Origin of the sequence: Bradyrhizobium sp. DOA9, from assembly GCF_000617845.2 — a bacterium.
In the GTDB taxonomy this organism is placed as follows: Bacteria; Pseudomonadota; Alphaproteobacteria; order Rhizobiales; family Xanthobacteraceae; genus Bradyrhizobium.
Window position 1 is genome coordinate 230,687 of the sequence record NZ_DF820426.1, and the last position, 115,343, is coordinate 346,029.

Annotated in this window: 76 protein-coding genes and 33 pseudogenes (1 of these 109 cut by a window edge); 77 read left to right on the top strand and 32 right to left on the bottom strand. The window is 59.0% G+C overall.

Translation table 11 applies throughout. The annotated features are described in order from the left end of the window. Window positions 1–289: 289 nt before the first annotated feature. The gene (locus BDOA9_RS34355) at window positions 290–1,861 is read right to left on the bottom strand and encodes an MFS transporter (RefSeq protein WP_244521646.1); all 1,572 of its coding nucleotides are present in this window, start codon (window positions 1,859–1,861) and stop codon (window positions 290–292) included. Window positions 1,862–2,393: 532 nt separating this feature from the next. On the opposite strand from BDOA9_RS34355, the pseudogene BDOA9_RS34360 reads away from it, so the two are divergent. The 17 genes and pseudogenes from BDOA9_RS34360 (at window position 2,394) to BDOA9_RS39945 (ending at window position 19,016) form a co-directional block, all read left to right on the top strand. Then, a pseudogene (locus BDOA9_RS34360) lies at window positions 2,394–2,623 on the top strand (DUF736 domain-containing protein). Window positions 2,624–3,586: 963 nt separating this feature from the next. Beyond that, window positions 3,587–4,069, top strand: coding sequence for a DUF3363 domain-containing protein (locus BDOA9_RS40065; protein ID WP_025038488.1), 483 nt, complete (start codon window positions 3,587–3,589; stop codon window positions 4,067–4,069). A 214-nt stretch (window positions 4,070–4,283) separates the two neighbouring features. After that, a pseudogene (gene traG / locus BDOA9_RS36530) lies at window positions 4,284–6,246 on the top strand (IncP-type conjugal transfer protein TraG). 10 nt (window positions 6,247–6,256) lie between these two features. Further along, window positions 6,257–6,686, top strand: a pseudogene (locus BDOA9_RS39665) (CopG family transcriptional regulator). 419 nt (window positions 6,687–7,105) lie between these two features. Beyond that, entirely contained in the window at window positions 7,106–8,146 is a 1,041-nt protein-coding gene (locus BDOA9_RS34390; RefSeq protein WP_082847970.1) for an extracellular solute-binding protein, read from the top strand. A gap of 149 nt (window positions 8,147–8,295) precedes the next feature. Continuing rightward, the gene (locus BDOA9_RS34395; protein WP_025038491.1) at window positions 8,296–9,150 is read left to right on the top strand and encodes an ABC transporter permease; all 855 of its coding nucleotides are present in this window, start codon (window positions 8,296–8,298) and stop codon (window positions 9,148–9,150) included. Continuing rightward, window positions 9,140–9,940, top strand: coding sequence for an ABC transporter permease (locus tag BDOA9_RS34400; RefSeq protein WP_025038492.1), 801 nt, complete (start codon window positions 9,140–9,142; stop codon window positions 9,938–9,940). The genes BDOA9_RS34395 and BDOA9_RS34400 overlap by 11 nt, the downstream gene beginning before the upstream one ends. Before the next feature lie 5 nt (window positions 9,941–9,945). Next, window positions 9,946–11,058, top strand: a complete 1,113-nt coding sequence (locus BDOA9_RS34405) for an ABC transporter ATP-binding protein (RefSeq protein WP_082848031.1) — start codon at window positions 9,946–9,948, stop codon at window positions 11,056–11,058. Window positions 11,059–11,130: 72 nt separating this feature from the next. Continuing rightward, complete coding sequence (locus tag BDOA9_RS34410; RefSeq protein ID WP_025038494.1) at window positions 11,131–12,279, top strand: M24 family metallopeptidase; 1,149 nt, start codon at window positions 11,131–11,133, stop codon at window positions 12,277–12,279. Between the two features lie 13 nt (window positions 12,280–12,292). Then, a complete protein-coding gene (locus BDOA9_RS34415) occupies window positions 12,293–13,696 on the top strand; it encodes a M20 family metallopeptidase (protein WP_025038495.1) in 1,404 nt (467 codons plus the stop codon). 447 nt (window positions 13,697–14,143) lie between these two features. Next, a pseudogene (locus BDOA9_RS39670) lies at window positions 14,144–14,379 on the top strand (IS110 family transposase); the annotation flags it as partial. 88 nt (window positions 14,380–14,467) lie between these two features. Continuing rightward, window positions 14,468–14,803 (top strand): hypothetical protein, encoded by a 336-nt coding sequence (locus tag BDOA9_RS34425; RefSeq protein ID WP_025038497.1) that lies wholly within the window; start codon window positions 14,468–14,470, stop codon window positions 14,801–14,803. A gap of 79 nt (window positions 14,804–14,882) precedes the next feature. Further along, on the top strand, window positions 14,883–16,340 hold the full coding sequence (locus BDOA9_RS34430) for an IS4 family transposase (protein ID WP_025038498.1): 1,458 nt from the start codon (window positions 14,883–14,885) through the stop codon (window positions 16,338–16,340). Between the two features lie 53 nt (window positions 16,341–16,393). Beyond that, complete coding sequence (tnpA, locus tag BDOA9_RS34435; protein ID WP_025038499.1) at window positions 16,394–16,804, top strand: IS66-like element accessory protein TnpA; 411 nt, start codon at window positions 16,394–16,396, stop codon at window positions 16,802–16,804. A gap of 62 nt (window positions 16,805–16,866) precedes the next feature. Continuing rightward, window positions 16,867–17,147, top strand: a pseudogene (gene tnpB, locus BDOA9_RS34440) (IS66 family insertion sequence element accessory protein TnpB). Between the two features lie 73 nt (window positions 17,148–17,220). After that, a protein-coding gene (gene tnpC / locus BDOA9_RS34445; protein ID WP_152033765.1) for an IS66 family transposase occupies window positions 17,221–18,791 on the top strand; the annotation gives its coding sequence in 2 pieces (ribosomal slippage) (window positions 17,221–18,148 and window positions 18,148–18,791; 1,572 coding nt in all). Between the two features lie 96 nt (window positions 18,792–18,887). Further along, window positions 18,888–19,016 (top strand): hypothetical protein, encoded by a 129-nt coding sequence (locus BDOA9_RS39945; protein ID WP_256375435.1) that lies wholly within the window; start codon window positions 18,888–18,890, stop codon window positions 19,014–19,016. A 579-nt stretch (window positions 19,017–19,595) separates the two neighbouring features. On the opposite strand, the gene BDOA9_RS34450 is transcribed toward BDOA9_RS39945, so the two are convergent. Continuing rightward, a complete protein-coding gene (locus tag BDOA9_RS34450) occupies window positions 19,596–20,084 on the bottom strand; it encodes a GNAT family N-acetyltransferase (RefSeq protein ID WP_025038500.1) in 489 nt (162 codons plus the stop codon). Window positions 20,085–20,431: 347 nt separating this feature from the next. Here BDOA9_RS34450 and BDOA9_RS34455 point away from each other — a divergent pair, with 347 nt between their 5' ends. The 9 genes and pseudogenes from BDOA9_RS34455 to BDOA9_RS34480 all read left to right on the top strand — a co-directional run bounded on the left by BDOA9_RS34455 (window position 20,432) and on the right by BDOA9_RS34480 (window position 26,852). After that, window positions 20,432–20,830, top strand: coding sequence for a GNAT family N-acetyltransferase (locus tag BDOA9_RS34455; RefSeq protein ID WP_340162417.1), 399 nt, complete (start codon window positions 20,432–20,434; stop codon window positions 20,828–20,830). A gap of 724 nt (window positions 20,831–21,554) precedes the next feature. After that, a pseudogene (locus tag BDOA9_RS37170) lies at window positions 21,555–22,314 on the top strand (type IV secretion system protein); the annotation flags it as partial. A 37-nt stretch (window positions 22,315–22,351) separates the two neighbouring features. Next, a complete protein-coding gene (gene trbF / locus BDOA9_RS34460) occupies window positions 22,352–22,891 on the top strand; it encodes a conjugal transfer protein TrbF (RefSeq protein ID WP_445291832.1) in 540 nt (179 codons plus the stop codon). Window positions 22,892–22,913: 22 nt separating this feature from the next. After that, complete coding sequence (locus tag BDOA9_RS40230) at window positions 22,914–23,027, top strand: hypothetical protein (RefSeq protein ID WP_445291833.1); 114 nt, start codon at window positions 22,914–22,916, stop codon at window positions 23,025–23,027. Between the two features lie 59 nt (window positions 23,028–23,086). Next, a pseudogene (gene trbG, locus BDOA9_RS34465) lies at window positions 23,087–23,999 on the top strand (P-type conjugative transfer protein TrbG). After that, window positions 23,996–24,852 (top strand): annotated as a pseudogene (locus tag BDOA9_RS37175) (TrbI/VirB10 family protein); the annotation flags it as partial. The pseudogenes trbG and BDOA9_RS37175, both read left to right, overlap by 4 nt. 157 nt (window positions 24,853–25,009) lie before the next feature. Beyond that, window positions 25,010–26,209: an IS256 family transposase gene (locus BDOA9_RS34470; protein WP_025038502.1), complete on the top strand. Its 1,200-nt coding sequence runs from the start codon at window positions 25,010–25,012 to the stop codon at window positions 26,207–26,209. 66 nt (window positions 26,210–26,275) lie between these two features. Beyond that, window positions 26,276–26,604, top strand: a pseudogene (locus tag BDOA9_RS39675) (TrbI/VirB10 family protein); the annotation flags it as partial. A 5-nt stretch (window positions 26,605–26,609) separates the two neighbouring features. After that, entirely contained in the window at window positions 26,610–26,852 is a 243-nt protein-coding gene (locus tag BDOA9_RS34480; protein WP_025038504.1) for a DUF2274 domain-containing protein, read from the top strand. Here the strand turns inward: BDOA9_RS34480 and BDOA9_RS34485 are convergent. Both BDOA9_RS34485 and BDOA9_RS34490 read right to left on the bottom strand, forming a co-directional pair. Beyond that, entirely contained in the window at window positions 26,825–27,778 is a 954-nt protein-coding gene (locus tag BDOA9_RS34485) for a LysR family transcriptional regulator (protein ID WP_025038505.1), read from the bottom strand. The genes BDOA9_RS34480 and BDOA9_RS34485 overlap by 28 nt on opposite strands. A 67-nt stretch (window positions 27,779–27,845) precedes the next feature. After that, entirely contained in the window at window positions 27,846–28,478 is a 633-nt protein-coding gene (locus BDOA9_RS34490) for an acyl-homoserine-lactone synthase (RefSeq protein ID WP_025038506.1), read from the bottom strand. Window positions 28,479–28,988: 510 nt separating this feature from the next. On the opposite strand from BDOA9_RS34490, the gene panB reads away from it, so the two are divergent. Together panB and panC are read left to right on the top strand one after the other, a co-directional pair. Further along, entirely contained in the window at window positions 28,989–29,861 is an 873-nt protein-coding gene (gene panB, locus BDOA9_RS34495; protein ID WP_025038507.1) for a 3-methyl-2-oxobutanoate hydroxymethyltransferase, read from the top strand. Between the two features lie 11 nt (window positions 29,862–29,872). Further along, a pseudogene (panC, locus tag BDOA9_RS34500) lies at window positions 29,873–30,719 on the top strand (pantoate--beta-alanine ligase). A gap of 175 nt (window positions 30,720–30,894) precedes the next feature. Here the strand turns inward: panC and BDOA9_RS40235 are convergent. Then, a pseudogene (locus BDOA9_RS40235) lies at window positions 30,895–31,589 on the bottom strand (LuxR family transcriptional regulator); the annotation flags it as partial. A gap of 404 nt (window positions 31,590–31,993) precedes the next feature. On the opposite strand from BDOA9_RS40235, the gene ald reads away from it, so the two are divergent. After that, a complete protein-coding gene (gene ald, locus BDOA9_RS34510; RefSeq protein ID WP_025038509.1) occupies window positions 31,994–33,106 on the top strand; it encodes an alanine dehydrogenase in 1,113 nt (370 codons plus the stop codon). 519 nt (window positions 33,107–33,625) lie between these two features. Here ald and BDOA9_RS34515 read toward each other — a convergent pair. After that, the gene (locus tag BDOA9_RS34515; protein WP_025038510.1) at window positions 33,626–34,102 is read right to left on the bottom strand and encodes an Lrp/AsnC family transcriptional regulator; all 477 of its coding nucleotides are present in this window, start codon (window positions 34,100–34,102) and stop codon (window positions 33,626–33,628) included. Between the two features lie 154 nt (window positions 34,103–34,256). Between BDOA9_RS34515 and BDOA9_RS34520 the strand changes: the two genes are divergently transcribed. The 5 genes from BDOA9_RS34520 (at window position 34,257) to istB (BDOA9_RS34550) (ending at window position 41,221) form a co-directional block, all read left to right on the top strand. Further along, window positions 34,257–35,771, top strand: a complete 1,515-nt coding sequence (locus BDOA9_RS34520) for an NAD-dependent succinate-semialdehyde dehydrogenase (protein ID WP_025038511.1) — start codon at window positions 34,257–34,259, stop codon at window positions 35,769–35,771. A 12-nt stretch (window positions 35,772–35,783) separates the two neighbouring features. Further along, window positions 35,784–37,184, top strand: a complete 1,401-nt coding sequence (locus tag BDOA9_RS34525) for an aminotransferase (RefSeq protein WP_025038512.1) — start codon at window positions 35,784–35,786, stop codon at window positions 37,182–37,184. Window positions 37,185–37,642: 458 nt separating this feature from the next. After that, the gene (locus BDOA9_RS37190) at window positions 37,643–38,905 is read left to right on the top strand and encodes a Glu/Leu/Phe/Val family dehydrogenase (protein ID WP_244521619.1); all 1,263 of its coding nucleotides are present in this window, start codon (window positions 37,643–37,645) and stop codon (window positions 38,903–38,905) included. Between the two features lie 196 nt (window positions 38,906–39,101). After that, window positions 39,102–40,361, top strand: a complete 1,260-nt coding sequence (gene istA, locus BDOA9_RS34545; protein ID WP_025038516.1) for an IS21 family transposase — start codon at window positions 39,102–39,104, stop codon at window positions 40,359–40,361. Beyond that, window positions 40,358–41,221 carry an IS21-like element helper ATPase IstB gene (gene istB / locus BDOA9_RS34550; RefSeq protein ID WP_445291834.1) on the top strand — a complete coding sequence of 288 codons (864 nt, stop codon included), beginning with the start codon at window positions 40,358–40,360 and terminating at the stop codon, window positions 41,219–41,221. The genes istA (BDOA9_RS34545) and istB (BDOA9_RS34550) overlap by 4 nt, the downstream gene beginning before the upstream one ends. Before the next feature lie 145 nt (window positions 41,222–41,366). On the opposite strand, the pseudogene BDOA9_RS34555 reads toward istB (BDOA9_RS34550), so the two are convergent. The 4 genes and pseudogenes from BDOA9_RS34555 to BDOA9_RS37195 form a co-directional block, all read right to left on the bottom strand. Beyond that, a pseudogene (locus BDOA9_RS34555) lies at window positions 41,367–42,619 on the bottom strand (transposase). A gap of 238 nt (window positions 42,620–42,857) precedes the next feature. After that, window positions 42,858–44,348: an ABC transporter substrate-binding protein gene (locus BDOA9_RS34560; protein WP_244521620.1), complete on the bottom strand. Its 1,491-nt coding sequence runs from the start codon at window positions 44,346–44,348 to the stop codon at window positions 42,858–42,860. Between the two features lie 764 nt (window positions 44,349–45,112). Further along, window positions 45,113–46,414, bottom strand: coding sequence for an FAD-dependent oxidoreductase (locus BDOA9_RS34565; protein ID WP_025038519.1), 1,302 nt, complete (start codon window positions 46,412–46,414; stop codon window positions 45,113–45,115). Beyond that, window positions 46,414–47,781 carry an NAD(P)/FAD-dependent oxidoreductase gene (locus BDOA9_RS37195; protein WP_082847973.1) on the bottom strand — a complete coding sequence of 456 codons (1,368 nt, stop codon included), beginning with the start codon at window positions 47,779–47,781 and terminating at the stop codon, window positions 46,414–46,416. Before BDOA9_RS37195 ends, BDOA9_RS34565 begins: the two co-directional genes overlap by 1 nt. Window positions 47,782–48,020: 239 nt before the next feature. Between BDOA9_RS37195 and BDOA9_RS39200 the strand changes: the two genes are divergently transcribed. Further along, window positions 48,021–48,608: a Mu transposase domain-containing protein gene (locus tag BDOA9_RS39200; RefSeq protein ID WP_025038520.1), complete on the top strand. Its 588-nt coding sequence runs from the start codon at window positions 48,021–48,023 to the stop codon at window positions 48,606–48,608. Continuing rightward, window positions 48,608–49,053 (top strand): annotated as a pseudogene (locus BDOA9_RS34575) (ATP-binding protein); the annotation flags it as partial. The gene BDOA9_RS39200 and the pseudogene BDOA9_RS34575, both read left to right, overlap by 1 nt. A gap of 168 nt (window positions 49,054–49,221) precedes the next feature. Here the strand turns inward: BDOA9_RS34575 and BDOA9_RS39205 are convergent. Next, a pseudogene (locus tag BDOA9_RS39205) lies at window positions 49,222–49,475 on the bottom strand (ATP-binding protein); the annotation flags it as partial. A gap of 372 nt (window positions 49,476–49,847) precedes the next feature. On the opposite strand from BDOA9_RS39205, the gene BDOA9_RS34585 reads away from it, so the two are divergent. The 12 genes and pseudogenes from BDOA9_RS34585 to BDOA9_RS34640 all read left to right on the top strand — a co-directional run. Continuing rightward, the gene (locus tag BDOA9_RS34585) at window positions 49,848–50,789 is read left to right on the top strand and encodes an ABC transporter permease (RefSeq protein WP_025038522.1); all 942 of its coding nucleotides are present in this window, start codon (window positions 49,848–49,850) and stop codon (window positions 50,787–50,789) included. A 37-nt stretch (window positions 50,790–50,826) separates the two neighbouring features. Continuing rightward, entirely contained in the window at window positions 50,827–51,672 is an 846-nt protein-coding gene (locus BDOA9_RS34590) for an ABC transporter permease (protein ID WP_244521648.1), read from the top strand. A 1-nt stretch (window position 51,673) separates the two neighbouring features. Then, entirely contained in the window at window positions 51,674–52,681 is a 1,008-nt protein-coding gene (locus BDOA9_RS34595; RefSeq protein WP_025038523.1) for an ABC transporter ATP-binding protein, read from the top strand. Next, complete coding sequence (locus BDOA9_RS34600; RefSeq protein ID WP_025038524.1) at window positions 52,678–53,682, top strand: ABC transporter ATP-binding protein; 1,005 nt, start codon at window positions 52,678–52,680, stop codon at window positions 53,680–53,682. Before BDOA9_RS34595 ends, BDOA9_RS34600 begins: the two co-directional genes overlap by 4 nt. A 517-nt stretch (window positions 53,683–54,199) precedes the next feature. After that, window positions 54,200–55,597 (top strand): CapA family protein, encoded by a 1,398-nt coding sequence (locus BDOA9_RS34605; protein ID WP_025038525.1) that lies wholly within the window; start codon window positions 54,200–54,202, stop codon window positions 55,595–55,597. Window positions 55,598–56,511: 914 nt separating this feature from the next. Then, a complete protein-coding gene (locus BDOA9_RS34610) occupies window positions 56,512–58,035 on the top strand; it encodes a M20 family metallopeptidase (protein ID WP_025038526.1) in 1,524 nt (507 codons plus the stop codon). Continuing rightward, window positions 58,025–59,122, top strand: coding sequence for a DUF2817 domain-containing protein (locus BDOA9_RS34615; protein WP_025038527.1), 1,098 nt, complete (start codon window positions 58,025–58,027; stop codon window positions 59,120–59,122). Before BDOA9_RS34610 ends, BDOA9_RS34615 begins: the two co-directional genes overlap by 11 nt. A 58-nt stretch (window positions 59,123–59,180) precedes the next feature. After that, a pseudogene (locus tag BDOA9_RS38435) lies at window positions 59,181–59,798 on the top strand (transposase); the annotation flags it as partial. A gap of 288 nt (window positions 59,799–60,086) precedes the next feature. Beyond that, window positions 60,087–60,323 (top strand): hypothetical protein, encoded by a 237-nt coding sequence (locus tag BDOA9_RS40070; RefSeq protein ID WP_340162418.1) that lies wholly within the window; start codon window positions 60,087–60,089, stop codon window positions 60,321–60,323. Between the two features lie 440 nt (window positions 60,324–60,763). Further along, window positions 60,764–62,314, top strand: coding sequence for an IS21 family transposase (istA, locus tag BDOA9_RS34630; RefSeq protein ID WP_025038528.1), 1,551 nt, complete (start codon window positions 60,764–60,766; stop codon window positions 62,312–62,314). Between the two features lie 17 nt (window positions 62,315–62,331). Beyond that, window positions 62,332–63,093, top strand: a pseudogene (gene istB / locus BDOA9_RS34635) (IS21-like element helper ATPase IstB); the annotation flags it as partial. A 211-nt stretch (window positions 63,094–63,304) separates the two neighbouring features. Further along, window positions 63,305–63,528: pseudogene (locus tag BDOA9_RS34640) on the top strand (integrase core domain-containing protein); the annotation flags it as partial. Window positions 63,529–63,774: 246 nt separating this feature from the next. Here the strand turns inward: BDOA9_RS34640 and BDOA9_RS34645 are convergent. From BDOA9_RS34645 to BDOA9_RS34655, 3 genes are all read right to left on the bottom strand, one after another. Beyond that, on the bottom strand, window positions 63,775–65,187 hold the full coding sequence (locus tag BDOA9_RS34645; RefSeq protein WP_082847974.1) for an MmgE/PrpD family protein: 1,413 nt from the start codon (window positions 65,185–65,187) through the stop codon (window positions 63,775–63,777). Between the two features lie 210 nt (window positions 65,188–65,397). Then, complete coding sequence (locus BDOA9_RS34650; protein ID WP_152033728.1) at window positions 65,398–66,915, bottom strand: MATE family efflux transporter; 1,518 nt, start codon at window positions 66,913–66,915, stop codon at window positions 65,398–65,400. Window positions 66,916–67,002: 87 nt separating this feature from the next. Then, a complete protein-coding gene (locus BDOA9_RS34655) occupies window positions 67,003–67,971 on the bottom strand; it encodes a hypothetical protein (protein ID WP_025038531.1) in 969 nt (322 codons plus the stop codon). Window positions 67,972–68,493: 522 nt separating this feature from the next. On the opposite strand from BDOA9_RS34655, the gene tnpB (BDOA9_RS37225) reads away from it, so the two are divergent. After that, a complete protein-coding gene (tnpB, locus tag BDOA9_RS37225; RefSeq protein ID WP_082847975.1) occupies window positions 68,494–68,709 on the top strand; it encodes an IS66 family insertion sequence element accessory protein TnpB in 216 nt (71 codons plus the stop codon). Window positions 68,710–69,283: 574 nt separating this feature from the next. Here tnpB (BDOA9_RS37225) and BDOA9_RS40075 read toward each other — a convergent pair. Then, window positions 69,284–69,527 (bottom strand): annotated as a pseudogene (locus tag BDOA9_RS40075) (ATP-binding protein); the annotation flags it as partial. Window positions 69,528–69,631: 104 nt separating this feature from the next. On the opposite strand from BDOA9_RS40075, the pseudogene BDOA9_RS34670 reads away from it, so the two are divergent. Then, window positions 69,632–70,702: pseudogene (locus BDOA9_RS34670) on the top strand (IS3 family transposase). Window positions 70,703–70,748: 46 nt separating this feature from the next. Here the strand turns inward: BDOA9_RS34670 and istA (BDOA9_RS34675) are convergent. Then, window positions 70,749–71,982, bottom strand: a pseudogene (gene istA, locus BDOA9_RS34675) (IS21 family transposase); the annotation flags it as partial. Between the two features lie 245 nt (window positions 71,983–72,227). Here istA (BDOA9_RS34675) and BDOA9_RS37240 point away from each other — a divergent pair. From BDOA9_RS37240 to BDOA9_RS40240, 3 genes are all read left to right on the top strand, one after another. Continuing rightward, a complete protein-coding gene (locus BDOA9_RS37240) occupies window positions 72,228–72,428 on the top strand; it encodes an IS66 family transposase (protein WP_244521649.1) in 201 nt (66 codons plus the stop codon). Window positions 72,429–72,771: 343 nt separating this feature from the next. Further along, a complete protein-coding gene (locus tag BDOA9_RS40080; RefSeq protein ID WP_340162410.1) occupies window positions 72,772–73,308 on the top strand; it encodes a M20/M25/M40 family metallo-hydrolase in 537 nt (178 codons plus the stop codon). Between the two features lie 1,009 nt (window positions 73,309–74,317). Continuing rightward, window positions 74,318–74,521, top strand: a complete 204-nt coding sequence (locus BDOA9_RS40240; RefSeq protein ID WP_152033729.1) for a DUF2817 domain-containing protein — start codon at window positions 74,318–74,320, stop codon at window positions 74,519–74,521. A 24-nt stretch (window positions 74,522–74,545) separates the two neighbouring features. Here the strand turns inward: BDOA9_RS40240 and BDOA9_RS34685 are convergent, their stop codons facing one another. After that, the gene (locus BDOA9_RS34685) at window positions 74,546–75,454 is read right to left on the bottom strand and encodes an IS3 family transposase (RefSeq protein WP_025038537.1); all 909 of its coding nucleotides are present in this window, start codon (window positions 75,452–75,454) and stop codon (window positions 74,546–74,548) included. Further along, window positions 75,451–75,861 (bottom strand): helix-turn-helix domain-containing protein, encoded by a 411-nt coding sequence (locus tag BDOA9_RS37245; RefSeq protein WP_042337016.1) that lies wholly within the window; start codon window positions 75,859–75,861, stop codon window positions 75,451–75,453. Before BDOA9_RS37245 ends, BDOA9_RS34685 begins: the two co-directional genes overlap by 4 nt. A gap of 45 nt (window positions 75,862–75,906) precedes the next feature. Here BDOA9_RS37245 and BDOA9_RS37250 point away from each other — a divergent pair. Next, window positions 75,907–76,847 (top strand): annotated as a pseudogene (locus BDOA9_RS37250) (DUF2817 domain-containing protein). Between the two features lie 426 nt (window positions 76,848–77,273). On the opposite strand, the pseudogene BDOA9_RS34700 reads toward BDOA9_RS37250, so the two are convergent. From BDOA9_RS34700 to BDOA9_RS34715, 4 genes and pseudogenes are all read right to left on the bottom strand, one after another. Then, window positions 77,274–77,541 (bottom strand): annotated as a pseudogene (locus tag BDOA9_RS34700) (IS3 family transposase); the annotation flags it as partial. Between the two features lie 40 nt (window positions 77,542–77,581). Further along, window positions 77,582–78,945: pseudogene (locus BDOA9_RS34705) on the bottom strand (IS30 family transposase). Window positions 78,946–78,986: 41 nt separating this feature from the next. Next, window positions 78,987–79,448: pseudogene (locus BDOA9_RS34710) on the bottom strand (ATP-binding protein); the annotation flags it as partial. Further along, window positions 79,445–79,957, bottom strand: a complete 513-nt coding sequence (locus BDOA9_RS34715; RefSeq protein ID WP_025038540.1) for a hypothetical protein — start codon at window positions 79,955–79,957, stop codon at window positions 79,445–79,447. The gene BDOA9_RS34715 and the pseudogene BDOA9_RS34710, both read right to left, overlap by 4 nt. Before the next feature lie 66 nt (window positions 79,958–80,023). Here BDOA9_RS34715 and BDOA9_RS34720 point away from each other — a divergent pair, with 66 nt between their 5' ends. Beyond that, complete coding sequence (locus BDOA9_RS34720) at window positions 80,024–80,332, top strand: IS21 family transposase (RefSeq protein WP_025038541.1); 309 nt, start codon at window positions 80,024–80,026, stop codon at window positions 80,330–80,332. A 46-nt stretch (window positions 80,333–80,378) separates the two neighbouring features. Next, a pseudogene (locus tag BDOA9_RS37255) lies at window positions 80,379–80,823 on the top strand (transposase); the annotation flags it as partial. Window positions 80,824–80,844: 21 nt separating this feature from the next. Here BDOA9_RS37255 and BDOA9_RS34730 read toward each other — a convergent pair. Then, window positions 80,845–82,329: a CapA family protein gene (locus BDOA9_RS34730; protein WP_025038543.1), complete on the bottom strand. Its 1,485-nt coding sequence runs from the start codon at window positions 82,327–82,329 to the stop codon at window positions 80,845–80,847. A gap of 791 nt (window positions 82,330–83,120) precedes the next feature. Here BDOA9_RS34730 and BDOA9_RS40245 point away from each other — a divergent pair. The 4 genes and pseudogenes from BDOA9_RS40245 to BDOA9_RS38455 all read left to right on the top strand — a co-directional run bounded on the left by BDOA9_RS40245 (window position 83,121) and on the right by BDOA9_RS38455 (window position 84,904). Next, on the top strand, window positions 83,121–83,270 hold the full coding sequence (locus BDOA9_RS40245; RefSeq protein WP_152033730.1) for an FAD-dependent oxidoreductase: 150 nt from the start codon (window positions 83,121–83,123) through the stop codon (window positions 83,268–83,270). 339 nt (window positions 83,271–83,609) lie between these two features. Next, window positions 83,610–83,972 (top strand): annotated as a pseudogene (locus BDOA9_RS40250) (FAD-dependent oxidoreductase); the annotation flags it as partial. A gap of 33 nt (window positions 83,973–84,005) precedes the next feature. After that, a pseudogene (locus tag BDOA9_RS34735) lies at window positions 84,006–84,516 on the top strand (integrase core domain-containing protein); the annotation flags it as partial. Between the two features lie 199 nt (window positions 84,517–84,715). Then, a complete protein-coding gene (locus BDOA9_RS38455) occupies window positions 84,716–84,904 on the top strand; it encodes a hypothetical protein (RefSeq protein WP_152033731.1) in 189 nt (62 codons plus the stop codon). A 39-nt stretch (window positions 84,905–84,943) separates the two neighbouring features. On the opposite strand, the pseudogene BDOA9_RS34740 reads toward BDOA9_RS38455, so the two are convergent. Next, window positions 84,944–85,471 (bottom strand): annotated as a pseudogene (locus BDOA9_RS34740) (transposase); the annotation flags it as partial. Between the two features lie 54 nt (window positions 85,472–85,525). Between BDOA9_RS34740 and tnpA (BDOA9_RS34745) the strand changes: the two are divergent. From tnpA (BDOA9_RS34745) to BDOA9_RS40255, 4 genes and pseudogenes are all read left to right on the top strand, one after another. Next, entirely contained in the window at window positions 85,526–85,948 is a 423-nt protein-coding gene (gene tnpA / locus BDOA9_RS34745; protein ID WP_082847979.1) for an IS66-like element accessory protein TnpA, read from the top strand. Window positions 85,949–86,010: 62 nt separating this feature from the next. Next, window positions 86,011–86,275 (top strand): annotated as a pseudogene (gene tnpB / locus BDOA9_RS34750) (IS66 family insertion sequence element accessory protein TnpB). A gap of 67 nt (window positions 86,276–86,342) precedes the next feature. Continuing rightward, window positions 86,343–87,996: pseudogene (tnpC, locus tag BDOA9_RS34755) on the top strand (IS66 family transposase). After that, window positions 87,993–88,127 carry a hypothetical protein gene (locus tag BDOA9_RS40255; RefSeq protein WP_445291835.1) on the top strand — a complete coding sequence of 45 codons (135 nt, stop codon included), beginning with the start codon at window positions 87,993–87,995 and terminating at the stop codon, window positions 88,125–88,127. Before tnpC (BDOA9_RS34755) ends, BDOA9_RS40255 begins: the two are co-directional and overlap by 4 nt. A gap of 121 nt (window positions 88,128–88,248) precedes the next feature. Here the strand turns inward: BDOA9_RS40255 and BDOA9_RS39700 are convergent. Both BDOA9_RS39700 and BDOA9_RS34775 read right to left on the bottom strand, forming a co-directional pair. Continuing rightward, a pseudogene (locus BDOA9_RS39700) lies at window positions 88,249–88,878 on the bottom strand (IS3 family transposase); the annotation flags it as partial. 131 nt (window positions 88,879–89,009) lie between these two features. Further along, a protein-coding gene (locus tag BDOA9_RS34775; RefSeq protein ID WP_152033733.1) for an IS3 family transposase occupies window positions 89,010–90,184 on the bottom strand; the annotation gives its coding sequence in 2 pieces (ribosomal slippage) (window positions 89,010–89,896 and window positions 89,896–90,184; 1,176 coding nt in all). A 235-nt stretch (window positions 90,185–90,419) separates the two neighbouring features. Here BDOA9_RS34775 and BDOA9_RS34785 point away from each other — a divergent pair. The 8 genes and pseudogenes from BDOA9_RS34785 to BDOA9_RS38475 all read left to right on the top strand — a co-directional run bounded on the left by BDOA9_RS34785 (window position 90,420) and on the right by BDOA9_RS38475 (window position 98,663). Further along, window positions 90,420–91,805: a hypothetical protein gene (locus BDOA9_RS34785; RefSeq protein ID WP_025038551.1), complete on the top strand. Its 1,386-nt coding sequence runs from the start codon at window positions 90,420–90,422 to the stop codon at window positions 91,803–91,805. A 349-nt stretch (window positions 91,806–92,154) separates the two neighbouring features. Next, window positions 92,155–92,442 carry a transposase gene (locus tag BDOA9_RS37270; protein ID WP_082847980.1) on the top strand — a complete coding sequence of 96 codons (288 nt, stop codon included), beginning with the start codon at window positions 92,155–92,157 and terminating at the stop codon, window positions 92,440–92,442. A 21-nt stretch (window positions 92,443–92,463) separates the two neighbouring features. Further along, a pseudogene (locus BDOA9_RS38465) lies at window positions 92,464–92,649 on the top strand (IS21 family transposase); the annotation flags it as partial. 36 nt (window positions 92,650–92,685) lie between these two features. Beyond that, window positions 92,686–92,910 carry a transposase gene (locus BDOA9_RS38470; protein WP_152033734.1) on the top strand — a complete coding sequence of 75 codons (225 nt, stop codon included), beginning with the start codon at window positions 92,686–92,688 and terminating at the stop codon, window positions 92,908–92,910. Between the two features lie 101 nt (window positions 92,911–93,011). Then, window positions 93,012–93,296 (top strand): annotated as a pseudogene (locus BDOA9_RS34795) (IS66 family transposase); the annotation flags it as partial. A gap of 2,880 nt (window positions 93,297–96,176) precedes the next feature. Beyond that, window positions 96,177–97,478 (top strand): diaminobutyrate--2-oxoglutarate transaminase, encoded by a 1,302-nt coding sequence (gene ectB, locus BDOA9_RS34800; RefSeq protein ID WP_025038554.1) that lies wholly within the window; start codon window positions 96,177–96,179, stop codon window positions 97,476–97,478. Window positions 97,479–97,694: 216 nt separating this feature from the next. Further along, a complete protein-coding gene (locus tag BDOA9_RS34805) occupies window positions 97,695–97,934 on the top strand; it encodes a hypothetical protein (protein ID WP_025038555.1) in 240 nt (79 codons plus the stop codon). Window positions 97,935–98,306: 372 nt separating this feature from the next. Further along, on the top strand, window positions 98,307–98,663 hold the full coding sequence (locus BDOA9_RS38475) for a hypothetical protein (RefSeq protein WP_152033735.1): 357 nt from the start codon (window positions 98,307–98,309) through the stop codon (window positions 98,661–98,663). 713 nt (window positions 98,664–99,376) lie between these two features. On the opposite strand, the gene BDOA9_RS34810 is transcribed toward BDOA9_RS38475, so the two are convergent. The 3 genes from BDOA9_RS34810 to BDOA9_RS34825 all read right to left on the bottom strand — a co-directional run bounded on the left by BDOA9_RS34810 (window position 99,377) and on the right by BDOA9_RS34825 (window position 102,708). Then, window positions 99,377–100,117 carry an outer membrane beta-barrel protein gene (locus BDOA9_RS34810; protein WP_025038556.1) on the bottom strand — a complete coding sequence of 247 codons (741 nt, stop codon included), beginning with the start codon at window positions 100,115–100,117 and terminating at the stop codon, window positions 99,377–99,379. Between the two features lie 246 nt (window positions 100,118–100,363). After that, a protein-coding gene (locus tag BDOA9_RS34815) for an IS3 family transposase (protein ID WP_152033737.1) occupies window positions 100,364–101,517 on the bottom strand; the annotation gives its coding sequence in 2 pieces (ribosomal slippage) (window positions 100,364–101,268 and window positions 101,268–101,517; 1,155 coding nt in all). A 66-nt stretch (window positions 101,518–101,583) separates the two neighbouring features. Continuing rightward, window positions 101,584–102,708 carry an amino acid kinase family protein gene (locus BDOA9_RS34825; RefSeq protein WP_052363156.1) on the bottom strand — a complete coding sequence of 375 codons (1,125 nt, stop codon included), beginning with the start codon at window positions 102,706–102,708 and terminating at the stop codon, window positions 101,584–101,586. Between the two features lie 1,133 nt (window positions 102,709–103,841). Between BDOA9_RS34825 and rpoN the strand changes: the two genes are divergently transcribed. The 3 genes from rpoN (at window position 103,842) to BDOA9_RS34845 (ending at window position 108,689) form a co-directional block, all read left to right on the top strand. Beyond that, window positions 103,842–105,503, top strand: coding sequence for an RNA polymerase factor sigma-54 (gene rpoN, locus BDOA9_RS37280; protein ID WP_082847983.1), 1,662 nt, complete (start codon window positions 103,842–103,844; stop codon window positions 105,501–105,503). Between the two features lie 1,256 nt (window positions 105,504–106,759). Then, window positions 106,760–106,966, top strand: a complete 207-nt coding sequence (locus BDOA9_RS37285; RefSeq protein WP_082848032.1) for a cold-shock protein — start codon at window positions 106,760–106,762, stop codon at window positions 106,964–106,966. A 376-nt stretch (window positions 106,967–107,342) separates the two neighbouring features. Beyond that, on the top strand, window positions 107,343–108,689 hold the full coding sequence (locus BDOA9_RS34845; RefSeq protein WP_025038562.1) for an IS5 family transposase: 1,347 nt from the start codon (window positions 107,343–107,345) through the stop codon (window positions 108,687–108,689). Window positions 108,690–108,853: 164 nt separating this feature from the next. Here the strand turns inward: BDOA9_RS34845 and BDOA9_RS34850 are convergent, their stop codons facing one another. Beyond that, the gene (locus BDOA9_RS34850; protein ID WP_025038563.1) at window positions 108,854–109,231 is read right to left on the bottom strand and encodes a response regulator transcription factor; all 378 of its coding nucleotides are present in this window, start codon (window positions 109,229–109,231) and stop codon (window positions 108,854–108,856) included. A gap of 55 nt (window positions 109,232–109,286) precedes the next feature. Then, entirely contained in the window at window positions 109,287–109,961 is a 675-nt protein-coding gene (locus BDOA9_RS34855) for a response regulator transcription factor (protein ID WP_025038564.1), read from the bottom strand. Window positions 109,962–113,237: 3,276 nt separating this feature from the next. On the opposite strand from BDOA9_RS34855, the gene BDOA9_RS34860 reads away from it, so the two are divergent. Continuing rightward, a complete protein-coding gene (locus tag BDOA9_RS34860) occupies window positions 113,238–114,122 on the top strand; it encodes a helix-turn-helix transcriptional regulator (RefSeq protein WP_152033738.1) in 885 nt (294 codons plus the stop codon). Between the two features lie 458 nt (window positions 114,123–114,580). On the opposite strand, the gene BDOA9_RS39705 is transcribed toward BDOA9_RS34860, so the two are convergent. Then, window positions 114,581–114,736 carry an ATP-binding protein gene (locus tag BDOA9_RS39705; protein WP_244521622.1) on the bottom strand — a complete coding sequence of 52 codons (156 nt, stop codon included), beginning with the start codon at window positions 114,734–114,736 and terminating at the stop codon, window positions 114,581–114,583. Between the two features lie 503 nt (window positions 114,737–115,239). On the opposite strand from BDOA9_RS39705, the gene BDOA9_RS39710 reads away from it, so the two are divergent. Continuing rightward, window positions 115,240–115,343 carry the 5' portion of a hypothetical protein gene (locus tag BDOA9_RS39710; protein ID WP_244521623.1) on the top strand. It continues 499 nt past the right edge of the window, so only the first 104 of its 603 coding nucleotides appear in the window; the start codon lies at window positions 115,240–115,242; its stop codon lies off the right edge, out of view.

The window sequence follows — 115,343 nt, forward strand, 5'->3', positions numbered from 1 at the left end:
GCTATGCTCCGCGAGAGGTGGAATTTGGTCAAGGCTTTCCGAAGGCAGCTCGGCTGGCCTCTTGCTCACGCCTGAACGATCTCGCGTTCACCGCGCCGATATATACGCGCCTGTTCGACGACAACGAAGGCTACAGCCTGCCCTCAGGTCGAGGTTGCGCAAGAATGGCGAGTGACTCGGCGGCCAAGCCGGCCCGTCCTGGGCTAGATCTCGATTGGAGCGCCAGATCCCGCCGATACTCGGCACCGCGGCCGCATCAGCCGGTTGTCCGCAACTGCCGATAGTCAAGCTACTCCCCGAGCAACACTCTCTCGATTGTGCGGCGCACACGCACTTTGCCGGGACCAAAATGGTAGTCTTTTATCACGCCGTCTTCCAGAGCGCGCTCGGCCAGCGTGGAGCGGTTCCGCTGCCGCAGATAGTCGTGCCACGTGTGGAAGTGATAACGCTCGATCCATATTTCCGGATCGGCCATGTTTCGGGCGATCGACCAGCCATAGGCGCCATTGCGCTGCCGGACGAGCCGAAGCTCCAGCATTTCTTGTCGAAACTGCGGCGCGTTTTTCTGCTCCACCCGATATTCGATTTCAATCACCACAGGCCCGTCGCGTCCCCTGACCGGCAACCGCACCTGCGGATCTTCGAGAAGGCTTCCCTCTTCGGCGCCTTCACCAACAGAAGGCATTCGAAATCTTAGACCGAGGAGGGGAGATGATAGCATCAGCGAGGCTGCAACAAGCAGGGCTGTTTCAACGCCGGCGATGTCGGTGAGGTGTCCCCACCCCCAGCTACCTACAGCAAGACCGCCGGATGCGGCGGCCTGGTAGGCCGCCAGAGACCGCGCGGCGACCCAGCGGGGTGCAGAAAGTTGTACGCCGATGTTCAGCAGCGTCCAAGACAGCGTCCACCCTGTACCAGCCAGAACCAATCCAAACGCAGCCAAGAACGGAGTGTGGCTGAGTGCCAGAACTGCAATACCCGCCGCCATGGAGAGCGCGCAGCACCTCATGGCGGCTTCGCTACTCAAGCGCTCGCGCACCAGTGAGATATTGGCCGCTCCCAGAATGGCTCCGAGGCCAAAGGCGCCCAGCATTACCCCGTACGTTGGTGCGCTGCCGAGGAGGCGATCACGTACGACCAGTGGCAACAGCGCCAGGATCGCTCCGCTGACCAACCCGAAGATGACCGTTCGGACCAACACGATCATAATAGGTGGCGAATTCGTGATGTAGCGGACCCCCAAAAGGATGGCATGCCCAAGCCGTTCCGGCGGGAGGCGAGACCGCTCGCTTGCGCGCTTCCACAAATAGAGCGCCGCGAAAAGTGGCACGAACGAGATCGTATTAAATGCGAACGCGGCCACAGTCCCGGCGGAGGCCACTATGATGCCGCCGATTGCTGGACCGGCGCTCCGGGCGATGTTGTAGCTGATGCCGTTCAAGGCGACTGCTGCCGGCAGAGCCTCCGCTGGCACCTGCTCGCCCACTGCCGCCTGCCATGCGGGTCCCAACATCGCGGTGCCACACCCGGCTGCAAAGCAGAGCCCAAGCAGAAGGTCCGGCGTAAGCAATCCTAACCAAGCGAGTATCGCTAGGGTCGCGCTGGCGGCCAAGGCAATGCCGAGTGAAATCAATGCCACGACGCGCCGATCATGCAGGTCTGCGATTGCACCGGCCGGAATGGCAATCAGCATCACCGGGAGCCCCAGAGCCGTTTGGACCAGGGCAACCCGGTCCGCTGACCTCGACATCTCCGTCATCGCCCATGCCACCCCGACGCCCTGGACCAGGCTGCCGAGATTTGAGATCAGGCTCGCGAACCAAATACGGCGGAATGTGTGGTGACGCAGAGGGGCAAGAATGCGACCTGCCCTGGCGGAGCGGAGGTGGCCTTCAGGCTCAGACGAACCCGGCTCCGTTGCTTCCGTTTTCGATCGGCCTTTCGGCTCCCCCGGATCCGGGGCGGAGCCAGTCAATGAGCGAAGCGAGCTATCTGGACACACGAACATCTGCCTTTCGGCGGACCTTTCGCGATCCTACCGATTCACGCATCAAAGAGAATACCAAGACCCACCGCAGAATTGCACTGATGACGACCCTCTCGACGGCGGATTGCTGCGCCTGGGAAAATCTGCCCCTAAGCTGACGCTTGAGGGATTCACTTGCGTGGCCGCAATCTGCATCGGTCGGACGGGGGCATGTATATAACAGCCTTTCGAGAGCCGCACCTGCTTGGGAAGGTGGTGAACAACCGCCGCGCGCCGTCTTACGGCCACCACAAACGTGTGTCGGGCCTATTTGATTGTCGAACAGGCCCGCATGATAAGCCTCATGCTGAAGGACGACAAAGCTGTCCAGGGCGAGATCATGACCCTGAGCCTGCAGGCCAAGTGCGTGCGCATCATCGCCGAGACCAACCGCTCCAACGAGAACGCCCCCAGCCAACGCATCTATGTGGGCCGGGCCGAGATTGGGGCAGCCTGGTCGAAGCGAGGCGTGATTACCTCTCGCTCAAGCTCGACGATCCCTCCTTCAACGCGCCGATCTACGCCAACCTGTTCGACGACGAAGGCGGCGAAGGCTACAACCTGCTCTGGTCACGGCCCCGCGAGAACGGCGAGTAACTTCGTCCGCCAAGCCCCGCCCGGTTAGCCGGGCGGGCAGCCTTTCCCGCTATACGAAACTGAAGGCTTTGGACCCCAATTTGATAGGCGGCGAGAACGATGCTTAAGCTGCCCGTGTCGGGCGGCGCGGGCCGCGCGTTTCTTCCTGGTGCCTCTTACGGCGGCTGCAAGAGGTTCGGACGAGGGCAGGCGGCAAGCCTGGCCGCGTCGCGAATGCTAGGCGGGCGCGCTCGCAGCGCCATGGTCAAGGCGAGGCTGGTGCGACGAACGAGGTCGCCAGGGGCGTTGCGGCCCATCTAGGTTACCTGTAGCGAGACGGCGCGACCCGGGGCGGAGCGCCGGGCAAACTCTTTGGCGCTGTCGGAGAGGAAGCCGACGGCCGCGCCTTCGCCGCACGCTGTGAAGGCGACCGGCATCACTTCCGCTTCATCGTGTCGCCTGATAATGCAAGCGAGCTCGCAATTTTGCAGAGCTTCACCCGTGAGCTCATGGACCAGGCCTCCCGCGACCTCGGATCCCGGCTTGACTGGGTTGCGGTCGACCACTGGAACACCGAGCACCCGCACATCCATATCTTCGTACCGGCCGCGCCGACGACGGCAAAGATCTCGTGATTAGCCGCGATTATATCACCCGAGGCCTGCGCGCGCGCCGCTGATCTCGTCACCCTCGAGTTCGGTCCACGCTCCGATCTTGAAATCCGCTAAGCCTTTGAAGCCGAAGTCACCGCAGAGCGATGGACCAGGCACGACCGGATGTTGGCCCGTCAAGCCGCAGGCGCGGAAGGCCTCCTTGAAGCGCGTTTGCAATCGTCGACGCGATCGATGGCCGCCTCCATCATCTCAAACTGCCCGACATCGATGCTGCCGGCGATGGGCGGCTTGGTGGTATCGTCGAGCTTCGGCGCTTCGAGGACGCCACAGGCCGGGCGCGCGCACCGCCCTTGCGATTAGGTCGGAGCTCATGCTCGACAAACAGATTGTTGCGGAAGGCGCGACATGGCTCGATCGCCAGCTTGGCGCGCGAGAGCCTGCCGAACTCTCGCGAGCCGGCTTTGGCGCGGAAGTCCGAATCGCCTTGGAACAGCGGATCGACGTGCTGACCGCGAAAGGACTCGCCCAGCGCGACGTCAACAAAGTCCGGCTCGGCCGCAATCTGATGGAGACCTTGCGAAACCGTGAGCTCGATCTCGTCGGTCGCCGTCTTGCCGAAGAGACCGGGCTATCGCAAAAGCCCGCCGAATCCGGTGAACAAGTTTCCGGCATTTACCGCCGAAGGCTGTCCCCGGCCTCGGGACGCTTTGCCATGATTGATAATGGCCTCGGCTTTGAGCTCGTTCCCTGGATCCCCTCGCTTGAGCATGAATTGGGCAGGCAAGTCAGCAGCATCGCAGGGTCGGGAAGCGTCGATTGGTCCTTTGGGCGCAAACGCGGCCTTTCGCGTTGATAGCCGCCTTGGGAGGTCCAGCCGTATGCATGAAAGCGCTCTTGGCAAGCTCCTTTTCCCCTGGTTGGGCCCCGGCGCCGTTGCCGCAACGGGAATCTGAGCCCCCTGGCGTTCTACTCAATCGCAGCTGCCTATGTTTGCGCCAGAACGCGCGCGAGCGCGACGTGCGAGCGCTTGCACTTGCCAGCTGGAGATGGGCCGAAAGGCACGATCCATGTCAGCGACAAAGATCATCTGGCACCAGGTTTTCCTGTTCTGCTTGGTTGTGCTTGCGTTTCTCTGGGCATCGACCGAATGGACCGCCTGGCGGCTTCCGTTTCAGCCACGCCTCGGGGCGCCATGGTTCACGGTTGGTGGTTGGCCCGTCTATCAGCCGGCGGCCTTTTTGAGTGGTGGTTCAAGTTTGGTGCCTACGCGCCGCGGACTTTTGTGGAAGGCGGAGCCATCGCCGCAAGCGGCGGCATCGCACATCGCGCTTGCCATGGCGCTTTCGGTCCTGCGCGCCGGCGAGGGGAAGAACGTCACACCTACTGCTTGGCAACGGTGGGCCCATATGCAGGAAGTGAACGGGCAGGGCTCCTGGGTCATGACGGGATCGTGCTCGGCCGCTTTGAAGGCCGTTATCTTCGTCACGACGGGCCAGAGCATGTCCTTTGCTTTGCCCCGACGCGCTCCGGAAACGGTGTTGGCCTCATCATTCCGACCCTGCTCACATCGCCGGCGTCAACGATTATCCACGATATCAAGGGCGAGAACTTCCAATTGACCTCTGGATGGCACTCAATTCGGGACCGTATTGCTGTTCGATCCGACCAATCCGGCGAGCGCCCGCCTACAAACCACTGCTTGAGATCCGCCGCGGCGATTGCGAGGTGAGGGACGCCCAGAACATCGCGATATCCTGGTTGAAAAGGGGCCCTGGAACGCCGCAATCATGGGAAAAGACCAGACACTCCCTTTTGGTCGGTGCCATCCTCCCCGTCCTTTACGCCGAAGCCGACAAGACGCTCGCGGCGTCGCGAACTTTCTGGCGGACCCGTCGCGCCCGATCGAGGCCACCCTCAACGCCATGCTGGCTACGCCTCACCTTGAAACCGGCGTGCATCCTGTCGTCGCCTCCGCGGCGCGCGAGCTTCTCAACAAGAGCGAGAACGAACGATCCGGCGTGCTCTCGACTGCGATGAGCTTCCTTGGTCTTTATCGCGATCCCGTCGTTACGAAAATCACCGCTAGAAGCGATTGGCGCATCCCCGATCTTGTCGACGGCTCGAGCCCGTCTCGCGCTATCTCGTCGTGCCGCCTTCAGACATCGTCCGAACCACGCCCCTGATGCGGCTGATCCTCAACCAGATCGGACGGCGCTTGACCGAAAGCCTCGATCAAGAGCGACGCGGGCAGAGGCTGCTCCTGATGCTGGACGAGTTTGCAGCCCTCGGCCGGCTCGATTTCTTTGAAAGCCAGCTTGCGTTCATGGCGGGCTACGGCATCCGCAGCTTCCTGATCACACAGAGCCCGAACCAGCTCGAACGGGCCTACGGCCCGAACCATGCCATTCTCGACAATTGCCACGTCCGGATTGCCTTTTCCACGAACTACGAGCGCACCGCGAGGCGCGTCTCCGACGCGCTTGGAACCGCAACCGAGCTGCGCGTCATGCAAAACTATGCGGGACACCGCTTGAGCCCTTGACTCGGTCACTTGATGGTCAGCCGGCAGGAGACGTCACGTCCGCTCCTCACGCCTGGCGAAGTCATGCAACTTTCGCCTTCACGAAGGGATCGTCATGATCTCGGGTGTGCATCCGGTGCGGGCGACCAAGATTCACTATTACGAGGATCCGCAGTACCTGCGGCGCGTTATGAAGCCGCTTCGTCCCGCGCCAACCCGTGCCTCTTCTCGTCCAGATGATTGGTCAGCCCACGCCCCCATTCGCCCCTCCGCTGGGCTGATGAGCGGGCGCAAGGGGAGAAGCAATGACACGAGCGGCGGCCTGCGCCGCAAACCTGAGTTGGGTGCGCATAATGAGATTTTGATCAAGGCCCCAGTCAGTGATCACGAGTTCGATCCCAACCTCGACGACTCGGATGCACGCAGTCCAGGCGAGAACACTGATCCAGTCGATGCAGGGCGTTGCGCAAGCGGCCAGCCTTGACCCAGATGAAGATATGGAACTCTGAGCTGCGCAAAATGAAAACGATTCAGCTCAGCGTCTATCTCAAACCGGAGACGCACAAAGCGCTTCAGTCATTCGCACATCAACGCGGAAGGCACAGTCGCTGGTCCTCGAAGCCGCGATAGCCTCCTTCCCTTCCCCTGACGATTCGGACCGGCGGGAAGCGGCCATTGCGAAGCGGCTGGACCGCATCGTGCGGCTCCTGGAGCGCCTCGAGCGCAATGATGGCATCACGCTCGAGACCATCGGCCTGCTCACCTGTTCATCCGCTTCTGGCTGACCTCAACCCCTGCGTTGCCGGAACATTCACGCCCGGCCGCGCGCGCCAAAGGCGGCGAGAGATACGACCGCTTCATTGACGCACTCGGGCGGCGGCTCGCAAGCGGATCCAGCGTCCTCAAGGAGGTCAGCATCCATATGCCCGCTACAAAGGCGTTTGAATAGATCCCCGTGCGGCATAGCTGGGCCTTCAGGCACCCTGAAGCGTTGACAGTAGCTCACGGCAGCCCGATGATCTGAATGAGGTCCTATCTCTCTGTACTTCGGCCGTTTGAAGATCGGCGCGGCGCAGACAGAGCTGCACAGCTGCAGTCAGCCATCCAGCGTTGCGCCAAATGCGGCATACAACTGGTACAGGCTAGGTCTACGGAAGGGGAATGGCTGAAAGACGACGGCAGATTGCCGCGCCTATTGTGACGGTCCGAAGGTCGTCGCCATCACTATCTTTGGCTTTCACGAGGTATTTCTGCGCTGTTCCGGCGAGAAAGACGCGCAATCCTGCGTGATCTACCGCAAATTCAGAGAAAAACGGCGCGTCGGAACACGTACGATTTTCGCTTTAGAGGTGGAGGAGGGGAATTGTCATGAAACGTCGGACATTTTTGAAAGCACTGGGCGCCGCAGCTATAGCAGCACCCCTCCCTATCCGAGCACAGTCAAAGCGCTTCGATGGAATTACCCTAAACGTCAACAGCTATGGAGGAGATTACGATCGTATCATGACCGAGACGATCGCAAGACCACTGGCTGAGCGTACAGGACTAAAAGTAACTTATACTCCAGGCAGTTCGACTGCGGCCGTCGCAAAAATACTCGCAGCTCCCGGCGCTGCTCCGTTCGATATCGTTCTTTGTGACAGCCCTAACATGCCCGACCTGATCAAAGCTCAAGCGATTGATCCGGTCGATGCTGATGCCGTACCAGGCATGAAGAAGCTCCTGCCGAAAATGCGGGAGTTCGGTCAGTTCGGCTTGCCGTATTCAATCGCGTCGATTGTTCTTACCTACAACACCAGCCGCGTCAAGGCGCCACTCTCCTCGTTTGCAGAACTGGCCGAGCCGTCGTTGAAAAATCGCGTCGCTATGCTGAATCTGGAAAACACAGGCGGCATGCTCTATTTCATTGCGATGGCGGAAGCTGGGGGAGGCAGCGTCGACAACGTGGAGCCTGCCTTCGCTGCGCTTTCAAAAGTGAAGCCGAATATCGTCTCGGTCACGCCTGCTACCGTTAGCCTAGTCCAAGTGCTGGAGCAGGAAGAGGCTTGGGCCGCTCCACTTTGGGACGGCAGGATTCATGCTATGCGCAAAGCTGGCCGCCCGATGGCTCTGGTTCGCCCTAAGGAAGGCGTTTACTCCCTGTTGTCCTATGCGAGTCCCGTCAAGGGGACAAAACATCCGGATGCTGTCCGGGCCTATCTGGATCAGGCAGTGTCAGACGAAGCGATCGCAGGGCTAGCGAAGTTTTTTCGATACGGTCCGACCACATCTCTGGATCTAGGTCCAGAAGGACAAGAAGTTATTACGTACGGCGAAGCCGCTGTTGCGCAGATGAAGACCGTCGATTGGACAACGGTTTCCGAACGTCGCGCCGATTGGCTCAATAAGTTCAATCGAGAGATGCGCTAGATCAGCGTCGTCACGGGGCGACTTGAGCGGAAGGTCTCTTTTGAGGACTACAACGAGTGCTGCTAGTAGGCAACCAAACAAATCATCAACGAACTCGTATGTCAGACCGATTAAAGAGGAATTCTCGTCCATCGAGTCAACGGCTCCCCATGCCGGCGTGGCCGCTCCTCATCGCTCCCAGTATCGTATTGCTGCTTGTCTTCTTAGTCGGGCCGGCGCTTGGGTTGATCCGCGCTAGTTTCTTTCATGGGTCCACCCCGTTCAACGGCTCCGGGTTCTCATTCGAACAGTACGCGACGTTTTTTCTTGATTCCTACTATGTCGGAGTGCTTCTCGAGACCATCGGTTATGGCATCGTCGTTGCGCTCATAACTCTGATTATCGGATTTCCCGTCGGATATTCTTTGGCTAGACTGCCCCCCAAGCAAAGGCGCCTTCGGTTACTTTTGGTCATTCTGCCTTTAACTCTGAGCCTCGTAGTCGTCATCTTCGGCTGGATGGTGATTCTGGGACGATCTGGGCTCGTAAACACAATTGGCCTTGCAATAGGCATCATCGACGAACCTCAGCGGCTCCTATTTAATCGAGGAGCTGTTCTCGTGGTGCTCGTCCAGCAATTTCTGCCTTTCATGATCCTTTCCATCATGAGTGTCATCTCTCAAATCGACAGCACCCTTGAACACGCGGCGGCCAACCTGCGCGCGAACAGGTTCACGACCTTTCGGCGGGTTATCATTCCGCTCGCTCTCCCGGGAATTGCCAATGGACTCTCGCTCGTCTTTGCCTTGACGGTTTCCGCGTTCATGACCCCGCGCTTGATCGGCGGCAACCGTGTCCAAATGCTTGGTAGTTTGATCTACGAGCAGATCATGATCGTACTCAATTGGCCGTTCGGATCGGCGAGCGCCATGGTGTTGCTCGTTCTAGTTCTCGCCCTACTGGCTGTCGTTAACGCCTACTTCGCCAAAAAACTAATTCGCAAGAGCAAACCTAATGCGACTTGACGCAGCAGATCGAGCACTCGGAGTAGCAGGTCTGGTGGTCCGCTCGCTCGTTTATTTGATGCTTATCCTTCCGGCAGCCATTGTTGTGGCTGTCTCATTCACGGGTGATGCTAACTTAAGCTTTCCTCCCAACGGATTGTCCTTACGTTGGTACTTCACAGCCATCGCCAGCCAACCGTTCATGAGTGCACTGTGGACAAGCACGCATCTCGCGCTGATCGCGACCTTTTTGGCGCTTCTCATCGGATTTTGCACGGCGTATGCACTCAATCGCTACAAGCTACCCTTTCGTAGTACGCTTCAGAGCATAATCCTTTCGCCTCTCGTCATTCCAGCGGTGGTCCTTGGACTCGCTATTCTGCAATTTCTTTCCTGGCTCCACCTTAACCAATCATATATAGGCCTTCTCGGCGGGCACGTCCTGATCATGCTGCCCTACGTCGTGCGAACCCTGACGACCGGTCTTGAACTCCTGGATCCCAGCCTTGAGCAAGCCGCCTTGAACCTGCGTACGCGGCCTCTTCGGGTTCTGTGGCGTGTTACTATTCCGCTTCTCGCACCAAGCCTGCTGACAGCTGCCGTTTTTGCCTTTGTCACGTCTTTTGGCAACGTGACTCTTTCTGTTTTCTTGGGCTATTCGGGCGCTACGACCCTGCCGGTCCAGATATTCACATACGTCGAAAGCAGCTCAGACCCAACCATCGCTGCTGTTTCCAGCTTGGTCGTCTTTGTCACCATGATTACCCTTTTGATCGTAGATCGCCTCGTGGGAATGGACCGATCGGTATGACCAGTATGACTGAAATCACCAAAGGGATCGAACCTGGCGGGCAAACCAAGGGCGCGTTGCGACAAGAACGCGCCACCATCGTCTCTCTCCAGAATATCAGTAAACTCTACAACGGCGTTGCAGCTGTCGAAACTATCTCGCTCGACGTCGCGAAGGGGGAGCTGATTTGTCTCCTGGGGCCTTCGGGTTGCGGCAAGACGACCACACTTCGAATGGTCGCGGGGTTCATTGAACCGTCGTCAGGCACAATTTTGATCGATGGCCAGGATGTCACGGATGCTCCCCCTTATCGGCGAGACACGGGAATGGTCTTTCAGAGTTATGCTCTGTTCCCGCACTTGACGGTCGAGCAGAATGTCGCCTTCGGCCTTGAAAATATCGGTATGGCGCCAGCCGACCGAAAGCAGCGGGTGGCACAGATGCTCGAGCTCGTCGAGTTACCGCATTTGGCCCGGAGATTCCCGAAGGAGCTCTCTGGAGGACAGCAGCAACGGGTGGCCCTTGCACGTGCGCTGGCAATGAACCCAGCGGTCCTGCTGCTCGATGAGCCATTTTCCAACTTGGATGCTCAACTGCGCATTCGACTGCGCGAAGAGCTCCGGGCACTTATCAAGGGAATCAATATGACGACTCTCTTTGTCACACACGATCAGGAAGAGGCTCTGATGCTCGCCGATCGCGTCGTGGTCATGAACCAAGGCCGAGTCGAACAAATCGGCACGCCCGCCGAAATCTACGAAACGCCAGCTACTCGATTTGTCGCGGGATTCATCGGATGGTGCGCCAGCGTGAATGGCGTTGTGGATGACAACGGCAATTTCACAGCTGGGCCATTCCGATTGTCTTACAAGGGAAAACCGGGACCTAGAACCATCATCATAAGACCAGAGTACGTAAAGCCCGCCAAGGAAGAAGCCGGCGACAGGTTGCAAGCTCGTGTAATCTCCACCGCCTACTGCGGAGCCCTTTGCCGGTTGCGGCTCGATGTCCTAGGCCAAGAGCTGCTTATGGACGCTCATTACCCATTTGGCCGCAGCCCGCGAGAAGGTGAGACGATTGAGGTCCAGCTTGATCTAGACGGATTGAGAGAGGTCCCCGAGAATGCTGGATTGTCTTGAGTCATTCATAGCTCAACTGCACGCCGTCGAAGTATACGCCCTCGGCACGATCTTCTGGAAAGGAAACAAGAGATGACCGTCAGCCCGTTACCCTTTACCACAGACGAGTACAAGGCGCGCCAAACCAGACTTCGCGCTCGTCTCGAAGAACGCGGTGTCGATGCGCTTCTCATCTCCTCTCCAGAGAATATGTTCTACCTCACCGGTTACGATACGACCGGTTTTCACAGCTTTCCCCAAGTGCTCGTTTTCTCGCTTAAGGCGGCACCGACACTGTTCACCCGCCAGTATGAGGTGGAGACAGCGAACAAGAGCTGCTTTAATTTGACTGCCGTGGGGTATAGTGACAATGACGGACCTTCGAAAGCCATCGTGGACTTTCTGGAAATGTCCGGTCTGGCAAGCCAGCGCCTGTCGCTCGAAAAGAATGTGCCTTGGCTTCGCGTTTCCGTTTATGAGGCCCTCAACCAACTGCTGCCCAATGCGAAATGGTTGGACGGGTCGGGTATCATCGAGGAGATCCGCGCTGTCAAATCGGCAGCCGAGCAAGCCTATCTTCGTCAAGCCGGGAGGGCGGCATCGGCCGGAATGCGCGCCGCCATCGGAGCTATTCGCCCGGGCGTGCTGGATTCAGAGATCGCTGCTGCAAGCTATCAGGCGCGCTTGGCTGCGGGCAGTCATCACATACGCACTCCAACCTACATTGTGACCGGTCCACGGTCGGCGTTGGCACATCAAACCTGGAATGGCTCCGCGGTCGGAGAAACGGATATCGTTTTTATGGAACTCGGTGCCAACGTTCGGCACTACTCTGCGGCCAGTATACACAGCGTGCTGGTCGGGCCCGTCGATGACAAGTTGAAGCGGGCAAGCCACGCCGTTCTGGAGGCACGTACGCGCGCTGTCGAGCAAATACGTCCAGGCGTTGCTGCCGAAGAGGTCCACGCCGCTACATGCGCGGCGCTCAAGAAGGCTGGGTTTCTTGAAAACCTGCGCAGCCGTACCGGCTACGGAATTGGCATCGAATTCCTGGTTTGGATCGAAAGCGGAGGCTTGAGCTTATTTACCGGTGACCGGCGCGTGATCATGGAGGGAATGTCATTCCATGTGCTTCCCCACATCGCGCTACCGGGCCTGGGCACCGTTGGGTTTAGTCAAACGGTCATTTGTACAGCAGGTTCTCCGGAGATCATCACGGAAGTGCCTGTTGAGTTGCAGTAGGTCAGAAAATGATATGGACTCTGCTGCACTGATGCGAGACGCAGCCATCAGAAGAGCCCTCGAGCCATTTGACGATGGAAGCTTCTCTGCACTTTTGCGGCGCCATGTTGCTTGCAAGACAGAAAGCCCGGGTATCGCCGACCGTGAATTGATGCGGGACTACCTCACGCAGCAAATCACGCCATTGCTTAGTCGATTGGGCTTTTCGAGCAGTGTATTCGAAAACCCCCTGCAAGATGCCAATCCCTTTTTGATCGCTCAGCGCAGCGAGGATCCCGGGCTGCCTACTGTTCTCATCTACGGTCATGGCGATGTTGTTCGCGGAGACGACGCACTTTGGCGATCGGATCTGTCGCCGTGGGCTCTAACGATAGAAGGTGACCACTGGTACGGACGCGGGAGTGCCGACAACAAAGGGCAGTTCTTGGTCAATCTCACGGCTCTCGAGGCCGCGATTGCCGAAGGTGGCGGTCGCCTCGGCTTCAATGTGAAGATATTATTCGAGACGGGCGAAGAGATTGGCTCACCCGGTTTGCGAGAGATCGCAATTGCACAACGCGAGCTGCTCAAGGCTGACGTTTTTATCGCTTCCGACGGCAACCGTGTCTCAGCAAGCAATCCTACTCTCTTCCTAGGCTCAAGAGGCGAGGTTGAATTTGAAATCGCCCTGAATGCTCGAAGCCGCCCCTATCACTCGGGAAACTGGGGCGGCGTATTGAGCAATCCGGCTACAATTCTCGCGCATGTTATTACAAAGCTCGTTGATGAAAGGGGTCGGATCGTCGTCGAAGGACTTCGACCACCGTCAGTGCCCGAGCACGTGCGCGCGCTTTTAGCTGAAGTGCCGATAGGCGAGGATGACGATGCCCCGTCCATCGACGACGACTGGGGCGAACCAGGACTGACACCTGCTGAGCGCATTTTTGGATGGAATACTATTGAGACCCTAGCGCTCAAAGCAGCGGATGCGGACGCACCCGGAAGCGCAATTCCTGCGAGAGCCAAAGCTATCTGCCAATTGCGCTTCGTTGTCGGAACGAAGGCCTCGGAAGCTAAAGAGATCTTGCTCGAACATCTCGCGCAGAATGGGTTCCACTCCGCGGAGGTCACAATTCGCTCCTACACGCCTGCGACTCGTCTGGATCCTCACAATCCGTGGGCTCTATGGGCAATGAATTCCATCGAGCGCTCAGCAAGGAAAGTGCCCACGCTACTTCCCAATCTCGGCGGAACGCTGCCGAACTATGTCTTCAGCGAACTGCTTGAGCTACCTACACTTTGGATCCCACACTCCTACCCGGCGTGCGCCCAGCATGGGCCAAATGAACACTTGCTAGCATCAGTTGTGAGGGAATCCCTGGCTATAATGGCAGGACTGTGGTGGGACCTTGGACATTTTGAAGACGCCACCAGATGAAGCTCCGGCCGATGCGCGATGTTAAAGCATATGGCATTAAGCTCGAGGGTCTGAATCTTCCAGGTAGACCGCATATCCTTAGATGTGAAGGCATCGAGTGCGTGGCCGATTGCAGCGCAGACCGCGTCGACAGTGCGAGCGGCTGCTTTGTGGAGTATGTGCTTGAGCTTGCCAAAGACCCGCTTGCGTTCAGGTCGGGCGAGTATTTTGGCAGGAGAGCTTGGTGCCGACCGAACGGATGAGCTAGCGGACTGCTTTGCTCCTGTGACTGCCGAGGTTGTCCAAGACGATTATGTCGTCTGGTCGAGACGGTCAGAAGTACTTTCTCGACGCAGATTCGACAGCTCACGCCGTCGATCAGCCCCTCGATGAACCATGGCGCATCGATCCGGTCATTGCGCAGGGCGGCCAGCAAAGTCATGGACTTCCAGCGGCCACGTGGAACACAGCGCGCTTTTGAGCCGCTACAAGAAGAAAGACAAGGTCAGGAGCTGGGGTCTGGCGCTCGCCAAGCGCACCTCGCATCGCAAAGCAACCGTCGCGGTGGCGCGCAAACTGGCCGTCACCATGCACGGATGTGGGTCGACAGCACGTTCTATTGTGGTGATCCGGACGTGCCCCAGGCGGACCTAAAGGCGCGCCACGCGGCCAAGGAGCGCAAGCTTCTGGGCGCCCACGCCTGAGCCTTGCAAGGGCCAATTGGGGAGATTGATCGAGGCCATGACCATCTTGTCTTGAACACGGAGCTCCGCCACGCGCGGATGAGACCTGGTGCAGATCCAGAACGACGGAACGCACGTTATCTTGCTTGTGGCCACGCCCTTTGCGGGGCGCCTGGACCACGCGGGAGTGCCTGTGATGTGGCTCCGTCACACCGATGGAGAGATGCGCCGCGACGACGTCCGCGCTGCCTTGCTGCAGCGATTTTGTGCCGTCGATGAGCGCGCAAGAGTGCACGGCGCACCCGGACTCTCGCTCGTTGCAATGCTGCGTGCCGTTGATGCAAAGACCTTGTCACAGCAGAGAGAGGAAGCGACAAGGGGTGCAGTGATCCGTATCCGTCCGGTGAGGCTTTCAATTACCCATAACTTTGACCACTCGAGCTGATCCGCTGATCGGCGAAATCTTGAATCGAGAGAATCACTTGTGATTCCTTGCTGAGCACCTGATTCGCGAGGGGTGCTCTATGGGGCTAACATTAAGGGATCGATCGGCAAAAGGCTGTTTGCGGTCTTTGGACGGGGGATGTTGGATTGATCGAGAGAGTAGTGGATGTGAGTTTAGGGACGCGCGGCTCGGCGACAGATTCCGCAAACTGCTCACGCAGATTGGAAGCGCCATGGGACAAAGCATTCCGCTCGTTTGCCAGGATTGGGCGAATACGAAGGCAGCCTACCGCTTCTTCTCTAACGACCGGGTCAGCGAAGCGGACATTCTGGCCGGCCATTTCCAATCGACACGTGATCGTGCCGCCGCCACTGAAGATCTCGTTCTTGTGCTGCACGATACAACCGAGTTCAGCTATCAACGCGAGAAGTCAGAAGCAATCGGCATCACCAAGAGCATAAACAGTGGACGGGATAAGGCGGGTCGCCTCAGATCGCACACGCTTTGTGGCATCCTGATGCATTCGAGCCTCGCGGTTACAATCGAGGGGGTGCCGCTGGGGTTGGCGGCCGTTAAGCTCTGGACCCGGAAGAAATTCAAGGGGACGGCAGCGCTTAAAAGGAAGATCAATCCGACCCGGATTCCCATCGAGAAAAAGGAAAGCGTCCGGTGGTTGGAAAATCTGAAGCAGTCTACGCAACTCTTGGATCATCCGGGACGATGCATCCATATTGGTGATCGCGAGAGTGACATCTACGAGCTCTTCTGCGCAGCACAGGAGATCGGAACCCATTTCCTGATCAGGACCTGCGTCGACCGCTTGGCTGGAGATGGGGATCACACCGTCGCCGACGAAATGGACGAGGTCGCCGTCAAAGGGCTCCATCGCATCGAAGTCAGAGATAGCAACGGCGATCCCGACCAAGCCGTTCTTGAGATCAGGTATCGCAAAATTCGCGTTCTGCCGCCGATCGGAAAGCAGAAGCGCTATCCTGCCCTGACCCTGACGGTGATCCAAGCCGAAGAGCGCGGGACGCCGAAAAACAGAAAGAAGATCGATTGGAAGCTGATCACCGACCTGCCCGTTGGTTCCCGCACCGACGTCATTGAGAAGCTCGAATGGTATGGTTTGAGATGGAAGATCGAGGTGTTCCACAAGATCCTCAAATCGGGCTGCAAAGCCGAGGAGTCGAAGCTTAGGACCGCCCAGCGTCTGACCAACCTGATCTCGCTCTTTTGCATCCTGAGTTGGCGGGTCTTCTGGATAACGATGCTCAACCGTTCCGCTCCAGACGCACCACCAACCCTCGCGTTGACTGCGACCGAAATCGGCGTGCTCGATCGCCTCGTCAACGACAAGCCAAGAGCAAGACGGAAAGCGCTCTCCCACTATCTGATCAAGATCGCCCGGCTCGGCGGTTATCTCGCCCGCGCCAGCGATCCGCCGCCTGGCAATACGGTCATGTGGCGCGGGCTGTCACGCCTCACCGACATCGCGCTGGGCGCTATGGTCGGAGGAGAATTTGTGGGTAATTGAAAGCCGGTGAGGGCCGCCTTGTCGAATGAGGCGCATTGTTGAGAACTGTCCCTATGGACAGTGATAGGCGCAGTGCCCAAGTCGAACGGCTTGAGGTGGTGGACACGGGCCGGCGGCGGCGCTGGTCCGAGGACGAGAAGCTCAAGATCGTCCTGGAGAGCTTACAGGCACCGCGCCAGGTCGCGGCAACGGCGCGGCGGTATGGCGTTTCGCGATCATTGCTACTGCGATGGCGACGCTCGTTTCGGCCAGAACCGAAGGGTGCCGCCGATCAACCTGGCTTCGTACCGGCGATGGTGGTCGCGGAATCGGGGTCGACGCCTTGTCCAGCCATGCCGGCCAGCAGCGGCGGGGCGATCGAGATCGAGTTTGCGACCGGAGCTCGGATGCGGATCACGGGCACGGTCGACGCGGCGACGCTGAAGGCCGCGGTCGCGGCACTGGCAGATGGACGCCTCCGGTGATCCCCATTGCGTCGGGCGTGCGGGTGTGGATTGCGACCGGCCACACCGATATGCGCCGCGGCATGAACTCGCTGGGCTTGCTGGTGCAGGAAGCCTTCAAGCGAGACCCGTACGGCGGCGACCTCTATGTGTTCCGTGGCAGGAGCGTAAGCTGATCAAGATCCTTTGGCACGATGGACGGGGCATGTCGCTTTATGCCAAGCGGCTGGAGCGCGTCCGCTTCTTGTGGCCGTCGTCCGCTGATGGCGTGGTGACAATCACCCCAGCCCAGCTTGGCTACCTGCTGGAGGGCATCGACTGGCGGATGCCACAACAGACCTGGCGACCGCAGGCGGCTGGCTGATCGCTGGGATTTGAATCGGTGGTACTATCAGCGGTCCGGACAGAGACCGCGCCTTGTGATTCTCTGGTCGGCGATGGGCGCCGATGATTCTCTTCCCGACGATGTGACCACGCTGCAGGCGATGCTGCGCGCCGAGCGAGCGGCCCGGTTGGCTGCGGAAGCCGAGGCCCAGGCGGGGAGTTTGCTGATCGAGAAGCTCAAGCTCACGATCAAGAAGCTCCGGCACGAGCAGTTCGGACAGTCCTCCGAGCGCAGCGCATTGCTGGACCAGCTCGAGCTACAGCTTGCCGATCTGGAGGAGACCGCGGCGCAAGCTGAGACTGCAGCGCAGATAGCCGCCGAGAAGATTGCGGTGCCATCGTTCGAGCGCCGCAAACCAGCTCGCCGGCCACTGCCGGAGTATTTGCTGCGGGAGCGCCTTGTCTATCCGGTGCCTGCGAGCTGCCCGTGCTGCGGCGACAGCCGGTTGCGCAAGATTGGCGAAGACGTGACCGAGACGCTGGAGCTCGTTCCGCGCCAGTGGAAGGTGATCCAGCACGTGCGCGAGAAGCTCGTCTGCCGGGCCTGCGAAGCGATCACCCAGCCGCCAGCTCCCTCGCATCCGATTGCGCACGGGCGTGCAGGGCCCAAGCTGCTGGCCCATGTCCTGTTCGCCAAGTACGGCCTGCACCTGCCGCTTCATCGGCAAAGCGACGTCGACCAGCGTGAAGGCATCGATCTTGACGTATCGACGCTCGCGGACTGGGTAGGTGCCTCCGCGGCAAGGCTGATGCCTCTGGTCGATGCGATCCGGAGCCACGTCTTCGCAGCCGAGCGCATCCACGCCGATGACACCACGGTGCCGGTCCTGGCCAAGGGCAAGACCCGGACTGGCCGGCTCTGGACCTACGTACGCGACGACCGTCCGTTTGCCGGCCCAGATCCGCCGGCGGCCGTGTTCTTCTACTCGCCCGATCGTGGCGGTGCACATCCGGAGCAGCATCTGGCCGGCTATGCCGGATGATGCAGGCCGATGCCTACGCCGGCTTTGGCAGGCTCTACGAGGCCAATCGCAAGGGCGGCCCGATCATCGAGGCCGCATGCTGGGCGCACGGCAGACGCAAGTTCTTTGACCTCGCGCGGCTTACCAAGGCGCCGATCGCGGTCGAGGCGGTCAAGCGCATTGATGTCCTGTTCGCCATTGAACGCGAGATCAACGGTCTTGCGCCGCAGGAGCGGTTGCGTGTGCGCCAGGAGCGTAGCCGCCCTCTGATCGTCGAGCTGGAGTCGTGGTTGCGCGAGCAGCGCGTCAAGCTCTCCAGGAACAACGACACGACCAAGGCGATCAATTACTGCCTCAGCCGCTGGGACGCATTTAGCCGCTTCCTTGATGACGGACGGCTTTGCATGTCGAACAATGCTGCCGAGCGCGAGCTTCGGGCTGTCGCCGTGGGCAGAAGAAATTGGACCTTCGCCGGATCCGATGAGGGCGGTCGGCGTGCATCTGCGATCTACACCCTCATCGCCACCGCCAAGCTCAACGACATCGATCCACAGGCTTGGCTAGCCGACGTGCTGGCTCGCCTACCGGATCATCCGGCCAAGCGCATTGACGAACTCATGCCCTGGAATTGGCGACCTCAGAACGTCGCCCACGCCGCATAGCGCGATCAGCGCTCCGCCAAAAGCTGCCCAGCCGGGGCCTTCGCCGGATGCGTACAGTGATCCGCAGAAGACGACCGATTAAGAGAGCAAGATAAAATGCAAGAGTTCCAGCGTGACATCGTCGATGGCTGGCGCCGCTGGATGAGTCGATCGAGCATCGATCCTCTGTTCGAGATCGAACGCTCCATCAATGGCAGGAGCCCTGAAGGACTTCTCGAGGTCTGACAGACGCTGAGCCGGCCAATCGTCGAGGCCCTTCAGGTCTATATGCGGGAGCAGCTCGCCAAGGTCCGTCGCGTCAACCTAGACTCATGAGTCTTAGCGCGCTCGCTGTCGCGGGATTCTCAGGACGGTCTCGTTCGGCGGCAGCCTCTCGTTTGGCGCCCGGCCTTAAGGGCGTGGAACGAACATCCAGACCGCCCGCATGTCTGCTCGATTCGGCGCGCAGTCCATTCCTGCGCCAGCACCCCAAAGTAAATGGGCCGAAATGACTGCGTTTGCGCAACCAGTCGACATTTGCCGGACGGAACCGGCCTTCTTTAACCGCCAATCTTGCCGGGAACATCCCGCCCAAGATTCTTCCACCTCATCGCACACCGCGGATTATGCAACCGAACCAACGAACAGTCTCGCCCGCGTCAACCCGGACAGGAGCACGTCCGCAAATATTCTCCGGATAGGGCCGCGTCATTCATACCAGCTCCGTTCCATCATGGATTTTGAACAAAAAGCCCTTCCTGTCCGGAATCTTGATTCCGGTAAAAAACGATAGGCTCTAGGTCCGCAACGCATGTTGCGCATACCTCAGTGCAGACGTTTGTAGAACCATATTTCATTTTGATATTCTCCATCAATGGATGCAACTTCATGCATCACGGCCGCGCGGTCGAAAAGCTGATTTAGCGCCTTTATGCTTTGCACATTCCTCTCGTAAATGCGCGAGACCAGCAACCGAAAGCCGGAACTAGACGCCACTTGAATTAGGTGCGCGAGCATCAGCTTGCCAAGCCCCTTACCTCGGTGGTCTTCATCGATGTACCGCGAGATTTCTGCTACGTCGTGATATTCGCAACGCAATGAGAAAGGGCTCAGAGAACACCAGCCGACGGACACACCAGCGCTATTCTCATATACAAATGCACGATAGCGGCCTTGATGTTCATCAAGCCATTTCATCCGCTTGCGGCGGGTGTCAGGAGCCAGCTGGCTTATGGCATAGAGGCCAGATTTTGCCGCCTGATTATAGATAGCTGCCATTTCTTCAGCATCTGCATAACTTGCATATCGAAACATCGATTACCTGCTCTTCCTGGCCGCAGACCTGCAACGGGTATCGAGACAGGGCGCTCTGGCTTCTACATCCGCTCAAACCTCACTCGGGTCCGTTGTCACCGGCAACCATGCTGCTCCCTTTATTACTCATTAGGAGAACAGCCCAAATCATCCGCTCCCACAACTGCCAGCTCTAGTAGGTCGCGGCGACGACCCGGCATTTGTATCCTAGGTGCTGCTTTTCGGCACCAAGTTAATAGAGAGGGATCCTGATGTCACACTACGTGCGTCCCATGTCCGTGCGCGATCTCGCAGGGGTAACCGCGCTCTACAACTCAGTCTCAGGGATGGGTGAGTCTACGCGAGGGATGAGGCTCTGGACAGAGGAGGAAATGAAGCAGTTTCTTTTTGAATCGATGCCAGCGTACGAATCCTATGTTTGTCTCAAGGGTGAGACGGTGCTCGGCTGGGCTGCGTTCACACGATATCAAGTCCAGGAGAATGTTTTAGGAACAGTCGAGATGTCCGTCTATGTTCACCAGAATGCCCGGCGTAATGGCGTTGGATCGACGCTTTGCCGCTCACTGTTGAGGAGGGCCACCACTCTTCACATCCACAGTGTTTTTTGCCTCGGATTTCGCGAGAGTACCGCTCATTCATTTGCGCAGAAATGCGGATTTACCCTCACAGGATGCTTTCCGAAATTCTTTTCCGAGAACGGGAACGCTCGTGATATCATGCTATACGAACGGCTCATTGACCTGTGAGCCCGGGCTCCGCACCCTTTATCCCCAGCTGAACCGGCAACCAGCGGTCGTAACACTCCAGATTGCGCCCCGGGCGGCACTTGCGGTTTACATTGTTTCGGTGCGTCGGTCCGCTGCGGCAGGACTTTGGCGGCTATTGTACACCACTACGGTTTGAACCCGCCCGGGGCAGAGCAAGAAAACTTCCAGACCGGGCCTGATCCTTCGACGGCGGCTGACCGCGGCAGAACATATCCCTTCGCCGTCTATCAGAGCAAGTTCAGACTAACGCGCTGCTGCACCGGGCTGGATTGCCTCAGTTCTCAGTCCATGATTCGACAGTGTTCGGGGGGCGCGTCTTAGCCTGTCCGGCAGCGTACGGATGACTACAGCTCTACTCGTGCAGCATTTCCACTGACCGGACCAACCTCCTTCGACGGTGATGAGGACGTGGAATGGTAAAGCCATTCCACACTGATCACCGCAATCCGCGGTTCGACGTTTAAAGTCATCGCTCCCAAATTCCACCGTCTCTTCGCGGCAATACGCAACCCGAGGGCCAATCATTGCGAGAGGACGCGTTCTACCCTTCTACTCGTCCGCACGTGAAAGCGATGATGGCGCGGATCGACCCAGCGTGGGGGCAGTGTGGCAATCTATTCATTTCATTCGGAAGCTGAGCTGCGTGGAGCGTGCATGCCTTGCACTGCCCTGGACCAGCCATCGCTACCTTTCTGGAAGATCCATCCTTGTGCTGCTTGCCTTCTTCATTCTCGCGATCCAGCTTTTCGTCACGTTGATCGAATTCAAGCTGACGACACTGGCCGTCTTCGTTCTCATCCCCTTTGGACTGTTTGGCAGGACCGCCTTGGCAGCCGAACGGGTGCTCGACAATCATCTCATCTGGCGTCAAGTTCCTTGCCGTCATTGCCGGAATCGGATCGACGTTGTTCTCCCAGTTCACGACCGGTTTTGGCGCCAACCAGCCCACAATTGGAAACGCAATGGCGCTTGTCCTTGGCGCCCTTGCCCTCCTGGGCCTTGGCATTTTTCGGCTCCGGCGTCGCCAACGGCATCGTCTCGGGAGGCCCGCAGCTCGGTGCCGGCAGTGCGCTTGGAAGGGGCATTGCCGCCGGAGCTGGGCTTGCAGCTGGGACGGCCGGCCTTGCAGGCGGCGCGATTGCGGGCTCGCTTCGTGGCGCGAGCAGCGTTGCATGCGGAGCGGCGGCTGCCAGTCGCTCAGGAACGTCGTCCGGTGCCGAAACAACAGCATCAGGTGCAGCAAGCCCCTTGCGTTCGCTCCAAGCCGGTCTTGGCGGAGGGTCGAGTAACGCGGGCGGTGAAGGAAATTCTCCAGATGCTTCCGGCAGCCCCCCGCCTGGGTCCGCCGAATGAAGCGGGCTCAGACCATTCAGCATCGAGCCTCCGCGACAAGCCAGGCGATCCGATCAGGCGATCACGGAGGAGGCGGTGGGTCGGTCGACCTGTCCCAGAACGATAGCTGAACAATCGTCTTTGAAACCCATTCTCGAGGTCCAAGCAATGTTCAAACGATCGGCCGTTCACTATGGCCGCGCGCCGGAGCCCGTCGCGCCCTACCAGCGCGGAGCTCAGGTCTGGGATGATCGCATCAGCGCGGCACGCGTCCAGGCCAAGAACTGGCCGCTTATGACGTTCGGTTGCCTGATCCTCTCCGGAGGCTTTGCCGGCGCTCTGGTCTGGCAATCGGCGCACGGCACGATCACGCCGTGGGTGGTCGAGGTCGATCAATTGGGCGAAGCCAAAACCATTGCTCCGGCAAGTGCCAGCTATCAGCCAACGGACCCTCAGATGGCGTTCCATCTGGCGTGCTTCATCGAGAACGTTCGCAGCCTGCCGATGGACGGGATCGTTCTGCGGGAAAACTGGCTGCACGCCTACGATTTCACGACCGACCGCGGCCCATCTCACTCAACGAGTACGCGCGCACCAACGATCCCTTTTTCCAAACTGGGAAGGACCCAGATCGCCATCGAGGTCTCGAGCGTTATCCGGGCATCACCTGAAAGGCTTTCGTCTCGCCTGGATCGAACGGCGCTATGACAACGGTCAGCTTGCCGGGACCTTGGAGCGCGATCTCACGATCATTCTCGAGACACCACGCGATTTGGATTGCCTGCGGAAGAATCCCCTCGGGATTTACGTCAACGCCGTCAACTGGTCGAAGGAGCTGGGCTAGCGGTGAGGTCATCTCACATTCCGCCGTCGAAACACGTCCTGCCCGGATTGCCTTTGGCCATGCTGATCTGCGCATCCGCCCTTTCGGGATGCGCCATGTTCAAACCGCCGCAAATCAGCTATGATAGCGGGGTTCCAGCGGCGCCTGATCTGCCGGCGCTCGCCGATGCCAACGTCCTCTGCATTTGCCGCCCGCATGGAAGCCGGCGCGCGGCGGCAAGAACGCCGAGGCAAAGGGGCCCGCCGAGCGCATCGAAGTTGCGAACGATGCCGCACGCGTGCAGCCCCGCCAGGCGGGCTACTTCAGCGCGGTGCAGGCGTTTTCCTTTAGCCCGGGCGCTCTCTACCATATCTATGCCGCACCTGGGCAGGTTACGGACGTCGCTCTCGAGCCTGGTGAACAGCTGATCGGCTCGGGGCCGCTCCCAGCGGGCGACACGGTCCGCTGGGTCGTCGGAGATACCGAAAGTGGCAGCGGCGACACCCGGCGTGTCCACATCATGATCAAGCCGACCCGTGTGTCACTTGAGACCAATTTGGTCATCAATACCGACCGGCGCACCTACGTCCTGGAGCTGCGTTCGCGCGAAAAGCCCTATATGCCCTCGGTCGCCTGGTTCTATCCGGAGCAGCGCGCTAGCCGCTCTCAAGCGCTGCCCTTGACGCCCCTCATTCCCGACCTTGCCGCGCGGCGCTACCGCTATGCATTCGAGGGCGATAGTCCGCCCTGGCGCCCGGTCAATGCCTACGACGACGGCCGAAAGGTCTATATCGAATTTTCGCCGGGCATTGGCCAGGGCGAAATGCCGCCATTGTTCGTGATCGGATCTGACGGCAAGGCCGAGCTCCTCAATTATCGCGCCTTCGGCAACGTCCTGATCATCGACCGCCTATTTGCCACGGCAGAATTGCGATTGGGTGAGGAAAACCAGAAAAAATCCGGATCGTCCGAACCAACGGGAGGCCACTATGAATGACGCTGGGCCGGCGGATCACCCGCCGCAAGATGCTCCTCGCTTGAAGAACTCCGAAGAGATCGCCGAGACGCTCCGGCTGCGGCCCGAGCGCCCCCAAGTTGTACGCCTCTCGCGCAAGGTTCTCGCGGCAGGCAGTGCTGGTGTGCTCGTGCTGATCTCTGGCGCGGTGTTTTGGGCTCTGCAGAAAAAGCGACCACATGTCCCCGCGGCGGGGGAACTCTACGCGACCGAACATCACAAGGTAGCTGATCAGCTTGCGTCGCTGCCCAAGAACTACACCGAAATCCCCGCGGGCGTGCCGCGCCAGGGTCCGCTTGCCGGGCGACCTTGGACGTCCGATCGTAGCGGCACAGACGACGTCGCAATCCAGTCCCCTCGGCATCGACGCCGAACAGCAGCGCGCATAGCAAGAGAGCGAGGCGGCGCGAACCAACAAAGTGTTCGTCAACACCAATGTCCGGCTGCAGCCTTCTCCTCCACAATCGAGTGAGGCCACCGCGAGCATTTGCCCAGAATGCTGAGGACCGGAAACTGGCCTTCGTCAGCGCAACCGTCGATCGCCCGACGAGCCCAGATCGCCTGGCAAGACCTGCGTCTCCCTTTGTCATCCAGGCCGGGACAGTGATCCCGACCGCCCTCATAACAGGAATCCGGTCCGATCTTTCAGGTCAGATCACGGCCCAAGTCACGGACGCGGTGTACGATTCTCCGACCGGGAGAGTTCGCCTCGTCCCTCAGGGAGCAAGGCTGATCGGCACCTAAGATAGCCAGATCGCATTCGGGCTATCACGTGTGCTCCTGGTCTGGACTCGTCTGATCATGCCAAACGGACGCTCGATCGTCTTGGACGGTCGTGTCCCGAGGAGTGGTGTAGCTGATCAGCAAAGCCGCCCGGACGCGCGCCCTCCCATAGCGCCGTAGCGGGCGGGCGGCTTTGCGGGTGGTCACCGATGGTTCGTCGGTAAGGTTTGGATTGCGACAGCCAACCTGATTCGAGGAACCACCGATGACCGACGACATGATGAACCTGCGCACGCTCGTGGAAAAGACCCCTGATGCGGATCTGCTGCGCGAGATGATCGGCTTTGCGGCCCAGCGCCTGATGGAGCTGGAAGTGGAAGGCCAGACCGGGGCCACCTACGGCGAGAAAAGCCCCGAGCGTCTGGCCCAGCGCAACGGCTACCGCGACCGGACCTGGGAGACCCGAGCCGGCACGGTCGAGCTGCGCATTCCCAAGCTGCGCAAAGGCTCCTACTTCCCGGGCTTCCTGGAGCCGCGCCGGATGGCCGAGAAGGCGCTCACGGCCGTGGTGCAGGAAGCCTATGTGCAGGGCGTCTCGACCCGCTCGGTCGACGATCTGGTGCAGGCGATGGGCATGAGCGGCATCTCCAAGAGCCAGGTCTCGCGGCTGTGCGCGGAGATCGACGACAAGGTGAAGGCGTTCCTCGCCCGGCCGATCGAGGGCGACTGGCCCTATTTGTGGATCGACGCGACCTACGTGAAGGTGCGCCAGAACGGCCGCATCGTCTCCGTCGCGGTGATCATCGCGGTCGGCGTCAACAGCGATGGCCGCAGAGAAGTGCTTGGAATGGACATCGGCCCCTCCGAGGCCGAGACGTTCTGGACGGCATTCCTGCGCAAGCTTGCGCGACGCGGCCTGCGCGGCGTCAAGCTGGTCGTCTCCGATGCCCACGAGGGCATCAAGGCCACCGTCGCCAAGGTGCTCAATGCCTCCTGGCAGCGCTGCCGCGTGCACTTCATGCGCAACGCGCTGGCGCATGCCGGCAAGAGCGGCCGTCGCGTCGTCTCCGCCTTCATCGCCACCGCCTTTGCCCAGGATGACGCCGAGGCCGCACGGACGCAGTGGCGCAAGGTCGCCGACCAGCTTCGCCCCAAGCTGCCCAAGCTTGCCGCCTTCCTCGACGAGGCCGAGACCGATGTGCTCGCCTACATGACGTTCCCGCCCCAGCACCGAACCAAGCTGCATTCCACCAACCCGATCGAGCGCCTCAACGGCGAGATCAAGCGCCGGACCGAGGTCGTCGGCATCTTCCCCAATGAGGAAGCCATCGTCCGCCTCATCGGTGCGATCCTGCTCGAACAGAACGATGAATGGGCCGTCCAGCGTGCCCGTTACATGACGCTGGAAACGATCGCTCCGTTGAGCGATGATCCGACCGTCAGCCTTCCGGCAATCGCCAGCTGACCAATCCGGCACTCGCCGGCGAACGCGGTCATCCACCGCCAGCTACACCACCAACTGGGACACGATCTCTTGGACCGGCAGCAGGGTGCGGACGCTGCAGGTTACTCCGGCCTTGAGGATGAGGTCGACAACCATTGGAAACAGCTCTTGGGAGCTGCTGCGCTTTCCACTCAGCTGGCGATGGCACGGAAGTCAACTCGGGGACAGACGTGAACGGGGCAAACAGCGACATCATTCAGGCGCTGCGCCGCGGGGCAGGAGACTCGGCCAACCAAACGGGTCAGCAGCTGGTCGGCCGCAATCTCAACATCCAGCCGACATTGACGGTGCGACCGGGCTTTCCAGTCCGGGTGATCGTCAACCGCGACCTGCTGCTCGAGCCTTACAGAGGATGAGGACATTGCCGAAGCTAGAACTCGGTACGATCGAGGATGACAAGCCGATCAAGGTCACGCATGAATTGCCTGCAAGCGTGCACGGCAACCTTGCCGCCTATGCCGAAATTCTTGCAAGGGAGACCGGCCAGCCGGCCGTCGACCCAGTCAAACTGATTGGTCCCATGCTGGCACGCTTCATGGCGGCTGACAGAAGCTTCCCCAAGGCTAGGAGGGCTGCTCAACGTCCCGGCGGTGCTGAGCCATAGCGGCTGGACGCCATGTCCAGGAACGCGGCGAGCGCCGGATTTTCATTTTCACCTCGCCGATAGGCAGAGAATTGCAAGCAGCTTGGACCGGCCTCGTCGCGCAGCTCACGGTAGACGAGCCCCGCGAAATTCGCCCCGATATCGGACTCCAACACGAGGCTGATACCTGTCTTCATGCTGATCAGGCCTTTGATGATGCCGTGGCTGACGTAGTGTCGCTCGATCTTGGGACGGTCTTGAGGAGAGACAAGTTTCGACGTCAGAAGAGCTTCGAATTCGGTTCCTGGGTCGTAATGGCTAAGCAGCACCGTTTCTCCGCGCAGGTCGGTCCAGTAGACGACTTCACGGGCTGCGAGCGCATGGTTTTGGGGGAAGACGATAAGAACCCGCTCACTCCACAGCGGCAACACCTGGTTCTCCAGCAAGGGCAGACTGCCTGTGACAATGAGGATATCCAGCGCGCCGTTGCGCAGCGCCGTGGCGAGCCGCGTTCGCGAGCGCTCGGAGGTCACGACGTCTATCAGCGGAAACCTCCGGCTGAATTCAGTCAGGGAGGCCTGCAGATTGCCTGCCGAGAGCGAGGTGCAGAACCCGATGGCGAGGCGCCCGGCCTCGGAATTCTGAACCGCCCCTGCGTTTGCGACCAGCGCGTCGAACTCTTCAAAGATGGCCCGCGCCTGTCGCAAAATGCCGAGTCCCGCACGCGTCGGACGCACGCCGCTCTTACAGCGTTCGAAGACGGCGATGCCAAGATGGTGATCGAGCTCATCGATCCGGCGGCTGAGGCTTGATTGCTGCGTTCTCAGAAGATCGGCGGCCTGTCGCAGGCTACCGCAATCGGCTGCTGCAATAGCGGATCTCAGGTGTTTAAGTTCAATGACTCTGCAAGCCTGAAGCGAAGGCTTTCGTCTGCGGGAATTTTGCATCTTCGGGAAAGAATAGCTTCTGTCCGCCTGACGTTCAGCGATTCTGCCGGTCGCGTTGCGCAAAGGCCTACGCGGCGGCTCCGAGGACAGGAGCCCAAAGCACCGGGCCTGAGATACGTCCCGCCTTGCGGATCCGCTCCAGCGCATCGGTCGGCACCTCAAGATAACCGGCAACGGCCGTGGTGCTGCCGAGGGCACGGGACTTTCCAATGCGGCAAAGGGGCCAGCCGGCTCGCCGGAGAATGCGCTCCATGCGGGCATCGGTCACGGTGACTATCTTGCAAAGCCGTTGGGAGAGACCGAATTCAATCATGGCGGCGAAAAGCTCGTAAGTCGCGGCGGCAAGCCCGCCACCTGCCTTCGCCGCGTCAGAGGGAACGTCCAGCGCAAAACGGCTGCTCTCCCAGATCTCGCTGCTTCGGGGCGCCGGCTGACCGTCCAGAAGAACCGGGAACGTGTCTCGCAACATGGTCGCTCCCGTCGAGGGCAGAAGGCGAACACACCCTTGAAGCTGGCCTTCCTGAGATCGCAAAAGGAGATGCACCGGCCGAGCGATGTCAAACTCGTCAACCTCCATGTCACCGCTCACCTGGACCTCCCAATCGAGGCGCTGCTTGAACACCCGATAACGCAGACGGCCCATCTCGGCGAGTTCCGGGACGAACTCGCCGTAATATTCCGGTTTGATCAGCAGCATCATGGTGCGCTCCGTGCTTTGTTCGCAAAGCAAAGCAGAGGCCTGTTGCCGCCAAAACCTGTGCAGGTGCACAGGGGGTCCGTAACCTCGGCTCGATAAACGATTCGATTCGTTCAGGATCAGCCAGTGACGGGCCAGCAACGACATGCGCAGTACTGATCTTCGTCGAACCCTCTCGAAATGGAATGCGGCCGAAGGTCGCGAAAGGGCACAGTTTGCCATGACCGTTCGAAACCGCCAGACGCTGCTCGTGAACGATCGCAATTTTCATCCTTCGCGGGCGCAGCCCAACTGTTATGTCCGGGACAGGAGCCAAGCGGTTGCAACTCGCCGCCAGGACGACTGGGTCATTCTCCCCAAATGATCGCGCCATCATTGGAACATCTCGACCGTCTTCTCGAATTGACAGGCAGTCAGGCTCACTCCTGCCATCTTTGTCTTGACTGCTGCCTCTTCGTTTCCCTAGGAAGCGCCGACCTCGCAGAATGCCCACCATCGCGATCAGGAACCAAAATGAGCCACATATCCCGGCATCCGGCCGATCGCGTGACGATACCATCTCTCCGCCTGTGGAGAGAGCAGGGGCGGCGGATCGTGATGACGACCGCCTATGACGCGGTTGCTGCGCGCATCGCTGATCCCATAGTCGACATCATCCTTGTTGGCGATAGCGTCGGTAACGTGTGCCTTGGCTTCGACAACACGCTGCCGGTCAGCATGGCCATGATGCAACATCATTTGGAGGCGGTCGCCCGAACAAAGCCGCGCTCGCTGCTTGTGGCCGATATGCCCTTCCTCAGCTTTCATCTCAGCCCGCAAGAGACGATCCGGAACGCGGGCGGCCTGCTCCAGCGCGGGGCTGACGCCGTCAAGCTCGAGGGCGGCGCCAAGCGTGTCGAAATGGTTCGCGCACTGGTCGATTGCGAAATTCCGGTCATGGGCCATCTCGGCCTCACTCCACAGAGCGTCAACGTCATGGGCGGCTTCAAAGTGCAGGGACGAAATGCCGACGACGCCCTGCGTCTGCTCGATGATGCCCATCGTCTCCAGGCCGCGGGATGCTTTGCACTTGTGCTGGAGGGCATTCCTTCCGAGCTGGCGGGGCGGGCGACCGAATCACTCACCATCCCGACAATTGGTATTGGAGCAGGTCCCGCCTGCTCCGGGCAGGTGCTCGTATTCCATGATGTCTTGGGATTGATCGAAGGACATCGGCCGAAATTCGTTCGTGCCTATGCTCACGGCTTCCAGCTCTTGCGCGAGGCGCTGTCGATCTGGGCAGAAGACGTACGCCAGGGAAGCTTCCCGGGCACGAACGAGTCGTATCGGCTCCCGGAGGAGCTCGCCGAAGAGCTCGCCCATTGGGCGCCGCCCGGATCGCATTGACGGACAGCGCCATGAAGACCATCACCAGCATAGCGGAATTGCGGTGCCTGATCGCGCAGCCGCGCCGGACGGGCAAACGCGTCGGATTCGTGCCGACAATGGGCTATCTCCACGAAGGCCATCTGTCGTTGGTGGAGGCGAGCAGGGCACGATCGAACCTCACCCTGGTGAGCATTTTCGTCAATCCCACTCAGTTTGGACCGAACGAGGACCTTGACGCCTATCCGCGGGATTTCGCGCGCGATGAGCATCTCTGCCGCGATGCTGGTGTGGACATCCTGTTTGCGCCGAACGCCCGCGAGGTTTATCCGGCCGGCTTTGAAACCTACGTCGAGCCGGGCGATCTGACAAAGCCACTATGCGGTGCCGTTCGAGTTGGACACTTCAGAGGGGTGGCAACCGTTGTCTGCAAGCTGTTCAACGTGGTGCAGCCTGACGTCGCGTTCTTCGGACAAAAGGATTTTCAGCAGTGTGCCGTCGTGCGTCGCATGACGACCGATCTCAACCTTCCGATCGAAATCGTCCAGGTGCCGACTGTCCGCGAACCGGACGGGCTGGCGATGAGTAGCCGCAACCGCTATCTGCTTGGGGGCGGAACGCCTGCGGGCCGCAGGAATTAGCGGCGCGCTGTTCGCGGCCGCCGCGGCCTTTCATGCCGGCGAGCGAAACGCCGAAGTGCTGATTGCGATAGCGCAGGAGAAGCTGAACGACGTCGATCGCGTGCAATACCTTGAGCTCGTTGATTGCCGGACGCTCGGTGCCGCCACGAGCCCGCTGCAACATAGCGCGGCGCTGTGTGTTGCAGCCTATGTCGGCTCGACAAGGTTGATCGACAACGTGATCCTGTCGTTGCCTTGATCCACCTGCGGGACAACGCAAACGGCGCGCTGGGTCGATCCACGCTTCGTAAGGCTGCCAATGGGCTATTTTGGTCCCATGGGCCAGCGGCAATCGGTGACCCAGGATCAACACTGATCAACTGCGGCAGGGCGGTCATCGCGCGTCCCTGACTGCTATCCTTGTATGTTCGCGCCGCCAGACGGGCTACGGCCTGGCAGATGGTGCGAACACCAAGTTTGGCGGACGTTGTCGAGATCAAATGCTGCGGTTCGCCGTGAGATTCCGAGGATCGCGCCAACGTCGCCAATGGATTTGCCGCGAGACGACCATTCAAGGCCCTGGAATTCGCGGGGAGACAGCGACACGCCGTCGATCATCCGATCAGGCGTACATTTCTGCTTGGCATGCGCGTGGAAATACCAGGCGATGACCTCCAGGACTTCGGCCCGCTGATTTATCGAGCGTTCGAAGCCAGCTCGCTTTAGATCCGTCGCAAACGTTACGATCGCGACCTCACCCCCGTTGCCGTGGATCGGTATCGTAAATCCATGCCGAATGCCGAACCTGCTCGCTTCTTCCAATAGCTCCCGCTCGGATTCAGAACAGACCGGCGACCCCGAACGAGGCCCCATTTGAACGGTTTGGAGTCCGCAATAGCCTTGCGAACAACAGGATCAACAGCCTCATAGCGCTGAGATAGTGAGCGGTCCAGCATGCCGGATAGGTGGAGATCAGTCTTGGGCTGCCGCTTGGCTGTCGAGGCAAGCTGAGATAGGCGAAAGAAGAGAGATCCAGCTTGCGGGCGACCTCGGCCATGCTCTCTTGCAGAGCATTTTGGCTTCTGCTCTCGATCAGCCGCTCGATAAACGTCGGAATGGTATGCGTCATCTTCGGTTGGAGGCGTTTATGTCAGCAATGCTGTTTTTAGCTGTCGCGTCTCTGCGTGCGGTTCAGACTCGCGCTATCCCAACAGGGTGTGGTGCAGGGCGTTGCAATCGATGTGTATTTAACGTTCTCGGTTGTCGCTCTACTGCGACTCCAAATGCATCTTTAAGGCGAGTTTAAGATGGCGAGAAAAGTATGGCTGTTTTTTGCACCGCTCGGGGGCAGTCCGGCGCTCGGCGCCCCGCCAGCTCCATGAGCACCACCTTGTCTGCGTGCCGTCCTAACAGAATCAAAATCCTGCACGAATTGGGCGTAAATCGCTGCATTTCTGCGCTACCTGTCGCTCCGCCACGCAGGATTGCACCACATCTTTGATTAGAAGTGCGCATCCAGCAGGGAGATGGCAGATGAAGGTGGGTGTTCCCAAGGAAATCAAGACGCACGAATATCGTGTGGGTCTCACCCCGGGAGCAGTCCGGGAGTATGTCGCCGCTGGCCATAACGTGCTGGTCGAGACGAACGCAGGCGCCGGCATAGGTTCGACGGATGACGACTACCGCCGCGCGGGTGCAACGATTCTCGACTCGGCTCGCGCAATCTTTGCCTCAAGCGAGATGATCGTTAAGGTCAAGGAGCCGCAGCCTTCCGAATGGGTGCAGCTGAGGGAGAACCAGATCCTTTTCACCTACCTGCACCTGGCTCCAGATCCAGAACAGGCTAAGGGGCTGCTCAAGTCTGGCTGCACCGCCGTGGCATACGAAACGGTGACGGACGCTCACGGTGGCCTGCCCTTGCTTGCGCCCATGAGCGAAGTCGCCGGCAGGCTCGCGATCGAGGCAGCCGGAACGGCGCTCAAGCGATATACGGGCGGTCGGGGCTTGTTGATCGGCGGCGTTCCCGGTGTTCAACCCGCGCGAATTGTCGTGATCGGAGGTGGGGTCGTCGGTACGCACGCAGCGCGCATGGCTGTCGGGCTTGGTGCCGAAGTCACCGTCATCGACCGGTCGATTCCCCGCCTGCGCGAGCTCGATGAATCGTTCGAGGGGCGGGTCCGCACCAGATTTTCGACGATCGATAGCGTCGAGGAAGAAGTCTTTGCTGCCGACGTCGTCATCGGGGCCGTACTTGTCCCGGGAGCAAGCGCCCCGAAACTCGTCAGCCGCAAAATGCTGGCTTCGATGCGCAAGGGCTCAGTCATCGTCGATGTGGCGATCGATCAGGGTGGTTGTTTTGAAACGTCCCACGCGACGACTCACGCGGAGCCCACATACGAAGTCGACGGCGTCATTCACTACTGTGTGGCGAATATGCCGGGCGCCGTCCCGCTGACTTCAAGCCAGGCCTTGAATAACGCTACGTTGCCATTTGGCTTGGCGCTGGCCAACAAAGGCTTCGCAGCGGTTCTGGAAAATCCGCATCTGCGCGCGGGTCTCAACGTCTACCGAGGCCGTCTCACTTATAAGGCGGTGGCCGAAAGTCTTGGGCTGCCCTTTTCGCCAATCGAACAGGCTGCGGCCTGATCCCAGAGGCCTCCTGTGGGGGCGTTTCCTCCCTGACTTGGCGGGCCACTCCTTCGGGGGTGGCCCCTTTTTCTTTTTGGGTCGGACCAAGCGGTCCGCAAAAGTCGAGTGCGTTACTTCCTGCTGGCGGTGTTTCACTGTTGCCTTATGCACGAGCCAGGCCTTTGGCTCCCGAGGCCCGCTCTCTGCCACCTATGGTGATCCGATCGCGTGCCGGTTGGGATCTAGCGCAGTGACAGAATGCGCGCCGCGATACCAACCCGTTCGTAGGTCACGGATGGAGGATAGTCTCCGCTCGGGCTCATTATCGCGGTTGGGCAGGGAAGAGGACTGGGACTGCGCCTGTGTCTGCTGTTCGTTGATCGGCACGGCGGGCGCATCTCAGTTGGATCAGCCCCTCAACAAGGCGAGATGCGAACCGGACGTACGCCACTTGCGCGGACGGTGGTAGAGTTCCGCCGTGTTTCTGTTGGCCGTCCCGTGACGCAACACGACAAAGAAACAATGGAAGAGCATGGCTCAATCTTCAGAGGGGGGTTCAATTGGAACAGCAAATCCCGTCTTCACCCGGTCCATGATGACCATGGTTTTGAATCCCTTGATGTCCGAGTTCTCGTAAAAGAACCGCCGGGTGAACTGCTCATAATCCTCCATGGTTTGAGACGTAATATAGAGCACGAAGTCCGCGTCACCCGTGACGTAGAAGCCGTTGACGACCTCGGTCGAGGATTTGATGGCCTTCTTGAACTTGTCGATGATGTCCGAACGCTCGCGCTCGAGACTCACCAAGACCAGCATCTGAATAGGTCTACCGACGGCCTTCGGCGAAACGATGGATACATCAGCTTCTATGATCCCCTCGGAGCGCAATCTTTTCAGGCGCCGTTGACAAGCCGTTGCGGAGAGACCGGCCATCTCACCGATGACCTCGGATGTCAGGCGATTATTCTTTTGGACAATCTCCAGAATACGGGCATCGATCCGATCGTATTGCATCATGTGCTTCAGCCTCCAGGCGCATTCCGCCAAAAATCCCTCAGGCGCTGCAGGAAATCCTCGAATCGGGAGGAAAATGGGACGCAAATCTTTGTCCGCTATCAGTATCCTGAATGCATAAGCCATTTCAAGAATTCACGATGCGGGACCCACAATGACCGTTCAGACCATCCGGCAAAAGCCCCCGCACCCAGCCGGCCTCGCGGCCCAGCATTTACAAGCCCTGCGCCGCCGCGACTTCCTCACGGGGGCCGCACTCATCAATGGCCGGTGGATCTCGGGAAATGAGCGAGATCTTGTCGTTGACCCTGCCACCGGAGAAGGGATTGCGGAGGTTGCTCGCTGTGGCGCCTCCGACATAGCTACGGCAATGGCGGCAGCTGAACGGGCGTTTCCCTCTTGGCGCAATCTCTTGCCGGCCGAAAGAGGAGCAATCTTGAGAGCCTGGGCCCGGTTGATGCGCGAGCACACCGACGAGCTCGCAATCATCGTGACGAGCGAACAAGGCAAACCTCTCGCTGAAGCCCGCGACGAAATCGCCTATGGCGCTGGCTTTCTGGACTGGTTCGCGGCCGAGGGCGAGCGCGCCTATGGAGAGACCATTCCAAGCCATAAGAGGGATAGTCTGCTTCAGGTGCGAATGCAGCCAATAGGGATCACGGCGGCAGTGACGCCTTGGAATTTCCCTGTGGCGATGATTACCCGCAAAGCAGGGGCTGCTCTTGCTGCCGGTTGTCCAATTATTGTGAAGCCCGCACCCGAGACCCCGCTATCGGCGCTGGCCCTGGCCAGGCTCGCCGAACAGGCGGGATGCCCGCCAGGCGTGTTTCAAGTGCTCGTTGGTGATCCGGTCGAGCTTTCGAAGCCGCTTTTGGATGATACCAGAATACGGGCCCTTTCGTTCACAGGGTCTACTGAAGTTGGCCGCCTTCTTCTCAGGGGTGCGGCCGAGAGTGTCAAGAAGGTGTCCCTCGAACTGGGCGGCCATGCCCCTTTCCTGGTCTTCGATGACGTTGACATCGATAAGGCGGTCAGGGGTGCGATGGCTGCAAAGTTTGCGACATCCGGCCAGGATTGCTTGGCTGCCAATCGCATCTATGTGCAACGCGGGATCTACAGCGCGTTCGTTGAAACGTTCGCTGCTGCGATGACTCGGCTGAAGGTCGGGCATGGCCTGGAACCTGCGACGGATATCGGGCCCATGACCAAACTGTCGGTCGCCCAAAAGTGCAGATCTCAAATCGACGATGCGACAAAGAAGGGAGCTCGCGCGATCTGCGCAAAGCATGACCCGAGCTTGGGCCTCAACTTCGTGCCCCCAACGCTGCTGCACGACGTCACCGACGATATGCTGATCGCGCGCGAAGAGACCTTCGGACCGGTTGCCGCCCTGATTCCCTTCGATTCGGAAGACGAGGTCATCACCCGCGCGAACAACAATGAAATGGGGCTTGCTGGATACGTTTATACCGACAGTCTGCGCAGGGCGATGCGACTCTCAGAACGGCTCGAGTGCGGCATGGTCGCCGTCAATACACCTTCGTTCACCGGGCCACCCATCCCGTTCGGAGGGTGGAAGCAATCGGGGTTAGGGCGTGAAGGATCTCGCCACGGCCTCTCTGAATACATGGAACTTAAATACGTCTGCATCGGTGATCTGGCGGCTTAGGAGAACAACAAAATGGTCGACATCAAGACGATAGCTGAACGAGATCGCTCGAGTGTGCTGCATCCCTTTACTCAGCTAAAGGATTTCGCCGCAGGAAAACTGGGTGATCCCACCATTGTCACCGGCGGCAAGGGCATTCGTATCACTGACGCTGAAGGGCGCAGCTACATCGATGGGTTCGCCGGCCTTTACTGCGTCAACATCGGCTATGGCCGGACTGAGGTCGCTGAGGCGATCGCGCGTCAAGCCTACAATTTGGCGTATTACCACAGCTATGCGGCGCACACGACCGAGGAGCTCGCCACACTCTCAGATCGCCTCGTGCGAATGGCCCCAGGCAAACCCAGCAAGGTCTTCTTCGGGTTGTCCGGATCAGACGCCAACGAGACCCAGGCAAAGCTTGTTTGGTACTACAACAATCTTCGGGGACAGCCGAAAAAGAAGAAGATTATCTCGCGCGAGCGAGGCTACCACGGCTGCTCGGTCATCTCGGGCTCGATGACTGGCATGTCGTTCTATCATGATCACATGGACCTTCCTTTCCCTGGTATCCTGCATACGGGTTCGCCGCATCATTACTGGGGCGCCGAGCCAGGCGAAGCAGAAGGGGACTTTTCACGGCGGCGAGCGGCCGAGCTCGAACAGCTGATCCTGCGGGAAGGGCCCGAGACAATTGGTGCATTCATCGCAGAACCTGTGCTAGGCACTGGAGGTATCACACCGCCGCCATCAGGCTACTGGCAGGCAATCCAGGCCGTCCTGAAGCAGTATGACATCCTGCTCATTGCCGATGAGGTTATCTGCGGCTTTGGGCGGACGGGCGCCGACTTTGGCAGCACGCTCTATGGCATGGAACCAGACCTTGTCACCGTCGCAAAAGGGCTGACGTCCGGCTACATGCCGCTCTCGGGCGCCATTGTTGGTGAGAAGGTTTATAAAGTGATGGAAGATGCGGCTGACCGCGTCGGGGCTTTCTCGCATGGTTATACGTACTCGGGTCATCCGATCGCCGCCGCTGCGGCGAATGCGGTCCTGGATATCGTCGAAAAGGAGCAGCTGAGTAATCGGGCCAAGGTCGTCGGCGCGCACTTCCAAAAGCGTTTGAACGAGCGTTTCGCACAGCTTGAGATTGTCGGCGAGGTTCGAGGTGTAGGGCTGCTGGGAGCGGTCGAATTCGTGGCAGATCGGCAGACGAAGCGACGCTTTGATGCGAACCTCAAAGTCGGCGCCCGGATTTCGAAGACTGCGCGCGACCGCGGGTTGATTGCTCGAGCGATGCCCCATGGAGACATCCTAGGATTTGCACCGCCTCTCGTTGTCTCAGAAACTGAGATCGACGAGATCGTCGATCTTGCGTATCGTGCCACCAAACAAGTCATGGATGAACTCGCCAGGGAGTCACTGAGACTCTAGGCAATCCGCGATTGTTTATGGACGGCGGCACACTACCATATCCTCTTGACCAGTGATGGTCAGGTCTAAACACTCTGCCTAGATGCGTTGCAATCGAGAGTTTTCGAGGTGAGTGGCTGCCACTGATTTTCGGTCGGAGGCGCGCTTCGCACGTAATCTGCCGAGATCTGCAGGAAACGCGACAACACGACAGCTGTCTCGGACGTCGGGACTACGCGCGTTCCCGATGCTGGCGCTTTGTGCTCGTTGGGAGTCGCGCTGCTGAGCAACACTCGCCGGTTCACCTTTTGCGATCGCGGGGCTTTCGTCTCGTCATTCTAATACAGAGATCGTCAGGTGCGTCGCTGGCGTCAAAGCGACCTCTCACCATCATCACATGAGGACTACTAGCGATGTCGCTAATAGCGAAGACTTCACGTATCCGAACGGCTCCCATTCGAACTCCTGCGGCCGGGGAATTGTCATTCGTCGACTATTCTGATGCGGACGCGTGGCTTAGCTACCTTGCGCAAGTAGATCGAACGACGCCTTTTCTTGGATCGCTCGTTCGTTGGGTCGAAACCCTTAAGCGGCCCAAGCGTGCTGTCGTAGTCGACGTCCCTATTCAGCGCGACGACGGCACGATCGATCATTTTGAAGGGTATAGGGTACATCATAATACTAGCCGCGGACCGGCCAAAGGCGGAATTCGCTTTCATCAGGATGCAACCCTGTCGGAAGTGATGGCGCTTGCTGCCTGGATGACGATCAAGAATGCCGTAGTCGGTCTACCATACGGCGGCGGCAAGGGGGCGGTGAGGGTGGACCCTGCAAAGCTTTCTCGCACAGAACTTGAGCGGCTCACCCGCCGATATACGATCGAAATCGCAAACATTATCGGCCCAGATAGGGATATACCCGCACCAGACGTGAATACTAACGCGCAAGTAATGGCCTGGATGATGGATGCATATGCCCTAACAAAAGGACAAGTGGTTAGTGGCGTAGTCACAGGAAAGCCCATCGAGCTAGGGGGCTCCCTTGGCCGAAAGGATGCCACGGGTGAGGGTGTCTATATCGCCGCTCGAGAAATTACTGCTCGGCTGGGCCAAGGTCTCGATAATCAGAAAATTGCGATCCAAGGTTTTGGGAATGTAGGTAGCGCGGCGGCTCGTAGCTTCGCTCAAGCCGGTGCTCGGATTGTCGCGGTTCAGGACATCGACGGTGCGCTTTTTTGCGAAGACGGTCTCGATGTCGAACTTCTGTCTCGGCATAAAGCTAACTCGGGATCAATTCTTGGATCAGGAACTGGTACTGAAATTACACGCGAACAATTCTGGCTCGCAGATATAGACATTCTCGTCCCCGCTGCCATCGAAGGGCAGATTACCGCCAACATCGCACGCACTATCGAAGCAAAACTCGTCGTCGAGGGTGCAAACGGGCCCACCACACCAGAGGCGGATGCAATCCTGACGGAAAGAGGCGTCACCGTTGTTCCTGACGTGCTTGCAAATGCAGGAGGGGTAATCGTCTCGTACTTCGAATGGGTGCAGGACCATTCTTCCTACTTCTGGCGAGAGGCCGAGGTCCGGCACAAGCTCGGCCAAATGCTTACGGACGCCTGCGACGCCGTATGGCGTGCGCACCTCGAACATGGTGTCACTCTCCGCGATGCAGCATATATCTTAGGATGCCGCCGCGTCTTAGAAGCCCGAGAACAACGAGGACTGTATTTGTAATAGGCCGTATTGCGATGGAAGACCTTTGTTGAGAGAGCGTAATTCCGGCGTGTGAGTGGCGGAGTAATTCTCCCCACTTATGGCATTTGAAAATTCCCCAGTTTTCGTGACGGCCGACCGTCCAGGGCATGCCCTGGACGGTCGGCCGGCGCGCCGAATCGCCGACGTTCCTCCTGCAGGCGGAAAGGAGGGCGCGGTGCTCAAACTTGGGGAACTTGTCATGATCCTGGATTTGCATCGTCAAGGTCTGTCGGTCAGCGCTATCGCCCGGCAACTTGGTGTCGACCGAAAGACGGTCAGGGCCTACCTCGCTAAAGGATTGGAGCCGCCGGTCTACAAAAAGCGAGCGGCGCGGCCCGGAATTGTCGACCACTTCGAAGCTTATTTGCGTGAGCGGCTGGCTGCCTATCCTGCGCTCACGGCCGTGCGGCTGTGGCGTGAGCTCAAGGAACGCGGCTTCGTCGGCGGCTACAGCATCGTACGCGATCGCGTGCGCGAGCTGCGGCCTGCCCAGCCGGCAACCTTTGAAGTTCGTTTTGAAACTCCAGCAGGTGAGCAGGCGCAAGTCGACTTCGCCAGGTTCGAGGTCGAGTTTATCGACGAGCCAGGGGTCAAGCGCATCGTCTGGCTATTCTCGATGGTGCTCGGCTACTCACGCCTGATCTGGGCGCGGTTCGTTGTCCATCAGGATCTGCAAACAGTCCTTCGCTGCCATATCGCCGCTCTGGAAGCGATTGGCGGCGCTCCGCGCGAGATCCTCTACGACCGCATGAAGACCGCTGTCCTTGGCGAAAACGCCGAGGGGCTCGTGGTCTACAACCGCGCGCTGGTCGATCTCGCTCGCCATTATGGCTTCCAGCCGCGCGCCTGCCGGCCTTATCGGCCCAAGACAAAAGGCAAGGTCGAGCGGCCGTTCCGCTACATCCGCGAGGACTTCTTCCTCGGCGGGGTCTTCCGCAATCTGGACGACCTCAACGGCCGGCTCCGCCATTGGCTGGATACCGTCGCCAATCCGCGGGTGCATGCCACGACCCATCGGGTCGTCAACGAGGCCTTCGCCGAGGAAAAGGCGGCACTGCAAGCCTTGCCGAGCGCGCCCTATCGGGCGGTGTTGCATCTGGAGCGACGGGCCTCCCACGAAGGCATGGTGAGCGTCGGCGGCAATCTGTATAGCGTGCCTGATACGACGCGGCGGCGGGTCTTCGACGTCCATGTCCTCGCTGACGAAATCCGCATCTTCGAGGGCAGCGTGCTGGTGGCAAGTCATGCCCCGCTCGAAGGTCGAGGCCAGAAGCGGCTCGATCCGGCGCATCGCAAGCTCGCCAGCTTCGGCCGACGCCGTCCAGGCAGTGAAGAACCCGTCACCCTCACGCGCGCCGGTGACCACGCCGTTCGTCGCTCGCTTGACTTCTACGCGGCCGTTGGCCGCCGGCTGGCAGCCCAGGAGGTCGTATGATGAGTGCTTCCTCCGTCATCGAGCGCGTCAAGACCAACCTGGTCAGTCTGAAGATGCCGCGCGCCCTGGAAATCCTCGACATCACCCTGCGCGGCCTCGAACGCGGCGAAATTAGCGCCCTCGATGCCATCGACGCCTTGCTCACCGAAGAACTCACGATGCGCGAGAACCGTCGCATCAAAATGGCGGTTCAAATGGCCAAGTTGTCGGCCATCAAGACGCTCGCCGGCTTCGACTTCGCCTTCCAACCCTCGCTCGACAAAAACCGCGTCCTGGCGCTCGCCGGATTGCAGTTCATTAGCCGGGCCGAGGCCGTCCATCTCATCGGGCCACCAGGAACCGGCAAGACCCATTTGAGCCTCGCTCTCGGCGTGGAGGCCGTCAAGGCAGGGCGCAGCGTCTACTTCAGCTCCTTCGCCGATATCGTCGCCTCGCTTGCCAAGGCCGAACGTGACGGCGCTCTGCGCGAGCGGATCCGCTACTACTGCCGGTTCGCGCTGCTCATCGTAGATGAAATCGGCTACCTCCCGGTCACTCCCGGTGGCGGCAATTTGTTCTTCCAGCTCGTCAACGCCCGATATGAAAAAGGCGCCATGATCCTAACCTCGAACCGCGGCTTCGCCGAGTGGGGAGAGATCTTCGGCGATTCCGTCGTCGCTACCGCGCTGCTCGATCGCCTGCTTCACCACGCCGTCGTCATCCAAATCGAGGGCTCGAGCTACCGCCTACGCGAACATGCTGATCTCGTCCCCGAGACTATCCGACACAAAACGCATGCAACCACGAACCCCATTCCCCCGACCCTGAAACGCCGGGGCCGGCCATCAAAAGACGGAGGTGCTGATCACGTCGACGGCTGATCGTTATCCCGCCAACTGGGGAATTTTGCGGCGCCACTTCTGAGGAGATTCCGTGTGCCGTTGACACGGCGCTCTGGCCTTCGCCTGAACGCCGGAATTCGAGGAGATCGCGCTGGGCATCTCCCGCACGTTTTCCAGTCGTCCGTTAAGAAGCCAGATTGAGCTTGTTCGAGCATGCGAGTGTCCGCCAAAGCAATTCCGTTAACAAGCCCAAGAGCTCTCTGCGCCAGGCGAGGATGCGCCGAAAGTTGTGTCCGCCGGCTGAGAGGATCACGTTTGCCAGCGTGGAATTTGAGGTAGCAGCGGCCAAGTTTGGCCTTCATGTGTCCGATGATGGGCTCGATGGCGGCGGCCGCGCAGCTCAAGTTTGATGGCAGCGAAGACGCCGCGCTTCTGGCGGAGGGTGAAGACTCGCGGGAATTTCGCGCGTCGTGGCAGCGAAAACCCTTATCGACATAGGCCCGCTCAATCGGACGCTGCGGTAGATGACGTCCCGCAAGGTGTGGCCGTCGTAGGGGGATTACCAGGCAGCGCCCGGACATCCAGCACGAACAAGCCGCGGAGAGCGAGGCTGTTATTGGGTGACGATAGAGGCCTTCACCCCGAACTCGTAAGGGACGGGGGCCTTGCCCTAGCCGATGCACTCCACCTCCGGGGCATGGAAGGAACAAAGCTTCCAGTCGCGCTGGCGCTGCTGTTGTGAGCGGATCTGGCTGGCTCGGCTGAGAGGAGGTGCAAACGCTTCCTCCAGCGCTGGCTGGCCCTCGATCTTGCGGCGGATGCCGCCTGAACTGTTTGGCATGGGCGTAGCGGGCAGCCATCATCGCCGCGGCCTTGGCCGCGCGACAATAGGATTGCCGCAGGCTGACGCCGTGCCGTCTGGCCACGCGGTTCAGCCCCCTGATCCTGGCTTGGCATCGATCGGAAAGGTGATGGCCTCAGCTGCACCGTGGCGTCGACCGCGACGTGCTCGAGGTCCCGGCCGCGCAACGCGCCGGGCTCGTGCGCCACTCGCAGGCTCTCGGCCAGCAGCAGTTCCAGCTTGTCGCCGAGCCGCTTGCGCCGGTGGCTCAGGTCGGAATGCCCGTGTGGAAAAGCGTTCTGGAAGAACTCTTTCCCGGTGAATAACTGGAAATAGCGGTCGTGGACCCAGCGTTCGCACACGCCCTCATCGCATAGCCCGTAAATGTGCTTGAGCAGCGGAAGCCCGATCATGAAGCGCGTCTCGATCCCGGGCCGGCCGTTCTCGGTGTGGGGCGGAGCGACCTCGCCGTCGATCCAGTCCCAATCGATCTTGCCGGCCAGCGCAACCAGCTCGTGCTTCATGTTGATGATCTGGTCCGGCCGCGACCAGAACAGGTCATTCCATCGCGTCGTCTTGTGCTTCTTCGGCCGCATCGTCCCCTCCGATGCGTCAAGGAATCATGATCCGCCGCAAAAGGGAATGCGCAAACGAATTTGCGGGGTTCGGCGGCGCAACACCCCAAATCCCTGCAATCTCAAACGGCCCTAGATCGGAAAAGCAGACTCCCGCTCAATCGCTTAGAGCCTTGTTCGCGAGAGACTTTCCACAGCCGTGTCGGCAAGGCGTGACGGCCCGTGCCGATCCGACAAAGATTTCGCACACGGATACATCTTATGACTTCCGCATATTCCACATAGGCACGTATGTCACCGGCGTTTGAACAAGGCCCTTTAGAGATTTGCGGTACGCTACTGGTTGCACTTGCCGGCCAAGGAATACGAAGCCGACGAAATCCCACCAGATAGACTGCATCTTGCGAGCCAATTCCTGTCGCTCCTGCACGGTCTCAACTTCTGCCCACCTTGTCCGAACAGCCTCATACTCCTCGTTGTACGGCCAACCGAACCAAGCCCTATCTCCGGTGGCTGCGAGATGTATGCCGGAGAGGGGTTCCCCTAAATTGAAATCGGCGGCACCTACTATAAATATGCTCCAGCCGCCATCGGTCACCGGCCCCTTGTTAGCCCGGCGTCTCACAACACCAGCGTAGTCGCTGGGTGCGAGCTCCGCATTGACTCCTATCTGTTGAAGCGTTTGGGCAAGTAGCTGAGCAACGCTGCTGTAATCTCGAAAGTCCGTAGGCTGAAGAATGACAACCTTTTCCCCGCCATAACCTGCCTCTTTGAACAGCTGCTTAGCTCTTTCCCGATTTCCGCCCTTTCTGTACCAGCCAGTGTTCTCGCCGTTAGAATAGGGGGACCCCTTTCCAAAGATGGAAGTAATCGTACTAATATAGCGCGAGTCGCCGACTGCCGCGCGCATGAATGCTTCCTGATCAATCAGGTGCAGCAAGGCTTGGCGCGCCTTTACATTGCTGAACGGCCCCTGCAAATGGTTCAGGCGCAGATACCAATCAACACCCGCCGTGTTCAGAGTTTCGACCTCAATGTTGGGATCTCCTTCAAGCACCGAAAGAAGATCGATTGGAGGACGCTGGACAAAATCGATTTCTCCAGTTTGCAGCGCTGCTATCGCCGTCTGCGGGTCAGGTACCGTTTCCCAGACGATACGTTCGATCTTCACAACCTTACCCCCGGCAAAAACATCCGCTGGCTCCTTGCGCGGCACGTAGTTTTTGTTGCGATCATAAGCGAAGCTAGAACCTGGCCTTGCAAGCGCTTCATTGAACTTGAACGGCCCCGACCCTATGTTCGCGGTCACTTGCTCCGTGGCGGGTCGGTTCGCGTCCTTCTCCCTCATCATGAACAGTGGATTTCCGGCCGGTGAAGCGAGTAGGTCAATGACGGGTGCACGCTCATTGAGAGTGATTGAGAAGGTCTTTTCGTCCTTTCTTGAGATGTCTTTAATTCGCGACATCAGGAGTTTTCCCCCGGTAGCGACTTGGCTCCAACGTCGAATTGACGCGATACAGTCCGCAGCAGTGACAGCAGTACTGTCATGCCACCCCAAACCCTCTCGCAACTCGAACGTATAAGTCATTCGATCTTCCGAAACTTCCCATTTGCCAACCATCTGCGGTTGCGGTCGAAGCTCCGAGTCAATTGCGAATAGCTGATCGTAAATTGCGAAGGCGTGATCGTGCGTTGTATCTAGCGAAGAGAATACCGGATCGAAATTGGAAAGTGGCACCGGCTTCACCATTCGGACAGTTCCCGCGCGGGACACTGTCTGTGCTCGCAGCGAGGGCGGCATCAACGCAGCGGCACCGGCGGCCAGGCCGAATTTGAAGAGAGCGCGTCGAGATGTCATATGTTCGGGTCCCTTGTACGACGTCTAAATCGACAAATGCTAAACGCTATCTAACGCCGGTAGAAGCTATAATTGGTAGAAGAGCGCCGGAAAGCTGCGTCTGACGGCAAACAAGCGACGGCGTTGGGCTCCTCATCCCGAGCGACATATCTCCTGCCGGAACGGGTACAGCGGAACTTCTTAATGCCGCGCGCGATGAAGCCCGACCGTGCACCGGGTCGACTTAGAACAATTGCGCATTTTTCTGAGACTCAGGAGGTCGGATTCGTCGGCGAATCTTCAGGAGGATGATGCTCAACCGTTCCGCCCAAAACGCGCCAACCACGGCCTTGATTGCAATCGAACTTCTAGCGATCCGCCGGAGCAATGGCTTTGTCGCTCCCATCATCCCGAATGCGAAGCCGCCAGGGTATGCTGCACCGCAAATCCAGTGCGTGGTATCCCGCGCATTCATTGTGCCCGCACGTGCTGCGATACTTTGCCCATCGCCATTGAAACCCGCCCACCTCCCAGACTAAGAAACCTAGGCCCGCTCGACGCACGGCTTGGACGGAACCGAAGGAAGCACCAAATTAGTAGAGCCTCATGACATTCGCCACCGGACTCTCGTTTTAAGGAGTCAATTACGACCGGGCGACGCTACCATAGGGGCCCCCCTAGTACTCACGCCCGGCGCGCCAGTGCATCCAAGCCATCTTAATCATGGCGCCGATTCTACAAAATGGCTCTGGCGGAATCCAGCTCGGTCCGGCCAGCTTGAGGCGATCGCTCAAGAGCGCGGACTGCGAGCCGCAGGCCATCTCAGCCAACAACCTCCCATGAATGTTGCCTCTCGCTACGCCTGCACCTTGACACCCTGCTGAGATGTACAGTCCAGGCTTCAGCTCGCCGAAATAGCTTTCCCGATTGGACGTAATACCGGTGCCGCCGCCCCACACATGTTGGAACGCATAGCATTTCATCGCCGGGAATCGGCGTCGATACTTCTCAGTCAAAAGCGACCGCACGTTCCTAACATCGTTCTCTTTTTCGTATGAATAGCCGCTGCGGATGAGCAAACGACGTAGGCCCTTTCTCAGGGTAGTTCCCACACGCGTTGCTGGAAGAAGTCCCCATGCGGGCAAGTTCCCCAACCGGTCGAGTTCATCGTCCTCCAGCTCGTGAGTGAGGGCAGCATAAGTGTGTACGACGATCATCCGATTTTTCAGGAAGCCCAAGGCCCGCGCATGTGCATTGTTCGCGATGAAGACTTTGTCTGCGGTGAAATTCCCCAGCCGCGTCTTAACCTGAAACGGGCCGGCCCCCTCGACGGCCTCGACCGCCGAGCGTTCAAGCAGAGTTACGTTGGATGGAAGTGTATCGGCAAGGCCTCGGATCAGCGCGGCCGGTTGTACCAGAACCCGTATCTCCGTCTCATAGCCGTATCGATAGTAAGCCGTACCAAGAGTGGCTCTGAGCGCCTCAGAGCCATGCTCCAGGTATTTCAGCCCCCTCTTCTGCAGCGAGTTCAGAGACTGTTGAAGGCTATGTTCAGCGTCCGCGGTTGCAGCAGCGACAAGCCGCGGCGCGCTTTCATCCCAATCACAATCGATATTGTTATCCTTGACCAGAGTACGCAGAGAGTCGATTCCCGCGAGCACTATTCGCAGTTTCCGGGCAGCATCATCATCAGCGGAGCCATAAGCGTTTGCTTGTGGAGCATAGAAAGTTGGAGACAAGAAGCCTGAGTTGCGGGCCGACGATCCTTCCCCCACCTCGGAAGCCTCGATCACGAGAACCTCTTTATCCGGGAGCAACTCAGCCATGCGGCGCGCAGCCGCAAGTCCTGTATACCCAGCTCCGACAACGATCGAGTGGAATCTGTGCTCTTTCGGCGGCTTGTCGTGAGGACTTCGTGGCGGCAGCAGAGCGTTCCATCCAGACGGCAACATGTAGCTCGGAGCAATTTCGGAGCGCATTACACTTCTTCCTGGGACTGCGTTTGAGGACTCTTCCGGAACCGACAAGATCGAGATTGAAACAACTTGAACCTTTGAATCGATAGCGGGGAAATGTCGAAATCAGGTTTACGACCGAGGACAAGGTCTGCAACCAATTTGCCAGTCGCAGGGGCATGTGCAACGCCAGAGTGACCGTGGCCGAATGCGTAGTACAGTTTCCCGCATGCACTCGCCGGCCCGATACACGGCAGCCCGTCAGGTGTTGAGGGACGGTGGCCCATCCATCGATCAACTTCGATGCCAGGTTGGACGGGCTCTCGAAACAAACGGCTAGCGAATTGCGCAAGAATGTCCGCGCGTCGCCAATCGGGCAATGCCTTCTCACTCGCGAGTTCGACTTGGCCGGCAATGCGGAAGCCATCAAGCGTCGGTGTGATGGCCATCTTGCCGTCTATGGGCATGATTGGGCCGTATAATATGTTACCCGGGTGTGAAAACACCACGTGATAGCCGCGCTCGGACTCAAGAGAAACGTAGTCGCCAGCTATCGCAGCCAGTCGCTTGGAGCCAATTCCCGCGGCTACAACCGCATGAGTGCAACCTATCGCCCCGCCATCTGTGAGTACCTTAGCGACTTCTCCTCTTACGGTTTCAAAGCCGGTCGCTCTTGCACGCACGATTCGGCCGCCACGGCGCAGAATTAAATCTGCGATCGCTTCACAGTACGCCCCCAGATCGCTTATATGGCAGCCGTCTTCATTCAAAAATCCAAATCGATACTCGCTCGACAGGTTCGGCTCGCGTCTTCTCAATTCGCTTGGGCTGAGTTCGCGGCTTTCGATGCCGAGTTGACGTCGGATACCTCTCTCGTGCTGGGTGCTAAGTATCTCCGATCGATCTCGGCAGACCAGTAGCAAGCCTCTTCGTTGAACCAAGTGGGCCACACCCGCTTCTGCAGAGATCCTCACATGGTCAGCTGACGCCGATCGGCAAAGCTCGAAGCGCACTCGCGCACACGCTTCGACTTGCTCCCAGTTGCGCCCTGCCCACAACAATCGCAAGAGCCACGGGAGCAGGCGTGGCAAGTATGACCATCGAATGGTGAACGGCCCGCTTTTGTCAAAAATGTAACTAGGCACTCTCCGCCAGAGGCCGGGCACCGATATTGGCATCACAGCAGCGTTTGATGCCCACCCGGCGTTGCCGTATGACGCCGCTTGCCGCCCTCCAGGCGACCCAGCATCAACAATGACTACCTCCACTCCGGCCCTTTGAATTTCGAGAGCGGACATCAAGCCCACGATTCCGGCGCCGACCACAACTACCCTGCGGCCACCAAGCCGTTCAACAACCTCATTATTGCTTGTTAGACCAAAACTATTCATGCAACGTCCTACCTATCGGCGCCTCCGACCTGTCAACTCGCCCCGCGAGAACTCCTTGTCACCCGGTGCTTACCGTGCGCCGTCTAGAGGCCTTTGCACGTATATGCAAAAATCTCCATGATTTTACATTGCGAGAGCGCCAACAATCGCATTACGCAGATCGGGTGGCCGAGCGACCGACAACCGCCTATCGGCTGAATGCACCGCCGAGCCGATCATTAGTCCGATTCCTCTGACTGATGCCGCAAAACTGGGCGCAGTCGGGCCGTCATCCTGCGTTCATGCTTGATCTCCCGCAGCTTTTCACCCTCGGCTGTCGCGCGCCATGGAAAACTGCCCCCTCAGAGCCGCATCTCGACAGGTGGGAGCGTGAGGTTACGAACGTTCGTATCCACGGCACGACCGGAGAGGCGCCGATCATCCGCTTCGCGCGCAACGAGATACATCGGTTGAAGCCGCTCGGCGGGCAGCCGTCGTTCGGATCCCTGCGTGAACTGACCCGCGTCGTCGGCAACGATTGCGCCGTCGAGATCGACACGAACAGCTACTCGGTACCGTGGCGCCTGATTGGCGAGCGCGTGGCGGTAACGATCGCGGCCGGCGAAGTGCGGATCCGCCATCGATTGCACCAGGTAGCAGTGCACGAACAATCGGAGGGTCGCCGGCTGCGGATCATCGACTTTGCCCATCTCGATGGTGTTGCTGGTCGCAACGGCGCGGTCCGCCGGCCGGAGATTGCTGCGGCGACAGTACCGGGGTCGTCTCCACCGCCCTCGTTGTTGCGTCCTCTTGCCGAATACGAAGCCGTGATCGGAGAAAGATTCTGATGGCACGGGCAAAGAGGGTAATTAAAGCAACAACCGATCCGCTCGATGCCATGCTGGCGCGATTGCAGCTCTCCGGCATCCGCGACCAGCTCGACAGCCTGCTCGATGAGGCGGCGCGCGCGAACCTGTCCACACGCGAGACGCTGATCCTGTTGTGCGAGCGCGAGATCGCACGCAAGGATCATCGCCGCATCGAGACGGCGCTGAAGCTCGCACACTTCCCAGCCGTGAAGGAGCTTGCGGGCTTCGACTTCGACGCGCAGCCGTCGATCGACCCAAAGCAGATCCGTGATCTTGCCGCATCACGTTGGATAGCCAACGGAGAGAACGTGCTGCTGCTCGGGCCGCCAGGCGTAGGTAAGACGCACTTGTCGATCGCTCCCGGGCGAGAGGCGCTCCTGGCGGATACACCGTGCAGTTCACCACGGCGACGACGCTGGTCGCAGAAGGTCTTCCCGGGGTTTCTAAGCCAAGGCGATCTCCGGGGGTTTAAGAGTGCTAAGTTGAAAATATCCAGGAGGCTCTGCGGCGACGAAGTATTGGGCAGCCGAGTGTCAAACGCTATCCGGAACTGCCCCCTTTGCGTCACGAAGAACTGCCCCCACCATCGCGATTATGATCTCGGTTGAAGGTTGTTTCCGTCGGTGACGGGCCGGAGGAAGGCGGAGCCGAGCGGAGGGCCGTCACCGGCGGTCGGCGTCTTGATGAGGCCTCTCTTGCGCTTGGCGCGGAGCCGGTAGCTGTCGACGCGGATCGTGAGCACGTGGCTTTGGTGCAGGAGCCGGTCGAGGACCGCGGTGGCGACCACGGCATCGGCGAACACTGTGCCCATTCAGCAACGCTGCGGTTCGACGTGATCAGCATGGAAGCCGCCCCCCCCGGCCAGCCGGGACGTGCTTAAGAGGCACGGATCCACCCGATCGACGATCCCAGCGGCGGGACAAGCCAGATCTGCTCGGCAGACTCGGCGTTACTGCAGGAATCCACCGCATCCAGCTCGTTGAACGCGGTTTTCCAGCTTCATGGGCCGGATATCAGAGCTTTTAGAGCTGGCCGGAGATGTAGAACTTTCTTGTTGAGTTTTGATGCAGCCGCACTGTGGTGCGCGGTCATAGGACTGAAAAGAAGACAAGTCGTGCTCCGTGGAGTTACCTAGCATCGACGGGGTGAAGCGCGAAACTTGGCACCTGCTCCGGAAGAGCGCGTCCGCGGCACTAACACGCAACGGTTGAGGGCAATTTGGGCAGATACATCTTTCGCAGAATCCTTTCGGCCGTCGCGGTGATGGCGATGGTAGGCGTTTTCATTTTCCTACTCATTAGGATGGCGCCGGGGGACCCAGCAGGTGTGATCGCTGGGCCGAATGCTACTGCAGAGATGGTTGCCGGCATCCGCGAGAGGCTCGGACTAAATGATCCTATACCCGTTCAGTTTATCCGTTGGGCGCGGGCTATGCTGCGCGGCGATTTTGGTACTTCAATCTTTGCTGGTCGTCCGGTCATCGAGCTAATCTCGCAACGCATTGAGCCTACGATTTCACTTTCGCTGCTGACGATGCTCGTGTCTGCGACGGTTGGCGTTTCATTTGGAATCATCGCCGCATGGCGCGCGGGCGGCGTGATCGACCGCGTGCTCACCGCATTTTCCGCTATTGGTTTCTCCGTCCCGGTCTTCGTGGTTGGCTATTTCCTAATTTATCTATTCGCCATAAAGGCGAAGTGGCTACCTGTCCAAGGCTATGTCTCCATCGACGAGGGCGTCCGGCCGTGGATCGCGCAACTCATACTCCCAGCGGCGAGCTTGAGTATTGCTTACATTGCGCTAATCGCGCGGATGACACGCGCAAGCATGCTCGAAGTTCTTCTAGAAGACTACATGAGAACCGCCGCCGCCAAAGGCGCATCGACTTACGCCATGCTTTTTCACCATGCATTAAGGAATGCAGGCGTGCCGATTATGACCGTGATCGGTATCAGCTTTGCGTATCTCGTTAGTGGTGTTGTTCTAACAGAGACTGTCTTCAATATTCCTGGTATCGGTCGTCTCGTGGTCGACGCGATAAACAATCGAGACTACGCGATCATTCAAAGCGTTCTGATGCTTACATCGGGTCTTTACGTCCTTATCAACCTCGCAGTTGATCTAACATACACCTTCATCGATCCCCGCATTCGGTACTAAGATGGCGCTGATCTCTTCACAACCCGACGACTTGACAATGCAGCAGGTATCATCATCTGCACACTTCCCAAAGGTAAGACAATTTCCTCTGATCGCGGCAGGGGGCGGATTGTTGGCGCTTTTGATTACCCTCGCTATTACAGCTCCACTTTATGCTGGTGATCCAATGATCATGGATCCGTTCAAGCGCCTTCAGCCGCCTTCCGCACAAGCATGGCTTGGCACTGACTATCTAGGGCGCGACATTTTCGCGCGAACGGTTTTCGGTACGCGGATCTCGCTTGTCGTAGGTGTCGCTACAACATTGGCCGCCGCCTTCTTCGGTCTTTTGATTGGTGTAACCGCAGGCTATTATCGCGCGGTGGACAACATCGCCTTGCGTATCATGGACGGGCTGATGTCGATCCCCACGATACTGTTGGCGATCGCCTTGGCTTCGCTCACTGGACCCGGTATCGGAATTCTCGTTTTTGCCATTTCCGTTACGAAGATCCCGGCCGTTACACGCCTCGTGCGTTCTGTTGTTCTGAGCGTTCGTGAGCGACCCTATGTCGAAGCGGCTCTGTGTGGCGGCGCTCGCATGCCAAAAATATTGTGGCGGCACGTTCTGCCGAGCACCATCCCTGTGCTTATGGTTCAGGGTGCAAATGTTTGCGCAAGTGCGATCTTGATTGAAGCGGGATTAAGCTTCTTGGGAGTCGGAGTGCCACCAGACATTGCTAGCTGGGGCAATATGATTTCGACCGGCCGGTTGTATCTGAGCATTGCACCATTGTCAGTATTTGCTCCAGGAATATGCTTAGCTGTGACAGTACTTGCTGCCAATTTGCTCGGAGACGGATTGCGCGACTTTTTCGATCCGCGGTCAAAGCGGACGAGTTGACATGCATATGCAGGAACGCACGAAAGATGAGCTGCTTCTCGATCTTCGGGATGTGGAGACGCACTTCTTTGCTGAAGGATCCATTACCAGAGCTCTAGGCGGCGTCAGCTTCGAAGTCAGAAAAGGTGAAACGCTCGGCGTTGTAGGTGAATCTGGATGCGGCAAGAGCGTTACAGCATTGTCAATCCTCCGCTTGCTGCCGAAGAACAATGCCAGGACGGTAGGCGGTCAGATCCTATTTGGTGGGCGTGATCTACTGAGACTCTCGGACCGCGAGATGCGCAAGGTCCGCGGGGGCCGTATCGGCATGATCTTTCAGGACCCGATGACCAGCTTAAGTCCGGTGCACACGATTGGCCGCCAAATTGCCGAAGCAGTGCAAATACACACGAGCGCGTCCCGATCGGATTCAATCCAAAGAGCCATCGAGATGCTCCGTCTCGTTCGCATCGCCGACCCAGAGCGGCGAATAATGAACTACCCTCATGAGATGTCGGGTGGAATGCGTCAGCGTGTGATGATTGCGATGGCTCTTGCGTGCTCGCCTGAGCTCCTGATTGCGGACGAACCGACGACCGCGTTGGATGTCACGATCCAGGCGCAGATTCTGCGGCTGATTGTCGACCTCAAGGAGCGCACCGGAACTTCCGTCGTCTTTATCACGCATGACCTTGGGGTTGTCGCGGAAACCTGTCAACGCGTAATCGTTATGTACGCGGGCAAGATTGTTGAGCAGGCAAGCGTCACAGAGTTATTCGCGCGGCCGGCGCACCCCTACACGCAAGGACTCATGCGGTCCGTGCTGGATCGTCGGCAAGGGCGAAGGGCCCGACTTCCCGAAATTCCTGGGACGGTACCCAACCTACGCGACCCAATTGCCGGATGCAGCTTTGCGCCTCGTTGCCCACACGCACGCCAACTCTGCCGTGAATCGGCGCCCACATTGCGCGGTTTGGCGCGCGATCATGCAGCGGCGTGCTGGCGTGCAGAGGAGGTCATGGACGCATGACAAGTCCCCTACTGAAAGTTGAGGGTCTGACTAAACACTATGCCATCGCTAATGGCGTATTGAAACGAGAGCGCACTAAAGTTCGAGCCGTAGAGGACGTGTCCTTCTCCGTCGAGGCGGCCCAGACCCTTTGCATCGTTGGAGAATCAGGTTGCGGAAAGTCCACCATAGCGCGCTTACTTATGCGCCTTGTGCAGCCCACAAGCGGTCGCGTCCTGATCGATGGGACCGATATTGCCAGCCTGAACAAGATGGAATTGCGAACTTGGCGCCGTCGGATGCAGATGGTTTTTCAAGATCCGTATTCCTCGTTGAACCCCAGGCTCACGGCTCAACAAATCGTTACTGAGCCGGTGGAGAACTTTGAGCGCCTCAGTCAACGGGAATGCCGACTGCTCGCGGGAGACCTTCTCAAACAAGTTGGCTTGTCGACAGATATGATGAACCGGCGTCCCTCAGAGATGTCGGGCGGTCAGCGGCAACGGCTCGGCATCGCGCGCGCGCTCGCGCTAAACCCATCCTTGATCATCGCGGATGAGGCGGTGTCTGCTCTGGACGTCTCCGTGCAGGCGCAAGTATTGAACTTGCTGATGGACCTTCAGCAGCAGATGGGCATTGCTTTTGTCTTCATCTCGCATGATCTAAGTGTCGTCGAACACATCGGGCATCGCATAGCTGTGATGTATCTCGGTCGGATCGTCGAGTTGGCGTCAGCAGATACGCTATTTGCCGATCCCGTTCATCCGTATTCCGAAGCGCTGATTGCGGCTGCCCCGGTCCCTGATCCAACCCGGGCGCGGTTAGCAGTGCCTCTTGAAGGCGAGGTGCCGAGCCCTATCAATCCGCCTAGCGGGTGCGCATTCCACCCGCGCTGTCCGCTGGCCGTAGAGCGGTGTAGAGTGGAAGTGCCTTTCTTGACCCCCACTCCCGATGGCCGATTTGTAGCCTGTCATGTTCGAGCACCCGCAAGAATTCCCAAGGAAAGCCAACGCTGTGACTGAAACACCATCCGGGATCGATAGCTCGTGTATGAGTAAGCGGTCAAGAGGCCGTCGAGCTCAGAGCACTCAGGGCCAAGGCGCCAACGGAGACGAGCGTCGCCTGACGTCGAGCATCTAACTCTGTACTCGCGCCGTCTACCGTGACGACGCTTTTCCGCGGAACCGCGGAGGGCACTTTGCTATTATTGGTGCCTGCAAAAGGAATTGCGCTCAAACACATGGACAACGCAACGATACAAACCCAACACCTTCGCGAGATGCTCGAGTGCCTTCGTTATTTTCGGATCTCCGCGGCCGAGGAGAGCTGATAGCTAGGCTCCAAGCAGTCCATAATCAATAGACTGGCCTGCCCCCTTTAGATCAGAACAAATAGGGACGCAGACTGCACATTTCCGCATCAGCTCTCTAAGAGGATACGCGGGGTTCAAACGACGCATTTAATGCCCTTGCAAGAGGCTTAAGCCTTACGCATGGCGTTTAGGGACGCCACGCGCTGTCGGAGAGTACGGGAGATCTTATGGAGAGACACTTTCACGAAAACGGCGGTCATTCGACCACGGAGAGAGGCAGCTATGATAAGGTCGGTTCGTTGGCAACCAACGTTACTGACGGTTTTACGATGGTAGCAGTCGGTGACCTCATCGTCAGCAGGCCTCTGACCGCATGTGGGGATGCCAGTTTCGCTGAGATCGTCAAGAGACTTCATGAAGCTGATGTCACGTTCGGCAACTTGGAAACCAACATCTTCGATGTCCGATCATTTAAGGGAAGCCCGCAATGCGGAGGTCCGTATCACGTCAGCCTGCCAGAGCTCGGGCCTGATTTGAAAGCGATGGGCTTCAACATCTTAAGTTACGCAAACAATCATGCGTTTGACTGGGGAGTTGACGGCATGCGTGAAACATGCCGGATCCTCGCTCAGAATGGGATCACGTATGCGGGTGTCGGCGAGAACCTGGCCCAGGCAGGCGCCGCTCGTTTTCTGGAGACACCACGGGGACGAGTCGCGCTTGTTTCTATTGCTGCATCCTTCACGCCTATGTCGCGCGCGTGCGAGCCTGCCGGCGAAGCGCCGGGCAGACCGGGATTGAATGCCCTTCGCTTGGCTCGAAGCATCGTAGTTCCGCCAGAAATGCTCGAGAGCCTCAAGCGGATACGCGATTCGTTGCCCGGCTTCAGTTCAGCAGGCGATAATCCAAACCGGGTCCTGCTGGCTGGCGCCACTTACAAAGCCGGCGACAGGCCCGGCTACAGCTACGCGGCCGACAATAGAGATCTCAATGGCATTCTCCGAAACGTTCGCCGGGGCAAGCAGTTTGCCGACTTCTGCATTGCTACCAACCACGGCCATCAACCTGGGAACTGGAGCCAAGAGCCGCCCGACTACGAACAATCGCTAGCGCATCAACTGATTGACGCCGGGGCCGACGCATATGTCGGACATGGACCGCATCAGTTGCGGGGCATCGAGATCTATAAGCGCCGGCCGATCTTCTATAGCCTCGGGAATTTCATCACGGATGACCTCCGAACGCCCGTGGGGGCCGACATGTTTGCTGCTTACGGCAAAGACCCACGGCTCGACACAGATGCTGAGGTCACGGTCGCGGAGATGGCAAGAGGATACGAGACGGATGTGGCACTTTCAGATCCACTCTTCTATGAGAGCATTATTTCTGTCAGCCGCTTCGAGCAGAATCAACTTGCGGAATTGAGGCTTTATCCGATCGAGCTTGGTCACTCGAAGAGATTTGCCAATCGGGGCATTCCTGGTCGCGTGACGGCTCAGAAGGCAAGAGCCATTCTCGAGCGCCTCCAGAAACTCTCAAAGCCATTTGGAACACGAATCGCGATTGAGGACGAAGTTGGGGTAATCAGGTTTGAGCCCGGCGGCCCTTCGCAGCGGGATTTCTGAGGAAATTGCGTTCTGGCATATTCTCCAAGAAGTTCAGCGCGGAGGCTCTCAACATTGGAATGCGAGCTGCTACCGAGGAGTGGTCATTGACCGTCGCCTAAAGACGGCTGTAGGACGCTGAAAAAGAGCGTCACGAAAAGGACTTTGCTTGGTTAGTGTTGCGTTGGACGTCATGCGAAGCGTCCGACCGCGGCCCGAGCTCTGCTGCTGTCCATGGTCGATGCTTTGGCCACCGCATCACGCTTATAAAAGGGACGGTGAGCTCATTTGGGTAAACTTGGTCAATCAGGAGGTGACCTTGGGACGCGTGGCGGCTTTATGGTCTCGTCCACGGTCTTCGGGCACTAGGTTCCCGGCAATCTGAAGCCATCGTTGACCGGCACGTGGGATATCGCCGACGGACTACGCCGATCGTAGCGAGAGCATCGCGGTATGGTAGTACTGGTTTGCGAACAAACTCGCACCGGCGGCAACTAACTTTGGCGCCGATGCACCCCTTTTGGCCTTATCGTTTGGAGCGTGCACCAATCAACAGTTCGCAATTTGGTTAGAGGCAGATGGAAAACGTGCGCCGTTGTGAGATCAAGCGCAGAACTTCTGCTGGTCGGCCTACGAAACCGCAGAAATTCAATCGAGGCAACCCGTACAATGATGTTGGCTCAATCAAAGGCCATCGGCTAACTGCAATTAGACATTTACATGAGCGGATTCACTCTTTGCCAATGCGGACAACAACACGCTTTTGCAGGCGGTAATCAGGGCTTCTTCGTGGAAAATGATACCTTGGTTGCCGTGCCCGATGTCTTACCGGCGGTTCTCTGTTCGCACTTACGCTCGATAAGCTCGAAGCCGTGCGACGGACGTCGCGCAAGAAACCAATAAGGCCGATACTTTCACGCGAACTGAGTATTAACATGAAGACCTTGGAAGCCGCGCTTTCCCGCGCCCGCATGAGTTTTGAGTCGGGCGAGCTATTCCGCATTCTCGACCGCCGCGTCGCCTTTCCTACAGAAAGCCAGAAGCCGGAGCGAGCAAACGTCCTGCGCCAATACCTCGTCGACGAGATTGGGCCATCATTTGCTGAAATGGGGTTCACGTGGAAACTCATTGAGCATGCAAAAGCCAAGGGGCCCTTTCTGCTCGCCGAGCGAATCGAAACGCCGGAGGTGCCCACTGTATTCAGCTACGGCCACGGCGACGTGATTTTCGGCCTGGACGATGAATGGGACGAGGGGCTGAAGCCTTGGCAGCTGATTGAACGCGACGGACGCTGGTATGGCCGCGGCGTTGCGGACAACAAGGGGCAGCACACCATCAACATGGAAGCGATGAGACATGTGATCGCCACACGCGGGCGACTAGGCTTCAACGCAAAATTCCTAATTGAAATGGGCGAGGAGGCAGGTTCGCCGGGTCTGAGTGAGATCTGCAGTGAATATCGCGAGGCGATGAGTGCCGATGTGATGATCGCCTCGGATGGTCCACGCTTGCAGGCCGATCGGCCGACCCTTAGACTCGGCTCGCGAGGCTGCTTCAACTTCGATCTGGCGGTCGAGTCGCGCGCACGAGCCCACCATTCGGGCAATTGGGGAGGGCTAATCTCAAGTCCTGGCATCCAGCTTGCCAATGCCATCGCCACCATCTGCTCGGCAACGGGGCAAATCCGCATCCCAGAATGGGTACCAAGTGAAGTGCCCCCTTCAGTGCGCCGAGCTCTGGCTGATTGTGATGTGAACCCTGGAGAGGGCGGGCCCGAGATCGAGTCGTGGTGGGGCGAGCCCGGCCTTACGCCGGCTGAGCGTCTGATCGGGTGGACCAGCTTCGAGGTTCTCGCGTTCAAGACAGGCAATCCTGAGAAGCCCATGAACGCCATTCCACCACGCGCTTGGGCTCGCTGCCATTTGCGCTTTCCAGTAGGTGTAGACGCGGAGGGAATCCTCCCAGCGCTGCGTCGGCATTTGGACCGGCATGGGTTCCCGCATGTGAAGGTGCAGAGGACGGATGAGCCAGTGGATCTACCCACGCGGCTGGACCCGGAGGACGCTTGGGTACAGTGGGCCGCCGCGTCGATCGCGCGCGCCAGCGGAAAGAAAATCACTATCCTTCCCAACAGCGCTGGTTCCCTTCCTAATTACATATTTGCTGAGATCCTGGGCGTGCGCACCCTCTGGGTCAACCACTCTTATGGCGCTTGCTCACAGCACGCACCCAACGAGCATTTGCCGTTGCATTTGATTCGTGAAGCGCTGGACATCATGACCTGCCTTTTTTGGGACCTTGGTTCTGGCGGGACCCCAAACGTGGGGAGCTTGAAAGACTCTCGTCTTCGACACAGCCAACGCGTCCGCACCGAGGCCCTGAGTAGGGAAGGCGCACTCCGCCAACAGACCGCGCATATTTCGACAAACCGCATGGAGACCGATCACGATGACTCTTGATGGTGCAAAACAAATCGCTCCTCTCGTCTTTTCCGATAGTTATGCGGAGGCGAGGCAGAAGTTCTTAACGGTAGCACCCAAAGCCAAAGCATATCCGTGCACCGCAAGGGGGCCATCGGGCGAGCCGCTCTTCACCGACGCTGCATATTTCGGCAGCCCGGATGCCAAGAAGCTGCTGGTTCTCGTTTCAGCCACGCATGGGCCTGAAGGGTACTGCGGCTCCGCAAGCCAGCTGCTCTTCCTCCAATCCAACATGGCTGAAGCCCTGCCCCGCACTACAGGCGTTCTACTAGTCCACGCTCTCAACTGCTATGGTTTTGCGTGGGATCGACGGGTGACTGCGGAGGGATGCGATCTGAATCGAAACTTCGTCGACTTCACCAAGCCGCTTCCTCCAAATCCAGGGTACGAGGAGTTAGCGGAGCACTTCGTTCCGCCAGATCTCTCCGAAAAGACCATTCGACGTGCCGATGAGGCGATTGCTGCGTATCGGAAGGCGCATGGTGAGCTAGCATTCCGAATGGCGCGGCAATCCGGTCAACACACCCGACCTGGTGGCATCTTTTACCGCGGGACCGGACCGACCGAAGCAAGGCGAACACTTGAGCAAATTGCAAAGGACTTTGATGTGGCGGCCCGAGATCAGGTCATCATCATCGACTATCACAGCGGCCTCGGCCCCTATGGCTACGGCGAGCTGCAAACCGAAGAAGTGTCAGGATTGGATGGATACGAGCGTGCCCTAAAGATCTTCGGCCCATCAGCCACGTCGCCGATGCTCGGGACTTCCGCTGCAACCCTGCTGTACGGAACGCAAGACGACTTCTGGGAGACTGCTCTGGGGGATCGTCATACCTACATTTGTCTAGAGTACGGCACTTATCCTCCCGACGTCCTTGCTGAGGGAAGGCGCAGAGAGCAGTGGTTGTTCGTCAATCGCCCGCAAGATGGAGACTCCGAACTAAGCCGCCAGATTCGCACAACCACGAGAAACAACTCAACTCCGCAAAGCTTGGACTGGAAGGAAATGGTTGCTTGGAGATCGCATATGATCCATCGCCAAGCGCTCGACGCATTTGCAGTATGAGCTGCTGCCGGTTTGATGAACATCGAGACTCGGTGTTTCAAGAAGCCGGAGGCGCGCGATGAAGAGACGGAAGTTCAGTCGCGAGTTCAAGGTCAGGCAGTCAAGCTGGTCAGGGAACGTGGGGTGTCGGCGGCGCAAGTCGGCCGCGACCATGATGTTCATAAGAATGTTCTGCGCAAATGGGTGAAGGAGTTGGCTCCGACCCGGCACAAGCTTTTCCTGGCCATGGGTAGATGGAGCCGGAGCAGCAGCAGGAGATCGAGCGGCTGCGCCGTGAGGTCGCTAAGCTGAAGGCCGAACGGGTCATCCTAAAAACGGCCGCAGCCTTCTTCGCTAAGGAAGCGACATGAAGTTCGCGTTCATCGCGAAGCACCGGGCGATCTGGCCGGTGGCATGGCTATGCGATGCGCTGGGGGTTTCGCGGTCGGGGTTCCATGCCTGCCTGAACCGCTCTCCCAACGCCAGATCTCGCAGCGACGAAGAGCTCGGCGGCAAGGTCAAGGCGTCAAGGCCAGCTTCATGGCGAGTTATCGCACCTATGGTGCGCGCCGAGTATGGCGCGATCTGCTCGCCGATAGGGCGGACTGTGGCCCATCAGATCGAACGGCTGATGCGCCTGCAAGGCTTGCGGGCGCGGCCGCGACGCCGGCGCTTGCCGAAGGACAGCGGCGACCGGCAGCTCGAGACTTTCAATTACCCATAACTTTTCCCACTCAGGCTGATCTGCTTATCGGCAAACTCTTGAGTCGAAAGAATCACTTGTAATTCCTTGCTGAGCACCTGATTCGCGAGGGGGCTCTATGGGGGCTGACATTAAGGGATCGATCGGCAAAAGGCCGTTTGCGGTCCTTGGAAGGCGAATGTTGGATTGATCGAGAGAGTAGTGGATGCGAGTTTAGACGCGCGGCTCCGCGACAGATTCCGCAAACTGCTCACGCAGATTGGAAGCGCCATGGGATAAAGCATTCCGCTCGTCTGCCAGGATTGGGCGAAGACCAAGGCAGCCAAAGGTTTCTTCTCGAATGACCGGGTCAGCGAAGTGGACATTCTGACCGGCAATTTCATTTCCAATCGACACGTGATCGTACCGCCGCTGTTAAAGATTTCGTTCTTGTGCCGCACGACACAACGGAGTTTAGCTATCAACGCGAGAAGTCAGAAGCGATCTGCATCACCAGAGCATAAACAGTGGGCGGGATAAGGCGGGTCGCCTCAGATCGCACACGGTTTGCGGCATCCTGATGCATTCGAGCTAACCTGGCGTTGACTGCGACTGAATTGGTGTGCTCGATGGCCTCGCCAACGGCAAACCAAAAGCAAGGCAGAAAACGCTCTCGCACTATCTGATCAAGAACGCCCGGCTCGGCGGTTATCTCGCCCGCGCCAGCGATCCGCCGATCCGCCGCTCGGCAATACAGTCATGTGGCGCCGGCTGTCACGCCACATCGACATCGCGCTGGGCGCCATGGTCGGAGGTGCGTGTTTCGGCAATTCCCGGACGGCGATTTCGGTAATTCGCGGACAGAGATTTCAGTAATTCCGGGACAGGGATTCCGCTAAATCGCGGACAGTTGCGGGAGGTTGGTTTTCGGGAGCGCCGTTCAGGCAATGTTCTCTCTCAAGCTGAGTTTGAGAGGGGCAATGCCGAGACGGAAGCAAGCGAAACGAACCACTGTGAAGGACCTACGATCGATCCTGAGGCTGACGTACGAGCAGGGCCTGTCGGTGCGGGCAGTCTCGGAACGGCTGCAGATCAGCAAGACCTCGGTTGCCACCTACCTGCTGCGGGCGCGCGAAGCGGGCTTGAGCTGGCCGCTGCCGCCGATTTGCGAGAGCGAGGCGGCGTTACAGCGGGCCTTGTTCCGGCGGGTCGGACGACCGCCGCAGGACTTGAGCGAGCCTGAGTGGCCACGGGTGGCGCAGGAACTCAAGCGGAAGGGCGTGACGCTGACGCTGCTTTGGCAGGAATACCGGATGGCTCATCCCGACGGCTACGGTTACACTTGGTTCTGCGAGAAGTTTGACGCCTATCGGCTGCGGGCGAACCCAACCTTCCGCCACCGCCACGCGGCGGGTGCGGTGATGCAGACCGACTATGCCGGCCCGACGGTGGAGGTGACCGATCCGCAAACCGGCGAGATCCGTCAGGCGCAGATATTTGTCGCGGTGCTCGGGGCCTCGTCGCTGACCTTCGCTATGGCGAGCTTCGGTCAGCGACTGCCAGATTGGATCGAAGGCCAGACCCGGGCCCTGTCGTACTTCGGCGGAGTCCCCAAGGCGATCGTCTGCGACAATCTGAAGGCCGGGGTCGTCAAGGCGTTATGGTTCGAGCCGACGCTCAACCAAACCTTTGCCGCCATGGCCGAGCACTACGACACGACGATTTTGCCGACCCGCAGCCGCAAGCCGCGCGACAAGGGCAAGGTTGAAGGCGCGGTGCTAATTGTTGAGCGCTGGATTCTGGCACGGCTGCGCCATCGGCGCTTCTTCAACCTGACCGATCTCAATGCCGCGATCGGCGGTTTGCTGGAGGAGCTAAACAATCGGCCGATGCGCCATATCGGCAAATCCCGCCGGCAGCTGTTCGAGGAGATCGAGCGCGAGGCGCTGGCGCCGCTGCCGAGCGAACCGTTCGAATACGCCGAGTGGAAAACGGCGAAGGTCCATCCCGATTATCACGTCGAAGTCGACAAGACCTTTTACTCGGTGCCGCACCGACTGATCGGCCGTCGGGTGGACGTCCGGCTCACGTATCGAGCCGTCGAGATCTTCCAGGATCACACGCGTGTCGCCAGCCATGTGCGCCGCTCTCAGCGCAGCGGCCATGTCACCGTGAACGAGCACATGCCCAAGGCCCATCAGCGTTACGCCAATATGACGCCGGCGAGTTTGATCAAGATGGCAGCGCGGGTCGGCGTCAACGCCGCCGCCCTGGTCGAGCGGATGATGCGTGAGCGCCCGCATCCCGAGCAGGGTTATCGCTCCGCCATGGGGATCATCGCCCTGGCGCGGCGCTACGAGCGCAATCGGCTGGAAGCGGCCTGTGAGAGGGCGCTCGCCATCAACGCGATCAATTACTCCTCCGTGAGCGCCATCCTCAAATCCGGGCTGGACCGCGCGAGCCCTGCCGCCGAGCCCATCAAAGCCACGCCCTCCCACGCCAACATCCGTGGCGGCGCCTATTATCAATGAAGGAAAGGAAGATCGTGATGCTGACCCACCCGACCCTCGACCAGATGCAGGCCGTCGGCCTTGCCGGAATGGCGGCCGCTTACCGGCAATTGGCCGAACAGGACAATGCCGCCGATCTCAGCCGCGACGAGTGGCTCGGCCTGATGCTAGATCGCGAAGCCGCCGTGCGCGCCGACCGGCGCCTGACCAATCGCCTCGCCGCAGCCAAGCTGCGCTTCGTCGACGCCTGTATCGAAGACGTCGACTTCGCGTCGCGCCGCGGCCTTGACCGGCGCAACACCCTCCAACTGGCGCAGGGCGCCTGGCTGAAAGCCCATGAGAACTTCATCATCACCGGCCTGACCGGGACTGGCAAAACCTGGCTGGCGTGCGCCTTCGGACGCCAGGCGGCCAGGCTCGATCATTCCGTCCATTATCTGCGGATGCCGCGCCTGTTCGAAGACCTCGCCATGGCCCGTCTCGATGGTCGCTTCCCGCGCCTCATCGATAGGCTCGCACGTGTCCAGTTGCTCATCCTCGACGACTGGGGCACCCACATCCTCAATGACCAGCAGCGCCTTGATCTCCTCGAAATCCTCGAATAGCGCTATAGGCGCAAATCGACCTTGATTACCGCCCAGCTGCCCGTTGCCCAATGGCACGACATGATCGGCGAGCCACCCATCGCAGACGCTATCCTCGACCGGTTCATCCACAACTCCCACCGCATCGCTCTCGAAGGCGACAGCATGCGAAGAAAAACAGCTGCGCGCCCCTTGACCAACGTCGAAAACAGCGAAACGAATACCAACCGACTTCAACAATCAGGCAACCAAAAGCCAGCGCCGCCACGCTGTCCGCGATTTAGCGAAACTGCTGTCCGTCAGTTAGCGAAACCACTGTCCCGTTTTTGCGAAATGCGCAGTCGGAGGAGACTTTGTGGGTAATTGAAAGCCTCACCGGATGCTTACCTCGCCGGTTACTGGCACGCCGTTCTGCGGCGAGCTCACCGACAACGCCATCGCTATCAGTATGGACGGCCGAGGTGCCTGGCAGGACAACGTGTTCGTTGAGCGGCTGTGGCGCAGCGTCCAGTACGAGGAGTTTTATCTGCGGGCCTACGAGAACGTCAGCGAAGCTCGTGACTCGTCGGCCCTACAATTCTACAATTGTCGCCCCCACATTCGAGCCTTGATGGCAGTACACCGGATCAAGCCTATTTTGACCTCGCTGCCCCTCCGCACGGCAGCCTAACCCCGGCAGAGGCTCCACTTATCGACGCGGAAATTCTGTTCAGACAACCGGGACCGGCTCAGCCGTCAGCGGCGCCCATGAGAGCTTAGAAATAACTACCGCGAAACCCTCTTGACAAGCTCTCAGTCCCTGAACACCAGGACTCGAAAAACTGCCAGCTTGCGCGTCTTGGTGTTTCTCCCTGGTTCGCACCCCGAAAAGTGACGCAGCGCATAGAACATAAAACATCAGGAAACTCTTAAGAGCCGTGTAAGCCCGTGAACGTCTCGTAGCTGCTCAATCCCGAGCGCAGCTTCGATCACTTCGTCCGCGCGTCTACTTGATAGACCACTGATCGAACGAAATTTCTTAATTACGTCTCCGTCCCCGTATGCCGTTCTGCTCGTCCACGGATCTCCCAACGCAAATTCCGTTTCAGCCTCAAAGTGCTTCCCGTCTCGCATTATGACCGTGGCACGAGCAGGCATATTTCGCAATTGGCCCTTAACAATATGATCCAAGTAACAGTCGGCATCGTCCCAATGCTCCACGATAACGCGTTCTCTAAGCTCCTGTACCGCTTCATTTCTGTCATGCTCGTCGTCCAACCAAGTGCTGATTGGCATGCCGAGCAGGATCATCGCAACTGCGTGTGGGATACTATACTGACGCGACACCCAAGTAACAGGCCGGGTGTTTGCGAAGCGGGCCCCGGAGAGTAGCACGTTTGTAGCAATTACCACCCGCTCCACACCTGCGGGATCTACATCCGCGCTATCGATGGCTTCCAACAGCGCTGTGAGCGGATGATGCATCCAGCGACACGTTGGCCACGGCTTATAGGTAATATCCGACAACATCCACCGCGCACCTAGATCTCCAACTAGCAGATCCGAATCGAAATGATGTGTACCGCACATTCGGATTAGACCAGGCTGGTCGTCAAATATGGCGGATAGTCCAGTCGCGCCAAATGTGGCTGAGCGTGCGGCGAAGACTCCCGCAAGCACCGCCCAGCCGGCATCTTGGTATTTGGAATGGGGCAACTCCGTCGATTTGCCGGGCCACATATTTGGCAACGGAGTATTCGAACCGGCTATCCCAAGCGTCTGCCGTGCCAAAGCTTCGTCCTGCAAACCGAGTCGAATCGCAACTCCCGCTCCCGCAAACGCAGTGGAAACGGAAAAATGGTACAGCCGACCGATTGCACCGAACATGTGCGCTCCGCAAGCACTAGCCACGCGCCCTCCAAGCTCATATCCCGCAATCACCGCCTGTAAGAACTCTGCACCACTCGCATTTTGCTCCTCTGCCAACGCGAGCGCCGCAGCAACGGTGGCTCCCCCGAAATGGTGCCCGACGGGGAACGTTTCATCGAGGTCCATGCAGTTTGCAAGACGGCCATTCGCATACAATGCTCCCGCCGTGCTTCCGCGTCGATCGCATCCAATGATAGTTGCAACGTCGCCAGCCCCTAGGAACTCTGCCATCTGCACCGAGACCGGCGCAATACACGTTCGCGCGGCCAACAACATGCAGCCGATCGAGTCTAGCAAAAGACGACGTGCCTCCGATTGGACCTTAGCTGGGACACTGACCAAGTCTAAGTTCGAAATAAATCGCGCGAGTGCTCCAGTCATATCTGTGCGGTGATCGTCCATTGGCTAATCCTGAGCAAGGTCCTGCTCCTAGCGGGTGCAATCACTATGCCATTCCATGTCCGCCCTGACCGTTGCTATTGCGCACCCCCAGAAGAACGACTACCCACAACGACGTTCACTGTCGGCAGTTGGATCGACAAACACGTTGCGAGCCGTCCCTGACAGGTGGACGGCAACAGCGAGGCTCATTTGCCCTTTCGTGACACTCACCTAATCATCGCATTCTCGAAACATCCTGCAAACGAGCACTTGTGCCCGCGAAACAAGAAGGATCGCGTATATTACTGTCCCGATTAGCAGGCCCGTCCATATGCCAATAACGCCCAATCTCAACTTCAACCCAAGTACGTAGCTGATGATAACACCAATCAGCCAGTAAGCTATGCCAGCGTAAAGTGGTATCATTCGCGTATCCTGTAGGCCTCGCAGGCTGCCCGCGGCTACGTTATGTACAGCAGTCGGTATAAGACCACACACACTCACCAACAAGAGGTCCGCAGCAAGGTTAATTGCGAGATCGATTTCGGGAGCGCCGGAATGCAAAAAGTAGTGCGCTATTTTGAACCTGGTAGCAACCACACAAACAGCTAGCGTTGCAGAGCACACAATGGCGAGCAACATTGCAGCCAAGCTTGCACGTCTCATTCCATGACCATCATGGCGGCCTACGGCTTCGGCAACGCGTACCGCTGTAGCCATACTGATCCCAAACGACATCAAAGCAGCAATCGACGCGACCTGGAGCGAGATCTGGTGGGCGGCAGCTGCATTGCTGCCGATGGCCCCCGCTAACAGTCCTGCAACCGAATACGCGCCATAGGTGAGCGCAGACGTCAATGAAATCGGCGCTCCAACAGCGATAAGCCGCCACATAAGCATCCAATCGATTAACCACCAATGCAACGCCAATCGATAGGCCCTGATAGGGCGGCAGCTTGTGATGAACCAGACTCCAGCGAGGAACATTGTCCAGTTGATAACTGCAGTCGCGAGCCCGGCACCAAGAAGGGGTTGGCAGGCAAAGCCGATTCTCCCATGAATCAGCAGGTACACGAGCAGAGCATTAGTCGGGATCGCCGCAAGCGTGATCCAAAGCGACGGTTGTGGCCGGTGAGCTGCGTCCATGACGTTCCGAATGGCTTGAAATGACAGCGCTGGCACAGCACCCCAACACAGCCCTGACAGATATTGCTGACTAAGCCGCGCCACATCCGGCGCCTGGCCGAGGCGCAGTAGTACCTGCTCAGCATGGGTTGCTAGAGCAATCAAGGGCAACGAGAGCGCTAGAGCCAACAACAAACCAGTGCGCAGCGCGCCTCTTATTGACTCCAGCTTCCCGGCGGCGCACGCCTGCGCGACGACTGGAGCAATCGGAGCTAAAACTCCTAAAGCGATCGCAAACGTCGTAAGATACACCCTTCCAGCGACTGCGACAGCTGCGAGCGCATCAATGCTGATGCCCCCGATAAGGAGCATATCGGTCATGGTCATCGCGGCCTGCCCCAGCTGTATTGCAACAATTGGAAAAGCGATCTTCGCCGTTTCGCCAACTTCGGCGATCAGCTGCCAAATAGCGCCAGACGCCGCAGCGTTCCGGGGCACGTGGCCCGACAGTTGTCGCCGAGCCGCCTCTATTGTTCTACCAATCCGCTCCCTAAAAGGATCACTCTCGCGTGGACTTAGCATTTGATAGATGAACCATACTCGACTTCTGAAGCTCTGCCTCACGAGCACTCCTCAAGGGCCCGGGGCAGGGCCGCTCCCTATGCAGACCACGTCGATGGGCTGACGACGTGGTCTTCTGTGCGACCGGTATCAACGGGGTAGCCACGTTCCGACGCTGAGTTCGCGTGCTTTTCTGATCGCTAACTCCGCCAACGCTAGATCTGCGACTACAAATCCGCGAAAGCCAAACAGAGCTCTAATCGGATTGGCGTGACTTGGCACGTCTGAAACAAGATGCGCGAGATCGTCCTGGTATTTTATGGACTCCACAGGGCGATCTGAGTCGTCTATCGGCGAGGAAAACTGCGCGAGGCTGTCGGTGATAATCCTATCGAAGGCACTGAGTGTCTCAGGCCGCCAGCTCCTGCCTCCATCCACAGCTGATGCAAACGATGATAAAGGCATCAAACGTGCATCCAGAAACGCTTTCAATTGGGGGGAACTGGGAACCGTGGAGATCACGATCTGGCTTCCACTCAAAAGCTCATCGGGCCCGTCCAATATCGCTGGGACAAGCTTCTTTTCTGCCGCCATGACCGCAAGCCTCTCCGCAGACCGCGCAGTCCGACTCAGAAGGTTGACCCTTCGGATAGACGGGAATAGGTCCGCGAACGCATGGAGGTGACTAAGCGCCTGTAACCCACACCCGACGAGGCCAATCGTGTGTGGGGCGCCGGGCGCGAGATAAGCGGCTGCGGCGGCCGACATTGCAGCTGTTCTCAACAACGTTATGGAATTTGCGTCGAGTACGGCAACCGGTACTCCTGTCTTGAAGTCACTTACGCAGACGAGACCATTGATTCCTGATGGCCCATTGGGATCTTCGACCGGAACAACGGCCACTGCCTTCATGGTCGCGAGTTGGCTACTCTTTGAAGCTGAACTCATCGAGATGAACCATCCTCCCGAGTCGCTCCGGATAGACGATTTTGGAAGACCTATATTTCGACCCGCCGCGTTGTCACGGAAGCCCTTGATAATTGCCTCCCGTGCCTCGCGTGGTGAAATCTCCAATGCTTGAACGTCGGCGTTCGATAGGTAAAGCAGCTGGGAGCTCATAACGGATCCTTTCTGACCATTGCACACTGCCGACGGACTTCAGGCGCCCTAAGCGGCACGCTCAGAGGGGGGCAAGTTGCCATGTCCGAGTGTGAGCCAATTGGCCCCCTCAAACTTTCTTCCATCGGCTATCCCGCGGAGACCGGGGCGAAACGGTTGTACCTCGCGCATCGTCACGCAGTGCAAATTGTGCAGCAAAGATCATGCCACCAGCCACAAATCGTCTTCAGATCGCGGCCGCGCACGATGTCGCGGTTTTAGGTGCTGGCGAAGGCCGCCCCGCCGAATGAGGCGTATTGTTGAGAACTGTTCTTATGGAAAGTTATAGCGCAGTGCCGAAGTCGAGCGGCTTGAGGTGGTGGACGTGGGCCGGCGGCGGCGCGCGTCCTTGGATGAGAAGCTCAAGATAGTCCTGGAGAGCTTGCAGGCGCTGAGCCAGGGTTGCGGCAACAGCACGTCGATGTGGCCTTTCGCGCTCATTGTCGCTGAGATAGCGACGGTCGTTGCGGCCTGACCCGAGGGATGGCGGCGATCAACCTGGAGTCATCGACGTCTTGTCCAGTCGCGCCTTCCAACAGCGCTTCAAGCGAGACCCGCGCGGCGGCGACATATGTGTTCCGGGACAGGGGCGGCAAGCTTATCAAGATCCTTTGGGCCGATGGACTGGGCATATCGCTCTATGCCAAGCGGTTTGAACGCGGCCGCTTTCTGTCACCGTCGTTGGCTGATGGCTGGTGACAATCACCCGAGCCCAGCTTGGCTAACTGCTGGAGGGCATCCACTGGCGAATGCCACAACAGACCTTACGACCGCAGGCGGCTGGCTGATCGCGGGGATCTGAATCGGGGCACGATCAGCGGTCCGGACAAAGACCGCGCCTTGTGATTCTCTGGTCGGCGATGGGCACGGACGATTCTCTTTCCGACGTTGTGACCGCGCCGCAGGCGATGCTGCGCGCCGAGCGAGCGGCCCGGTTGGCCGCGGAAGCCGAGGCCAGGCGGGGAGCTTGCTGATCGAGAAGCTCAAGCTCACGATCAAGAAGTCGCGGCGCGAGTAGTTCGGACAGCCCCCGAGCGCGGCGCATTGCTGGAGCAACTCGAGCTGCAGCTGGCCGACCTGGAGGAGAACGCGGCGCAAGCTGAGACCGCGGCGCAGATGATAGCAGTGCCATCGTTCGACCGCCGCAAGTCTGTAGTGCGTCGATCTGGATGGGAAGGCGCGCGCGGCAAGCTGGATGGCGAGCCAGTATCGCGGCGAGGTCATGATTGCCACACAGATTGTCGCGCCCAAGAGTTTTGTTGAAGCCTGATTGTCACGGAGCGTCAATCAGCGACGGTTTGGGTGCCGCGGGCGGCCGTCCCGGACCGCGTTTTCGATCGGACGCGGCGCGCCTGCGATAGCTCTCGATGTTTATCTCCACGATGGGTGGCGTGGTGAATGATACGATCGATGGCGACGAGCGTCATGGCGGCGTCCGGGAAGACCTTATTCCATTCGCCGAATGGCTGATTGGCGGTGATCAGCATCGAGCAGCGCTCGTAGCTTGCGCTGATGAGTGCAAGCTGATGAGCTCAAACAGCGCGTGGGTCTCGGCCTGTGAGCTGCTGCCGGCTTGATGGACACTGCGATTGTGTGTTTTATCGAGAGCCAGAGGTAGGTCATGCAGAGACGAAAGTTCAGTCGAGAGTTCAAGGTCGAGGCGGTCAAGCTCGGCAGGGAACGAGGGGTCTCGGCGGCGCAAGCGGGCCGAGACCTGGACGTTGATGAGAATGTGCTGCGCAAATGGGTCAATGAGTTCGGCTCTGACCCGGTGCAGGCCTTTCCTGGCCACGGGCAGATGAAGGCTGAGCAGCAGGAGATCGAGCGGTTGCGCCGCGAGGTCGCCAAATTGAAGGCCGAGCGGAATATCCTAAAATGGGCGGCAGCCTTCTTTCGCGAAGGAAGGGACATGAAGTTCGTCTTCGTCGCACCGGGCGATTTGGCCGGTGGCATGGCTATCCGACGCGCTGAGGGTTTCGGCGGGTCAAGGCAAGCTTTATTGCCAGCGACCGGACCTACGGCGCACGGCGCGTCTGGAGAGACCTTCTGGCAGACGGCTTCGAGTGCGGTCTGCATCGGATCGAGCGGCTGATGCGCCTGCAGGCCTGGCGGGCGAGGCCAAGGCGCCGGTGCTTACCGAAGGACGAAGGCGATCGTCAGATAGCGAACGTGCCGGCGAACCTTCTGGATCGTCAGTGAGCTGCCGAACCAGAAGTGGATCGCCGACTTCACCTACATCTGGACCGCCAAAGGCTGGCTCTACGTGTCAGCCGTGATCGACCTGTTCTCGCGCCGTGTGGTCGGCCGGTCGATGAGCTCCAGTATGACACCGTAATTGGTTGCGGACGCGCTGTTGATGGTAGTCTGGCGGCGCGGCAAACCGGATGCTCTCATGCATCATTCCGATCGCCGCAGCCAATACTTCAGCGAACAGTTCCAGCGCCTGATGACTGACAGCGGGATTGTTTGCAGCACGAGCCGATCCGGCAATGTGTGGGACAACGCCGCGATGGAGAGCTTCTTCTCTTCGTTGAAGACCGAGCGCACCGAACGCAAGACTGATCGCACCAGGAACGAGGCAAGAGCAGATGTGTTCGACTAGATCGAGCGGTTCTATAACGCGGTCGGACGTCATTCGACGATCGGATACCTCAGCTCAGTTGAGTTCGAGCGCGTGGTCGGATTCGCTTAACCGGGTGTCCATCAAACCGGCAGGAGCTCAAACCGGGCTGAGATAGCCGATAGCCCTCGCGCGGGAACAGCCTGTCCCGATAGACCAGATTGAGAAGTGCTCTTAGCTTGCGCCGCAGGGAATGTATCACGTGCCGATAATCGACGACCTGGTCGTGTTTGCCGTTGGGATGCGGCCGCCCGCGCGGCAAAGTCAGAAGATACGTGCCACCAACGAACACGTCGAGGTGATCGTCGTAGAGGCGGCCCGCAGCCGGTGGCCGATCGGGCGCGATGACCGGTGTTGTAGAACACCGCAGCGTGAGGCCGCCGGATGACGTCACGCGGACGATCACCTGTTCGTAGCCGGAGGTGCGGCGGTCAGGCAGCCCCTGCAACACCACGCGCTCGCTATCAATCCGCTTGGCGTTGCGGGCATTGCGGCGGCTGACTATCTCGTCGATGAAGGCGCGATAGGTGGCAAGATCGTCGAAGTTGACATTACGCGCAGCAGTAAGGCGTCCGCGATTGCTCGCTTGAGATGACCGTGAGGCCCTTCGATCGAGCCGTTCTCGTGGGCGACGCCTCGATTGTTGCGGGAAGGCCTCATGCCGTAGTGGTCACAAAGGGCCTCGTGTCGCAGCGTCAGACCGTCGCGTGCATCGCGATCGAGATTGCAGAATGCGGCGGACAGACTGTCGGTCCGATGCTACCGGGGCGCTCCACCGAGCGACCAGAGGGCATTCTGCAGGCCTTCGGCCAGGGCAACGAAGCTCTCACCGCCAAACACGACGTGGGCGTGCTCGAAGCCGCAAGAGGCCAAACGGCAGTAATAGAGAAAATGATCCAGCAGGACCCCTGTGCAATGGTCACACCCAAATCGCCCATGTCTGTGAAGTCGGAGAGGCCGAGCTGGCCGGGGCTCATGGGTCTGGCGGAAGATTACCTCCTGCTCCTCGCCGTGGATCATCCGCCAGGCACGGATACGGCTTTCAAGGGTATGATGGATACCGCTGCCGAGATCCGGATGACGTCGGAGCATCTCCTCGAAGATCGCCACCGGACGTAAGCCAAGCGACGCCTTCAGGACCGGGACGCTCTCAGTCTCGAACACTTCGCTCAACGGGTCCGGTCCTCGCCGGCCGCATGGAGCCTTCCTCTGCGATGGAAGTGGGGAGCCTCTCTCGATCCGATAGGCGTCGATGCACTGACTGACGCCTTGGCCGCCACCACTGGCGGACGATCAGTCTGACGGATCTCATGTACAGCCTCATCTGGTGATCTGTGATGTCGGCCGGGCAAGCGAGTGATTGCTCCTGGCGGAAAACCCACTTGCATAACCTGCCGGCCGCGATCACCAGTCGGCACGATCCCTCGCGGACCGCGTAGACGCCGGCTCTCTCGCATCCGATTGCGCGCGGGCCTGGGGGGCCTAAGCTGCTAGCCCATGTCCTGTTCGCCAAGTACGGCCTGCACCTGCCGCTCATCGTCAGAGCGACGTCTACCAGCGTGAAAGCATTAATCTCCTGCTCGCCATCGAGCGCGAGATTAACGGTCTTTCTTCGCCGGAACATTTGCGTGTGCGCCAGGAGCATAGCCGCCCTCTGATCGTCGAGCTGGAGGCGTGGTTGCGCGAGCAGCGCGCCAAGCTCTCCAGGAACAACGGCACGACCAAAGCGATCATTTACGGCCTCAGTGGCTGGGATGCATTTAGCCGCTTCAATGATGACGGACGGCTTTGCATGTAACAATGCTGCTGAGCGTGAGCTCCGGGCGTTCGCCGTGGGGCGAACGAATTGAACCTTCGCTGGGTCCCACGAGGGCGGCCGGCGCGCGGCTACCATCTAGAGCCTCATCGCCTCTGCCAAGCTCAATGACATTGACACGCAGGCTTGGCTTGCCGACGTGCTGGCGGCCTAGCGGATCATCCCTCCAAGCGCATCCACGACTAATGCCCTGGAGCTGGCGACCTCAGGACGACGCTCAGGCAGCATTTATTAGCGCTTCGCTGCCCATCCTAGGCTCGATAAGCGCGCCCCCCGTGCGGCGATCGTCGTACGAAAACACGCCGATGACTAATTGAGTATTTAGATGAAGACCTTGGAAGCCGCCCTTTCCCGCGCCCGCACGAGCCTCGAGTCTGGCGAGCTATCTCACATTCTCGGCCGCCGTATCGCCTTTCCTACGGAAAGCCAGAATCCGGAGCGAGCCAATGTTCTGCGTCACTACCTAGTCGATGAAATAGGGCCGTCATTTGCTGAAATGGGATTCAAGTGGAAGCTCATTGAGCATCCAAAAGCCAAGGGATCCTTCCTGCTCGCAGAGCGGATCGAGTCGCCAGAAATGCCGATTGTATTCAGCCACGGCCACGGCGACGTGATTCTTGGTCTAGACGATGAATGGAACGCGGCGTTGACGCCTTGGCACCTGACCGAATGTGACGGGCGTTGGTATGGTCGCGGTGTTGCGGATAACAAAGGGCAGCACACCATCAACATGGAAGCGATGAAACATGTGATCGCCACGCGCGGTCGGCTTGGCTTCAACGCAGAATTCCTGATTGAGATGGGCGCGGAGGTCGGTTCGCCGGTTCAAGTGAGATCTGCAGTGAACATTGCGAGGAGATGAGTGCCGACGTGATGATCGCTTCAGATGGTCCTCGCTTGCAGGCTGATCGTCCAACCCTTAGGCTCGGATCGCGAGGCTGCTTCAATTGTGATATGACGATCGAGTCGCGCGCACGAGCGCACCATTCGGGCAATTGGGGAGGGTTAATCTCAAGTCCCGGAATCCAGCTTGCAAATGCCATCGCCACGATCTGCTCGGCGACAGGGCAAATCCGCATCTCAGACTGGGTGCCAAGCGAAGTTCCCCCTTCAGTTCGCCGAGTTCTAGCTGATTGTGATGTGAACCCTGGAGAGGGCGGACCCGAGATCGACTCACGGTGGGGCGAGCCCGGCCTTACGCCAGCTGAGCGTCTGATCGGGTGGCCAGCTTCGAAGTTCTCGCGTTCAAGACAGGCAATCCTGACCAGCCTATGAACGCCATTCCCTCGCGCGCCTGGGCTCGCTGCCATTTGCGCTTCCCAGTGGGTGTAGACGCGGAGGGGATCCTCCCAGCGCTAGGCCGGCATTTGGACCGACATGGTTTTAAGCACGTGAAGATCCAAAGAAAACACGAGCCAGTGGATCTGCCGACGCGACTGAACCCGGAGGACGCGTGGGTTCAATGGGCCGCCGCGTCAATTCGCGCGCGCCAGCGCAAAAACAATTACGGTGCTCCCCAACAGCGCTGGTTCTTTTCCTAATTACATTTTCGCCGAGATCCTGGGCCTGCGCACCCTCTGGGTCAATCACTCCTATGGCACTTGCTCGCAGCACGCACCGAACGAGCATTTACCAGTGCAGTTGGTTCGTGAGGCACTGGACATCATGACCTCTCTTTTTGGGGACCTTGGCTCCCGAGACACCCCAAAGGTTTGGAGCTTGAAAGCCTCGCATCCTTAGTTAGCCAAGAGGTGGGCGCCGAAGCGATTGATCAAGGCGCATCGCGAGCCCGGCCAAGTCATCATAGACAAAAGAGTGCGAGGCATTTCTTCCACGCGCCGCGTCACCACAAACCAAGGAGACCGATCACGATGATTCTTGAAGGTGCAAAACAAGTTGCTCCGCTTGTCTTTTCCGACAGTTACGCGGAGGCAAGACAACACTTCTTGGCGGTAGCACCCAAAGCCAGACCATATCCATGCAGCGCAAAGGGCCCCTCGGGCGAAGCCCTCTTCACAGATGCTGCATATTTTGGGGACCCGATTGGAGTGCACCCCTATCGTGAGACACGATGACCGGGGACAGTTGGGTCCGCCGTCCTAGAGTGGGTGGGGGGGTTGAGCGATGGGGGCCGCTCTGCGGGGCTGCTGCGCAGCAGCCCCGCAGAGCGGTAAAGTTTGTTCGAACTCGGCGGGGGCCCGGTAGGCCAGCGCCGAGTGCAGGCGTTGTCGGTTGTACACCTCCTCGATGAAGTTGCCGATGGCATTTCTGGCATGCTGCGCATCGCGGTAGGTCTGGCCGTTGACCTCCTCCGTTTTAAGGGTCTTCATGAAGCTCTCCGCCTTGGCATTGTCGTAGGGATTGCCGACCCGGCTCATGCTGGCGACAATGTCGTGCTGCTGCAGCAGTTCGGTGTAGTCGGCGCAGGCATATTGGGTGCCGCGGTCGGAATGGTGGATCAGGCTGCCGGGCATCGGCCGGCGCGCCTCGATCGCCATCGCGAGGGCTGCGATCGCAAGACTTGCCTCGAGGTGCGTTTCCAGCGCCCAGCCAACCACGCGCCGGCTGAAGGCATCGATCACCACGGCAAGATAGACGAACTCTTCCCCCAGCCGGATGTAGGTGAGGTCCGCTACCCAGAGCTGGTCAAGGCCATTTGGCATCATGCCGCGGGCAAGGTTCGCCACCACGCGCCAGCCATGGCGCGAGTCTGTCGTGACGGGCACAAACGGCTTTTGCCGCAGGCACAACAGGTTATCCTGCTGCATCAGGCGCAGCACGCGTTTGCTGTTCACAGCAAAGCCTTCCCGGCGCAGCAGAGCCGTGATCCGGCGATAGCCATAATGCCGGTGCGCCAGCGCCAGCCGCTGGATCGCGTCCCGCACCTCGGTCTCTTCCGCACGCGGGGCGGAGGCCGCCCAGTGCCGGTAATAGCCGGCGCGGCTGACGCCGGCCAGCGCGCACATCCGATCAATCGTGAGTTCGCCTTGCGACAGGGGGGCCGTCATCGCTTGGATGACCGCGTAGATCCCGTTGCGCCAGGTCCGGCGTTCGGCCGCCGTGCTTCCCTGACCCGCCGCAAGGCTTGTCGAAAACAATCCAGTTCGATCTGCTGCTGGCCGACTTTGCGTTCGAGCTCTGCAATTCGCTCCGGCGCGGCGGGATCACCAGCCGTGACCTCGCGCGCCCGCTTCTTCACTTTCGCCGTCACGACGCCATCGCCCTTGCGAGGCCGCCCCAGCGGGCGAAGCGCTTCCGCCCCGCCCGCCCGGAACAGCTTGCGCCACGAATAGAGATCTTTACGCAGCACTGTCAGTTCGTCTGACAGCGCCCTGACCGTCTCGCCCGCCAACATCTGGCGGACCGCCTCAAGCTTGAATTCTCGATCGAACTTACGGGGAGATTTGTTGGGCATCCGTTCTCCTTTAGAGAACTGTCCCCGGTTTTTCTTGTCTCACTTTTGGGGTGCACTCCAGATGCCAAGAAGCTGCTGATCCTCTTTTCCGCCACGCACGGCCCAGAAGGGTACTGCGGCTCTGCGAGCCAACTGCTGTTCATCGAATCGAACCTGGCGGCAGCGCTACCACGCTCGACAGGCGTTCTCATGGTCCACGCCCTAAAATGCTATGGTTTGCCTGGAATCCCCGGGTGACTGCGGAGGGCTGCGATCTCAATCGACACTTCGTTGACTTTTCCAGGCCGCTTCCAGCAAACCCCCGATACGACGATTTGGCACAGCACTTCGTTCCGCCGGATCTTTCTGAAGACACGCTTCGACGTGCCGATGCAGTGATCGCAGAGTATCGAAGAACGCACGGCGAGCTTGCATTTCGGATGGCGCGGCAATCCGCTCAGCACACCGATCCTGGTGGCATCTTTTACCGCGGGATTGGACCGACCGAAGCAAGGCGCACGCTGGAACAAATCGCGGAGGATTTTGACGTGGGGGCCCGGGATCGTGTCATCATCGTCGACTATCACAGCTGCCTTGGCCCCTATGGCTGCGGGGAGCTACAAACGGAGGAAGTCTCGGGGTTGGATGGGCACGAGCGTGCCGTAAGGATCTTCGGCCCATCGGCGACGTCGCCAATCCTTGGGACCTCCGCTGCGACCTCGCTCTACGGGACACAAGATGATTTCTGGGAGGGCGCTCTGGGTGATCGGCACACCTACATTTGTCTGGAGTATGGGACATATTCTCCCGAAGTCCTTGCGGAAGGCAGGCGCAAAGAGCAGTGGTTGTTCGTCCATCGTCCGCAAGACGGAGATTCAGAACTTACCCGCGCGATCCGCAACGCTACAAAGAATAACTCTTATCCGCAAAGGATGGACTGGAAGGAGATGGTTGCCTGGAGGTCGCATATGGTCCACCGCCAGGCTCTGGAAGCGTTTACGACATGAGCGTGAACGGGGAACACTGGGTGATCTCGCGCGTCATGGAAACGCCCCCTTAGCATCACGAGGATTTGCCTCCTCCGTGGATAGCTGAGGCGAAAGTGAATGAAACGGGGACGTATCGCTGAAAGGCGGGGCAACTGATGAAGATGCCGGATGGCGTCGCGGAATGATGCGCTTGAGGCGTGCGGGTGGCGTGTGAAGCGGATTGCGGGTGGCTGGGGGTTCCGGCCATCAGGCTTTAAAAGGCCGCATGGCGGCGGGCGGGATGAAGCCGTTCAACGCGCTAGAGCTGCCCAAGCATCTCGATGGCCGTCAGGGTTGCCTGCGTGAGAGGCGCATTCGGCATCCGCGCAAAGCCGACGTGGTCCGAAAGGGCCTGTTGGCAGAGAACGGCGTAGCGTGTGATCTTCCCCCGAAACGTGGACGGGGTTAAGCTACTTTTTGCTCCATCTCGATCGGGGCGATATATCCGATGGCGGAATGAAGCCGGGTCCGATTGTGGAAGCCCTCGATGAAGCCGAAGATATCGCGCTGGGCCTCGGCTCGGGTGCTGTATTGGCGATGATGTACGAGCGCGGTCTTCAGGTTGGAAGAAGCTCTCCATTGGTGCGTTGTCGTCACAGTCGGCTTTGCGGCTCATTGATGCGGTGATGCCAGCGGCTGCCAGGGCTGTACGGTCGTGGTGTGAGGCGTATTGGGCGGATTGCAAGGGTCGTCGCAACACCAGTTGTTTTCACTCATGACAGCAATCCGTCAAGCGCTTCTGCCGACGTTTTCCAGCCTAGTGTCTTTCTGGGTCGCGCATTGAGGGCCGCTGCCACAGCGGATATCTCAGCGGCGCTGAGGAAGCTCAGGTCTGTGCCTTTCGGGACGTACTGCCGCAGCAACCCGTTGGTATTCTCGTTAGTACCGAGCCGCCAAACGGCTTTGCGGGTCGCAGAAGTACACCTGGATACCCGCATCGATCTTGAGACGATCGTGCTGGGCCATTTCCGCTCCCTGATCCCAGGTCAGCGAGCGACGCAGTTCTTCGGGCAAGGTGATGATTGTGCGCGTGATCGCGTCGCGCACGGCTTCGGCCCAGCGTCCCGCGAGCGCGGGCCGTTCTTCACGCGCGGAGCTTCACCATGCCCTACCAACCGGGGAATAGCATCGTGAAGCGCGTCGTACGCTTGACCAGCGTGCCGATTGCCGAACTGCCAAGACCGAGGATGAGGTCTCCCTCCCAATGTCCCGGCACGGCTCGATCGGTCGCGTCAGCGTGGCGCTCACTAATCATGATCTCCGGCGAGACGAAGCCCTTGCCCCGCCTGCGTACGCGCCACCTGGGCACGCGCAACACGCTTCCAGTTTGCAAGCTGGCCGTCAGTTCGCTGCGTAGTACACCGCGGTCCTGAACGAAGAGAGCCTGATAGATGGCTTCGTGGCTGATGCGCATCGGCTTGTCGTCCGCGAAGTTGATCGGCAAGCGTCGGTCAATCTGCTCAGGGCTCCATGCTTTGGCCCATCGTCGATCCTTTTGCCGGCCGATGTCGGCGGCCGCTCCACCGAACGGTGGGGTCAGCAGTATAAGCTCCGCTCGGGGCTACCACAGCGCCGGTAAGTCTCTCCTCCACATAAGCGCGCAAGGCTGCGTTGGGCGCAAGCTTGGTCGGCTTGGGCCGGCGAGCAGATCGGTCTGCATGCCATTGGGCAGTTGTTGCCCGATAATCCAACCCGCCGCCGCGGGTGGCCGCGTTTCGCCGCATTTCACGGGAGATCGTCGAAGCAGCGCGTCCCCAGCGACGCCCAATCTCCCGTATGGAATGGCCCTGCACCTTTAGAAGGGCGATTTCCTCGCGGGTCAACCAATGAAAGATAGCGCCCAGAGGGAGGCTTGGCCGAAGATCTGAACATTGCTGGTGGCGTACCCCTGTCTTTCGGAACAATCTGCTTCCGACAGGTTGCGATAACCCGGCCTCAAACTCAGCATCTTCGGTACTCTGCCCCTGTGGCAATCGCCTTCCAAACTCTATTCAGCTCATCGCGTCGCAGACGGCCGGCCTGGCGATGGCAATGGCGCTCGTCGCGCCCGCGCCGAGCCTCGACTTACAACTTTCATCGCAACCTCCAAGTTCAGAGTGTCGCGACGACCGTTTGAATCCGCCTTGCACCCCGCGATCGGAGTGATGGGTCAACCCTGCGCCCGGCTGCCGCTGATGGATGACCATCGTATAGCGCGACGATCGCGGCGCCGAGATGAGTCTTGCCGCCGCCGGGTGGACCGAACAGAAGCAGATTGGCGCCGGCCTTCAACCAGGCGTCGCCGGCGGCGAGCGCCATCGCCTGTGCCTTTGACAGCATCGGCACGCTTTCGAGGTCGAAGGTGGCGAGCGTCTTGCCGGCGGGCAAACGCGCTTCCACCATGTGTCGCTCGATGCGTCGGCGGGTACGATCGGCTGCCTCGTGCTCGGCAAGGGCGGCGAGGAAGCGGGCGGCAGGCCAGCCTTCCTTGTCCGATTGCGCGGCGAGCTTCAGCCAGATCGCCTTGACGCCCGGCAGGCGAAGCTCATTGAGGAGCAGCTCGACGCGGACAGCATCGACGGATGTCGTCATACCGGTCATGCTGCTTCTCCCAGGTTCGAGTGGGTCGACACGATGCTAACGGAGGCCAGCTCATCGTAGACGTCGAGCGGCGCCAGTTTGACGGCGACACCCGGGATCGAGCTCGCCTCGGGCCGGAAGCGATCGCGCAGTACGGCAAGATCGGGTAACCGTCCGGCATCAAGATCGATCGCGATCGCCTCGGCGAGGCCGGCTTCGCAGGCTCGCTCTTGAGCCAATGCCAGAAGCTCAACCGTCACCTTGCAGGCGCGCCGGTCGTCACCGTGTTCCCGAAAGGCCTCGAACAGACGTTTGTAGGCTGCGCGCGGGAAGAGCTGGTCGCGATAGACGAGGTTGAGGAGCGCCATCGGCTTGCGCCGCAGGGCATGTATAACGTGCCGGTAATCGACGACATGCCCGCCCTGGGTCTCCGATACTGGCCGACCGCGCCGCAGCGTCACGACCGGCGTGACGCCGAGGAAGCATTCGAGCCGGTCGTCGAAGATGCGCACACGCAGGCGATGGCTCAAGCGCAAGCACGTGACGCTGTCGATTGTGTGGGAGGAGTACATCGCCGGCGAACCCGGCGGGTATCGTTGTTAGCGGTTCTGCGTCTCTACCGGGCCTGGGAAGGCAGGCTGTCGGTGACGATGCGCCAGTCGCATGCGGCCGACGACAAGCTGTTCATCGACTATGCCGGCGACGGCCTGCCGGTGGTAATCGACCGGTTCGCCGGCGAACCGCGCACCGCGCAGATCTTCGTCGCGGTGCTGGGCGCATCGAGCTTCACCTACGCTCAGGCGACCTGGAGGCAGGGCCTCGCCGACTGGATCAGCGGGCACGTCGGCGCCTTCGAGGCAATCGGCGGTGTGCCGGCACTGCTGGTGCCGGACAACACGCGGTGATCGAGACCTGCCTCTACGATCCGCAGACCAACCGCAGCTATGCCGACGTAGCGGCCGGCGCGTCGTCTCCGCCTTCATCGCCACCGCGTTCGCCCAAGACGATGCCGAGGCCGCTCGCACCCAGTGGCGCAAGGTCGCTGACCAGCTCCGTCCCAAGCTGCCCAAGCTTGACGGCTTCCTGGACGAGGCCGAGACCGATGTGCAGAGCCTACATGACGTTCCCGCCGCAGCACCCGACCAAGCTGCACTCGACCAATCCGATCGAACGCCTGTACGGCGAGATTAAGCGCCGGACCGAGGTCGTCGGCATCTTCCCCAATGAAGATGCCATCGTTCGCCTCATCGGCGCGATCCTGCTCGAGCAAAACGACGAATGGGCTGTCCAGCGTGCCCGCTACATGACGCTGGAAGCCATCGCGCCGATGATCCCACCGTCAGCCTTCCGGCGATTGCCAGCTGACCAGCCCGGCTCTCGCCGGCGAACGCGGTGACCCGCCGCCACCTACACCACGCTAGGGGACACGATTGGTGGACGCATCGAGAGGTCGTATCACCCCAACATTGTCGTCAATCTCAATGTGCGTGCCAAAAGGTACCGAAAGCTTCCGCAAGCGCTCGAGAATGACGGCTCCATAGTGCGGCACTGCAATCCTAGGAATGCCCCGATTTGCCATGCGCTGCGAATGGCCGAGTTCTAGCGGAACCAACCGGACCTCGGCCAGCCGATTTTGCTCGAACCGGCACACCGGGATGACGCTTTCGTAAAAGATTGGGTCCGTGAAGCCATAATCCGTCTCATAGCCGGCGGACTCCTCAGCCGCGGTCACGTCGGCATCTGTATCGATCCTGGGATCCTTGCCATACGCGGCAAAAGTGTCGGCGGCGACTGGAGTTCGCAGTCCGTCGAAAAAGAAGTTACCGACCCCGTAGAGGATGGGACGGTCTTTGTAGATTTCTATGCCTCGCAGCCGGTGCGGGCCGTGAACCACATAGGCATCGGCGCCCGCGTCGATTACCTCGCGGGCGAATGCCTGTTCGTAGTTGGCAATGTCTTCACTCCAATTTCCGGGTTCGTGTCCATGGTTGGTGGCAAGGCAAAAATCAGAATATTGCTTCGCTTGCCTGATGTTTCGCAGAATATTTGAGACGTCGTGTACGTTCGGCTCGAAGCTGTGCCCTGGGTTTTCGCTCGCTTCGAACCGGATTCCAGCCATGAGAAGGCGGCGGGGATCGATGAAAGGTGCTTTGAATCCCGGCACGGCATCTCTTACACTCCGCAACGTTTCTAGTACCTCTAGGGGAACCATGATGCTGGCCCTAAGCCTGAGAGAATTGAGGCCGGGGCGACCTGGCGCTTGCCCGGCCGGGTCGCCCGCACGCGACATTGGCAGGAAGGTGGATGCGAAAGAGACAAGCGCAACTCGCCCGTGCTCGGTCTCAAGAAAACGCGCTGCAGCGGCCTGCGCTAGAGTCTCGCCAGCGCCCGCATGGACGATCCCCGCCAGATCGAGTACGCGGCTGGTTTCGCGCATGCCTTCGATACCCCAGTCGAACGCGTGATTGTTCGCGCGCCCGATTAGATTAAATCCCATTTGTTTTAGATCAAACGCAACCTCCGGCAGACTGATATTGTGGCAGGCGCAGCCGGCTTGCGGAGAAGCTTTCGACGAACGTGCATCTAGTATCACTGTCTCCAAGTTACCAAACGTCACGTCGGCCTTTCGCAGAATATCGCTGACAGCGTCAAATCCGGAGAGTTGGCTCTTCGTCACCGGGCGCGACAGAATGAGATCACCAACTGCGATCATCGTGAATCCATCAGTGACATTCGTCGCTGCAGAACCGACAGCGTCGTAGCCGTCCGCGGTCGGAAAAGCGCCCTCTAAAGTCTTGGAAGTGGCTGCGGCAGTCCCGGTGTGGGCAGGCTGCGGACTTGTAGCCGGTTGGGCAGCTGCGAGATCGCTCCGCTCGATTTCGGCAGGTGTGAGCAGACCCATGTGATATCCTTTCACGGTTGCGCGGGTCAAGGAAGTTCGTTTGCAACGGCAACTCGCATGCGCGCGCTTAGACACTATCATAGCTTCGCTGCGATGTTTTGGTGAAATGTAGGTTAAGAGGCCCGAAAGGTCATATTTGCGCGTTTCACTCGTTACTCAGCTCGAAAAAACGTGCGCGGCGAGTCTTGCTCACAACGAAATTTTCAGAATCGGATTCTGGAGCGGCCCGCTGCAGGGATATGCCGTACTTTGGGGCAATTGCGTTCGCGGAATTGAATTGCGCGGGGCAAGTAGTGAGCTCCGTTCACATCGCAGGCCCCGCATGAACTTTCCCAAAGAGGACGGATTAACTTTGACCAGCTTCCGGTCGGAATAAACGTATTCAGGAATCGGGGCGGAAATTCTCCGTACATAATCGCCCGACCTACCGGGGGCTGCTGCACGATATAGGACTGACTACCCACATTTGCGCGAGAAATAATGCGTACATTTGCGTTAACACTTCGGTTGGCAGTTGACTGAGGACACATGCCGTTAACAGGGCGTAGACATGTTGCTGCGTCGCGCCCCGCGATGCGAGAAGATGTATTTCGAGAGCGCTGATGCAACGGGTCATGGCCGCTCGCACCAATTCATATGACTGGATGACGGCAAGAGGCATTCTCGCGGCACGGCGCGCCTTGGCTCATTGCGAGGTCGATTGACGCGAATAGGATCGCGGTAATGAATGTTTTGAATGTATCGGTGCCAGGCGAGAGTCCGGGGCAGCCTACCGGCGCGCGAGGGTAGCTGTGATCGGCGCAGGGATTGTGGGCTTAATGTGTGCTCTTGAAATCCAACGGGCGGGCATGGAGTTGGTCGCAATCGATGCTGGGCCTCCCCGCGGCAGGCAAGCGGCCTCTTATGGCAACGCTGGGTGGGGATCGATCGCCGCGCGGTAATGCCAGTTTCAGTCCCAGGCCTTTGGCGGAGATTGCCTAGCTACCTATCTGACCCAACTGGGCCTTTTGCTATCCGATGGCCATACTTACCACGGTTACTCCCGTGGCTCGTTCGGTTTTTATGGGCAGGGCGCAGCTGGAAGGAAGTCGAAGCATGCGCGCGAGTACGCTTCGAGCTTTGCCGCTCGGCGTCAGCTGACCATCCAAAGATCTCCGCAGAGGCTGGTGTGAGCCACCTGGTCCAGCGAAAGGGGATACTGATGGTTTGCCGAGATCGCTAGGAGATGCTCGCAGGTCAGCAGGAAAGGGATATTCGGCAGCAACTCGGCACGCCATGAACTGGACGAGACTGATTTGAGAAGACGGGAACCGACTCTTTCGAGCGAATATCGAGATGGGCTCTTAAACAAAGACGGCTGCCACGTAAGTAACGTGCGAGCATACTATGAGGCGCTAGCAAAGTTGATATTAACTCGAGGTGGCAAATGCATCCACGCGCGGGCTTGCGGCTTTGAAGCCAACAAAGGGCGGCTTACGAAGGTCTTCACGGATACAGGCGGGATAAGCTGTACCCATGCGGTTGTGGCAGCCGGAATCGGTTCGAAGCGGCTTGCTGCTGCCGCTGGTGATTACGTCTCGCTTAAATCCGAACGCGGCTACCACGTGGTCTTCGCAAAATCAGGTTTGATAAACGGCCCAATTATGCCCTTGGACGGCAAGATGGCCATCACCCTCCGCATCCTCAACATCGTCGACGACGTCACCAAGGAATGCCTGGGCGCCACTCCGGACACGTCGATCTCGGGGCGGCGCATGGCCCGCGAACTCACGACAATCGTCGGGCGACGCCGCAAGCCAGGAATGATCGTGTCCGACCATGGCACCGAGTTCACCTGCAACGCCATGCTGGGTTGGTGCAAGGAGGCAGCCATCGATTAGCACTTCATCGCACCGGAAACCCATGCAGAATGGCTTCGTCGAGAGCTTCAACGGCCGAATGCGCGATGGGCTACTCAACGAGACTCTGTTCTTCGATCTCGACGACGCGCCCGCCTAGATCACCAATTGGGTCGCCGACTACAATCAACAGCGTCCCCACTCGTCGCCGACCCCCGCGGCCTACGCCGCCCACCTCACCGCAACGGACGATCGGCTGCGCAACCCCGACCAGCTCCGCCGATCGTCCGTTGCTTCACCCGCGCCACTTGGCGAACAAAACTCCGAGACTCTAACTGCCGCTGGATGAAAATTCAGTGGCAGGTCAGGCCCGCCACAACTCTCAGTGACGATCCGCTCCTTTTCTTCTAATGCCCAAGCGTCGAGCGCCCGTTGAGAGGACCTCAAGTCGGGAAACCTTCGGCATAGGCATATGGTCAGTCATACGCCTATGTCTTCATCCTCCATCAAACCGCGCAAGGCGACCGCCACCGGAGGGATACGGTGATTTGGACGGCATTTTTTATGCTGTGACCGGCATCGGCCGCCATCCGCTTGCCTTCCTGATCAATCCCGGCAACACGCAACTGCTTGGTCGTTTTACAAGCTTGATAGCGATGGCCCGCAGCCCGCGTCGTCTCTTGGCTAACCTTACTGCGTCATTGGGCATTGAGCATCGAGCGGTCCCGGTTGTCTGAGCAGAATCTCCGCATCGATAAGTGGAGCCTCTGCCGGGGTTAGGCTACCGTGCGGAGGGGTAGCGAAGTGAAGTAGGCTTGATCCGGTGTGCTGCCGTCACGGCTCGAATGTGGACGGCGGCAATTGTAGAGGTCGAGGTATCGGCGATGGAGGCAGGGTTTCGCTGACTTTCTCGTAGGCCCGCAGATGAACCTCCTCGTATTGGACGCTGCGCCACAGCCGCTCAACGAACACGTTATCCCGCCAGGCGACCCGGCCGTCCATGCTGATGGCGATGCCGTTCTCGGTGAGCACGCCGGAGAACGCCGCGCCAGTAAACTGCGAGCCTGGTCGGCGTTGAAGATCTCGGGCTTGCCGTGACGGGCCAGGGCATCTTCCAGTGTCGCGACGCAGAATGCCGCCTCCTTCGTGATCGACAGCCGCCACGACAGAACCCGGCGGGTCGCCCAGTCCAGCACCACGGCCAGATAGACGAAGCCTCTCGCCATCGGGATGTAGGTGATGTCCATCGCCCAGACCTGGTTCGGGCGCGTGATCTCCATGCCGCGCAGCAGATAGGGAAGTATCGCTCCGGCGAAGACCGCCTTGCGCGGTTTGAAGGAGGATGAAGACATAGGCGTATGACTGATCATGTGCCTATGCCGAGGGGTTCCCGACTTGAAGTCGTTTCGACGGGCGCACGGCGCCGTTGGACATTGCAAGAAACGCAGCGGATCGTCACCGAGAGCTATGGCGGGTCGCGCCTGGTGTCGGTGACTGCGCGACGTAACGGGCTGTCGACAAGCCAATTGTTCACGGGGCGCCGGTTGGCACGCGAAGGCAAGTTGAACGGCGATGCTGCGCCGGTGCTTGTTCCGGTTGAGATCACGCCTGCGGCGGCTCCGTTCTCGAGTGGCGTGCCACAACCGGCGTCTTCACCGCCTGCGCACCGGGCAGGGGCCGGCATTATCGAGATCGAGCTTGGCGGCTTCCGTGTTCGCGTTGACCGCGACGTCGATGTTGAGGCGCTGCAGCGGGTTCTTCAGATTCTGAAACGGCGATGATCCCGATCCCGAGCGGCGTCAGGGTCTGGATCGCCACTGGCCACACCGACATGCGCCGCGGAATGCAAAGCCTGGCGCTTGCGGTCCAGGAGAGCCTGAAGCGCGATCCTCATGCTGGCGATCTCTACATCTTCCGAGGTCGCCGCGGCGATTTGGTCAAGGCTTGGCATGTCGCTCTACGCCGAACGCTTGGATCGCGGCAAGTTCATCTGGCCGTCGGCGTCCGACGGCGCGGTATCGATCTCGGCGGCGCAAATGGCTTTCATGCTGGAAGGGATCGACTGGCGGAATCCCCAACTGAGCTGGCGGCCGCAAAGCGCGGGCTAAGCGCAGAATCCGCTGCTTTTTGCATTTTGGGGAGTTCCATCGCGTCCAATCTGTGATTCACTGCCGCATGAATGCAGATCGCGACGCTGCTCCGGATGACGTTACCACCCTGAAGGCGGCGCTGGCAGCCGAGCGCGCGAATGGTTTGCAGGTCGCCGCCGCGCTCGCTGTCGCCCGCGCGAAAGCGTCAGAAGATGAAGCGCTGATCGCGCAACAGAAGCTGCAGATTGCCAAGCTGAGGCATCAAATCTACGGCCAGCGGTCGGAGCGTTCGCGCCTGATCGAGCAGTTGGCGCTGACGTTCGAGGAGCTGGAAGCCGACGCCACCGAGGACGAGCTTGCGGCGGAACGGGCGGTGGCCAGGACGACGACGGCGCGGAGATTTACCCGCAAGCGTGCCGAGCGCCAGACCTTCCCCGAGCACCTTCCCCCGGAACGGGTGGTAATCGATGGACCTGCGGCTTGCGAATGTTGCGGCAGTAGCCGCCTGCGCAAGCTCGGCGAGGACGTGACGCTGACGCTGACGCTGGAAGTGGTGCCGCACCAGTGGAAGGTGATCGAGACGTTCCGGGAGAAGTTCTCCTGTCGCGACTGCGAGAAGATCAGCCAGGCACCGGCACCGTTCCATGCCGTCCCCCGGGGATGGGCTGGCCCGAGCCTCCTGGCCATGATCATGTTCGAGAAGTTCGGTCAGCATCAGCCCTTGAACCGCCAGGCCGAGCGCTACGTGCTGGAAGGCGTGCCGATCGCACTGTCGACCATGGCAGATGCCGTAGGCGCAGTCTGTGCCTCGCTGGATCCCCTGCTGCACCTGCTGGAAGCCCATATTATGAGGGTCGAGCGCCTTCATGCCGATGATACGACCGTGCCGGTGCTGGCCAAGGGCAAAACCGATACGGGACGATGCTGGATCTACGTCCGGGACGACCGGCCGTTTGGAGGCAGGACCCGCCGGCGGCGATGTTCTATTACTCACGCGACCGCAAGGGCGAGCATCCTCAGGGGCATCTGGCGGGGTATGCCGGCATCCTGCAGGCCGACGCCTATGACGGGTACAACTAGCTCTATCTGGCGGGATGCCAGCCAGGCCCAGTCCGGGAGGCTGCCTGCTGATCGCAGGGACGGCGCCCGTTCTTTGCCATGGCCGACATCGAAGAGAATGCCCGGCGCAAGGCCACCGGCAAGAAGGAAATCCCGCTCTCTCCGATCGCGATCGAGGTCGTGCGGAGGATCGATGCACTGTTCGAGATCGAGCGCTCCATCAACGACAAGAGTGCCGAGGAGCGCCTTCAGGTGCGGCCGACGCTGAGCCGGCCCCTGGTCGAGGACCTCCAGGTCTATATGCGGGAGCCGCTTGCCGAGCTGTCTCGGGGACACGATCTGGCCAAGGCGTTCAACTATATCCTGAAGCGCTGGACGAGCTTCACCTTGTTCCTCGAGGACGGGCGCGTATGTCTCTCCAACAATGCACCGCCGAGCGAGGGCTGAGGGGCATTGCTCTTGGCCGAAAGTCCTGGCTGTTCTGCGGCTCCGATCGCGGAGGGCGGCGCGCCGCAGCTATGTACAGCCTCATCGTCACCGCGAAAACGAACGGCATCGACCCGCAGGCTTGGCTCACCGACATCCTCGCCCGCATCGCCGCCCATCCGGCTCATCGGCTGAACGAACTTCTGCCTTGGAATTGGACGCCAGCATCAGCGATCTCCGCTCGAGCGGCATGACCATGCACGTCAACAAGGTCCATCACGTCACCACCATCACCCAGGTCGCGAAAGACCTCGGCGAAGACGAAGATTGGCTCTGGGACATCGCCAACGAGATGGAGATCGAGGGTGGCCTCATCTGGCTCTAGCGTCGGAGAAGACGGCGTCCAGGCGTTCACCGACTTCAGCATCGATAATCTGATCGAGCTCATCAAGTTCTACAAAGAACACCCTGAACTGCTCAGGCGATGACGCTGCGGCCTACGCCGAACGGATACGATAGGGATAGATATTGTGGCGAGGCTCGGGCTGGGTGGTGCGCGGCCTGCGATAGAGCGCCCCTATCCCCATCCGCCGCATCAGCGTTTTGACATGCCGGCGGCCGACCTTGCACCCCTCTGCAGTCAGCTGGCCTCGCAGCATTCGCGAACCGGCGAAGGGAAACTCCAGATGCAGCCGGTCGAGCCTTTGCATCAGCGCGACGTCTTTGGGCGGCACTGGACGCGGCAGATAGTAGACGCAGCCGCGGCTAATGTTCAGAGCTTCCGCCTGCTTGCTGACCGGCACATCGTGTTCACGGTTGATCATCGCTTTGCGCTCAGCAATCCCGCCTTGGTGAGCGCTCCATCAAAACTCGTTCTCCAGCGTCAACTCGATACCCTTGGCGTGCAGCTACTTCACGTCGACCGTGGGCTCGGCGATCCCACTCCCGCCGTCCGGACCGAACACATCGGCCGCGCCGCCTTCGATCGGGCGTTTCACGATGTGATCTGATTGGGTGAACGTCAGACTCCTGCGCCAGTCGCGTCAGTCGCGCCAGCGTGCGGTCACCCTTGACGGCGGCAAGTGCCACCTTCGCCTTGAAAGCCGGAATGTGGTCCGCCGTGCTTGTCTGCTCATCGTCTCGCCTGATCCGCGGGTCAATCTTGTCCCCCGTCAGACGGAAACTCCACTTATCGCGCTGTTCAGATTTGCGGAGCCAGCTCAGCCGTGCTTGCGGCGCTGATCTTCCTCCAAAAAAGTGGACAGGGTTAAGCTGTTTTCTGCTCCATCTGGATCGGGCTGTTGTAGCCGATGGCGGAGTGGCGCCGGGTTCGGTTGTAGTAGCCCTCGATGTAGGCAAAGATATCTCGTTTGGCTTGTTCCTTGGTGGCGTAATGCCGATGATGAACGAGCTCTGTCTTGAGCGTGTGGAAGAAGCTCTCCATTGGCGCGCTGTCGTAGCAGTCGGCCTTGCGGCTCATCGAGGCGCGGAAGCCGGCGGACTTGAGCGCGCTGCGGTAGTCCCCCGAGGCGTATTGAACACCGCGATCTGAGTGGTGGATCAGTCCGGCGTCGGGGTTCTGCGCTGAGATTGCCGTCCTCAACGCCATCAGCGGTAGTTCCGCCGTCATATGATCCTGCATGGCCCAGCCGACGATCTTGCGGCTGTAGAGATCCATGATGGCAGCCAGATAAAGCCAGCCCTGGTCGGTATCGATGTAGGTGATGTCAGCGAGCCAGACCAGGTTTGGCGCGGCGGCGGTGAAGTCCCGTTTGACCAGATTCGGAGCGATCGGGTGGTCATGACGGCTGTCGGTGGTTCGTACTCGCCGTGGTCGCGCCGTGATAGCGCGAATGCCATGACGGCGCATCAATCTCTCGACCCGTCCTCGGCTCACGCCGTGGCCCTGCGCCTTCAGTTCGACATGAATGCGAGGGCTGCCATATCGCCCACGATTGTTGCTATGGATTTGCCGGACATCTTCCAGCAATTCACGAGTTTCAGCGGATCGCACACTTTCCAGGCGGGATCGCCAGGCGTAGTAACCGGCTCGCGAGACGCCGAGCACGTCGCACATGATCCTGACAGGGTAGTCGTCACGGCGATCTTCGATGAAGCGGAATCTCATGTCCGGGGTCCAGCAAAGATCGCGATCGACTTTTTTAAAATGTCGCGCTCCATGCGCAATCGATCGATCTCCTGCTGCAAACAGCAACTCTCCGCATGGTCCGACGACGGCAGCGCCGCCGGCGTGGTGTGGCGCTGCGCCGCTGCCGTCGTCTCGAATCCAGCCTCTCGTTGCTCGACCCAATAGCGCAATACCGAGTCACGCAGCCCGAGTTCCTTGGCGACCGAACCGATCGACCGACCGCTCGACGCAACCAGATCGACCGCCTGCCGCTTGTATTCGTCCGTAAATGATCGTCGTCGACGATGTTTCATCAGACACCTCCTGGCTCCTTGAGCCTAGTACAGGTGTCCACCAATTTGGAGGAGGTTCAGCGCACCCTCGTCGACATCTCGGCAGCCGGATCGGATGGTCCGCTCTTCCGTGAACCTGGCTTTACGCATCGTCCGTCTCCTCACTGGATTATTGGATCATTTCTTGCAGGTAGCGAAGCAATGAGGAGTCTACGTCGTCGGCTTAGAGCCACATATAAAGCGAGAAGGAACGCAGATGAACAAGCAAGTCGGATCGGATTCCATGTACCTGCGCGCCCTCGGCGATGTGAATTTAGCGATTGAAGATAGAATCCGAACAATTGGCTGCCATAATGCGGCATCGCTCTGGTCCGCCCAGGATCAGCTGGCGAGCGCCCTTGCAAACGCCGGTATACATTTCGAGGACCGCGGTTATCCGCTATGCCTCCGGCCGCTTACCATTACCCCAAAAAAGGCATTCGAAATGCAAATCATTGCGGAGCGTTTTGTCCAACTCTTGGATGTCGCTGCGGAACTATACTGCTGCGATATTGCGGTTCGAGACCTCTTCCCTTCTTACAATCATCTCGTGCATTGGACCACTCGCCTCCCGAAACGACGTCCTATTGTGACTGTAGGCCGATTAGATGGACTTTTTGCGATCGATGGTCATTACAAGATAATTGAAACGAACACCGAAGGTCCGGGGGGAGTTGTTCAAACGGGCCTAGCCGCAAACATCTGGAGCAATACGTCCAATCCTCTCACTCAAGATCTGCCGTTCGAACGCTCGAAGCAGCGCTTCAAAGCCGATCCGAACACCTTTGTTCGCGAACTTAAAGCCGCATACCATGCCGAAACGGGCGATGAGCTCCGTTCTGCCGCCGTGTTGAACTTTAAAGGCAGATATGCGAACGAGGTCGACTGGATTGAAAAGGGTCTAGCAGCCGTCAGCGTCAAGTCACAGGTGTTGGATATTCGTGCATTGAAACGCACTTCCGACGGCCTATTTGGGCCCGACGGCGATGCTATTCAGCTCACCTACAACAAGGTGGATGTAAGAGACGTAATGGCCGCTCATGAGTGCAGCGAATATCTCGAGGCCTGCGCGAGACAAGAAGTTGTTTCGATCAATCCTTGGATTGCGCAGTGGATACTGTCCGACAAGGCCATCCTTGCTTTGTTCAGTGATCCTCGTTTCAGGTCCAATTTTTCCTCCGAGCATGTCTCGCTCATCGAACGCCATGTCCCTTGGACCCGCGTCATACGTCCTGGGCAAACAACTGATCCGGACGGACGGCTTGTGGATCTCCTAGAGTACATTCGTCTCAATCAGTCACGGTGCGTTCTAAAGCCTTCGAACGCGACTCGCGGTGAAGGGGTCCAAGTTGGTCCTCTAGTCACTCCATCCGACTGGGACAAACAGCTTAGCGAGGCTGCAAACGGCTCGTACGTGGTTCAAGAATACATTCACACTGGACAATTAACTGCGCTCAACCTGCGACGCCGCTCGGTTGAAGCAATGTCGTGGGGGCTCGATTGCTACATATTTTCCGGGCAATTTGCGGGCTTCCATGCGCGCGCCAGTGCCGATGCCGTGATGAACATTGGACAACGTGGCATATTGCTGCCTGTTGCTTGATCGAGGCCTAGTTCGCGCAGGGCAGGCTTCCTGAACACACTCGGCGGCGCCGTGCGATTTGCTGGAGGGAGCGTCGGTCACGTTTAAGCAATGTCGACGCCGTTGGTCAGCCGGCACGGATCATCGGCTAGACCGCGGCTGCGGCCTTCCATGCGGGCTTCAGAAGCTCTGCGACGCCAATCGTAAGCCCCGGTCCGATCGTTAAAGGGGCGTGCCGAGTGGGGGCGGGGATGTCGCCTCCGCCCCCTCCCAGACCCGGACGAGCAGGTTCCCCGCATCCGGTTCTTTAGAGCCGCAGCTCAGGACCGCCAGCGTCTGACCAACTGTTCTCGCTCTTTTGCATCCTGAGTTGGCGGGTCTTCTGAATGACGATGCTCAACCGTTCCGCCCTGAAGCGCCGCCAACTCTCGCGTTGACTGCGACAGAAATCGGCGCGCTTGATCGTCTCGTCAACGACCAACCAAAAGCAACACAGAACACTCTCTCGCACTATCCGATCAAGATCGCTCGGCTCGGCGGTTATCTCGCCCGCGCCAGCGACCTGCCGCCCGGCAACACCGTCATGTGGCACGGGCGCCCATGCCTCGCCGACATAGCGCTGCACGCCCTGGTCGAAGGAACAATTGTGGCAAATTGAGAGCCTCACCGGAGGCTTACGACGATCACGGGGGGCCCGCTGGATCCTTGTCTCTTTCACTTCCGTTTGGCCTCTTGCGGCTTCGAGCACGCTCACGTCGTATTTGGCGGTGAGAGCTTCGTTGCCCTGGCCGAAGGCCTGCAGAATGCCCTCTGGTCGCCCGGTGGGGAGTCGCGGGAGCATCGACTCCCTCCGGTGAGGGCCGCCTTGTCGGGTAAATACGAGTGCTGTGTAACAGCCCTTATGGACAGCAGTAAGTTCAGTGCTCAGATTGAACGGTTCGAGGTTGTCGAGATTGGCCTTCGCCGTCGCTGGACCGATGATGAGAAACTCAAGATCGTTCTGGAGAGTTTGCAAGAACCGCGCGCGGTCTCGTCGACAGCACGACGATACGACGTTTCGCGCTCGCTCCTGTTGACTTGGCAGCGACCGTTCGGAACGCGCACGAGCGATATTGAACAACCTTAGCCAGCCTTTGTGCCGGCGATGGTAGTGCCGGACCAACCGCCGGCGCCGCCAGTGGCTTTAGCGGGCACACGAGCGGACGCATGGAGATTGTCGTCGGCAAGGAAAATGAGCGCCGCAAGGTGTAAGGCAAAAAGCCAGCGTGATCTCGCCACTGGCGCTGGAATCCGTCCGCCGGATCGATGCCCCGTTTGGAGATCGAGCGCGGCATCAACGGAGATACGCCCGAGCGGCGACGAGCCGTGCGCCAGGACCGCAGCGTCATGCCGGTCGCTGATCTGAGGGGCTGGATGCGCGAACAACGCGCCAAGCTCTCACGGCGCAACGATGTTGCCAAGGCGATGGACTACATGCTCAAGCGCTGGGATGCGTTTACCCGCTTGCTCGACTTCTCCTTTGTTTAGGAGCCAGTGGCTTGCACCACATCTACGGATCCGGGCTCACAGCGCAGCCGGGCAAGTGGTAGGGACGGCCCAGTAACAACGCGAACTCGTAGCTAATGGGCATCACGGCCTGCAACCGTTTCGTGCTCCAGACCCCCTATCCCGGCTTCGACAGACTAACTCCGAAAGATCAGCCTCACCACCGAACTTGAGACGCCGGAGACATCCTGCCCTTTAACAACGCGGCCGAGCGAGCGACACGTTGTCTTGCGCTGGCAAGAAAGGAAGGGTTCTCGCCGGTTCTGATCGGGGCTCTGGCTGCCGTGATGGCCACGGCTATCATAACGGCGTGTTTCAATGACACCGCCACGAAAGCCTTGCCCGGATGGATAGGGCATAGCCTCGGGAGAGGCGACAGAGGGTCTCCGGACAATGCGGGAGTGAGAAAGGGGCTGCATGACCGATCGCTAAACTTCAACATCTAGACATCTTCTACATCGCTGATCATTCATGAGGCGCCGATTTGGCGCAATCCTCGTCCGGATCTCGAAAACTGCCGTTCAATAGGAATGAGTGTGACGTCAAACGGTTCATACGAACATGGATCTTCGCGTCTCTCTTCCGAGACCTCACGCCTTACGGTCACATTTGTGAGGTCAGACTAAGCTCACCACCACTTGTCTTCCGCTGCGCAGTGTGTTTCCACGTGAATGTGCGAATATCATCCTCAGCAAGAATGCATCCGGCGCGATGTCGAGTACACAAGTTTTGCGCGAATTGCGGCTCCGGTGCAGGACGTGAATATACATGCAGCATGGAAACTTCTTGTCGATCCTCTTTTGTTCAATTCTGCAACCAGCGCACCACGCTTCCCAGGGGAACCAAACCGCATCTTAAACATCTTTTGGAGGCACGCATTTTGCATGTACCGCTAGTCGTGAAAGCATTATTCGCTTGTTGTGGCCTATTCCCTCGAGCCAGCGCAACCCACCCGACAAGTTTAGTCAATCCGGATCGTAGGCTTCCAAGATCGCCACATACGTTGCATGCATCCGGCTTATCGCAAAGGGCACAATGTGGCACCCGCACCGCCGCGGGGTATTCTATCAACCATCGCTTCACGCGGTGCCGGGCAAGTCGCCCAGAGAGGCTTCTCTATAACTTAACCTAGCTCGGTCTGCGGACCATCGAGGGGCACCTGGCCCTATACTGGTTTTGGCAGCGCTCTTGCAAGGCATCCGAACATATTACGCCGCTCAAGGTCAGCCAGAGAAACGATGCCCATCAGCGATCAATTGGCTGCCATGCGCAGTCATCGCAACCAGATCCACCGCTACCGCCAGCTCCTCACACGCGAGCTGCCAGAGCACGATCGCGGCTATCTCCAGGACCGCTTGTCCCAAGAATGCCGCGCGTTTCGAAGCCTCACAGACGCTGTTTTTCCCATAGTGGTCAGAGTCCCGCGTGGGATTCCCATTTCCGCACGATCAGCCGAGTAGAACAAGCGACCGATCGATTTTGGTCGAGACCGGGTTCCGCTGTTTGCTTGTGCTATAAGACGTTTAATGTCCGCAGGCCCACCAGCTGTGAGCCGCGCGTGAGCCCAATCGCCTTGCGTCTCTTCTTCGGCACAAGAAATCCGTGCGCACGGACATAGCTGACCCCAGACGGGGCCTTACAGGCAGGGGCTGAAACCGCGATCGGCGGTCGGCTAGGAGGCGTCTGCATGCGGACCGCTGATATACACCGACCCGCAGCTTGTCACCGAGCCAAAAAATAGTTATGGTCCTCGTGCTCACCAAAGGTGGTCGACCCTGTCTCGTGTGGCTTAGCCGCACGAGGTCTTCCCTTAGCAGCGTTAAGGCCCGACGCATCACCGTCGACGATCTCATCCGCCAATGAGCAGCTCATTATAGATCTCAGATTTGCGGTTCTCTACCACCTCATCTTAGGCAATGCTGGCCCTAGGGCGACCGTCCGGCCGAGTCCATCGCCCGCGCATGCCACTCTTGAGAAGTCGTCGCTCATCCCCCTCCGCAAACCGGCGCCCAGCCAAAAGCCGCGCCAAAGCTATTCTGGGCAGGCCACATCAAAGCAACTCCACTACATATTTTCACATCCTTCCTTCACTGCTTCTTCACGCCGCTAAGCCAGCGCCGGTTGATGTTCTTCTATTCACTGTCCGACGGAGGCGGCCTCGTCAAACCCGGTCCCGCCTGCCTTCGCTTCTCTAGCTCCGGAATGACGGCACTCTTATCGCGGCATGGCGATTGCTACCAAGAAGTCAGTAGGGACGGCTCCGCTGGCTGCCAACACCTAGGCAGGAACGCCGTCGTCTTGAGCTGAAAGCGCGCTCTCAGAACAACTCGTCGCGCAGGTCTATATCGCTCAGGTTAAACCGAGGACGGATGGAGAAGAAAGATGACTTCCAAGCAGGATACTTGTGTCAATAGCCCCACGACGGGAGCCTTGGTCCTCATGCGACGCGCTCCTCCAAAGGCCGCTGCGAGATCCGCGCTACTCGCTCTCGAGCTGGCAAGAGCGCTTTACCGTGAGCGTAGCCGTCAACTCGCTACATTTGCGTGGGATGCTGCGGCCGAGCGCAAGGCATCAGCTCAGTCATACCCAGGCACAAACGCCTCCAAGCGTGAGAGCGGCACGATGGCCTGCGCATGTACGTCCTCCGGTTAGAAGAAGAGACTGGGGACTTCTTCAGTTTGATCCTTGATGAGCAAGCCCTCGAGTATGTCCCGGTCAGTTGTCCGCGCAAACTCATGAATTCGGCTCGCTTGATCAGGAACTACCAGCGTTGAGAGGTTCAATATTAGGCGGGCCCCGTTAGGTATCCAGCAGCAGCCCCATCCTTGGAAACGGTGAAGGTACGTTATGACTGAGTCTGTCCGCTCCTCGCGCAATCTGCACGCTTTAAATGCGATGGAATCTAACGTTCGTCTGTACTCTCGTGCCTTTCCGGCCCTTTTTAGCCACGCGCGCGGGTCTTTCTTGCTGACCGAGACGGGCGATCGGTTCATCGACTTTCTATCCGGGGCGGGAGCGCTCAATTACGGGCACAACAATCATCAGATAAAGGCAGCTATGACGGCTTATCTCGCATCGGACGCTGTCGTTCACGGGCTTGATATGGCTACTCCGGCCAAGCTCGCATTTATGGAGACATTCAGTTCAGTTATCCTGCGGGAGCGCCGTTTGAGCTATCGATTTCAATTTACGGGGCCTACAGGTGCCAACGCTGTTGAAGCGGCATTGAAGCTCGCGCGCAAGGTTACAGGACGCCACAATATCATTTCATTCACGCGCGGCTATCACGGCCTCAGCCTCGGCGCCGCCGCCGCGACCGGAAATCAGTTCTATCGCAAAGCCAGCCAAGTCGCCCTGTCCGGCGTCACCTTTATGCCCTTTGATGGCTATCTCGGAGAAGGGATTGATGCGGCCGAATATCTGCGAAACGCGCTTCGGGACCCGAGCAGCGGCATCGATGCGCCAGCCGCCATCCTCCTCGAAACCATACAGGGGGAGGGCGGCATTAACGTCGCTCGAGAACCATGGCTCCGATCAATTCAAACCATCGCCGCGGAGATTGAAGCCGTCTTTATCGTCGATGACATCCAGATGGGTTGTGGCCGCACCGGCGACTTCTTCAGCTTTGAGTCCGCGGAGTTGTCGCCCGACATCGTAATCCTCTCGAAATCCCTGAGCGGTTATGGTCTACCCCTATCCTTGCTTTTGATTAAAGATGCGATCGACATATGGGAGCCGGGAGAGCACACAGGCACGTTTCGCGGAAACAACCTGGCACTTGTCTCCGCAACTGCTGCCTTGAATCTCTACTGGCGCAGTGCTGCCTTCTCGCAGAGCATTCACCAGATGGGAACGCTAATGCGGCAACGGCTGAACGCCATCTCCGCTGCGCAAGGAAACCGCTTCACCGTTCGAGGTCGCGGAATGGCGCTTGGCTTTGACTGTGGAAAGACGCCCGAAATTGCTGCGGTTGCAGTACGGACTGCCTACAATCGCGGTCTGATTATCGAGCGCTGCGGCCCGGCGGATGAGGTAATCAAGTTCTTTCCTTCGCTAACGATCGACCCAGAGACCTTGAATAGGGGTTTAGACATCTTTGAAGAGAGCTTAGCGGAAGCAATGAGCCAGTCGAGCGCAGCTTTGACATGACCTCTCCTTTCGGAGGCAGGTCTCCATTCGTCTATCCTGAAGAGGCTTCAGTTTCAGCTAAGCTGGCCCGGCCGACCTGGACCCCGGTATGGCTGCTGCTGCTAACCTACCACCTTCCTTCAGCAGGAGGTAGAGCCCGGCCCGAAGCGTCTGAGGCCGGCACTATCTTGGCCAGAGTTTCTTCATCGATCGCCGACAGTTGAGGAGGGGAGACCGATGAAGGCTTCAAGGCTTTCGGACGCCCAGAATGCGGTCTTTCTCAAGCAAGGTCTGACGGCGTGCCGGTTGCGGAGATCTGCCGCAAAGACGGTATCCAGCCAGCCGATCAATTTCAATTTGGAAGCCGAAAATGACGGGCTGCTGCCGACCAAAATGCAGCTGCTGAAGCAGCTCCGGGAAGAGAAACGTCAAGCTGAACAAGCTGGTGGGAGATCCTTGCTCGGCTGCGGGAGGTGAACCGACGAGAACTCTCAACCCTGGCCGCAAGGCACAAGCTCGTGACGAGGTTTGTGGCGATCGTCAGGTGCCGATCCACAAGGAGGATCTGGAGTTCGAGGCCGATCGACCTACCACTACAAGTCTCGTCGGTCCGGCCAGGGGGCACTGTACACTCGGATGAGGACGATCTGCCATTTTCACCTGCATTACGGCTGACGCCGCGCTCACGTGATGCTGGGTCGCGGGGAGTGGCTTCACGGCCAGAACAAACCCGACCGCCTCTATCACGAACGGGTGCAATACATCACCAGGCGTCGGCTCAAGGCCAAGCTGCGCGATCACCGCGGCCGGCCACGCGAGCCAACGAGACCTGGACCATGGACTTTGTCCATGACCAGCTGGGATCTGCCGGCAAGCTCCTCGTACTTGCGATGCTCCTTATCTTCCCCGCGTCTCGAAGGCGCTGGAGCCGTGGCTCCCTTCTGCTTCACCGCCACCGTGGAAGTACTGGAAAGGGTTTGCGATGAATCGGGCTCCCCACGTTGCGAGGTCGATCAGGGCAGCGAGTTCGTGTCACGCAATCTTGACGTCGGAACCTATCAACGTGGCCTCACGCTACGGTTCTCAAGGCCCACCAAGCCAACTGATGATGCCGCTACCAAAGTGTTCAATGGCCTCCGCACCGAACGCCTCAAGCCCATTGGCTTCTATCAGTTGCATACTCCCGAGCCAAACTTCGAGGTTTGACGCCGCGCAGATACCATAACGAGGAGGCCCAATGTTGCTTCCTTAGCGCCGTCGAACATCGGATCCCGGTCTGTACACCGCGGCTCAGCACAAGCACAAGATCTCGGCTTTGCTGCAAAGCGACGTGGCGTTGGCCCGCCAGCGTGATCAGAGGCGCACACTTTAGCTTCTGGTGATCCACAGTTCGGTTTTCCCCACAATCCAAAGACCCGCTGCCACGGGATGCCACCTCAATCGCGCGTCAAGAGGAGCCCAAACAGCCAGACATGAAACATGGCATGAGCGTCTTGTTTATTGGACATGAAGGTGTGTTGCAATTCGGGGATCGCGAGAGCCTCGAAACATTATCAAAGAGGGTCGGCCGCATTCGCTCTCCAGGGCTTCGCCACGCGCGGATACCGATCCAAACACATCAGAGGAGGAGCAACGACGCCGGGATAGCAGTAGGAGCTGCGCCGCCATTACGGAACCTGGTCGGTGCTGACGATTGTCACGAAGGCCCATTGATCGCAACCAGCAGACTACCCTTCCGGCAGTACCAGCTCGCTTACGGACAGTATTTCCAATTATCCTGGGATACGGACGCAAGGTGTCGAGAGCCGTTCTGCAAACAATGGTCTTCGTAGTCCGCGGATTGGTTGCGTCCAGATGATCCGGGCAGGAAGAGCCCCGGCAAAGGCCGGGGCTCTGGACTGTCGTTTGAACAAACGTCGCTATTTGAAAGCCAGCGGCCAGCCAAACTTGTAATTGAGCCGTGCGGTCACGAGGTCAAGCTCCTGATGAATGCGATCGTTTCCGAGCGTGCCACCACCGGCGGCAGCGAAGCCCACATCACTAGTCGGCATGAACACATGATCGTACTCCAGGCCGGCAGACCAGTTAGGCGTCAAATTAACCTCGAATCCCGCACCAACTACCCCGCCAAAACGTGTGGTGTCTGCGCTTCCAAGCCGCACGCCTGAAGCGATCGAGTTAACCTCATATCTGCTGCTTACGATCGCCGCGCCACCCTTTGCGTAGAGCAGCACGTTGTTGATGGCGTACCCAATCTGTCCAGTAATCAAGCCGAATGCTTCGGTGCTTGTCCGGTTATCGGTGTTCGAAAAGACCGCGCTTACATTAGAGCCTCTGAAATCAGCCCAGTTGCCCTGGCCCTCGACGCCAAGCACTGTCTGGCCGATTTGCCAGCGATAGCCGAGCTGACCACCGACCGTGCCGCCGCTCGAGTCGTGGGAACCCTCTGGATTGGTACCTGCGAAATCCCAGGAGTTCTGACTCAACCCCCAGCCTCCGTTCACGCCAGCGTAGAACCCGCTCCAGTCGTATAGCGCAACCGCGATCACTGCTGGCGGTGCTTTCGTGCAGAGGGGCTGTGCAGCGAGATCTGCAGCGAATGCAGATGGACCAGAGAGGAGTGCGACGATGCTCGCAGTCATTAGCAACAACTTTTTCATTTCGACCTTCATCCATGAGTGGCCCCCAACGGCCCCGGTCATAGCAGTAGCAACGCGATTTGCTGTAACTGCTGCGCAACATTCAGCTCGAAAGAACTGCTTGAATCTGACGCGGCGTAACGTTGTAGGATTGAATGTCGCGAGACCTACGAGCAATCGCACGTGAATGCCGTAGAAGAGAGGGCGGCTGTCGTTGTGTTTACTGAATGAGAGATCTGAGCTGCTGCCGGTTTGATGGACACCCGGTTAAGCTAATCCCACCTTGCGCTCGAACTCAACCGGGCTGAGATAGCCGATGGTCGAATGCCTGCGGGTCGGGTTGTAAAATCTCTCGATGTAGTCGAACACATCGGCGCGTGCCTCATCTCTGGTTCGATAGATCTTGTTGGCCGTACGCTCGGTCTTGAGCGAGGAGAAGAAGCTCTCCATCGCCGCGTTGTCCCAGACGTTGCCGGAGCGGCTCATGCTGCAAACGATGCCGTGGTCGGCCATCAGGCGCTGGAACTGTTCGCTGGTGTACTGGCTACCCTGGTCGGAGTGATGCAACAGCGCATCCGGCTTGCCGCGCCGCCAGACGGCCATCAACAATGCGTCCGTCACGAGCTGCGCCGTCATGGCGGCACTCATCGACCAGCCCACCACGCGGCGTGAGAACAGGTCCATCACCGCTGCCACATAGAGCCAGCCTTCGGCCGTCCAGAGATAGGTGAAGTCGGCGATCCATTTCTGGTTCGGACGCTCGGCAGCGAACTGCCGGTCCAGAAGGTTGGCCGGCACCGTCTCGAGCTGTCGATCGCCGCTGTCCTTCGGCAAGCGCCGACGTCGCGGCCGTGCCCTCAAGCCTTGCAGGCGCATCAGCCGCTCAATGCGGTGCAGGCCGCAATCCGCCCCGTCGGCGAGCAGGTCACGCCACACCCGGCGTGCGCCATAGGTGCGGTCGCTGGCGGCGAAGCTGGCCTTGACCCTGCCGCCGAGCTCCTCGTCGCTGCGGAATCTGGCGCTGGGAGAGCGGTTCAGCCAGGCATGGAAGCCCGACCGCGACACTCCCAGCGCATCGCATAGCCATGCCACCGGCCAGATCGTCCGGTGCTTCGCGACGAAGGCGAACTTCATGTCGCTTCCTTCGCGAAGTAGGCTGCGGCCTTTTTTAGGATATCTCGCTCGGCCTTCAGCTTGGCGACCTCACGGCGCAGCCGCTCGATCTCTTGCTGCTCGGGCTTCATCTGCCCATGGCCGGGGAACGCCTGTACCGGGTCAGAGCCGAACTCCTTCACCCATTTGCGCAGTACGTTCTCATGAACGCCCAGGTCGCGACCGGCTTGCGCCACCGACACCCCGCGCTCCTTGACAAGCTTGACCGCTTCGATCTTGAACTCTCGGCTGAACTTCCGTCTCTGCATGACCAACCTCCGGCTTGATAAAACACCCAATCTCGGTGTCCATCAAACCGGCAGCAGCTCAGATGTCTACCTCCTACAGAGCGGTGTGTCGCCAATCAAGGCTTGGCGGCTATGAGGTGCCTCGGCTCCATCGACGAGCTCAGCATGCACCTGCCGCGCACAATACGCAGCTGCGTCAAGATCTCGCAATTCATATACCTTCCGCACGCGCTCGCGGACCTCCAAAACCACAATCCTCTGCGCACTGATCAGAGGGTCGATGTCTTCTTGTTGCAGAGCAAACAGCGCAGCGTCCGCGTCGTGGGTCAAATACCCCTCATTGCGGCCATCCTGCTCCAGCTCGGTCCACAGGATACCAAGCCTGTGAAACACACCCTTTGCCCGGTCTTTTTCAACGGCGCTATGAAATGCAACCCTTGTTGCTGATGGGTTGATGACGACGCAAGTTCCGCCTCCTGCGCTAGTCACCAACGTGCCCGCCGTCTCATTTGGCAGTAAGGATTTGCAGGAGATGGCAATTCCGCGGCCGGCAGCATATTCGATCGCGCCATGGTGAAGCACTTTCGCGCCGCAGCGCGCTATCCGGCTTGCGCTGGCATAGGAGACTCTCGGGAGCAGTCTTGCTTCTCTCACCATTCTCGGATCAGCGGAGTAGATACCACAGACATCCGAATAGATTTCGCAAGCGCCACTTCCTACGATATCCGCGGCTATCACTGCAGTTAGATCCGAGCTATTGCGGCCAAGCATTGAGACACGTCCATCCCCATCCACGCCCTGCGCTCCCGCAACGATTACCACGCGAGCCACCTCCAGCGCCTTCAGCAGCGGCTTGTCGTCAACCTCGTCTATGAGCGTCCTGCCAAAGAGCAAGGACGTTTTGATTCCAACCGAATACCCAAAGAGCGACGCCACCGGCACTGAATGTCTTTGCAATGCCGCCTCGAGCAGCCCAACGGAAATCATCTCTCCGGCTGTGAGGACCGCATGAGATGCATCGGTGCTGCAAGTCTCATTCACAGATAGCACCAGGGACTTGAGTGCCTCCGTATGGCCCTGCATCGCGCTAACCACAACTATCACTTGCTCCGCATCCTTTGCGAGCCTATCCAGTATATGTCTGGCGACGATGTGATAGGATCCCGCATCAGTAAAACTAGATCCCCCAAATTTCATTACCTTGATTGTCATGCGCTAGCGTCCATATTAAGTCACATTCTCTTCACCCGGCGTGGCAGTAAGGCGGACGACAACCCACTTCGCGGGCTAGACGTCTGTGACTCCGCCAATTGCTGAAAGACGCTCTTCCCACCAGGCTTGGCATCATCACAGCAACTGCCATACCATTCTTGGGCCTACGCTCATCGCCGTGCGGCCTCTCGCCGACGGATTAACTCCTGACCGTCGCTCAGGGGCGAACGCACGCCAGATCGCGGGTCTGGGCTTCAATTGAATACCTAGTGCGCCTCTGATATCGACGCACTCCCGACTGGTTCGGCGTCACACAGGTGAGTGTCCGACACCATACACATCTCTTCTACTTTTCCTTTGGCATCATGCTCTGTGACCGTGAGCCAGCGAGCCAGCGTCGCGAGCGCCGTCTTGTTGTGGCACGCGCCTTGCTGAGTCCTTAACTGATCAGATGTCGGGAGGTCTCTTGCTTACTCTGTCGATTGATGTCCAGCCCGTCCGCTTTTCGATGCAGGGACTCCCGTACTTGCTGGCCCACACCGGCAGCACCCTTCGGACACTATGCTTTAAGCCGTCGACCGAACGCGTAGCACATCATGCCGAGCCAGAACTGGACCTCCTTCGGCCCTGGATGGACGAGCTCGTCTCTGGATACGCGCTGCGATGCCGGCGAGAGCCGCACCAGGTGGTCGGACGGGCCGTTCTACTTCAGTTTGGGCGGCGCCGGTGACCAGTCAACACGTGCCAATCGCCTCCTGCCGCGAACTCGCTGCGAGGGAGCGTCGCAAAACTACCTGCACCTGCGGCGCACGCCGCCACGATTGTTTTGACGCCCAGCTCGTCCGCGGCACTGATCCCGTTGCTTGCACCCGGACCGCCAGATCTCAGTTGTCCTCAGGACAACGAGGTGTCCTGGCCAGCTTACACCAATACAGCAGATCACTAAGGTCAGACCGCACCCATTGCGACGGCGATTTGGACGCGCCCAGTCGAACAGCTGATTGGCACATCGCCGGATCTGATTCGGGGCGAACCCTGGCCAGATCCATACCTATCCACGGCCGTCTGCGTGCCTAACACCGATTGGTTAGTCGAAAGCAGACGGCGAAAGGCGGCCTGAGGAAGGTGTTTCAATGAGCCATGCATATCAACAGGAGTTTCGGCAGTCGCAATCAGTTGTGATTTCGCCTGCGCTTCAGCATTCGATAAAGCTGCTGCACTTGTCCAATCTCGATCTCGCCTCTTTCGTCGAGCAGGAGCTTGAGCGCAATCCGTTGCTGGAGCAGGATAGAGACATGCCCGCGCGAGACGATGCTGGAATGACGTCTGGCTGCGAAACGAGCGGTTCCAGCGAGCTCGCCGACGAGCCGCGCAACGTGGAAACCGACGATCTTCCCTCTCAGCCGTCCGCTGAGGCGATTGCGCAGGACGCAGAAGGTGATGGTCCGAGAGCCGGCGGAGACCTGACCGGTAGCCGGTCCAGCGAACAGCACTATGATCTTGAGGAATTCGTCTCCGCTGAGACGACCCTGCGCGATCATTTGAACGAGCAGCTCGGACTCGCTCTAACATCCCCCACAAAGCGAGCGATCGGACACTATTTGATCGATCTCGTCGATGAAGCCGGATACTTGCCGCAAGACTTAGGGCAAGCTGCCGAAACGCTCGGAGTACCGCGAGCTGATGTCGATGAGGTTTTGGCAATCCTGCAGGAGTTCGACCCATCCGGCGTGTGCGCTCGTTCGTTGAGCGAGTGCTTGGCAATCCAGCTCCGCGGGCGCGACCGTTACGACCCAGCGATGCAGGCTCTCGTCGCAAACCTTCATGTTGTACCGCAGGGCATTGCTGCCCTGCGCAGCGTCTGCGGAGTGAGCGACGAGGACATCGCCGACATGATTGCGGAAATTCGCGGCCTTAGCCCGAAGCCGGGACATCAATTTGGCGCGCCGCAACCCGAAGCTCTGATCCCGGATGTCTTGGTCCGCCGGAGTCCGGATAACGATTGGGTGGTCGAACTGAATAGCGAAGCGTTTCCCAACGTTTGCCTGAAGCAGGACTATCATCGTAAGCTTGCGAGCAAGCTCCGCAGCCATGATGACAAGTCCTACCTAGCTAATGCCTGGACTAATGCGCGCTGGCTGACAAAATCACTCGAGCACCGAGCCAACACGATTTTGACAGTCGCGAGCGAAATTGTACGCCAACAGCGGGATTTTTTCACCTGCGGCATAGAGCACCTTCGGCCTCTCAATCTCAAGGCTGTGGCCGAGGCTACAGGGCTGCACGAATCGACCGTTTCACGCGCAACAACCAACAAGTACCTAGCGTCCAATCGCGGGCGGCTCGAACTGAAATACTTCTTTACACCATCCGTCGCTTCAGTTGCCGGCGGAACGGCTCACTCGGCCGAAGCGGTTCGCCACCGTATTAAGCGGCTTATCGACTGCGAGGATCCGTTGTCGGTGCTATCAGATGACGCGATCGTTGAGCTGTTGCGCGCGTCCGGGATCGATATCGCGCGCCGCACCATAGCAAAATACCGTGACATATTGGGTATTCCCTCATCCATGCAGCGCCGCCGCCAGAAGCAAGCTGCTCCGGAGTATGTTTTGACAACGGCTCCAACTGGCCCAACAGACAATACGGAGACGGCCCGCGTCGAACAACGCGTCTCTAACGGCCGGCTGCCCGTACTTCAGGTACCTAGCAAGACCATCCGATGCCTTGGACAGCCGGATCCTCGGCCGCTCACCTCTCGGCGTTTAGCGCCCTCAGAACAGATTAGAGACGACTAACCGGCCCTAAGTCACTGGCCATCCACGTCATTCCGCGCTAGCCACATCACCTTTTCCGTTGCACCCACATAATCCGTCGGTGCTTCTAAGGCTGCAATGGGTCGCGCACGCAAGGCAGGGAATTCTTGAGCCCGGATTGTCTCAAAGACGACATCCGGCGCATTGGCTCGGTATTCTGTCTAACATCACTTATGGCAACACTGCACGTTCTACCAAGGATATCATCCACGGGCCCATTTTGCCGAATGCTTCAATAGCGCTTTCCGCCGACGGACATCACCATGGCATTGATCATGCGGTGCCCGTACGTCTCGGGAATGGTGAACACCGAATGATTGACGGACGTAGATCCGCGCTATTAAAGGTGCGCGTGGCGCGCGACAATGATGTTAAAGTACTGCTTCACACAATCAGCCCCCACATGACACTGCCGGCGCACCAGCTTTTTTCCCTACGCTCGGCATGACCTGAACGCGGCAGCCCAGCTCATTCACGCCGCCCGCCCGGGGCAGGCGCGCTTCGCCCGTTTCAGCGGCAAACTACCGCTTGGCTGGTCTAAGAGCCAACAACGCGGCGATATCGTTTTCAGCCTTGCGCAATGACTGGTTTGTTGTCGCGAGAAGGGGCCGACAGAAGAGCGCTGCCATCGCTGATGGATGGAGATTTCTTCATGCCGCGCCAGTATTGTCAACTGTCAGCGCTACCGCGGAGGCACCCTTATTATCGTGCTTTGATGGACAATCCGCCCGTTGTGCATCTTTCTTAGGTGGTCGGGCGATGGATCAATATGTCGTGCAGCGGACCCATAGCGGTGAGTGGGAGCACACCAGACGTAATCTGCGTCATCATAAGGAGCGGCACGCCAATTGCTAAATGAGGAAGAGAAATGTCTCCGCGCAAGCAGGTGCTCAATGACCTTTGCCAGAACGATGCTCCCAAAATGTGCGAGCCGCTGGACCGCGGCACCCTCGACCCTCTTCTTAGCACCCTCCGTCGGACATCAGACTATGACGCATTGCATTGAGAGCGCTCATCAAGCTTACAGCGCTCAAACGCGGCATTCTCTTCGCGCCGCGTCACGCATTTTCAGAGATTCTAAGCGAGTGTCTTGAACAGATGCGAATTGCGCGCCGCTCATACCGGCGACTTCCCCCTGAAGCGACATTGTAATGTTCTGTGCTACGCGCGTACGGCTCGAGATGCACCAGGTGACGCGCCCCTTTTTGTTAGATCCTGAAGAAGCTGGAGTTAGGCACATGGCAACAGGTGTAGTGAAATGGTTCAACGCAAAAAAGGGGTATGGCTTCATCAGGCCGGATGACGGAGGTCCGGACGTATTCGTACACGCCACAGCCGTCGCAAAAACCGGAAGATCCGACTTAGCCGAAGGGATACGAATTTGCTATGAACTCAAGACCGGTGCGGCTGGCCGGCCGTTTGCAGAGGAACTCAGTATTCCCTAGTGCAGAAGTGAGCAAAACTTGACAAGAGACCGCCACGCGATCGGTTTCAGCACATCTCAACTGTTTGCAAAGGCTGCGTCATCGGCCCACTCCGCCTTTGCTTTCAGTTGCCAACGGTGCGCTTCGCGCCGGCAGCTCAATTTGAAACTTCGCTCGCCCGTGACGAGCATCCGTGACACAAATGCGTCAGCAGGATCTACCCTAATCCGTCGTCCGTGAAGAGCGGCTAAGCGATTGAGCTGGGATCGCATTATTCATTGTGGCCTGTTTTGGGATTGCAGGGTTTTGATGCTTCGGGCATCGGAACCCTGCAATTCCGTTTTGAGGATTCCATCGAATCGCCAGTCATGATTCCGTCCTCGCATCGGAGGTGGCGATGCGACCGAAGAAGCCCAAAGCGACGGGATCGGGCGATCTGTTCCGGGCCAGGCTGGACCAGATCATCAACATGAAGCACGAGCTGGTTCAGCTCGCCGGCAAGGTCGACTGGGACTGGATCGACGGCGAGATCGCGCCGCTCTACAGCAAGAACGGTCGGCCGGGGATTGCGACCCGCTTCATGATCGGGCTGCTGCTGCTCAAGCACATTTACAGCCTGTCCGATGAGGGGGTGTGCGAGCGCTGGGTCCACGACCCGTATTTCCAGTACTTCACCGGCGAAGAGTTCTTTCAGCACGCGTTCCCGCATGAGCGCTCGGACCTGAGCCACTGGCGCAAGCGGCTTGGCGACAAGCTGGAGCTGTTGCTGGCCGAGAGCCTGCGGGTGGCGCACGAGGCCGGCGCGTTGCGCAGCCAGGACCTCAAGCGGGTCACGGTCGATACCACCGTGCAGCCGAAGGCCATCACCTTCCCGACCGATGCCAAGCTGCTGCACGCGGCAATCAAGGGGCTCAACCGCCTGGCGAGGAAGCACGGGGTCAAGCTGCGGCAGTCCTATCTTCGCATTGCCAAGACCGCGGCGATGATGGCGGGACGCTACGCCCACGCCAAGCAATTCAAGCGGCATCAGCGGCAGTTGCGCATCCTGCGCAGCCGGCTGGGCCGGATCATCCGCGATATCCGCCGCAAGATCGAAGGTCAGGCCGTGCTCGAGAACGCCTTCGCCCTCCCGCTCGGCCGGGCCTCGCAGATCCGCTCGCAGCAGCAGCGCCAGCGCGGCTGGAAGCTTTATTCCTTCCATGCTCCAGAGGTCGAGTGCATCGGCAAGGGCAAGGCCGCCGCGCCCTACGAGTTCGGTGTCAAAGCCTCCATCGTCACCAACAACCGCCGTGCTCCTGGCGGCCTGTTCGTGCTGCACGCCAGGGCGCTACCCGATAACCCGTACGATGGTCACACCTTGCGGGACGTCATCGACCGCACCGAGACACTCACCGGCTGTGCGATCGAGCGGGCCTATGTCGACAAGGGATACCGCGGCCACGACGCGCAAAATCCTCGTCGCGTCTTCATCTCCGGCCAGAAGCGCGGCGTCTTCGGTGTCATCAAGCGCGAGCTGCGCCGCCGCTCCGCCATCGAACCCATCATCGGACACCTGAAGACCGATGGTCACCTCGGCCGATGCTACCTCAAAGGCCGCCCCGGCGATGCGGCTAACGTCATCCTCTCCGCCGTGGGTCACAACTTCCGCCGTGTCCTCGCCTGGCTGAGGGCTCTTTGGTGCCTGATCCTGACCACCCTCATCGCGGCCCCCAGCGAATGCTCACCGCTCAAATCGGTTTCTTAACGGACGGCTAATCCGGCGCTCAACCCAACAAAAACAACAAAAAGCGAGAATCAACGCACCTAAGCCGCGAAGAGCCCTCCTCACGTCGTAAACATTCTTCCGAAAGAGTGCGTTTGGCCCAAGGTTATCCTGTTGAGGTGCTCTCTCTGAGAATAGAGCACCTTTCATTCCCGTTCATGAAATCGTTCGAGCGCTGCAATAAGACAATTGATCAATGCCATCCTGCTAAACGGTTTAGCAAGCAGGCAAATAGCGCCAGCTTCAATTGCGCGGGCGCGGACTGATTTTTCCGCAAAGGCCGTAATGAAGATAAACGGCGTTTGACGGCCGTCGCTGCGCATTTGCTGTAACAGCTCCAGCCCGTTCATGAGAGGCATCTGGATGTCAGCAATTACACACGACGTGGCAGCCACCACTTCAGAGCGCAAAAACTCGGGAGCGGATGCAAAAACTTGGACGTCATAGCCGCGGGAAGCCAGAAGATTGTTTGTGGCGGCACGAACCGATGGATCATCGTCAATGATCGAAATGAGATGGGGCATTGATGAAACCGAGATCCCTTCGACGGGAGCGCCACTGGACCGGCAGCCGCCACCATTATTTAGGTATGCACGTTTGCCCTGATCGGGACAGGCCCGACAATTCGACCATTCTTATGAGATCGGCAAGCGACTTAGCACCGACTTTGCGCATGGCCTGGCCACGATAAACTTTGACGGTAATCTCCGCTAGACCAAGTTCACCCGCCACTTGCTTGTTCAACAGCCCTGATGCGACTAGCGTCAGAATGTCCCGCTCGCGCGTCGTCAAACTTTCAAAACGAGAACGCACTCCGGCTTGCATCTTCTCGAGCTCTCGCTTCTTTCGATCTCTTTCAATTGCAATCTGGACTGCATGAAGCAAATCTCGGTCGCGGAATGGCTTTGTCAGGAAATCAACCGCACCACCTTTCATGGCCTGTACCGTCATGGGAACATCAGCGTGACCTGTTATGAAAACAATCGGCGTATGCATATTGGCGCTAGCAAGACCGGATTGCAGCTCAAGACCGCTCAATCCGGGCAGCCGGATATCGAGCACAAGGCAGCTCGGCCCCTCGGGGGGCTCCGATTCTAGTAACTCCGCTGCGGAGGCGTAGTCCCTTACTTTCAAGCCTGCCGATTGGAAAAGGTTTGTAAGAGCGTTGCGTATAGAGGCATCGTCGTCGACGATCAACACAACTGCTTCCTCGTAACCGGCCACTAAATGCGACGCTTGTAAGTGCTCGTTCACAGGCCCATCCTTTTCAATCAGAACTATCTCGAGTGCAGAAAAACGATCTTATATCGGCCCTTCTCGGACGGGGATGGGCGACCATGGCTATGGTCGTGAAAACCCTATCGACTTCGGTTTATAGGCCGCCTCGAGACAAACATCCTATAATTGGTGTCCGGCCACCATTTCCTGTGGCCATCCCTCCGAATCCCCCAACTCTTGCGAACTATGCAGACGCGTAAACCAACGGCCTCGCCCAAAACTGCCCGCTCATGAGTTCGCCGGAAACAGGCGAGAGATCGTCGCGAAATCCGATCTTCTTGCGGACTGCCGAGCTTCTATCAAAAATTACCACTTTCGATCGGCCGAGCAAAACGAACAATCTGAAGCCCGCTATCATAGGTTGTCACGTCGTCGCACGGTTGGTTTGAGTTGTGGACGAAGGGGTAACTTGATAAGCTAAAACAGTGTGTTTGACGCAGATAAGGCTAGCCGGCGCTCCCTGCCACGCGCGCTTGATAGGGAACGCGTAGAACTCGGATTCGTTGTGCTCTAATCTCGCGACGCCTGTTGGTTGCGGCCGCGTGCGGAGCCGGCATGCTGCCGACATTCCTCGAATCGAATTGGCCAATGGTGCTAATCACAAGTGTTTTTCCCCGATGTCAACAGCTGTAGAACATGGAAGGGGCGGAGACGCTGGCTTTTCAAAGCGGTGAGTGATCCTATCAACTACGCCAGCCCCTGACCGGCTCGGATTGCTTTGAGCTCCTATTTCTCCAAATACATCCTCACACGCTCGATGGAGATGATAACCGCGACCCCGGTTGGTCTGCAGGGGACGCGTCCGGTCCGTCGAGTTGGCTGCGAATTCCTGTAAGGAGCACAGTTCTCCGGAATCGTAACGCTAATTGCGTTGCAACGGCTTTCTGCAACTCCTGGTGTAAACCAGAGAGATCGCTTCTGCTCGACACCATGAAGGCGCCGAACATGGAACAAGGGCGCGCGGCAGCACCTGTGCGCCTGTCGAACGCGGCACCAGAAAGCGGATACAGCAAGAGAACGGCGGCTTTGGCCCGCACGATCATAAATCGTAATGGGCGAGCCATCATGACTGACTGGCCTATCGACCCGCGATCGTCGGGGCGGTCCGGCAGCAACCGGCTGCCAAACCGCCCCTAACATCACCACGGGAGGGGGGAGGCGGGATGGTGATGCTGGCTTGCAGGCAGCAAAAGCCGTGCCTCAACCAACCAAGGAGGCAGAACATCAGCTAAGACGTCTACAGCCGGCAAAGACGAACCTGACTGCCTGGCAGGCCACCGGCGCACATCTGGTTAAACAAGAGCGGAGTTCTGACCAGGACTAGATGATTGGCCTTTGAAGGAGCGCCGATCGACCCGAGCAAAACGCGCTCTGATCATTTTGCCTTTCGAGCAAGCCTGCCGGCTACAACCAAAGCTCCGCAACCGTCTTCGAGCCACGGCAAGGCGCTCCCGCGGGCGCCTTCGCGCAAGCGGTAGTTCGCCGCTTAGGTCAGATTTGACTCGAGCGGCCGAAGGCGGCGGGCAGGGACGGCTCTAACTTACAGATTCTAACGAATATCACACGCGTTGCGACATTTTTGACGGGGGCGGCACAAACCTCTGCACGCGTCGCCTCGCGCGCAGGGGCGCACCGTCCCCTAGGCCAGCCGCGCGCGGCTGACTTGAGTGCCTTTTAGCGAAAGTCCCCTCGGATCGACCAATTGATTGTTTGGATGGCTTCATAACTGGCACTGATATCACAATTTGTCTTGGCTCAGCAGAGGAGCTTAGAGGACGCCTTTCGCGCTAAGTTAGCGTAGAAATTACGTGGATCGTTCCCTTCCGGGGACCATATACGCAGTGTCATCAGCGTCGTGCCGAGAGTTGGCATGGCGGCAAACAGATAGCAGCGTCATGCGAGGGGGTAGAGGAGGGCGCTCTCAGAAACAGCCTCGCCGCTGTGCTGCGCTCTTCCCCGAACGCTAAACACATTTGCGTTCAGCGATCTTCTGCTACACCATTTGGACCACAGGTCATCGATCCGACGCGCACTCGTCCCGTTCGCAACGATAATGGTATTCCATGCGGTAACCAGCCGCCTCTGTTCACCTTTAGCGGCGTGTTGTAGCGTTACACGCGAATGTCACGCGCTCCTCCGTCGCTGGCATCGCGCAGCAAGAACGAATCACGTCAAAGGCGGCACCTGCGCCGCTCGAGAAGCCTGATCTTCCAACGAAAACGCGGGAGGCTCTAAGCGGCTGTCGATTCAATCTGGATCGGCGGATGCATACGCTTGGAGAAGGTCCCCCGCGATTGTTTCGCCTCAACGCGGCGGAGATATCGCGCCGGCTGCGGGATGCGTTGAAGCAATAGGCGCCTCATCGTTTAAGCCATCCGGCACATCACAGCCACCACCAAATGACCGCACCTTTGCTTCCATAGAAGTACTTTCGAAATCGTCCGATGAGCCTGTTCGAACTGGAGTCCGTAAGGAGGCCGGTTAAACACGATCACTTCCGGCAGCGATTTGCGCAGCCGCGCAACGTCACAAGTACCAGGACGCTGATCGATTAGTGCTTCAACCGCGACCAAAGCGAAACAGGTACAATCAAACAACAAATCAATACGAGGCAGCATCCCGGCCGCTCACTCTGACGCGTGATGCTCTCGCCCTGTTAGCCATGCACTATACAGTCGAGATAGGCGCGTCGAAGCAGTGCGTATCACTCACAGTATTCTTTGGTCAAGAATACGATCATCCAAGGCCCCGTGGATTCAGCAGCCTCGCACAGTGGCACACCACTTGCTGTAGGGATTATGAGCGTTGGAGATGCACATGAGAAAATGCTATGTAACTCATCCCGTGTCAGGCAGCGAACAAGGGCGCATGCTCCGCATGTGCGACAGGGGCACCAGACCGAAGCAGGACCAGCCTCGTCATAGCTATGTGCAAACCGGCGCTGACCGCCTGATACCGACTCAGCCTTTGCCGAAACGGCCGCCTCTTCGCATCCGTGCGACCCATTGTCATCGCCGCACGTGCTCCACGCCAAGCAGGCGCCCTGGCCGTCACATTTATTTTGCCCGTCGGCTTCCGGAGCGCCGGTCCGACGAATCGACGCCGCCCACCCCGCATCCGCCGAGAGAGACCGCAGATCATGCATACGATCGACTGCATTGGCGCTTGGACCAGCCTTGAGGCCAGAGCGAAAACATAAGGGGTCGGACGCTCACTCTTTGTCTTCGCCAGCACTCCTGAGGATACCTCTTGGTGAGCACCTACAACCAGCCGCGCATTCCGGCCCTCAGCGGGCCATGCGAAACCAACTGCAAAGCACGCGGTATCAGGCAGGATCGATCGCTTCAACCGGTCGAAAGCTGCCGAGGCTTTGACAACGCTGTGGTACCGATGAGCGACGACTTGATCGATTGCGCCATCAACACGCAGTCGCTTTCACTTCTCTTCCAAATGCTGGTAGACAGAGCTGGAACGTTAGGTTTCGATTCAGTTGCGTGCGCGGCAGTAACATATCTCGCGCCGAGGCGCCTCCCTAACAGTCCTGCCCCCATGATCGCCTCGAACTTTGCATTCCACGGGAGTCAACAGTACACCAAACGTGAATACGGCAATATAGACCCCGCGATTCATCGATTACCGCGATTTGCGAGCCCAGTGCGATGGGATCAGCTGTCTGAGGAATGTCAATTGCTGCCACACGAGCAACGCGTACTGGAATTCTACGCACTAGCTGGCCTTAAGCATGGCGTAAGCGTTCCCTACTTTGCCGCGTATGGCCGTATATCGGTAGCGTTGTTTGCCTCCGAAACGGCTGAACCCGATCCCCAGGGCTCCTTACCTCATCTCAGCGCGCTGGCGTCTCAGTTTTTTATCGCCTATAGCCTGCTCGCGCCTCTAGCAGATGAAAAACGATATTTAGCTGTGACCTTCACTCCGCGTGAACGAGAAATCATGTTTCTAATGGCGGACGGCAAGTCTTCTTCGATTATTAGCACGCTCCTGAACATCAGTGACAATACAGTCAACTTCCACATCAAGAACATCCTAAATAAGGTCGGCGCTGGGTCGCGCATTGTGGCCCTCCGAGACGCTTATCGCGCCGGTCTTATCCCCTACAGGCCTCCAAGAAACGAGTAGCCTCGGTTGCTCGAGTGAGCGCGCATGACGCACGACGGTTCTGGTGTTGCGAGCAACCGGGCGCTGCTTTGAGCTCCTGGGATCTGCCTCAAGCAAACGCTGTGCCTGCCCCCGCCTTCGGGGCCGCGTCTTTCGCCCCGCGACGATGGGAAGGACTCCCGCCAGCACGACTTCAGCCTGTCAAAACGCAGTCCGGAACCGTTCCCTTTGCGTCACGAAGAACTGCCTCGACCATCGGGATAATGATCTCGGTTGAAGGTTGTTTCCATCGGTGACGGGCCGGAGGGAGGCGCAGCCGACCGGGGGGGGGCCGTCACCAGCGGTCGGCGTCTTGATGAGGCAGCTCTTTCGTTTGGCGCGGAAGCGATAGCTGTCGCCGCGGAGGGGCAGACGTGGGTGGGGTGCAAGAGCCTGTCGAGGATCCGGTGATAGACCACCATATCGGCGAACATGGTCCCCTATCCGCCTACGCTTCCGTTCGACGTGATCCGCATGGCAACGGCTTCGTAGCGGCGGCTGACCGGTTGGAAGAACAGATGCGCCGCATCGGGCTCTAGCCGCATGTAACCAAGTTCGTCGATGATCAGCAGCTTTGGCTTCGTCAGCCCAAGCATTTTCTCGTCCCGGCGCCGCTCGCCATGCGTCTTGATGAGGCCAGCGACCAGCGCCCTCTAGGTGGTGAACTGCACCGCGCAACGGGTAGGATCGTCTCTCGCCCAAGCCCGTTGTTTCGTTAGTGCTCCAAGACCGTGGCACAGAACTTGTCGATGAGCGCCCAAGGACATTGGCGATGGCCTCCTGATGCCACGACAAGTCCACCTTGCGCGAGGCCGACCGTTTGCGCGACGTGCGTAGCGAACGCGTAAGCGGCCCCGTTGTGCACCCCATTCCGGCACCTTGGCCATCGCGCTAACTTGGTCACCGCTCATCCCCGGAACCTATTCCTGCTGCAGTCTCACTCCGCCGCTCTGCGACGGGCTCGTTTGCAACCGAATAACGAGCTTGAAGATGACGTTGCGTCAAGTTGTACGAGGAAGGAATCGCGACAATGCGAAACGTGTAGCTGCAGCTTGTCAAGAACAAGAAGGTGTCATCATATGAACGAAATCGCCACCGCATGAAGAAGCCAAGAGTTGGAAAGCCAACCCTGCCGGAACCCGATGATGATCCCTATCTCTGGCTGGAAGAGAGGGAGGGCCGGCGCGCGCTGCGCTTTGTTGC

Coding starts and splice junctions, on each gene's coding strand:
- BDOA9_RS40065 (WP_025038488.1), top strand. CDS start 3,587: ATGCTCGACAAACAGATTGTTGCGGAAGGCGCGACATGGCTCGATCGC.
- BDOA9_RS34390 (WP_082847970.1), top strand. CDS start 7,106: ATGAAACGTCGGACATTTTTGAAAGCACTGGGCGCCGCAGCTATAGCA.
- BDOA9_RS34395 (WP_025038491.1), top strand. CDS start 8,296: ATGCCGGCGTGGCCGCTCCTCATCGCTCCCAGTATCGTATTGCTGCTT.
- BDOA9_RS34400 (WP_025038492.1), top strand. CDS start 9,140: ATGCGACTTGACGCAGCAGATCGAGCACTCGGAGTAGCAGGTCTGGTG.
- BDOA9_RS34405 (WP_082848031.1), top strand. CDS start 9,946: ATGACTGAAATCACCAAAGGGATCGAACCTGGCGGGCAAACCAAGGGC.
- BDOA9_RS34410 (WP_025038494.1), top strand. CDS start 11,131: ATGACCGTCAGCCCGTTACCCTTTACCACAGACGAGTACAAGGCGCGC.
- BDOA9_RS34415 (WP_025038495.1), top strand. CDS start 12,293: ATGGACTCTGCTGCACTGATGCGAGACGCAGCCATCAGAAGAGCCCTC.
- BDOA9_RS34430 (WP_025038498.1), top strand. CDS start 14,883: ATGGGGCTAACATTAAGGGATCGATCGGCAAAAGGCTGTTTGCGGTCT.
- tnpA (WP_025038499.1), top strand. CDS start 16,394: ATGGACAGTGATAGGCGCAGTGCCCAAGTCGAACGGCTTGAGGTGGTG.
- BDOA9_RS39945 (WP_256375435.1), top strand. CDS start 18,888: ATGCAAGAGTTCCAGCGTGACATCGTCGATGGCTGGCGCCGCTGGATG.
- BDOA9_RS34450 (WP_025038500.1), bottom strand. CDS start 20,084: ATGTTTCGATATGCAAGTTATGCAGATGCTGAAGAAATGGCAGCTATC.
- BDOA9_RS34455 (WP_340162417.1), top strand. CDS start 20,432: ATGAGGCTCTGGACAGAGGAGGAAATGAAGCAGTTTCTTTTTGAATCG.
- trbF (WP_445291832.1), top strand. CDS start 22,352: ATGTTCAAACGATCGGCCGTTCACTATGGCCGCGCGCCGGAGCCCGTC.
- BDOA9_RS34470 (WP_025038502.1), top strand. CDS start 25,010: ATGACCGACGACATGATGAACCTGCGCACGCTCGTGGAAAAGACCCCT.
- BDOA9_RS34485 (WP_025038505.1), bottom strand. CDS start 27,778: ATGCAAAATTCCCGCAGACGAAAGCCTTCGCTTCAGGCTTGCAGAGTC.
- BDOA9_RS34490 (WP_025038506.1), bottom strand. CDS start 28,478: ATGATGCTGCTGATCAAACCGGAATATTACGGCGAGTTCGTCCCGGAA.
- panB (WP_025038507.1), top strand. CDS start 28,989: ATGAGCCACATATCCCGGCATCCGGCCGATCGCGTGACGATACCATCT.
- ald (WP_025038509.1), top strand. CDS start 31,994: ATGAAGGTGGGTGTTCCCAAGGAAATCAAGACGCACGAATATCGTGTG.
- BDOA9_RS34515 (WP_025038510.1), bottom strand. CDS start 34,102: ATGCAATACGATCGGATCGATGCCCGTATTCTGGAGATTGTCCAAAAG.
- BDOA9_RS34520 (WP_025038511.1), top strand. CDS start 34,257: ATGACCGTTCAGACCATCCGGCAAAAGCCCCCGCACCCAGCCGGCCTC.
- BDOA9_RS34525 (WP_025038512.1), top strand. CDS start 35,784: ATGGTCGACATCAAGACGATAGCTGAACGAGATCGCTCGAGTGTGCTG.
- istB (WP_445291834.1), top strand. CDS start 40,358: ATGATGAGTGCTTCCTCCGTCATCGAGCGCGTCAAGACCAACCTGGTC.
- BDOA9_RS34560 (WP_244521620.1), bottom strand. CDS start 44,348: ATGGTGAAGCCGGTGCCACTTTCCAATTTCGATCCGGTATTCTCTTCG.
- BDOA9_RS34565 (WP_025038519.1), bottom strand. CDS start 46,414: ATGCGCTCCGAAATTGCTCCGAGCTACATGTTGCCGTCTGGATGGAAC.
- BDOA9_RS37195 (WP_082847973.1), bottom strand. CDS start 47,781: ATGAATAGTTTTGGTCTAACAAGCAATAATGAGGTTGTTGAACGGCTT.
- BDOA9_RS39200 (WP_025038520.1), top strand. CDS start 48,021: ATGCCGCAAAACTGGGCGCAGTCGGGCCGTCATCCTGCGTTCATGCTT.
- BDOA9_RS34590 (WP_244521648.1), top strand. CDS start 50,827: ATGCAGCAGGTATCATCATCTGCACACTTCCCAAAGGTAAGACAATTT.
- BDOA9_RS34595 (WP_025038523.1), top strand. CDS start 51,674: ATGCATATGCAGGAACGCACGAAAGATGAGCTGCTTCTCGATCTTCGG.
- BDOA9_RS34600 (WP_025038524.1), top strand. CDS start 52,678: ATGACAAGTCCCCTACTGAAAGTTGAGGGTCTGACTAAACACTATGCC.
- BDOA9_RS34605 (WP_025038525.1), top strand. CDS start 54,200: ATGGAGAGACACTTTCACGAAAACGGCGGTCATTCGACCACGGAGAGA.
- BDOA9_RS34610 (WP_025038526.1), top strand. CDS start 56,512: ATGAAGACCTTGGAAGCCGCGCTTTCCCGCGCCCGCATGAGTTTTGAG.
- BDOA9_RS34615 (WP_025038527.1), top strand. CDS start 58,025: ATGACTCTTGATGGTGCAAAACAAATCGCTCCTCTCGTCTTTTCCGAT.
- istA (WP_025038528.1), top strand. CDS start 60,764: ATGCCGAGACGGAAGCAAGCGAAACGAACCACTGTGAAGGACCTACGA.
- BDOA9_RS34645 (WP_082847974.1), bottom strand. CDS start 65,187: ATGGACGATCACCGCACAGATATGACTGGAGCACTCGCGCGATTTATT.
- BDOA9_RS34655 (WP_025038531.1), bottom strand. CDS start 67,971: ATGAGCTCCCAGCTGCTTTACCTATCGAACGCCGACGTTCAAGCATTG.
- tnpB (WP_082847975.1), top strand. CDS start 68,494: ATGGCGGCGATCAACCTGGAGTCATCGACGTCTTGTCCAGTCGCGCCT.
- BDOA9_RS40080 (WP_340162410.1), top strand. CDS start 72,772: ATGAAGACCTTGGAAGCCGCCCTTTCCCGCGCCCGCACGAGCCTCGAG.
- BDOA9_RS40240 (WP_152033729.1), top strand. CDS start 74,318: ATGATTCTTGAAGGTGCAAAACAAGTTGCTCCGCTTGTCTTTTCCGAC.
- BDOA9_RS34685 (WP_025038537.1), bottom strand. CDS start 75,454: ATGACGGCCCCCCTGTCGCAAGGCGAACTCACGATTGATCGGATGTGC.
- BDOA9_RS37245 (WP_042337016.1), bottom strand. CDS start 75,861: ATGCCCAACAAATCTCCCCGTAAGTTCGATCGAGAATTCAAGCTTGAG.
- BDOA9_RS34730 (WP_025038543.1), bottom strand. CDS start 82,329: ATGGGTCTGCTCACACCTGCCGAAATCGAGCGGAGCGATCTCGCAGCT.
- tnpA (WP_082847979.1), top strand. CDS start 85,526: ATGACTGATCATGTGCCTATGCCGAGGGGTTCCCGACTTGAAGTCGTT.
- BDOA9_RS40255 (WP_445291835.1), top strand. CDS start 87,993: ATGACCATGCACGTCAACAAGGTCCATCACGTCACCACCATCACCCAG.
- BDOA9_RS34785 (WP_025038551.1), top strand. CDS start 90,420: ATGAACAAGCAAGTCGGATCGGATTCCATGTACCTGCGCGCCCTCGGC.
- BDOA9_RS38470 (WP_152033734.1), top strand. CDS start 92,686: ATGGACAGCAGTAAGTTCAGTGCTCAGATTGAACGGTTCGAGGTTGTC.
- ectB (WP_025038554.1), top strand. CDS start 96,177: ATGACTGAGTCTGTCCGCTCCTCGCGCAATCTGCACGCTTTAAATGCG.
- BDOA9_RS34805 (WP_025038555.1), top strand. CDS start 97,695: ATGAAGGCTTCAAGGCTTTCGGACGCCCAGAATGCGGTCTTTCTCAAG.
- BDOA9_RS38475 (WP_152033735.1), top strand. CDS start 98,307: ATGACCAGCTGGGATCTGCCGGCAAGCTCCTCGTACTTGCGATGCTCC.
- BDOA9_RS34810 (WP_025038556.1), bottom strand. CDS start 100,117: ATGAAAAAGTTGTTGCTAATGACTGCGAGCATCGTCGCACTCCTCTCT.
- BDOA9_RS34825 (WP_052363156.1), bottom strand. CDS start 102,708: ATGACAATCAAGGTAATGAAATTTGGGGGATCTAGTTTTACTGATGCG.
- rpoN (WP_082847983.1), top strand. CDS start 103,842: ATGAGCCATGCATATCAACAGGAGTTTCGGCAGTCGCAATCAGTTGTG.
- BDOA9_RS37285 (WP_082848032.1), top strand. CDS start 106,760: ATGGCAACAGGTGTAGTGAAATGGTTCAACGCAAAAAAGGGGTATGGC.
- BDOA9_RS34845 (WP_025038562.1), top strand. CDS start 107,343: ATGCGACCGAAGAAGCCCAAAGCGACGGGATCGGGCGATCTGTTCCGG.
- BDOA9_RS34850 (WP_025038563.1), bottom strand. CDS start 109,231: ATGCCCCATCTCATTTCGATCATTGACGATGATCCATCGGTTCGTGCC.
- BDOA9_RS39705 (WP_244521622.1), bottom strand. CDS start 114,736: ATGCTTGGGCTGACGAAGCCAAAGCTGCTGATCATCGACGAACTTGGT.